The 103,232-nt window shown below is 45.3% G+C and carries 96 protein-coding genes, 1 rRNA gene and 1 riboswitch (1 of these 98 cut by a window edge); of the genes, 45 read left to right on the forward strand and 52 right to left on the reverse strand.

Annotated elements, in window-relative coordinates; genetic code table 11:
* On the forward strand, positions 1–332 hold the final stretch of the coding sequence (locus tag NL647_RS09765; protein WP_053049242.1) for a TonB-dependent receptor. 1,702 nt of this gene lie to the left of the window's left edge; only the last 332 of its 2,034 coding nucleotides appear in the window; its start codon lies off the left edge, out of view; its stop codon occupies positions 330–332.
* 95 nt (positions 333–427) lie between these two features.
* Here the strand turns inward: NL647_RS09765 and NL647_RS09770 are convergent, their stop codons facing one another.
* Positions 428–1,123 (reverse strand): VC0807 family protein, encoded by a 696-nt coding sequence (locus NL647_RS09770; RefSeq protein WP_005450007.1) that lies wholly within the window; start codon positions 1,121–1,123, stop codon positions 428–430.
* A 473-nt stretch (positions 1,124–1,596) separates the two neighbouring features.
* Between NL647_RS09770 and NL647_RS09775 the strand changes: the two genes are divergently transcribed.
* Both NL647_RS09775 and NL647_RS09780 read left to right on the forward strand, forming a co-directional pair.
* Positions 1,597–2,985 (forward strand): carbohydrate porin, encoded by a 1,389-nt coding sequence (locus tag NL647_RS09775; protein WP_005450008.1) that lies wholly within the window; start codon positions 1,597–1,599, stop codon positions 2,983–2,985.
* A 95-nt stretch (positions 2,986–3,080) separates the two neighbouring features.
* Positions 3,081–3,992 (forward strand): MalM family protein, encoded by a 912-nt coding sequence (locus NL647_RS09780; protein ID WP_253650071.1) that lies wholly within the window; start codon positions 3,081–3,083, stop codon positions 3,990–3,992.
* A 62-nt stretch (positions 3,993–4,054) separates the two neighbouring features.
* On the opposite strand, the gene NL647_RS09785 is transcribed toward NL647_RS09780, so the two are convergent.
* The 4 genes from NL647_RS09785 to NL647_RS09800 form a co-directional block, all read right to left on the reverse strand.
* Positions 4,055–6,829 (reverse strand): amylo-alpha-1,6-glucosidase, encoded by a 2,775-nt coding sequence (locus NL647_RS09785; RefSeq protein ID WP_253650072.1) that lies wholly within the window; start codon positions 6,827–6,829, stop codon positions 4,055–4,057.
* A gap of 63 nt (positions 6,830–6,892) precedes the next feature.
* A complete protein-coding gene (gene malE / locus NL647_RS09790) occupies positions 6,893–8,071 on the reverse strand; it encodes a maltose/maltodextrin ABC transporter substrate-binding protein MalE (protein ID WP_005450011.1) in 1,179 nt (392 codons plus the stop codon).
* A 255-nt stretch (positions 8,072–8,326) separates the two neighbouring features.
* Positions 8,327–10,132: an alpha-amylase family protein gene (locus tag NL647_RS09795; RefSeq protein ID WP_253650073.1), complete on the reverse strand. Its 1,806-nt coding sequence runs from the start codon at positions 10,130–10,132 to the stop codon at positions 8,327–8,329.
* A 41-nt stretch (positions 10,133–10,173) separates the two neighbouring features.
* Positions 10,174–11,808, reverse strand: a complete 1,635-nt coding sequence (locus NL647_RS09800; protein WP_017818261.1) for an alpha-glucosidase — start codon at positions 11,806–11,808, stop codon at positions 10,174–10,176.
* A gap of 118 nt (positions 11,809–11,926) precedes the next feature.
* On the opposite strand from NL647_RS09800, the gene NL647_RS09805 reads away from it, so the two are divergent.
* From NL647_RS09805 to NL647_RS09815, 3 genes are all read left to right on the forward strand, one after another.
* Positions 11,927–12,847 carry a LysR family transcriptional regulator gene (locus NL647_RS09805; RefSeq protein ID WP_253650074.1) on the forward strand — a complete coding sequence of 307 codons (921 nt, stop codon included), beginning with the start codon at positions 11,927–11,929 and terminating at the stop codon, positions 12,845–12,847.
* 55 nt (positions 12,848–12,902) lie between these two features.
* A complete protein-coding gene (locus NL647_RS09810) occupies positions 12,903–13,355 on the forward strand; it encodes a GNAT family N-acetyltransferase (protein ID WP_253650075.1) in 453 nt (150 codons plus the stop codon).
* 144 nt (positions 13,356–13,499) lie between these two features.
* The gene (locus tag NL647_RS09815; protein WP_009695868.1) at positions 13,500–14,039 is read left to right on the forward strand and encodes a CAP domain-containing protein; all 540 of its coding nucleotides are present in this window, start codon (positions 13,500–13,502) and stop codon (positions 14,037–14,039) included.
* Between the two features lie 78 nt (positions 14,040–14,117).
* Here the strand turns inward: NL647_RS09815 and NL647_RS09820 are convergent, their stop codons facing one another.
* Positions 14,118–15,335 carry an adenosylhomocysteinase gene (locus NL647_RS09820; protein ID WP_050935368.1) on the reverse strand — a complete coding sequence of 406 codons (1,218 nt, stop codon included), beginning with the start codon at positions 15,333–15,335 and terminating at the stop codon, positions 14,118–14,120.
* Positions 15,336–15,626: 291 nt separating this feature from the next.
* Here NL647_RS09820 and NL647_RS09825 point away from each other — a divergent pair, with 291 nt between their 5' ends.
* Together NL647_RS09825 and NL647_RS09830 are read left to right on the forward strand one after the other, a co-directional pair.
* A complete protein-coding gene (locus NL647_RS09825) occupies positions 15,627–16,511 on the forward strand; it encodes a LysR family transcriptional regulator (protein WP_253650076.1) in 885 nt (294 codons plus the stop codon).
* Between the two features lie 210 nt (positions 16,512–16,721).
* Positions 16,722–17,339, forward strand: coding sequence for a hypothetical protein (locus NL647_RS09830; RefSeq protein WP_005450025.1), 618 nt, complete (start codon positions 16,722–16,724; stop codon positions 17,337–17,339).
* Positions 17,340–17,419: 80 nt separating this feature from the next.
* On the opposite strand, the gene NL647_RS09835 is transcribed toward NL647_RS09830, so the two are convergent.
* Positions 17,420–17,839: a VOC family protein gene (locus tag NL647_RS09835; RefSeq protein ID WP_253650077.1), complete on the reverse strand. Its 420-nt coding sequence runs from the start codon at positions 17,837–17,839 to the stop codon at positions 17,420–17,422.
* 337 nt (positions 17,840–18,176) lie between these two features.
* Here NL647_RS09835 and NL647_RS09840 point away from each other — a divergent pair, with 337 nt between their 5' ends.
* From NL647_RS09840 to NL647_RS09880, 9 genes are all read left to right on the forward strand, one after another.
* A complete protein-coding gene (locus NL647_RS09840; RefSeq protein ID WP_080991034.1) occupies positions 18,177–18,893 on the forward strand; it encodes a FadR/GntR family transcriptional regulator in 717 nt (238 codons plus the stop codon).
* A gap of 117 nt (positions 18,894–19,010) precedes the next feature.
* Entirely contained in the window at positions 19,011–19,910 is a 900-nt protein-coding gene (locus NL647_RS09845; RefSeq protein WP_050925013.1) for a 2-dehydro-3-deoxygalactonokinase, read from the forward strand.
* The gene (locus tag NL647_RS09850) at positions 19,900–20,541 is read left to right on the forward strand and encodes a 2-dehydro-3-deoxy-6-phosphogalactonate aldolase (RefSeq protein WP_050925014.1); all 642 of its coding nucleotides are present in this window, start codon (positions 19,900–19,902) and stop codon (positions 20,539–20,541) included. The genes NL647_RS09845 and NL647_RS09850 overlap by 11 nt, the downstream gene beginning before the upstream one ends.
* A 24-nt stretch (positions 20,542–20,565) precedes the next feature.
* Positions 20,566–21,549 (forward strand): TRAP transporter substrate-binding protein, encoded by a 984-nt coding sequence (locus NL647_RS09855; RefSeq protein ID WP_053052263.1) that lies wholly within the window; start codon positions 20,566–20,568, stop codon positions 21,547–21,549.
* 56 nt (positions 21,550–21,605) lie between these two features.
* Positions 21,606–22,151, forward strand: coding sequence for a TRAP transporter small permease (locus NL647_RS09860; RefSeq protein WP_053049255.1), 546 nt, complete (start codon positions 21,606–21,608; stop codon positions 22,149–22,151).
* The gene (locus NL647_RS09865; protein WP_053049249.1) at positions 22,151–23,431 is read left to right on the forward strand and encodes a TRAP transporter large permease; all 1,281 of its coding nucleotides are present in this window, start codon (positions 22,151–22,153) and stop codon (positions 23,429–23,431) included. The genes NL647_RS09860 and NL647_RS09865 overlap by 1 nt, the downstream gene beginning before the upstream one ends.
* 9 nt (positions 23,432–23,440) lie before the next feature.
* Positions 23,441–24,598 carry a galactonate dehydratase gene (gene dgoD, locus NL647_RS09870; protein WP_053049250.1) on the forward strand — a complete coding sequence of 386 codons (1,158 nt, stop codon included), beginning with the start codon at positions 23,441–23,443 and terminating at the stop codon, positions 24,596–24,598.
* A gap of 2 nt (positions 24,599–24,600) precedes the next feature.
* Positions 24,601–26,304, forward strand: coding sequence for a dihydroxy-acid dehydratase (locus NL647_RS09875; protein ID WP_050925986.1), 1,704 nt, complete (start codon positions 24,601–24,603; stop codon positions 26,302–26,304).
* Positions 26,301–27,269: a dihydrodipicolinate synthase family protein gene (locus NL647_RS09880; protein ID WP_050925985.1), complete on the forward strand. Its 969-nt coding sequence runs from the start codon at positions 26,301–26,303 to the stop codon at positions 27,267–27,269. The genes NL647_RS09875 and NL647_RS09880 overlap by 4 nt, the downstream gene beginning before the upstream one ends.
* Positions 27,270–27,404: 135 nt before the next feature.
* On the opposite strand, the gene ahpF is transcribed toward NL647_RS09880, so the two are convergent.
* From ahpF to NL647_RS09900, 4 genes are all read right to left on the reverse strand, one after another.
* Complete coding sequence (ahpF, locus tag NL647_RS09885; protein WP_253650078.1) at positions 27,405–28,973, reverse strand: alkyl hydroperoxide reductase subunit F; 1,569 nt, start codon at positions 28,971–28,973, stop codon at positions 27,405–27,407.
* Between the two features lie 172 nt (positions 28,974–29,145).
* Positions 29,146–29,703: an alkyl hydroperoxide reductase subunit C gene (gene ahpC / locus NL647_RS09890; protein ID WP_005374632.1), complete on the reverse strand. Its 558-nt coding sequence runs from the start codon at positions 29,701–29,703 to the stop codon at positions 29,146–29,148.
* 302 nt (positions 29,704–30,005) lie between these two features.
* The gene (locus NL647_RS09895; RefSeq protein ID WP_253650079.1) at positions 30,006–30,143 is read right to left on the reverse strand and encodes a YHYH domain-containing protein; all 138 of its coding nucleotides are present in this window, start codon (positions 30,141–30,143) and stop codon (positions 30,006–30,008) included.
* Positions 30,144–30,277: 134 nt separating this feature from the next.
* The gene (locus NL647_RS09900) at positions 30,278–30,736 is read right to left on the reverse strand and encodes a MarR family winged helix-turn-helix transcriptional regulator (RefSeq protein WP_005449645.1); all 459 of its coding nucleotides are present in this window, start codon (positions 30,734–30,736) and stop codon (positions 30,278–30,280) included.
* A 137-nt stretch (positions 30,737–30,873) separates the two neighbouring features.
* Here NL647_RS09900 and NL647_RS09905 point away from each other — a divergent pair, with 137 nt between their 5' ends.
* Positions 30,874–31,296 carry an organic hydroperoxide resistance protein gene (locus NL647_RS09905; protein WP_005449644.1) on the forward strand — a complete coding sequence of 141 codons (423 nt, stop codon included), beginning with the start codon at positions 30,874–30,876 and terminating at the stop codon, positions 31,294–31,296.
* A gap of 78 nt (positions 31,297–31,374) precedes the next feature.
* On the opposite strand, the gene NL647_RS09910 is transcribed toward NL647_RS09905, so the two are convergent.
* The 3 genes from NL647_RS09910 to NL647_RS09920 form a co-directional block, all read right to left on the reverse strand.
* Entirely contained in the window at positions 31,375–32,472 is a 1,098-nt protein-coding gene (locus NL647_RS09910) for a YdcF family protein (RefSeq protein ID WP_053052266.1), read from the reverse strand.
* A 202-nt stretch (positions 32,473–32,674) separates the two neighbouring features.
* Positions 32,675–33,631: a hypothetical protein gene (locus tag NL647_RS09915; RefSeq protein WP_009695914.1), complete on the reverse strand. Its 957-nt coding sequence runs from the start codon at positions 33,629–33,631 to the stop codon at positions 32,675–32,677.
* 225 nt (positions 33,632–33,856) lie between these two features.
* Positions 33,857–35,743: a methyl-accepting chemotaxis protein gene (locus NL647_RS09920; RefSeq protein ID WP_005449641.1), complete on the reverse strand. Its 1,887-nt coding sequence runs from the start codon at positions 35,741–35,743 to the stop codon at positions 33,857–33,859.
* A gap of 319 nt (positions 35,744–36,062) precedes the next feature.
* Here NL647_RS09920 and NL647_RS09925 point away from each other — a divergent pair, with 319 nt between their 5' ends.
* A complete protein-coding gene (locus NL647_RS09925; RefSeq protein WP_253650080.1) occupies positions 36,063–38,813 on the forward strand; it encodes a pitrilysin family protein in 2,751 nt (916 codons plus the stop codon).
* A gap of 57 nt (positions 38,814–38,870) precedes the next feature.
* On the opposite strand, the gene NL647_RS09930 is transcribed toward NL647_RS09925, so the two are convergent.
* Entirely contained in the window at positions 38,871–39,197 is a 327-nt protein-coding gene (locus NL647_RS09930) for a 2Fe-2S iron-sulfur cluster-binding protein (RefSeq protein WP_253650081.1), read from the reverse strand.
* Positions 39,198–39,550: 353 nt separating this feature from the next.
* Here NL647_RS09930 and NL647_RS09935 point away from each other — a divergent pair, with 353 nt between their 5' ends.
* Entirely contained in the window at positions 39,551–39,979 is a 429-nt protein-coding gene (locus NL647_RS09935; RefSeq protein WP_005449638.1) for a Spy/CpxP family protein refolding chaperone, read from the forward strand.
* A 98-nt stretch (positions 39,980–40,077) separates the two neighbouring features.
* Here the strand turns inward: NL647_RS09935 and NL647_RS09940 are convergent, their stop codons facing one another.
* From NL647_RS09940 to NL647_RS09950, 3 genes are all read right to left on the reverse strand, one after another.
* Positions 40,078–40,464 (reverse strand): DUF2541 family protein, encoded by a 387-nt coding sequence (locus tag NL647_RS09940; protein WP_005449637.1) that lies wholly within the window; start codon positions 40,462–40,464, stop codon positions 40,078–40,080.
* Positions 40,465–40,711: 247 nt separating this feature from the next.
* A complete protein-coding gene (locus NL647_RS09945; protein WP_074051870.1) occupies positions 40,712–41,152 on the reverse strand; it encodes a polymer-forming cytoskeletal protein in 441 nt (146 codons plus the stop codon).
* A complete protein-coding gene (locus tag NL647_RS09950; protein WP_005449635.1) occupies positions 41,056–42,009 on the reverse strand; it encodes a M23 family metallopeptidase in 954 nt (317 codons plus the stop codon). Before NL647_RS09950 ends, NL647_RS09945 begins: the two co-directional genes overlap by 97 nt.
* A 457-nt stretch (positions 42,010–42,466) precedes the next feature.
* Between NL647_RS09950 and NL647_RS09955 the strand changes: the two genes are divergently transcribed.
* The 3 genes from NL647_RS09955 (at position 42,467) to NL647_RS09965 (ending at position 46,999) form a co-directional block, all read left to right on the forward strand.
* The gene (locus NL647_RS09955; RefSeq protein WP_009695909.1) at positions 42,467–44,200 is read left to right on the forward strand and encodes a hypothetical protein; all 1,734 of its coding nucleotides are present in this window, start codon (positions 42,467–42,469) and stop codon (positions 44,198–44,200) included.
* 247 nt (positions 44,201–44,447) lie between these two features.
* Positions 44,448–45,461 (forward strand): HlyD family secretion protein, encoded by a 1,014-nt coding sequence (locus NL647_RS09960; protein WP_009695908.1) that lies wholly within the window; start codon positions 44,448–44,450, stop codon positions 45,459–45,461.
* Positions 45,462–45,466: 5 nt separating this feature from the next.
* The gene (locus NL647_RS09965) at positions 45,467–46,999 is read left to right on the forward strand and encodes an MFS transporter (protein WP_253650082.1); all 1,533 of its coding nucleotides are present in this window, start codon (positions 45,467–45,469) and stop codon (positions 46,997–46,999) included.
* Positions 47,000–47,104: 105 nt separating this feature from the next.
* Here the strand turns inward: NL647_RS09965 and NL647_RS09970 are convergent, their stop codons facing one another.
* From NL647_RS09970 to NL647_RS09990, 5 genes are all read right to left on the reverse strand, one after another.
* Positions 47,105–47,707, reverse strand: coding sequence for a TetR/AcrR family transcriptional regulator (locus NL647_RS09970; protein WP_029788701.1), 603 nt, complete (start codon positions 47,705–47,707; stop codon positions 47,105–47,107).
* 143 nt (positions 47,708–47,850) lie between these two features.
* Positions 47,851–48,612, reverse strand: coding sequence for an ABC transporter ATP-binding protein (locus tag NL647_RS09975; protein WP_005449633.1), 762 nt, complete (start codon positions 48,610–48,612; stop codon positions 47,851–47,853).
* Positions 48,613–48,623: 11 nt separating this feature from the next.
* Complete coding sequence (locus NL647_RS09980; protein ID WP_253650083.1) at positions 48,624–49,574, reverse strand: iron chelate uptake ABC transporter family permease subunit; 951 nt, start codon at positions 49,572–49,574, stop codon at positions 48,624–48,626.
* Entirely contained in the window at positions 49,567–50,523 is a 957-nt protein-coding gene (locus tag NL647_RS09985; protein WP_253650084.1) for an ABC transporter permease, read from the reverse strand. The genes NL647_RS09980 and NL647_RS09985 overlap by 8 nt, the downstream gene beginning before the upstream one ends.
* Positions 50,524–50,614: 91 nt before the next feature.
* Positions 50,615–51,535, reverse strand: coding sequence for a siderophore ABC transporter substrate-binding protein (locus NL647_RS09990; protein ID WP_172581282.1), 921 nt, complete (start codon positions 51,533–51,535; stop codon positions 50,615–50,617).
* A gap of 203 nt (positions 51,536–51,738) precedes the next feature.
* On the opposite strand from NL647_RS09990, the gene NL647_RS09995 reads away from it, so the two are divergent.
* The 5 genes from NL647_RS09995 to NL647_RS10015 all read left to right on the forward strand — a co-directional run bounded on the left by NL647_RS09995 (position 51,739) and on the right by NL647_RS10015 (position 57,645).
* Positions 51,739–52,680 carry a LysR family transcriptional regulator gene (locus tag NL647_RS09995; RefSeq protein ID WP_050925718.1) on the forward strand — a complete coding sequence of 314 codons (942 nt, stop codon included), beginning with the start codon at positions 51,739–51,741 and terminating at the stop codon, positions 52,678–52,680.
* A gap of 135 nt (positions 52,681–52,815) precedes the next feature.
* A complete protein-coding gene (locus tag NL647_RS10000) occupies positions 52,816–54,846 on the forward strand; it encodes a TonB-dependent receptor (RefSeq protein WP_017189871.1) in 2,031 nt (676 codons plus the stop codon).
* 88 nt (positions 54,847–54,934) lie between these two features.
* Positions 54,935–55,369, forward strand: coding sequence for an EamA family transporter (locus NL647_RS10005; protein ID WP_253650085.1), 435 nt, complete (start codon positions 54,935–54,937; stop codon positions 55,367–55,369).
* Positions 55,370–55,910: 541 nt separating this feature from the next.
* Positions 55,911–56,852 carry a hypothetical protein gene (locus tag NL647_RS10010; RefSeq protein ID WP_017189872.1) on the forward strand — a complete coding sequence of 314 codons (942 nt, stop codon included), beginning with the start codon at positions 55,911–55,913 and terminating at the stop codon, positions 56,850–56,852.
* 22 nt (positions 56,853–56,874) lie between these two features.
* Complete coding sequence (locus tag NL647_RS10015) at positions 56,875–57,645, forward strand: hypothetical protein (protein WP_049535339.1); 771 nt, start codon at positions 56,875–56,877, stop codon at positions 57,643–57,645.
* Positions 57,646–57,717: 72 nt separating this feature from the next.
* Here the strand turns inward: NL647_RS10015 and NL647_RS10020 are convergent, their stop codons facing one another.
* The 11 genes from NL647_RS10020 to glgX form a co-directional block, all read right to left on the reverse strand.
* Positions 57,718–58,902, reverse strand: coding sequence for a multidrug effflux MFS transporter (locus NL647_RS10020; protein ID WP_005449604.1), 1,185 nt, complete (start codon positions 58,900–58,902; stop codon positions 57,718–57,720).
* Positions 58,899–59,528 carry a recombinase family protein gene (locus NL647_RS10025; RefSeq protein ID WP_005449602.1) on the reverse strand — a complete coding sequence of 210 codons (630 nt, stop codon included), beginning with the start codon at positions 59,526–59,528 and terminating at the stop codon, positions 58,899–58,901. The genes NL647_RS10020 and NL647_RS10025 overlap by 4 nt, the downstream gene beginning before the upstream one ends.
* Before the next feature lie 188 nt (positions 59,529–59,716).
* The gene (locus tag NL647_RS10030) at positions 59,717–59,953 is read right to left on the reverse strand and encodes a hypothetical protein (RefSeq protein ID WP_005449600.1); all 237 of its coding nucleotides are present in this window, start codon (positions 59,951–59,953) and stop codon (positions 59,717–59,719) included.
* 314 nt (positions 59,954–60,267) lie between these two features.
* Positions 60,268–61,413 (reverse strand): cyclopropane fatty acyl phospholipid synthase, encoded by a 1,146-nt coding sequence (gene cfa / locus NL647_RS10035; protein ID WP_050921271.1) that lies wholly within the window; start codon positions 61,411–61,413, stop codon positions 60,268–60,270.
* A 7-nt stretch (positions 61,414–61,420) separates the two neighbouring features.
* Positions 61,421–62,422, reverse strand: coding sequence for a sulfite reductase subunit C (gene asrC, locus NL647_RS10040; protein ID WP_005449588.1), 1,002 nt, complete (start codon positions 62,420–62,422; stop codon positions 61,421–61,423).
* A 12-nt stretch (positions 62,423–62,434) separates the two neighbouring features.
* Positions 62,435–63,235, reverse strand: coding sequence for an anaerobic sulfite reductase subunit AsrB (gene asrB, locus NL647_RS10045; RefSeq protein WP_005449587.1), 801 nt, complete (start codon positions 63,233–63,235; stop codon positions 62,435–62,437).
* Entirely contained in the window at positions 63,235–64,263 is a 1,029-nt protein-coding gene (asrA, locus tag NL647_RS10050; protein WP_253650086.1) for an anaerobic sulfite reductase subunit AsrA, read from the reverse strand. The genes asrB and asrA overlap by 1 nt, the downstream gene beginning before the upstream one ends.
* A 25-nt stretch (positions 64,264–64,288) precedes the next feature.
* Complete coding sequence (gene cobA, locus NL647_RS10055) at positions 64,289–65,080, reverse strand: uroporphyrinogen-III C-methyltransferase (RefSeq protein WP_253650087.1); 792 nt, start codon at positions 65,078–65,080, stop codon at positions 64,289–64,291.
* Positions 65,080–65,235: a hypothetical protein gene (locus tag NL647_RS10060; RefSeq protein ID WP_253650088.1), complete on the reverse strand. Its 156-nt coding sequence runs from the start codon at positions 65,233–65,235 to the stop codon at positions 65,080–65,082. The genes cobA and NL647_RS10060 overlap by 1 nt, the downstream gene beginning before the upstream one ends.
* Before the next feature lie 254 nt (positions 65,236–65,489).
* Positions 65,490–67,211: a diguanylate cyclase gene (locus NL647_RS10065; RefSeq protein WP_009702616.1), complete on the reverse strand. Its 1,722-nt coding sequence runs from the start codon at positions 67,209–67,211 to the stop codon at positions 65,490–65,492.
* Positions 67,212–67,463: 252 nt separating this feature from the next.
* On the reverse strand, positions 67,464–69,431 hold the full coding sequence (gene glgX, locus NL647_RS10070; protein ID WP_029788720.1) for a glycogen debranching protein GlgX: 1,968 nt from the start codon (positions 69,429–69,431) through the stop codon (positions 67,464–67,466).
* A 446-nt stretch (positions 69,432–69,877) separates the two neighbouring features.
* Between glgX and NL647_RS10075 the strand changes: the two genes are divergently transcribed.
* The 5 genes from NL647_RS10075 to NL647_RS10095 all read left to right on the forward strand — a co-directional run bounded on the left by NL647_RS10075 (position 69,878) and on the right by NL647_RS10095 (position 76,834).
* Complete coding sequence (locus tag NL647_RS10075) at positions 69,878–71,182, forward strand: maltoporin (protein ID WP_154202144.1); 1,305 nt, start codon at positions 69,878–69,880, stop codon at positions 71,180–71,182.
* A 100-nt stretch (positions 71,183–71,282) separates the two neighbouring features.
* Positions 71,283–72,092, forward strand: coding sequence for a MalM family protein (locus NL647_RS10080; protein WP_005449574.1), 810 nt, complete (start codon positions 71,283–71,285; stop codon positions 72,090–72,092).
* A 328-nt stretch (positions 72,093–72,420) separates the two neighbouring features.
* The gene (locus NL647_RS10085) at positions 72,421–72,927 is read left to right on the forward strand and encodes a glycosidase (protein WP_110415992.1); all 507 of its coding nucleotides are present in this window, start codon (positions 72,421–72,423) and stop codon (positions 72,925–72,927) included.
* A gap of 86 nt (positions 72,928–73,013) precedes the next feature.
* A complete protein-coding gene (locus NL647_RS10090; RefSeq protein ID WP_253650089.1) occupies positions 73,014–74,636 on the forward strand; it encodes an alpha-amylase family glycosyl hydrolase in 1,623 nt (540 codons plus the stop codon).
* Between the two features lie 578 nt (positions 74,637–75,214).
* Positions 75,215–76,834, forward strand: a complete 1,620-nt coding sequence (locus NL647_RS10095) for an endonuclease (RefSeq protein WP_253650090.1) — start codon at positions 75,215–75,217, stop codon at positions 76,832–76,834.
* A gap of 48 nt (positions 76,835–76,882) precedes the next feature.
* Here the strand turns inward: NL647_RS10095 and NL647_RS10100 are convergent, their stop codons facing one another.
* Positions 76,883–78,319, reverse strand: coding sequence for a PLP-dependent aminotransferase family protein (locus NL647_RS10100; protein ID WP_253650091.1), 1,437 nt, complete (start codon positions 78,317–78,319; stop codon positions 76,883–76,885).
* Positions 78,320–78,429: 110 nt separating this feature from the next.
* On the opposite strand from NL647_RS10100, the gene NL647_RS10105 reads away from it, so the two are divergent.
* From NL647_RS10105 to NL647_RS10120, 4 genes are all read left to right on the forward strand, one after another.
* Positions 78,430–79,347 carry a DMT family transporter gene (locus tag NL647_RS10105; RefSeq protein ID WP_253650092.1) on the forward strand — a complete coding sequence of 306 codons (918 nt, stop codon included), beginning with the start codon at positions 78,430–78,432 and terminating at the stop codon, positions 79,345–79,347.
* A 61-nt stretch (positions 79,348–79,408) separates the two neighbouring features.
* Positions 79,409–79,696 carry a hypothetical protein gene (locus tag NL647_RS10110; RefSeq protein WP_005449568.1) on the forward strand — a complete coding sequence of 96 codons (288 nt, stop codon included), beginning with the start codon at positions 79,409–79,411 and terminating at the stop codon, positions 79,694–79,696.
* 71 nt (positions 79,697–79,767) lie between these two features.
* The gene (locus NL647_RS10115; protein WP_253650093.1) at positions 79,768–80,139 is read left to right on the forward strand and encodes a cytochrome c; all 372 of its coding nucleotides are present in this window, start codon (positions 79,768–79,770) and stop codon (positions 80,137–80,139) included.
* A gap of 331 nt (positions 80,140–80,470) precedes the next feature.
* Complete coding sequence (locus NL647_RS10120) at positions 80,471–80,998, forward strand: hypothetical protein (protein WP_005449560.1); 528 nt, start codon at positions 80,471–80,473, stop codon at positions 80,996–80,998.
* Between the two features lie 94 nt (positions 80,999–81,092).
* On the opposite strand, the gene NL647_RS10125 is transcribed toward NL647_RS10120, so the two are convergent.
* Positions 81,093–81,521, reverse strand: coding sequence for a MarR family winged helix-turn-helix transcriptional regulator (locus tag NL647_RS10125; RefSeq protein ID WP_009695880.1), 429 nt, complete (start codon positions 81,519–81,521; stop codon positions 81,093–81,095).
* 10 nt (positions 81,522–81,531) lie between these two features.
* Positions 81,532–82,173, reverse strand: coding sequence for a cytochrome b/b6 domain-containing protein (locus NL647_RS10130; protein WP_005449551.1), 642 nt, complete (start codon positions 82,171–82,173; stop codon positions 81,532–81,534).
* Between the two features lie 133 nt (positions 82,174–82,306).
* Here NL647_RS10130 and NL647_RS10135 point away from each other — a divergent pair, with 133 nt between their 5' ends.
* Complete coding sequence (locus tag NL647_RS10135; RefSeq protein ID WP_005449549.1) at positions 82,307–82,750, forward strand: cytochrome c; 444 nt, start codon at positions 82,307–82,309, stop codon at positions 82,748–82,750.
* Positions 82,751–82,815: 65 nt separating this feature from the next.
* Positions 82,816–83,475: a hypothetical protein gene (locus tag NL647_RS10140; protein WP_029788729.1), complete on the forward strand. Its 660-nt coding sequence runs from the start codon at positions 82,816–82,818 to the stop codon at positions 83,473–83,475.
* A 16-nt stretch (positions 83,476–83,491) separates the two neighbouring features.
* On the opposite strand, the gene NL647_RS10145 is transcribed toward NL647_RS10140, so the two are convergent.
* The 6 genes from NL647_RS10145 to NL647_RS10170 all read right to left on the reverse strand — a co-directional run bounded on the left by NL647_RS10145 (position 83,492) and on the right by NL647_RS10170 (position 87,307).
* Positions 83,492–83,941: a GNAT family N-acetyltransferase gene (locus tag NL647_RS10145; protein WP_017818231.1), complete on the reverse strand. Its 450-nt coding sequence runs from the start codon at positions 83,939–83,941 to the stop codon at positions 83,492–83,494.
* Positions 83,942–84,024: 83 nt separating this feature from the next.
* A complete protein-coding gene (locus NL647_RS10150; protein ID WP_005449536.1) occupies positions 84,025–84,555 on the reverse strand; it encodes a GNAT family N-acetyltransferase in 531 nt (176 codons plus the stop codon).
* Between the two features lie 66 nt (positions 84,556–84,621).
* A complete protein-coding gene (locus tag NL647_RS10155) occupies positions 84,622–85,092 on the reverse strand; it encodes an HAD family hydrolase (RefSeq protein WP_009695874.1) in 471 nt (156 codons plus the stop codon).
* A 430-nt stretch (positions 85,093–85,522) separates the two neighbouring features.
* On the reverse strand, positions 85,523–85,987 hold the full coding sequence (locus tag NL647_RS10160; RefSeq protein WP_053053391.1) for a GNAT family N-acetyltransferase: 465 nt from the start codon (positions 85,985–85,987) through the stop codon (positions 85,523–85,525).
* Between the two features lie 9 nt (positions 85,988–85,996).
* On the reverse strand, positions 85,997–86,728 hold the full coding sequence (locus NL647_RS10165) for an SDR family oxidoreductase (protein ID WP_239924473.1): 732 nt from the start codon (positions 86,726–86,728) through the stop codon (positions 85,997–85,999).
* 27 nt (positions 86,729–86,755) lie between these two features.
* Positions 86,756–87,307, reverse strand: a complete 552-nt coding sequence (locus tag NL647_RS10170; RefSeq protein ID WP_017189892.1) for a GNAT family N-acetyltransferase — start codon at positions 87,305–87,307, stop codon at positions 86,756–86,758.
* Positions 87,308–87,538: 231 nt separating this feature from the next.
* Here NL647_RS10170 and NL647_RS10175 point away from each other — a divergent pair, with 231 nt between their 5' ends.
* Together NL647_RS10175 and NL647_RS10180 are read left to right on the forward strand one after the other, a co-directional pair.
* On the forward strand, positions 87,539–88,633 hold the full coding sequence (locus NL647_RS10175; protein WP_253650094.1) for a NapC/NirT family cytochrome c: 1,095 nt from the start codon (positions 87,539–87,541) through the stop codon (positions 88,631–88,633).
* Between the two features lie 23 nt (positions 88,634–88,656).
* Complete coding sequence (locus tag NL647_RS10180; protein ID WP_009697285.1) at positions 88,657–91,104, forward strand: molybdopterin guanine dinucleotide-containing S/N-oxide reductase; 2,448 nt, start codon at positions 88,657–88,659, stop codon at positions 91,102–91,104.
* Between the two features lie 78 nt (positions 91,105–91,182).
* Here NL647_RS10180 and NL647_RS10185 read toward each other — a convergent pair whose 3' ends face one another.
* The 8 genes from NL647_RS10185 to thiD all read right to left on the reverse strand — a co-directional run bounded on the left by NL647_RS10185 (position 91,183) and on the right by thiD (position 97,711).
* Entirely contained in the window at positions 91,183–91,908 is a 726-nt protein-coding gene (locus NL647_RS10185) for a phosphatase PAP2 family protein (protein WP_009697284.1), read from the reverse strand.
* Positions 91,909–92,096: 188 nt separating this feature from the next.
* Positions 92,097–92,711 carry a thiamine phosphate synthase gene (gene thiE / locus NL647_RS10190; protein WP_253650095.1) on the reverse strand — a complete coding sequence of 205 codons (615 nt, stop codon included), beginning with the start codon at positions 92,709–92,711 and terminating at the stop codon, positions 92,097–92,099.
* 64 nt (positions 92,712–92,775) lie between these two features.
* Entirely contained in the window at positions 92,776–93,567 is a 792-nt protein-coding gene (gene thiM, locus NL647_RS10195; protein WP_253650096.1) for a hydroxyethylthiazole kinase, read from the reverse strand.
* A gap of 12 nt (positions 93,568–93,579) precedes the next feature.
* Positions 93,580–94,248: a thiaminase II gene (gene tenA, locus NL647_RS10200; RefSeq protein ID WP_017818225.1), complete on the reverse strand. Its 669-nt coding sequence runs from the start codon at positions 94,246–94,248 to the stop codon at positions 93,580–93,582.
* A 54-nt stretch (positions 94,249–94,302) separates the two neighbouring features.
* Positions 94,303–95,253: an ABC transporter substrate-binding protein gene (locus NL647_RS10205; protein WP_104040276.1), complete on the reverse strand. Its 951-nt coding sequence runs from the start codon at positions 95,251–95,253 to the stop codon at positions 94,303–94,305.
* 47 nt (positions 95,254–95,300) lie between these two features.
* The gene (locus NL647_RS10210; RefSeq protein ID WP_050906726.1) at positions 95,301–96,101 is read right to left on the reverse strand and encodes an ABC transporter permease; all 801 of its coding nucleotides are present in this window, start codon (positions 96,099–96,101) and stop codon (positions 95,301–95,303) included.
* Positions 96,094–96,849: an ABC transporter ATP-binding protein gene (locus tag NL647_RS10215; protein ID WP_017189900.1), complete on the reverse strand. Its 756-nt coding sequence runs from the start codon at positions 96,847–96,849 to the stop codon at positions 96,094–96,096. Before NL647_RS10215 ends, NL647_RS10210 begins: the two co-directional genes overlap by 8 nt.
* Positions 96,839–97,711, reverse strand: coding sequence for a bifunctional hydroxymethylpyrimidine kinase/phosphomethylpyrimidine kinase (gene thiD, locus NL647_RS10220; protein WP_029788742.1), 873 nt, complete (start codon positions 97,709–97,711; stop codon positions 96,839–96,841). The genes NL647_RS10215 and thiD overlap by 11 nt, the downstream gene beginning before the upstream one ends.
* A 109-nt stretch (positions 97,712–97,820) precedes the next feature.
* Positions 97,821–97,931: riboswitch (TPP riboswitch) on the reverse strand.
* A 481-nt stretch (positions 97,932–98,412) separates the two neighbouring features.
* Between thiD and NL647_RS10225 the strand changes: the two genes are divergently transcribed.
* Positions 98,413–99,798, forward strand: a complete 1,386-nt coding sequence (locus tag NL647_RS10225) for a TldD/PmbA family protein (RefSeq protein WP_253650097.1) — start codon at positions 98,413–98,415, stop codon at positions 99,796–99,798.
* A complete protein-coding gene (locus tag NL647_RS10230) occupies positions 99,798–101,141 on the forward strand; it encodes a TldD/PmbA family protein (RefSeq protein ID WP_253650098.1) in 1,344 nt (447 codons plus the stop codon). Before NL647_RS10225 ends, NL647_RS10230 begins: the two co-directional genes overlap by 1 nt.
* Before the next feature lie 77 nt (positions 101,142–101,218).
* Here NL647_RS10230 and trmY read toward each other — a convergent pair whose 3' ends face one another.
* Entirely contained in the window at positions 101,219–101,818 is a 600-nt protein-coding gene (gene trmY, locus NL647_RS10235) for a tRNA (pseudouridine(54)-N(1))-methyltransferase TrmY (RefSeq protein ID WP_050903264.1), read from the reverse strand.
* 158 nt (positions 101,819–101,976) lie between these two features.
* On the opposite strand from trmY, the gene NL647_RS10240 reads away from it, so the two are divergent.
* Both NL647_RS10240 and NL647_RS10245 read left to right on the forward strand, forming a co-directional pair.
* Positions 101,977–102,501 (forward strand): DUF3087 domain-containing protein, encoded by a 525-nt coding sequence (locus NL647_RS10240; protein ID WP_050903265.1) that lies wholly within the window; start codon positions 101,977–101,979, stop codon positions 102,499–102,501.
* 539 nt (positions 102,502–103,040) lie between these two features.
* Positions 103,041–103,232: ribosomal RNA gene (locus tag NL647_RS10245) — 16S ribosomal RNA — on the forward strand; the annotation flags it as partial.

The following is a 103,232-nucleotide window of genomic DNA, read 5'->3' on the forward strand; positions in this document are numbered from 1 at the left end:
ACAAAACTGGTATCCATAACATCAAGGCGGGCTTCAAGTACGATCTAACCAGCGAGTTTGTGTTCGGCTGGGATTCACGTTTCGTTCCGGGTAATGATTACAAAGACGAAGATGGTGACAAGATTGAACGTGCAGGTTTTGCAACGCACAACCTATGGGCGGCTTACGTACCAGATTTTGCAAAAGACCTGTCACTTAACCTAGCGGTAGACAACCTATTCAACAAGCAGTACGCAGAGCATACAGGCTTTGGTATTTCTTGGGGTTCAGATAAGTACACTAGCTACGAAGCTGGTCGTAACTTCAAAGCGTCAGTAGCTTACAGCTTCTAAGCGATAAATCACTCTTAAAAACAAAACCCCGATAATTGGTTATCAATTATCGGGGTTCTTTTTATCTAACTTTGCCTATCAAGGTGCAACAAGCATTACTTGGTATGGAAGATCTGCTCGGTTTCTAGCGACGTCATCGCGCGAACTTGACGCCAGATGTAGTAGAAAATACCAAACATCATCAACATACTTGGGATAGCAATCATTGGGTAGCTGTAAAGGGTGAGCTTACCCAACTCTTCATTGAACGCCGCTGTGCCCGATGGACTAGTCACAATCCAAGTTGCTAGAAAATAGTTCATCGCAGATGAGAAAGCGAAGGTGCTAGCGAACAGATAGTTCGACGACATCAGGCAACGCTCAAATGCTTGCGTTTTACCATTCTGCTCTAAACGTTCGTTAATCAGTTGTAGGTTCAAGATGGTATCGTTCAATACAAGCTTTTGCATTAGCGGATAACGAGTGAAGGTTGAGCCTAACACTGCAATACCTATCAGACCTGGAATCAACGCCTCTTTTAACGCTAACCAACGTGTGTCTAGCTCTAACAAGCCAATACCACCGGTTAACAGCACACTGATAAAACCAAGTGCAGAAATGAAGTTGAATTTCTTGTTGCGGATAAGATCCATGCCGCCATAAACCAATGGGAACGCCAAGGCAACAACGAGTGCCATTGCTGTACCTAGGTGTTCTTCACCGCTGAACTTCATCAAAATGAAGGAAGGGATGATGACGTTAAACAGGACTTCGAATAATGGATTCGACTTTTTCGCCGTGGTGTTACTCATAATTTTACTGACTCTACTATGTCGGCTTGGGTTTTACTTTGTGAGAAGTGTTCTACTCCTTGCGCCAGATGTAAAGTCTTAAAGCCCCGAGTTGTGTAACGACTTATGAAATGGGACGGTAATATTGCTTTATTTCCGTAAGTTGTGTTTGGCGGGGCAAATATGTGCTGCATCGTGATCTCAAAACCGCCGTGCGCTTAAAACGCTAAATTTGGCAGTGTTCACAAATTCTCATCTTCCTTACTATTTACCGTGAATCATTCTTAGTTCGTTTAACGCGCATTACGTTGTAATTGATTCTATCAATGCTTTTAAAATCCATCTCAAACCGCTCTGATATAAAAAATAGCAATATCATCGTCAATTAAATCAATTTTTAGCCGCTTATTTTTCACTCCATCATACGTCATAGAAACAGCAATGCTTTCCGCAAGAGAAGCACACGAATTTAGTTGTCCGTATCGGAGTTTAGAATGAAAAAAGTAAGTGCAGTGGCTGCCGCAATTACATCTGTTTTAATGACAGGTGCCGTCTTTGCTGAGACCGAAGTGGCGTTAGATGTGATCGCTGGTGATGAAGCCGCACCCGTTGTTGAAAAAGTAAATGGTACCGATGTTATCGCTGATGGTTGGGAAATCTTCGGCTATGCGTCAATGAACTTTAGAACTGTTGATGGCAAATCAGTGGATACTGAATTTGGCAAACCAGATTACAAAACAGCAGGTACACACGGTAAGAGTACCAACCAAGTTGAATTCATCATCAAAAAGCATACTGAGCACGCGAACGGTGTTTGGTCTGACTTTGTTGTTCGCTCTGAATATGGCAACGGCAACTCTTATGCCTACTCTTCTGCGGGTAGCCAAAAAGACAATACCACTGCACAGTTTGAAGTGAAGGAAGCGTTTGTTGAAATCGGTGCACTGCCTTACTTTGGGGAAGACACCTCGATTTGGGGTGGTCAACGCTTCCTAAATCGTGCGTCTGGTCTGTTATCTGGTGAGTTCTGGAAGCAGTCATCAGGTGTTGGTGCCGGTATTCAAACTAAGCTCGCTGGCAACACCGCAGGTATCGCGTATGTGATTGCCGATCCAGACGCAGGCGCACCAGATGTGTTGGTGTGTGAAGACAACAGCAATGCGTCGACGTGTGAGATTGTTAAAGCCAATGCTGAGCGCACTACCGTTTCTACTTTGGATTTCTACTACTATGGCGTAGATGTGGGCTTCGGTAGCGTAGATTTCGACTTTAAATACATGCAGCAAGAAGGCAAAGACAATTCTTCAGATGATGGCTTTGGCGCTGCAATTACTTTGAACACGAGTTACTACGGCTTAGACGGTTGGACGCAAAACGCACTTGCCTACGGTAAAGGTGTCGCGCAAAACCGTGGCGTGAACTTTGGTGGTTGGTCTGGCGGTGACGATAAAGCTGAATCTCTATTCTTCACTTCTTACGGTGTGCTAAACATCTCTGAAAACTGGCAGATGGGTTCTGAAATTACCTATATCGGTGCACTCGACCAACTGTTTGGTGCTGATGACTTAAAACGCTACCTTGTGGCTGTCCGTCCTTCTTATAAAGTGAACGATAACCTTCGTCTTGAGATGACGGCGTCTTATGGTCATGAAGAAGGGGCTGAAGGCTACTGGGGACGTACAGGGGATGATGTCGAAAGTGATATTTACAACATCGAACTCGCGGCGGCGTTTACTGTAAACGCAGACTACTTTGGTCGTCCTCAAATCAAACCTTACGTGAGCTACATTACCGCTGATGATGAAGCGAGCGCGCGTCAGATTGGCATCGAGGATGGTAAAAATGAAACCGTGATTGGTGTTCACACCGAAATTTGGTTCTAACCACACTTTGCAAAAGGCAGCGAATAGCGCTGCCTTGTTTGCTTTTGAATGATTGTTTAGCAGATCTGTTTTACCTTGAGAAAGAGAGATAAATCATGCAGAAAAACCGTGTAATCCTTGCCCTCATGTTGAGCTCGGCGTTAACCGCATGTGCGGCTTCTCCAACATTGGAAGCGACGACGTTGCAATCGGTGCCGGAAGCGGCAGTTTGCTGCAATAACTTCTCTGAATTTCCATGGTTAGAGCTCGGCACTAATGAGCAAATTGAGTTTTCGATTAATACGGATTCGCCGGTAGGTCGCTTCGCTGAAGGGAACAGCTATTTTGCTGCGTTTAAGTTGCCAGCGCGTTCAAGCAAAGTGAATATTCAGCTTGCCAGCCATATGGTCAATGGCGAGGTTTTCGCGCCTAAGCTGATCACTTTAGATAAAGCGTTCAATATCGTGAATATCAATGATCATGATAGCTTTGATATCGAAACCACGGGCATGCTTACACGCACTCAATACCAGCTGAGCTTTACGCTCGACGTTGAGAAAACGCCTTACTTTATTGTTTATACTGATGAAAGCGAGCTAGGTGATTCGATTCAAATTCCTCATCCTGCCAAAGAGCGTGCTGTGGAGTTGGGTCAGCCAATGCCGATGGTGACCGACCCGAAATATACTTATGAAGCTTTTGGCTCTTTGGAAGTGGCGATCAAAACCTTATCGTTAGCCGCGCCTTCACGTACCACAGAGACACAGAAAGCGGCAGTTGTTGTGGCTCCGGTAAAATTGTCAGCGCCAGCATCAGCAACCATGCAAACATCGTCAGCAGTAAGTTCGAACACGAAATCGGCATCAACGAGTGTTCATGCTGATACACAAGCCTATTATTTTGAATCTATTCGAGCAGCAGTGAAGAACAACCAAACATCAAAAGCGATGACGCTGCTAGAAGAAGCCAACCGATTGGGTATCGACGGCGCACAGAAAGTGTTTGTTGACGCCGTAGATAACAAGTAACTCCATTATTAAAGTGTCTATTTTTGGACCTCAGAGAGCGCTTTCGCGCCCTCTGAGTTTTTTTAGTCTCTAGCAATACATAGCTTTTCTGCAGAACGCTTGTTGAGCAAGTAGTTCTCTTCCTCAAGCGCTCGGTGCGATAGTACTGGGTTAGGTTGAGTGAAGGTTAATCCCTCCAACAAAGTAACTGGTGCTAATGGTTTTAATCTGGTTTTTACACCATCACGATTACACTTCATTTGCCCGGATTCTGGGTACCATTCGATCTCAATTGAACCGTCAAGCACATCGGCTTCAATGCCGACCTCATATTCCTGACCGCGCAGTTTCACGATGAACTGAACTTCAGGTTGAGGGCGTTCAAACTCAAATGAGAATTTGGTTTTCTCAGCTTGTTCGACGTCAACATGCAGGGCGTTGTTATCACCAAACGGCAGTCGAGCGCTTAGGTGTTTCCAAGTTGATGGTAAGCTTGGGCAAAGCTTGATGGTGTTGCGCGAGAGCTGTGGCGTAAAGCCGAGATAGTCTTGCTGAGTGTTACGAGCAAATTCCGACACTGACCACGCTTGAGCATAAGTTCCGCTTTGAATGACGGACGTCGCAGACGCTTGGTAAGCATCCAAGTTTTCGCTCATGGTGCCGCGATGTCCCTGATATAAAATCTGATGGGCTAAGTTTTTGCTCAGTTGATACGCTAAATCCTGTTGCTGGTAACGGGTAAGTGCGCCCACAGTGAAGCCTGCGTTCCAACCCCAAATGGTCCCATTATGGTATGCCGCATCTTTGTGATACTCAGGGCGGTTGTCATGATAGGGGTGGAATTCTGGGTGCTCTTGTTGCAAAGAGCAGATGCCCCAAGGGAAAAGCAGATGCTCGACGCTGTTCTTCACAATGTGCTGCCCAATATACTCTGGAATTAAGGCTTGGCTGGTCGGAATGGTCAACGTCATTAGCTGGTTTGGGCGAATACTGGCGTCTTTCACATCGTCTTGCTTGAGATGATCCGCTAAGCACATGGATTCGCTATCCCAGAACTTGTCGATAAAGCTGGCTTTCACTTTGTTCGCCAAGGTTTGGCAATGTTCCGCTAAGGCGTGGTCACCATTCCATTTTGCAAGTTGGTTTGCCACTTGTAGACTCTCAAACCACAATGCTTCGATGTCGTTGGCTTTCGGTCCACGAGGTGACCATGGGATCTGACCGTTTATCTTGGCGTCCATCCAGGTATCGGGATCGCGATGTCGCATCAAGCCATCATCATCGAGATAGTGCTTTTCAACCCCTTCAATAAAGCGCTCTATGATGGGCAACATTTGCTGGGCGAACTGTGTATCACCGGAGTAGTTAATGTATTCGAAGATCTCGCGAATCATCCACGGTGTGCCGTCGGTCGTGTTGTAGATGATATTAGTCTCGCTGGTGACACGGTTTGGAATTCGACCATGATTTTTGTCTTTCAGATCATCTAACTGCATCGAAGCAAAGTTGGTGATGATGTCGCGGGCTTCGTCAAACTCGCCATTCACTAAACTGGTGCCGGGCAGCGCGATAAAGGTGTCTCTGCCCCAACAGTCTTTAAACCATGGCAACCCCGCCCAGATGCCGGTACCCAGCTCTTTATTGACGAAGGTTCGGCTGGCCAATCGTGCCCACATAACGGCGCGGTTGTATTCCAGATCGTCACACCAAAAATAGTTCTTGGTCAAAAACTCAAATACTGCGTTTTGATGTTTCAACTCTGCATGTTCGAGGGCTGCATTTTGTGCTTGTTGGATAGCATCGGTTTTGTTGTTGGAGAAAGCAAAGTAGGCAGTGAAGCGGTTCGTTGTGGTCTCTGAACTGAGCTTAATTTGAATGTTTTGGCTGCCGGATAGAACGTTATCACTGACGTTCGAATCTCTCTCATTGAGCGTTTGTGCCCGGAAGCTTTGGTTTGCGCTGATCGCGATAAACAAGAGTGAGTCTTCAGGGCAGATGTCTGGATCGACAGAGATAAGCAGGCAATCTTCCAACGCTTCTACTTGGCAGTACGATGGATTGAGGTTGAGTTCAGGAAACAGTGCCAACATTTCGCTGCTGGTGGATTCCACATTCAGTGCAGCAAGGCGTTGCCCTGCGATCAAGGACAAGCCATCTTTACTGGCATTCTCATAATGATGTTCGATTCCATATGGCATTAAGCAGGCATACTGCGCCTGTGTTTTGTCGTTGAATGCGTTGCCAATGCTTGAGGCGAAACCACCTAAATACCAACCTTGATGATGGCGATAACGTGCCGTGCCCAAAGCGCTGTGTGTGGTGCCTTCATAGTAGCCGTCGAGGTTATCACCAAACACAAATGGGAAAGGCGTTTCGCTCTTGATCGCCAACGCCTCGAACAACTCATCGAGCGGAAGGATTTTGGCTGTGCTTGGCAATGATTTGGCGGGGATAGGACCTGATTGCGAAGTGATGAGATGATCGAATTTCGATTGAGTGAGTAAGGAGGCGGTGTCTGCCATTGCGGGTTTGACGCTTAGACTTGGCGACGCTGTGCTGAAGTCGAGTGTCAGCAAATAACGACCTGATTGTTTTGGTTCAAACACCAAATCATTACCAATGCCTTGAGTTGGAATAAGCGAGAGCTTTTGATTCAAACTGATATTCACTGCTTTAATATCATCTGCGGCGAACGTCCATTCTTCGCTGCCATTCAAATCGGCGATTTTGAATTGGTGTCTATCGGCTGGGAAAACTACGCTAGCTTGTAGTTGGTGCTCATCAATTGGCTGGAAAGGCGTATCTAGCCCCCAACCATTTAATGTGCCTTTCAGATATAACGTTGGGTATTGGGGCATATTCTAGAGTCTCATAAAATAAAAAAGGCACAGCGAACTGTGCCAAATACGAACATGAAAGAATTAGCGAACAATTTGTTTTGCTGCAGTGTCTAGGGCGTCTTTCACGGTTTGCTTGCCTTGCATCGCGTTATCAATAGCAGCACCTTCCGCAAAGAAGTAAGACGTCATTTGAGGGATGTTCGGCATGATCTCGCCGTTTTCTGCGTTGATCATGGTTGATTTAATGCGTTCGTCACTTTCCAGCACTTTCTGGAACGATTTTAGTGTCACGGCACCAAGTGGCTTGTCGTCATCCATGATTTTCAATGCGGCGTCTTGGTATAGGTAGTTTTCTAGAAACTCAACAGCCAGATCTTTGTTTGGGCTTGATGCGTTAATACCCGCACTCAAAATGCCAACGAATGGGTTACCTTTACCGCCGTTTAAGGTTGGCAACACAGCAACGCCGTAGTTCACATCCATTTTGTCTAGGTTGCCCCAAGACCACGGACCGTTGATGGTCATTGCCACTTCACCTTTGGTGAACGACGCTTCGGATACTGAGTAATCCATATTTGGATCGACGATGCCTTTGTTGACCATGTCGACAAGGAATTGCAGACCAGCCACACCCGCTTCATTGTTTACACCCGTGTCTTTAGCATCGTAGCCTTCTGCTGTTTTACCAAAAGCATAAGCGCCGCCAGCTGAAATCATTGGCCAAGTGAAGTAAGCGTTTTTCACGTCCCACATGATCGCTTTCTTGCCTTGTTTTTGCATCGCTTGGTGGATGGACTCCAGCTCTTCCCAACTCTTAGGTGGGTTTGGCAACAGGTCTTTGTTGTAAATTAGAGAAGGGACTTCGATAGCCAGAGGGTAGCCAAAGATTTTGCCATCTACAGTGACTGCATCCCAACTGAAATCGACAAGCTTATCTTTAAACTCTTGGCTCGGTTTCACTTCTTGCAGTAAGCCCGCTTGAGCGTAGCCACCAAAACGGTCGTGTGCCCAGAAGATGATGTCAGGACCACCGCCTGTCGCGGCGTGTTGTTGGAACTTTTCTTCTAGAGAATCCGGGTGCTGAACATTAACCTTAATCCCCGTATCTTCTTCGAACTGTTGACCAATTTGGCTCAATCCTTGGTAAGACTTATCACCGTTGATCCAAATGATGATTTCACCTTCCTGCATTGCAGAAACAGAAGGCGCTAAAAGAACAGATAAAGTGCAAAGCGAAAGTGTTTTTAGAATAGGTTTCATTGCGATAGATTCCTTGTTTCAAACCTAGTGACTGGACGTCAGCTGTTGTTTCACGGTTTGATAATACGGGGATGCACTCTGCGGTTAAAATTGATTTCTTTGTCGTTGGTATTACATTTTTCTATATCAATGCGTTGGAATGTGATCGGGGAAGGGCATTGGCTCGGGCGATACCCAGTAGCCAATGCTTTGTGGTGGTTGATGTAGAGAAGGGATTTGGAAGGTTTTGACTGTTTTTGTGAACAGCAGCCAAATTTAATCTGCGATGGAAGTGTCTATATCTAGTGTGAAAGCACTAGCGCACTGTGGCTCGATATTCAGTTGGCATTTACCGACACCATTTTCGACGCGTAAGGTGAGTGGAGAAAGACGATTCATAGCGTCTTTTAAGATGTACTCGCCATCGCGCAGTTCGAGTTTTTTGATCAGCTCAGATGGCATGACCAACTCTGCGTTTTGAGGTTGTTCTCCCCTTAATCGTGCGACTGCCAAAATCAATTGCTGACTCGAATAGCGAGCAAAGCAGAATGACTCTTCCCCCAAGGCTTGTTGATTACTTGGATACAGGTCAAAGTAACCTCCCATTTTGGCTGGCGAGGTCAAAGCTAAGTTGAGTAAGCGTTGATAATAGGCTCTTACTTCTTTCTGTTGTTGCGATAACAAGCCCCCGTCGAACTTGCCATGATTCATCCACTTTTGGTGCTCTGGGACACCGATGTAATCAAAGATGGAGGTACGACTTGGTTGACCAAAGCCTGCGTTCTCTCTTCCTGCTTCTCCCACTTCCTGTCCGAAATACACCATGGTTGGTGAGGTGCTAAGCAGGGTAGAAATCAACATAGCGGGCAAGCCGTTCTCTGCACTGCCAGCAAATTCAGGCGAGGCAAGACGCTGCTCATCGTGGTTATCAAGGAAGTGCAGCATGTGGTGTTCAATATCCATCATGCTTTCTTGAATCTCACTGATTTTGCTCACATGCTGTTTGCTGTGCATCACGTCTTTGAGGCAATCATAGAGGTCAACTTTGTCGTACAGATAGTCCATCTTGCCGAGATGAATGTAGTCGCGATAGAGATGCGGTTGATACACCTCTGCCATCAAAAACGCCTCTGGATTGACCGCTTTGATGCTGGAATTCATAAAGCTCCAAAACTCGACAGGCACCATTTCCGCCATGTCATAACGGAAGCCATCGACGCCTTTGTCTATCCAGTAAAGCGCTATGTCGCGGAACTTATACCAAGAGTTTGGCAGCGTTTTGTCTTGCCAGAATTGCAAATGCTCAGCATGGGATTTGTTTGCGTAATCGGCTGGCAGTTCTGGGAAATCTTTGCTGCCGTCTGGGCGCACGCCGTAATTGATTTTGGCGGTTTCATACCAATCATCAAATTGCGGCTGAGCAAGCCTGGAGCCGTTGCCGGTCCATTTGGCGGGAAACTCTTCAAAGGCAGGCAATTTTTCAAAATTAGAAAGGTTCCTAATCAGCGTCGGGTCACCTAGCGGGGAAAATTGCTCAGGAATGTTAGGTAACTCAAACGCTTGATTAGGAACGTAATAGAAATTGTTGTCACGATGGTACTCAGCGCTCGTATCGTCATCGGCACCAAAATCTCGTACACCGACAGGGTTGTTCAAACCTTGGTAACGTCTGGCAACGTGGTTTGGCACAATATCGATAATGACCTTCATGTTGTGCGCATGCGTACGCTCGATAAGGGCTTCAAACTCTTCTAATCGATATGCTGGATCATCCGCCAAATCGGGATTCACGGAGTAATAATCTTTCACCGCATAAGGCGAGCCTGCACGTCCTTTCACCACCGCTGGATGGTCGTTCTCAATGCCAATGGCACTGTAATCGCGGATCACCGCATGGTGTGGTACTCCGGTGTACCAAATATGCGTAATGCCAAGCTGTTGAATGGCAGTGAGCGCCTTGTCGTTAAAGTCACTGAACTTACCGACGCCGTTTTGCTCAATGGTGCCCCAAGGTTGATTGGTGGTATTGGTGTTGCCAAATAGTCGGGTGAAAACTTGATAAACGTTCGCTGCGGAATTCATAGATATTTAAGGGAGCTCGTGGCTCCCATATCCTCCAAAATTTATTTCAGTTTGACTGCGAAAGACTCGTAAGGTGCGAGGGTTATCGTCGCTGCAATCGCGCAAGGCGTCGCATAGTTACTGATTAAGCACTCTACCTGATCGGCTTGATATTGGGTTGGAACTTGCAGTGTTTGCTCGTGCTCTGAGAAGTTACTCACGATAAACAACTGTTCACCTTGGTATTCGCGCACGTAGCCAAACACGTGTTGATGCTCTTGCCATACTGGAGTGAAGCTTCCGTAGACGATGGTTTCATGACGTTTACGCAGCTCAATGAGCTTTTTGTAGTGGTAGAAGATCGAGTTCGAATCGTTAAGCGCTGCTTCCACGTTAATCTGTGGGTAGTTCGGGTTGACCGCAATCCAAGGTGCTCCGCTGGTAAAGCCCGCGTGCTCTGATGCGTTCCAGTGCATTGGTGTACGCGCATTATCACGACTGTTCTTGTGAATCGCATCCATCATGTGCTCGTGGCTGATACCGGCAGCGGTTTTCACATCGTAGAATTGTCGCGTTTCGATATCGCGGTAATCGCTTAGTTGGTCGAACGCCACGTTGGTCATGCCAATCTCTTCGCCTTGATAGATGTATGGCGTGCCTTTCAAAAAGTGCAGCGTTGTTGCTAGCATCTTGGCTGACTCGACTCGATAGGCTTTGTCATTGCCAAACTTCGACACTGCACGAGGCAAATCGTGGTTGTTCCAAAATAGGGAGTTCCAACCCGTGTCTTGCAGCTCGACTTGCCACTTGGTTAGCACGTCTTTGAATTCTTTAAGGTCGAGCGGAATCGGCTGCCATTTGTCGCCACCTTGCCAGGTTAGGGTAATGTGTTCAAATTGGAACACCATCGACAGCTCATGACGCTCTGGCGCACTGTACAGCTTAGCGATCTCAGGCGTTGCCCCCCAAGTTTCACCGACCGTTAATACATCTTTGCCACCGAAGGTTTCTTTGTTCATTTGTTGCAGCAGCGGGTGCAGGCGATCGCCATTGCCCGTGATGCCTTTGTCGACTTCTTTTCCTATCAGATCAATCACATCCAATCGGAAACCGCCGATGCCTTTTTCAATCCACCAGTTCATCATCTTGAATACTTCTTGATGAACTTTCGGGTTCTCCCAGTTCAAATCTGGCTGGCGTTTTGAAAAGAGGTGGAAGTAGTACTGCTCGGTTTTCTCGTCCCATTGCCAAGCATCGCCACCAAAAATCGATTCGATGTTATTTGGTAGATTGCCTTCTGAGTCTGCATCACGCCAGATGTAGTAATCGCGGTACGGGCTATCCTTAGATTCACGCGCAGAAACGAACCAAGGGTGCTCATCCGAAGTGTGGTTAACCACCAAATCCATAACGATTTTGATATCACGCTCGCCAGCTTCTTTGAATAGCTGTTCCATGTCTTCCATGGTGCCGAACTCACGTGCGATGGCTTGATAGTCTGAAATGTCGTAACCATTGTCATCCATTGGCGATTGGTAAACAGGAGAGAGCCAAATCACGTTGATGCCAAGGTTTTTTAAGTAATCCAGTTTGCTGATGACACCTTTTAGATCACCGATGCCATCATTGTTGGAGTCGTAAAAACTGCGCGGGTAAATCTGATAAACGACTGCATTATGCCACCACGTTTTTTCCATGTTGTTTGTGCCTTTTCAATCAAAAATCTAAGACAAAATATAGTGGCTTTTCCCCGCTAGTAGAAATTGAACTTTTTGCTTATGATATAGGAAAAATTGATACCTAAATGAGTGGGCGATGATGAATCGAGTGAATCGATATTTTCTGACCGTAGCCAGAACCGGAAACATCAAGAAGGCGTCTGAGCTGCTGCATGTAACACAACCAACCCTGACAACGGCGATCAAGAAGCTAGAAAGCGATATGGGTGTATCGCTATTAATACGTCGTTCTAAAGGCGTAGAGCTGACAGAATACGGGCAAGTATTTCTCCGTTATGTCGAGGAACAGCAAGAAAAGCACCTCGATTTGATGCACAAAATTCAAGACATGCATCAAAGGGAACACGGTAAACTGAAGATCGGTGTTGGTGAAGCGTGGTGGGAGCTTTTTGTGCGACATGGGATCACCAAATACCAAGAAGCGCATCCTCATAGCTCACTCTATATTGAATTTGGCAACAACCTTTCTTTGATGCAGCACCTGATTCAAGGTGATATAGATTTATTTATTGGTCACGAAATCGGCGGATTGAAAGATCTTATGCCGGTGGTGTTCAGACCGTTGTTCCAAGATCAAGAGTCTTTCTTTGTTCATCGAGACCACCCTCTACTTAATGACAAAATGTTTTTGGAATCACCATCCGAGGCGATGTCTGCTTATCCACTGATCCGCGTAACGCCGGGGCATTCTCGATACAGCTCAGTGCTCAACAACGCATTCGAGTACGATCAAATCTTCAACCAATCTAATGAAACTGCACTTGTGGTTTATGAAGTCGGTTCTCTGCTTGCTAGCTTGGATTTGCTCGAAACGACCAATGCTATTATGCCTTACAGCGATAAGATGAACGGTTGGATGGAGAAAAATGGCGTGAAGTGTTTGCACACAGATACCAGTAAAATCGGTAACGTCGGTATCTATCACAAACGCCAGTTAGATAACGACAAAGCTCAGTTCCTTATCAATGAAATCCTGGCCATGACGACAGAGATTTAGTAGGGTCTTACATACCCTCATAGTAAGCACGAATCGATTCTAAAGAGATAATTTTATGACCAACAACATAAATTTCAGAGCCTTCCTACCAAGTGATAAAGAGGATTGCCTGCGCATCTTCGATGAAAACTGCCCTGAATATTTCGCAACTAATGAAAGAGAGGATTACGCGGAGTTTCTTGATAGTGACCCACAAGGTTATGAAGTGTGCTTTCTAAATGGTGAACTCGTTGGTGCTTATGGTTTGAGTGGCAAAACACAGGCATTTCATAGCTTGAACTGGATTTTAATCTCACCAAAAGCGCAAGGCATGAAGATTGGTCATGAGTTTATGAGCCGAGCGATTCACCGAGCTGAGCAGTTGAACATCCCCCAAATCAAAATCGCCGCAAGTCATTTATCTGCGCCGTTTTTTGCCAAATATGGTGCCGTAGAGCTGAACTACATCCCTGGTGGTTGGGGTGTCGATATGCACCGTATCGATATGGAATTGAATCTCCAGTCGTAAGCAAATTCGAGCTATGAAAGCGTAGCGTGAGTATTTGGTTAAAACACCTTGCACCATATGGTGCTTTTATTGGTTTTTGTTAGGTTATTGAACTTGGTTATCGAAAGCGTTTTTTGCCTTTCGTCAAACAGATAAGGACAGACAATGCCAACAAAGATCTTAGTGCCTACTTTGGCGCTACTTCTCAGTGCATGCGGTGGCGATGGAGATTCGTCATCACCTGCAGACAGCGGCTCACAATCCCCTGATACACCACCTACAGCCACCACTTTTGCCGAGCAAATGCTTGCTGCAGTTAACGATGCTCGATCTAAAACTCAGCAATGTGGCTCAAGAACTATGCCTCCCGTTGGAGCGCTTACTTGGAGTTACGATTTAGAAAGCGCAGCGTATGGACACTCTAGCGATATGGCAAACAGTGATTTTATGAGCCATACCGGATCAAATGGCAGCACGCTTTCCAGTCGCGTCAATGCCACAGGTTATGCTTGGAGCAGGTTAGGAGAGAATGTCGCGAGAGGGCAACGTTCAATCGATGCGGTAATGAACTCTTGGCTATCGAGTGAAGGGCACTGCCTTAATATCATGAACGCCGACTTCGACCAGATGGGCTCATCCATGGTGGAGAACCAATCGACGAATTATCGCTATTACTGGACCCAAGTCTTCGCCAAGCAGCGTTGATGACGACAAATAGATCAGTCTGGACAACAAACAGATAAAGCCAGTAGAGGAGACTCAACTGGCTTTATTTTTATTGGTTTAGTGATTAATCCAATGCTCACATGCCAGCTCTGCAACCATCATTTCGATATCAAATGGCACCGGTTGCGGTATTGGCTTCAGGGACTGCGCGTTTAAGGCGATGCGTTCTAAGCTCAATGTTTGCAACGCGAGACCAAGGTCCATGATCTCAATAGGATTGCCGTCACCAGCTGATAAGTTGACGAGGTTCGCGTCTGATAAGACGAACAGTTGTTTGTTGTTATCCTTGAGCTGATACGCAGTGACATGAGGGCGAATTTTGTTTTGGCTTGTGCTCAACTCCTCAAGTTGTGATAGGTTGATTTCACGTTGGAAATGCCCTGCGTTGGCAATGATGGTTTTGTCGCGCATCAATTCAAAGTGCTCTTTACGTAGTGTGTTATCGCGACCAGTAATCGTAATCACCATATCTGCGTCTGGTAGCGCTTCTTCTATGGTAGAGGTGTAAAAGCCCTCCATGTGAGCTTCCAACTTGGTTAGAGAATTGCTCTCTACGACCGTTACGTGAGCCCCCATACCACGCAAGCGCTGTGCTGTACCGGACCCGCAGTAACCATAACCGATGACCACCACTTTCTTACCATGCAGCATTACATTGGTTGCGCGCATAATGCCATCGACAACCGATGAGCCTACACCGAAGCGGTTTTCAATGATGCGTTTGGACATAGTGTCATTGATGATCAACGTGCTCCATTGATCAGATTTAAAATCCTCTCTTAATCGGTTTGCGCCTGTGGTTGTTTCTTCAGTTGCGCCTAATAAAGTACTTTGCAGATGAGTGAATTCTGGATGAGTAAAAATAAGCTCATGCAAGTCCGCACCATTGTCAGCAATGATATCTGGATTAAAGCTCAACACATTTTGGCAATAACGTATGTGGTCTTCAAAGCTCTCATCGCGTCGTGAAAAGACATGAACGCCATAATCACGAACCAGCGCTGCAGCTGTTTCATCTTGTGTTGAACCCGGCGAGCCAGTCAGTACTACCTTTGCACCACCTTTAGTCAAGGCTTCCATCCAAACCCCGGTTTTGGCTTCAACATGCAAACAAATGCCAATGGTCAGCCCAGAGAATGGCTTTTCTCGATCTAGTCGCTCGATCAAACTGCGCATAATTGGCATGTGTGCTCTTGCCCAATCGATTCTTTTTTTGCCTTCTGGTGCAAGCTCTAGGTTGGCGATGTCATGAGTCATGCAATTATTGTGTGTCATCTGGTTTTCCTCTGTGCTCTCGTTCGTGTACTCAGAATGAAATAGGCTCAGAAGAAGAAAAATAAACTTAATCGCAAAGAGTGTTTCCCCACAGAAACGATAACGTGACGCCCTTAAAACGTGTGCTCCTATCTGATTGATTTTATTGATCTCAAAGAGTTCACCATCATCGAGTTTTATTATGCATCTTAGGAAACAGTAGGTTTCTACTACGGAACAATCATGCTTGTCGCTTCGCATACAATAAGTGGGGGCTTGATATAATTAAGGTAAGCAACTGAGACTAAGACAATGAAAAACCTGAATCTAAACCTATTGATGACGTTTTACACCGTAGTGAAACACAACTCCTTTTCAATGGCGGCAGATGAGCTGGTATTGTCTAAATCAGTGGTGAGCAAGCAGATCAAGCAATTGGAAAATGAGCTGCAATGCACATTGATTCACCGTACTACCCGCACCTTATCGCTGACAGAGCAGGGCAAGTTCCTCTATGAAAGCTATGTAAAAATCATTGATGACATCAAGCAATGCCACGATGCGTTGGACCAACAAAATGAGACGCTGAGCGGCACACTTAAAGTGCGTTTACCCATCGTGTTAGAGCATGACCATACCTTGATGACGAAGATCTCCGAGTTCATGAAGCTGCACCCTCATTTAGAGTTAGATCTTACTTATGGCTATACGTTAGGCGGCTTACTGAGTGAAGGAATTGATCTTGCGTTTCATATTGGAACTGTGCCCGATAGTTCTTACAAGTGCAGAAAGATCAAAGATATCGGAACAAAAGTTGTCGCGTCTCCCCAATATGTCGAAACGTTTGGAGAGCCATTTTTTCCATCTGATTTGAAGCAACACAGATGCATGAACTATCGCAGTTGCTTAACCAAAGATAAGTGGCGCTTCACTTTCTCGGACAATTCACACGAGTTCGTAGAACTTAAGTCACCTATTCGTTCAGATTCTGAAGCAATGCTGGTTCAAATGGCGAAAAACGGCGTCGGGATCGCGTGTGCGCTCGACTTTCTTGCCGATGGCTATCTTGCCAAAGGGGAGTTGGTGAGCTTGCTTCAAGAATATACGTGGTCAACGGAGCTTTATATCGTCTACCCAAGTACTGTTGCGCCGCCATACAAAGTAAGAACCTTTATCGATCATCTGCTGTTTGGTTAGTCTATTACCTTAGGCTTTGCCATTTTCCCCCTCTGTCGCTGTTGTGAACAACCTAAGCTTTCATCGTATCCACTCGTAATATTTTCTATTTTAGAACATGTGGTCTAAAAAGTTTGACAGGATAAGTTTTAATCGATTATTCTTTTTATAGACCGGGTGGTCTTAAAAGATTTGAAATGAATAAGCCGTTTAAATGAAGGGGATCGAATGATGTCTACGAGTAAAACTACGATAAAGAATGCGCATATCAATTGGGATTGTGAGGGTAAGTTCAACTTCACGACTGGGTTTGGTGCAACCAAAGCGGAATCCATGATCGCCAATTACGCAGCGTTTATTGCTCCGGTGATCCTCTACTTTTTTGCATGGCAAACCTTGGAGTGGAGTTGGCTTCAAATTATTGTCGCGTCATTGCTCACGTTAGATATGATTGGAGGTGTTCTGACAAACTCTTTAGGCTCGATGAAGCGATTTCTACATACCGACCAAAAACTTGAGCTGACTTGGATGGGCAAATTGGTAGGCAGCAAATTCTTGTTCCCTGCTATTCACTTTCAATTGTTTGCTGTGCCGTTATGTTTTGATGTCGCTTGGTCTTACGCATTTTTCTGGTATGCCGTGATGATGGTATCGGTTGTGTTTTTGCACTTCCTGCCGCTTTATCTACAACGTCCGGTTGCGCTACTTGCAGTCATGTTATCCATCATTCTTTCGACATTAGTCCCGGCTCCGACTGGTTTAGAATGGTTAGCACCAATCTTCATTATTAAGTTAGTGCTCTCACACGGTGTTCGAGAAGAGCCTTACCGCCCGTCTCTTTCTCAATAGATACGAGCATCGTCAATTACGCCCCCTTGATAAACGAAACGCCAGCAAGGAATTCCTGCTGGCGTTTTTTATACTTGGTATTAACTCGTTAAGTTACGTAGTTTTGGATCATCGGTAAGGTATTCTACAAATTCGATTTCAAAGCCAGCTGGGTCAACAAAGTAAATGTTCTTACGGTATGGCTCTTTTGCGCCGGGTTGGGCAATTGGATAACCTGCTTCAATCAGTCGTTTTGTCACACCGTCGATGTCATTAGTCACGTAGGCGAAGTGTGCGAGACCAACTTGGTGAGCACTTAATTCTCGGTTGTTGCCTTCGCCGTGGTCGCTCATTGCAATGTATTGGTATTCATCGCCAAAGTGCAGCCAGTTTCTCGGCTTTCCACTCCATTCGCCAGTACCTTCATCACGTACATACCAATGCGGAAATGCCGCTTGATAAAACTTCAGCATTTCTGGGATATCCTTTACCACTAAGTTCACATGTTCTAGTTGGATCATTGTGTGCTCCTTTCTTTCATTTCCTAGCCAACGATGAACATGCTAAAACCTCAAGTTAAGTTGAGGTAAAGGGCTTTTTGGAATTTTTGGATTAAATAGGTTATGTGTTTTTGTTTCATTTCAATTGATTGTTTTTTAATGAGATTTATTTATGACACCTGTAGTGAGTAGACTTCTGATTTTGCCGAGGGGAATAGGAAAGGTAGAGGGAAGTAGCTTTTGCCGGCAATAATATTTGATAGATCTGTCTATATTCGTAAAACATGAAATAGCTCACAGAGGGTGGCTAATTTTTGCTCTATCATGTATTACAAGTTTTACGGTAATGAATACAAGAATGATAAAGTCCAAATCAACGTTGGCGATTAACCATATAGTTAGTGACATATTGAAAGAGAAGACGCCCGCAGGGGAGTTTTTAAAAGGCGAAAATGAGTTGGCACTGTCGTTAGGTGTTTCAAGAACTTCTGTTAGAAGTGCGCTACAAACATTGGCGAGTAAGGGGCTCATTACAATCACACCCAAAGTTGGCAGTGTTGCAAATACGCCAGATAAGTGGAATTGGTTGGATCACGATGTCTTACGTTGGGTGACAGAATATAAAGCTTCTGACACGTTTATTCCTCACTTGCTGGAAGTTCGATTGATGGTTGAACCTAATGCTGCAGCGTTGGCCGCAGTGAACGCGACAGGTGATAATCTTGCATCTTTAGAGCGTAGTTATAACCTTATGGCGCAAGGTTTGGAGAGGAACGACAGAGCACAAATTAACATCGGTGATATCGAATTTCACAAGCAACTTTTAATAGCGACAAAGAACCCATTTTTGATTTCACTAGGGGACGCTTTAACTACTACGATGGAAGTTTCATTCTCTCGTACCTTAGAACAGGATGTAATTCTAAGTAAGCCCGCGTTAGATGACCATTATGAAGTAATGGACGCTGTTAGAATGCGTAAGCCTGAAGAGGCAAGAGATAAAATGCGTGAAATAATCATGGGTGCGATTGCTAAAACAGTTAAAAAGCTCAAAGGGACAGAGTTAATCCGTTAGATAGAGATCAAAAACTCGTCACTTGCTTTAAATCAGATTCAACACTTCAAGGTGTTACTTTTTGCATATAATGCCTTGTATTACAAGAAATGACTTATAGTAACACATGGAGGCGTAATGGATCCGAGTTGGATTGCTGTTGATTGGGGAACGACTAATTTTAGGGCGTTCTTAATGACAGAAAGTGGCGAATGTTTAGATAAAATAGAGCAAGCCAAGGGGCTGCTCTCAGTACCCAAAGCTCAATTTCCGCAAGTATTCGATCTGTTGATCAATCATTGGAATAGTACCTTTGGTTGCTTACCTGTGATTATGGCGGGTATGGTTGGGTCTCAACAGGGGTGGAAAGAAGTCCCCTATGTTCAAGCTCCAGTTTCAGCGAAAGATTTAGCTAATAATACTTATAGCGTTGAACTACTTTCAGGGCATCAAGCCAAAATTGTGTCTGGTGTGAGTTGTATTAATCAATTCGGAAACCCGGAAGTGATGCGAGGAGAAGAAATACAACTTATCGGTCTGAGTGAGACCGTTAAAGGTGACTTTCAAGCGATATTATTTGGTACACATAGTAAAAATTCTAGGTGGGAAAAAGGGAAGATAACATCTTACTCAACGGTTATGACTGGTGAACTATATTCCCTCTTGACTGGGAGTAGTATATTAGGTAAGTCGTTGCCAAAACAATCTTATAATAAAGATGCCTTTATTAAAGGTGTTTCACTTGGTAATAAGTACCCTCTAAATCATGTGCTTTTTAGTGCAAGAACATTTAAGTTGTTTAATGATATAAATGATGAGTTCATACATTCATATATATCGGGGCTTCTTATTGGGCATGAATTAGTTTTATCGAGTAAACAGGATAAACTATATTTAGTTGGTTCAAAGAAACTCGCCTCAAATTATGCGGTGGCCTTAGATTATCTTAAGATTAACTTTGAAGTTATTGATGGTGAAGATTGTTTTCTAAAGGGTATAACTAAAATCTATAGCAATGGTGATAACAATGAATACTAATGAATTAAGAAATAACCCTTGGTTCAAAGAGCTTCCGTTAATCGCAATATTACGAGGTGTGCAACCAAATGAGGTTTTAGATATTGCTAAGGTATTAATTGACAATGGGTTCAGATTTATTGAAGTACCATTAAATTCACCTGATGCAGTGCTAAGTATCAAAATGTTGGTTGATGTCTATGGTGAACAAGCAATTATTGGTGCAGGTACTGTAACTAACATAGAGAGCTTGATTCCAGTGCTTGAAACCGGAGCAAGATTGATTGTTACGCCAAATATGAATCCAGAAGTTATTCGGGCTGCACGTGCTAAAAACTGCGTTGTTTTTTCTGGAATTCAAACCGCGACAGAAGCATTTACTGCGGTAGATTGTGGCGTAACAGCATTGAAATTCTTTCCCGCAGAACTCATTCAACCTCGTGGTGTAAAAGCAATCAAATCAGTGTTACCTCCTGAAATGATCTGCTGCCCAACAGGTGGTATTGAAGCAGATGCTGAGCAAATGAAGTCGTACGTTGATGTTGGAGTAGACGGATTTGGCTTAGGGTCTGGCTTATATAAGAAGGGTATAAAACCCTCAGACTTAAGCGTGCGTGCAAAAGCGTATCGTGACAGTTGGATGTCCATATAACATACAAAAGCAAAAGGCTACCTTATGAAACTAAGTAAAATTGCTGCTCTAGCCGCTGTACCCCTAATGGCAATGTCACTCCATGTTCAAGCGAAATCGATGCGAATCGGTATTGGAGTACCAGAGTCTCATTTTGAATATGCTGCGATGCAAAAGTTTGAGCAGTACGTAGAAGAAAACACTGATATCTCTGTAACTATATATCCAAGTAACCAGTTGGGTAATGATCAGGAAGCATTGGAGCAAATTAAATTCAATGCGGTTCAAATGAACCTACCATCCCCAGCTGTGCTTGGTAATATCGTCAAAGATTTCAATATATTAACCCTTCCTTTTATCTTTCCAAATGACGAAGTTGCCAATCAGGTGGTAGATGGTGAATGGGGACAAGAGTTGTCATCCAAGTTGGATGCTGCTGGTTACGTAGGCTTAGGATATGGCAACTTTGGTTTCCGCCATGTGACCAATAACGTGCGTCCAATTAAGAGTATCGAAGATATGAATGGTCTCAAGTTGCGCACAATGCAAAACAAAGCGCACTTAGATGCATTCCGTTCGTTGGGTGCAAATCCAACGCCAATGGCATTTTCTGAGTTATTCTCGTCGCTTCAGCAAGGGGTTGTTGACGGTCAGGAAAACCCATATACCAACATTTACTCTCAACGTCTGTACGAAGTGCAGAAATACATCTCAGACACTGGTCATGTATATTCTTGGGTGATATTTGTTGTTGGCAAAAAGTTTTATGACGGTCTCACTGCCGACGAACAACAAGTAATGCAGCAAGCGGCACGAACTGCGATTAACCACATGCGCGTATCTGTAAAAGCGCAAGATGAAAAATCTCTGCAAGGTATGATTGATGCAGGATTAGTTTACACACCGCTTTCGCCCGAAGTAAAAGCCGAAATGCACGAGAGAGTGGCACCAGTAGTTCAAAAATACGCAGATAGGATCAACCCTGAACTATACAAAAAACTAACCGAAGAAGTTTCTAAGCTACAGTAAACTCTTACTAAAAGGGCTGTGCAATGCAGTCCTTGAATATAAAATATGGTGCTGTTATGAATGATAATAAAAATTCATTCTTAGACAATATTGAGGAATATATAAGTACGTTTCTTTTTATTGCGCTAATTATTTTGTGCTTTTTACAAATACTATTCCGATTCGTTTTCAATTTTTCATTATCTTGGACTGAAGAGTTATCCAGATATGTATTTATATCTTTAGTATATTTTTCGGCGAGTTTAGCTGTCGTTCGTGGAGCACACGTTCGTGTCGAAGTCATTGATGGTTTCGTTACAGGTAGAAATAAAAAGATATTGGATTCAATTATTGATCTATCTTTTGCTGGATTTATGGTCTGGGTAGGTTATTACGGTTTGGAACTCTCTGTTGATGCTTTAGCGTTAGAACAAACAACGCCAGCATTAGAGTGGAAAGCTGGGTGGGTATACGCAATTATCCCATTCACTTTTTATTTGATTTCTTTGCGATTAATTCAGCGTGTATATCGAAGAATAACAGGGAAGTTGGATCAAGAATATGCGTTAAGTGAAGCTGAAGAAGCGTTAAAAAACATTAACAATAAGCAAGGAGAAAAATAATGGATGTATTTCTAATTACAATGTTTTTCTTTGTGGTCTTACTTGCTATTGGTATGCCAATTGCCATAAGTATTGGTATGTGTACAGCCTTTGCTTTGCTATTGGCTGACATCCCTATTTCGTTTATTGCCCAAATTGCATTCACCTCTCTAGATTCATTTACTTATCTCGCTATACCAATGTTTATCATGGCTGGCTTTGTGATGGAGAAAGGCGGTCTTTCAAAGCGGATCGTAAACTTTGCCGCGAGCTTAGTTGGTCGAACCGCGGGCGGTTTAGGTATTGTGACCGTTGTTGCTTGTATGTTCTTTGCTGCGATTTCAGGTTCGTCACCGGCGACGGTTGCCGCCATCGGTTCTATGATGGTGCCATCCATGATCGAGAAGGGGTATAACCGCCATTTCGCGGGTGCATTAACCGCTTCTGCTGGTTCTCTGGGCATCTTAATCCCACCTTCGATTCCAATGATAATCTATGCGGTTACAGCAGAAATCTCTATTGGTGACATGTTTTTAGCTGGATTTATTCCAGGAGGCATGATTGGTTTCGGATTGATACTAGCTGTGTACTTGATTGCCAAAAGACGAGGCTATAAAGGTCAAGATGAGGGCTTCTCTCTTTCAAAAGTAAAAGAGACATTTTTAGAGGCGAAGTGGGCTCTATTAACCCCTGTTATCATTTTAGGTGGCATTTACTCTGGTATTTTTACTGCGACTGAAGCTGCGTGTATTACAGTGATTTACACCTTAATCGTTAGTTTCTTTATTCACAAAGAGATGACGGTCAAAGACCTGATTCCAACAGTATCTCGTGCAGCCTTAACGACAGGATGTGTGATTATAATTCTGGGCTTTGCTACTGCGTTTGCTCGTTATCTTACCATTAGCATGATCCCTCAGATGATCGGTGAAGCAATATTAGAAGTGACGGATAGCCCAACACTTATTCTGTTGATATTTGTCGCGCTGATTATGTTTACTGGTCTATTTATCGAAACCGCCGCGCAAATTCTAATTTATACGCCTTTGTTTTTACCTATCTTGGTTGAGTTAGGGGTGAGTCCATTCCACTTCGGCATCATCTTGATTGTCGGTACTGAGTTGGCGTTGATTACACCACCAGTAGGAGTGAACTTGTTTGTGGCTAAAGGGATTACTGGGTCGTCAATGGTTCAACTTACCCGCGCAGTTATTCCTTTTTTAATCAGTATGCTGCTTGTGCAGATAGCTCTAGTGTTTATGCCTGGCGTTGTTACTTTCCTACCAGAATTATTTAAGTAAGGCTGAATTATGAAAATTATTGGCTACGAAAAGTTCATTGTTGCTCCACGCTGGGGTTTTTTAAAAATCATTACTGATGAAGGTATTGTGGGGTGGGGAGAACCATGTTTAGAAGGTCGAACCCATACAGTTCATACTTGTGTTGATGAGTTGATGGAATATCTGATTGGTAAAGACCCACGTGATATCGAACTTCATTGGAACTACTTGTATCGTTCGACTTTTTATCGTGGTGGTGCAGTCATGATGAGTGCATTGTCAGGTATTGATCAAGCTCTGTGGGATATCAAGGGTAAGGCGTTAGGTGTGCCTGTATATCAATTGCTGGGTGGTAAATGTCGGGACAAAATTCAAACCTATTCATGGATTGGCGGTGACCGACCTGATGATGTGGTACGCATGGCAAAAGAGCGTAAAGAGTTAGGTTTTAACGCGATTAAAATGAATGGTACCGAAGAGCTCAATTACATCGATGAATTTAGCAAAGTAGACGCTCTATTAGATCGTGTTCAAGGACTACGTGATGCAATGGGTAAAGACTTTGGTATTGGGATTGATTTTCATGGTCGTGTACATAAATCAATGGCGAAAATCATGATGAAAGAGCTTGAACCAATGCGACCTATGTTTGTTGAAGAGCCTGTACTAGCTGAGCATTTTGACTGTATTCACGAGATTGCTCAATATGGCGCTATTCCTATTGCTACAGGCGAGCGTCTCCACTCTCGTTGGGACTTCAAACAATTATTAGAGCGTGGTGGTGTCGACATTATCCAACCTGATGTTTGCCACTGTGGCGGTTTGACGGAACTAAAGAAAATTGCATCAATGGCAGAGACTTATGATGTTGCACTCGCTCCTCATTGCCCTTTAGGAGCGATTGCGCTGGCTTCATCAGTTCACATTGATACGACATGCCAAAACGCTATTATTCAAGAGCAGAGTATCGGTATCCACTATAACAAAGGCAATGATGTACTGGACTACGTCAAGAACAAGGAAGTCTTCGACTTCGAAGAGGGCTACTGCCTCAATCTAGAGCAACCAGGGTTAGGCATCGAGATTGATGAAGATTTTATGCGTGAGCAGCATGAAAAAGCTCTGACTTTACCTAAATGGCGTAACCCACATTGGACCCATAAAGATGGCTCGTTTGCGGAGTGGTGATTATGAGTAAATGTGGAAGTTGTGGTTCATGCGGTGGTGGGGCTTGTCCCCCTCACCACAATGAAATCTTAAAAGAAGATGACGGCGCGTTGAAGCGTGCACTGTATAAATCAATGGGACACACGGATAGTGCACTGCGTAAGCCCATTGTTGCAGTGGTAAACAGCTATACCAACGCGACTGCGGGTCACGCAAACCTTGATGTGGTTGGCGCGGAAGTGATTCGAGGTATTGAAGAGGCGGGAGGCACCGCAATGACCTTTGGCACTATTGCTCCGTGTGATGGTATTGCGGAAGGTCATATAGGCATGCGTTATATTCTCGCAGGGCGCGAGGTGATCACAGCATCTATTGAAATCATGGTTAGAGCACATAATTTTGATGCGATGGTGCTACTTGGGTCATGTGACAAAATCGTTCCTGCTATGTTGATGGCAGCTGCGAGGCTCGATATTCCAGCCATTTTGGTTAATGGCGGTCCAATGTATCCCGCTGAATATGAGGGTAAACACTGGGATGGCAACATAGTCACAGAAGCTATTGGCTGGAAAAATAAAGGACAGATCGATGAGCACGAGTTTCGCAAGATTGAGGATCTCGCAGAGCCCACGATAGGCTCTTGTACAATGTATGGTACCGCTAACACCATGTGTTGTTTGTCAGAGTCATTAGGTATGACGTTACCCCAAACCTCGACCATCCCTGCTATTCATCCCGAAAGGCTTCAGGTTGGGTACGAAAGTGGAATGCGCATTGTAGAAATGATCTCGGAAGGTCTGACAGCGCGAAAAATCATTACCAAACAAGGGATAAATAATGCAATCACTACATTGCTAGCTACAGGCGGCTCGACCAACGCCATCATTCACTTACAAGCAATACATTACGAAGCTGGCTTGGGGGAGTTGGCACTGGACACGTTCGATCAAATGAGTCGAAAAGTGCCTTTATTGGCGTCCATCTATCCTGCATCTGAGTACGATATGGTGGATTTCTTTGAAGCTGGTGGGGTTGCTGCGGTGGAAAAAGAGTTAGCGCCGTTGCTAGAGCTTGATGCAATGACAGTTGCAGGTAGTAAGGGAGAGTGTCTAGATAAAGTGTTCAACAGCACAAATCGAGACCTCATCCGTCCGTTAGATGATCCGTTTATGCTGGAATCTGGCGTAGGGGTATTGAAAGGAAACTTATCACCTTTAGGTTCGGTAGCTAAACCTGCGGCAGTGCCTAAATCTATGTTCCACTTCAGAGGTAAAGCCATGGTGTTTGATTCTGAGCAAGAGACGATAGATGCCATTTTACAAGGGGACATTAAAGCTGGCACGGTTGTTGTCATCCGCTATGAGGGAACGACAGGAGGTGCAGGGCTTCCGGAGATGTATAAACCGATGAAATTGCTGGAAGGTATGGGGCTTTCAGAAAGCTGTGCTTTAATCACAGACGGTCGTTTTTCTGGCTCAAATCGTGGTCTTTTTGTCGGTCACGTTTCACCTGAAGCTTATGATGGTGGGTTGATTGGATTGGTTGAAAATGGAGACGAAATCACTATTGATTTGACCACGCGTGAGATCACCTTGGAATTGAATGAAGAAGTCATTTCAGCGAGGCGAGTGGCCTGGAAGAGGGTACATAAAGAAGTACCAAAAGGATTTTTGGGTTTATACCGAGAACGGGTGTCATCTGCAGCCCATGGAGCGATTTTAAAATGACCTTGACTGTCTTAAAGCATTCTAAGCCTTTTCCTTTGAAGCCTTTCGATATTTTTGGTGTTAACCCAATTATTGCTATGCCGTTCGATAACAACGGCAATGTTGATATTGAGAGCTTCAAACGCTTGGTTAAACACTTAATCCAAACGGGATGTGAAGGCTTAACTTTGTTTGGCATTGCGAGTGAGTTCTATAAGTTAAATCAAGATGAGAAACGAGAGCTTTCCCATTGGTTTCAAGAGATTACCGCAACCTCTCAGGTATTCAGTTGTGTTTCAATCACAGAGCATGCAACTGAGCTTGCGGTAAAGCAGGCAATAGAGTACCAAAAACAAGGTTTTAATAGTTTGATGCTATTGCCGCCGTTTTTCTTGAATCCTAGCAATGAGCAGATCATCGAACATATTCAAAGTGTGTTAAGCGCTGTTGAGATTCCCGTTCTTATTCAGTATGCCCCCACTGAAACTGGGTTGCCGATAACCCCAGAAGAAATGAAGGCGATTACTGAAGGTTACCCAAACGCTGTATTTAAAATCGAATGCAACCCACCAGTTATTTATTCACAGCAGTTGCTTAACCTCTTACCTGAAGCGGTGATCATGAACGGTTACGCTGGTTTATATATGTTAGACATGCTTGAAATCGGTGGTAAAGGAGTAATGCCCGGTTGTTCATTCAGTGAGATTTATACAGAACTCTATCGGCTTTGGCGAGACGGAGAGACGCAAAGAGCCCAAGAATTACATGTTATTTTGTTGAAATACATCAGCAAATGGATGACTCATTGCGAGTACATCATTGCTGTGGAAAAAGAAATATTGAAGAGACGAGGGATTATCTCAGATAGTTATTGCCGTAAGCCTAATTATCAATTGAACAAGCTAGATTATAGAGATATTGAAGATTTCTTGAGCCAATTTGAGCCAGTTCTAAAAATCCCCAAAACCAAAAAAAGCCAGCAGTAGTAGCTGCTGGCAAAGTCTTTGGGCTTCTAGGTTTTTGCTTTTATTTCTTGCCACTCCGTTCTACACAGTGCCCCGATTGGCCTTCTGGGGAAGAAAACACAGCACTGTGCGCTTTGTGTCCAAGAAATTTGGAGATTAACCTTGCTTACGGATTAGGTAGTCAAATGCGCCTAAGCTTGCTTTTGCACCTTCACCCATCGCAATGATGATCTGTTTGTAAGGAACGGTTGTTGCGTCACCGGCTGCGAACACACCTTCTAGGCTAGTATCGCCACGGCTACCGACTTCGATTTCGCCGCGCTCAGATAGGGCTACTTCTGAATCTTTTAGCCATTCTGTGTTTGGTACTAGACCGATTTGAACAAAGATACCTGACAGTTCAATCTCTTTGATTTCGTCTGTGTTGCGGTCTTTGTACTTCAAACTTGTTACGCGAGTACCGTCGCCCACAACTTCAGTAGTTTGCGCCATCGTGATGATGTCTACGTTTGGTAGTGAGTTCGCTTTGTCGATAAGCACTTGGTCTGCGCGAAGTACGTCTGCAAATTCAAGAACCGTTACGTGTTCTACGATACCAGCAAGGTCGATAGCTGCTTCGATGCCTGAGTTACCACCACCGATAACTGCGGTTTTCTTGCCTTTGAACAGTGGGCCGTCACAGTGTGGGCAGTACGCGACACCTTTGTTGCGGTACTCTTGCTCACTCGGAACGTTCATTTCACGCCAGCGTGCACCAGGGCTTAGGATGACACTCTTACTCTTCAGCGTTGCGCCGCTTTCAAGTTGGATGTGAATCAAACCATCTTCTGTGTGTGCTGCGCCCATTAGCTTCTCAGCTTGTTGCTCAGTTACTACGTCTACGTCGTATTCTTTTAGGTGTTCTGCTAGATCAGTTGCCAGTTTTGGACCTTCAGTACGTTTTACCGAAATGAAGTTCTCGATTGCCATGGTGTCCATAACCTGACCACCAAAACGCTTAGCAACAACGCCAGTACGAATACCTTTACGAGCAGCGTATAGTGCAGCTGCGCTACCACCAGGACCACCGCCGACAACAAGTACGTCGTATGGGTCTTTTTCGCTCAGTGCTTTTGCCGCTTTTTCGCTCGCGCCGTCATCCACTTTGTTTAGGATTTCAGTCAGAGACATACGACCTTGACCGAATAGCTCGCCATTCACAAATACACTTGGTACTGCCATGATGTCGCGTTGTTTCACTTCATCTTGGAACAAACCACCGTCGATCATGGTTGCTTTTACTTTCGGGTTGATCGCCGCCATCATGTTGAACGCTTGAACCACGTCCGGACAGTTTTGGCACGACAGTGAAATGAAGATTTCTACGTCTAGATCTTTGTCTAGTGCTGCGATTTGCTCAATCACTTCCGGTTCTAGTTTGATTGGGTGACCGCCAGAGTGAAGCAGTGCCAATACTAGAGAGGTAAATTCGTGACCCATTGGCAAGCCTGCAAAGCGTAGTGCTGTGCCTTTTGCTGGGTTAGTTACCGCCATCACTGGTTTACGTGCGCTTGCGTTGTCGTCACGTTCAACGGTGATTAGGCCGCTCATCTCTGCGATTTGGTTCGCTAGAGACAAAATGTCATTCGATGCTTTGCTTTCATCTAGACTAACCACTAAACGAACTTCTTCTTTTACATTAGCCAGATATTGTTTGAGTTGTTGTTGGATCGCTTGGTCTAACATAGTTGTTACTACCTTAATTAAAACTAAAAAGTGGTTACTGTAGATAAAACCTGAGGGGGAGAGAGCAAATCAGGCAGAAGGTCGTCAAGGTATCTAACCTGAAGTGCTCTCTAATTCAGTTCTAATCAGAAAAAGGAAATCGGGAACTGATTAGAACTTAAATTTCAGTGGCTTAGATTTTGCCAACTAGGTCTAGTGATGGAGCTAGTGTCTCTTCACCTTCTTTCCATTTAGCTGGGCAAACTTCGCCTGGGTGTGCTGCTACGTATTGAGCTGCTTTCACTTTGCGTAGTAGGTCTTCTGCGTCACGACCGATACCTTCAGCAGTGATTTCCATTGCTTGGATAGTACCTTCTGGGTCGATTAGGAATGTTGCACGGTCTGCAAGACCTTGACCTTCACGCATCACACCGAAGTTGTTTGTGATGTTGCCTGTTTGGTCGCCAAGCATGTAGTACTGAATCTTACCGATTGTGTCTGAGCTGTCGTGCCATGCTTTGTGAGTGAAGTGTGTGTCAGTTGATACTGAGTAAACTTCTACGCCACGTTTTTGTAGCTCTTCGTAGTGGTCTGCTAGGTCGCCCAGTTCTGTTGGACATACAAACGTAAAGTCTGCTGGGTAGAAGAAGAATACTGCCCATTTACCTAGAACGTCTTGTTCTGTTACTTCAACGAATTCGCCGTTTTTGTACGCTGTAGCTGCAAATGGTTTGATTTGAGTATTAATCATAATTTACTTTCCTTTGAATGTTTTAAGCTGAGCTGTTGTTGCTTTCGGAAAGTATATTCTCATCGGATTGTGTTTAAGGAAAATCGCTTGTAACTATCCTATTGATAGCCATTTCCTATTTCACTTGATAGGCATATCCGATGTAGGTGAGTTTGCTTTGATAGGTTTTATTGAAGATGAATGCAGAGCGATAATAGATAATGTTGATTGAGAAGGGCGATGAGGGAGGATGGAGGTATAACGTGTGATTCCCGCTTAAAAAGGCGCGATAAGCCGCGCCTTCTCATACTGTGCAAACGGAATTATTTGCGGTTGTGACAGTGGTACTCACCAGTTTTACTGTTTGTATGACAGCCGTTTGCATCGGTGCCTCCAGAATGGGCAAACGCCGCAGAAACCATACCGAAACTAATAAGAAGAACGAATACTGCCTTTTTCATTTAATACTCCGAAATGTATGCCCAAACTTGAGCGCGCGGAGTTTTACATAAATGCTACTGGTTGAGTATGATTTCAATCAACCTTTAACGTCTCATCGCCCACTTATTTCGTCAGTGGACAAGATTTCAAAGGATTAGCTTAGATTGTCGAGCACTTTGCCACACAGCTTCTTCAGCATGATCATTTCATCCAGCTCTAATGTGATTTTACACATCATGGCGTTTGGCACTGCTTTGGCTTGTTCTCTGAGAGCAAGACCTTGCTCTGTGAGGTTGAGTACGCGGACGCGCTCATCGGTTTCACTGCGACCACGCTCTACATAGCCTTTTGCTTCTAAGCGTTTAAGCAGCGGTGTGAGTGTGCCTGAGTCCAAATGCAGTTGTGATCCCAGTTCTTTCACACTGGCACCGTCTTTCTCCCACAGCACCATCATCACTAAGTACTGCGAATAAGTCAGATCAAGCTCGTCCAGCAACGGGCGGTAAGCTCGGATCACTGCATTTGCTGCGCTGTAGAGCGGGAAGCAAACTTGGTTTTCGAGTAAGAGTTTATCGTCGTCGGTCATGGTGTTGTCGGTGTAACACTGGCTCATTGGCGTTGCCTACCTGCTCATAGAAAAAGAGAGTCATAAAATAAATTGTGCACAATATAGTTGCAAACGATCTTTACTTCGATCTAAGATTGTGAGCAATTAAATTGTGCACAACTTAAATTAAGAAGGATACTCGCATGACTACTCTATACAAAACTCAAGCTACCGCTTTGGCTGGTCGTAATGGTCAAGTAAAAACAGATGACGGTCTTCTCGATCTAGAGCTGTCATACCCGAAGGAAATGGGCGGCACAGGCGCAGCAACTAACCCAGAACAGCTGTTCGCAGCGGGCTATTCGGCATGTTTTTCTAACGCGATTCTGCACGTAGCACGTGAAGGTAAAGTAGACCTGAAAAGCGCACCCGTAACAGCGGAAGTAGGTATCGGTCCGAACGACAACGGCGGCTTCGCTCTAACAGTGAGCCTAGCGGTAGAGCTAGATATGCCACAAGAACAAGCGCTAGAGCTAACGCGCATTGCACACCAAGTTTGCCCATACTCAAACGCAGTTCGTGGCAACATTGATGTAGCAGTAACGGTAAACGGCGAAGCGATTTAAGCGGGTCTTACCACGGAACAAAGACAAAAAAGCCTGCAAGTACGCAGGCTTTTTTTGATTGGTATGAAGTGAGAATACTTAACGCGACTCTAGTGGGTAAGAGCGGTAGCTCCACATGCCATAAGTACGCAGTGCATCGCGATAAATACCAAGTAGTTCGCCATCGCTGGCTTTGGCTAAGTCTTTAAGCGGTTTGTCTGGGTAACTTACGGTGTCGAAAGTGATGCCTTGTGGACCAGTTTGCCAGCTTGCGATTTCAAATAGCGTTTGACCACGGCGCACGTGGCTCGCTGAGCTGATGATGGTCGCGTGCTTGATGTTGTGACGTGCCAATGCGTAGCTGCTGAATAGGGCGTTACCTACCGTGCTGGTGGCATAGTTTTCTTCAATGATGCGATCTTTGCTGATTCCTTTTTCAATCAGCCAATCCGCCATTAACTTGCCTTCGGTTTTGTGGTTCTTTGGTACGCCGCCCGTCAATACGATCAACGCGTCTGGGTTTGCTTTTGCCATGGCTAGCGTGGTTTCCAAACGCTCAACCAAGATTTGGTGCATTGAACCATCCGGATTCAGTGCGTATCCCAGTGTGACGATCGCCCCCTTGTCATTTAGTTTGCCTTTGTCGGCTTTCTCTTTTAGTGGCGTTGCAAGTACGCGGTCTACGGTGTCGAAGATGCGTTGGATGTCTGCCGCTTTACCAGCATTGAGCTTCGTGAGCGTCGCCATGTGTTTCGCTGATTCCGTTTGGTTGCCCTCAAAGCGTTGCCATACCGCTAAGTAAGCGTGCAAGTCCACATCGTCTGGTGCGACCGAAAGGGCTTGTTCGAACAGTTCAATCGCGCGATCTGCATTCTTGTTGTAGATCTGCGCGTTTGCCGCAGAAATCAGCAGGTCAGTACGGTATGGCTCAAGTTTGTAGGCTTCTAGTAAGCGGTCGGTAACAATCTCCATGTTGCTCGGCATTTTGGCGGTAAAACCAGCGTGCGAGATACGCGCAGGGGATTTGAATGCCTTTACCGCGTCGTTGAGCAGTTGGTCGACAACCTGACGCTTGGTGACGATCTGTGAATAGTCGGCTGAAGATTGGATAGCAGCATCGTTTGCTGCAATGGAGTATGGAGCAGCCGTTAGCGCAATCACGCTACCAAGAGCAATAGCAAGTAAGTTCTTCTTCATGAAATGTCCTAGAGGTGCTGTAGTACCTAGTTTTTATCGTGCCTAACGTTGTTGTAGGTCGAACGAGTTCGATGGATTTTTTCAGTCTAGGTTCGCTTCATGAATAAACTGTGAAATGAATCCCAACTCAGCCGAACGAAGGGATTCATGTGGTTAAAACGCGAAGTAGGATCACGAAAAACGTTGCCCACCGGCTGTTGTGTTAAACGGTTGGATTTAAAGACAATCGCGAGCTGGTTGCTCTCTTCATATGTGAACAGCACTCGACCAGCCATCCATTACGATGTGCGGCGTTGTATGCGCCTCGACAGCAGCGAAGCCAATCTTTCTTGGTCGAGAAGTAAGAGGCGCTGCCCTTACAGATTTTCAGTGTCCATTTGGCGCGAGCAGAGCGCATATGCTGGCAACACTTTTTCATCCATCCATTACGGTGTGCTGCGAAGTAAGCGCCACTGCAGCCTTCTTGCCATGCGGTTCGAGTCTTGAATTCAGAAGCACTTTTGATGCAGGCATCGAGTGTCCATTTCTTTTGCGTTCTCGGCGCACCCATGTGAGCGCAGCAGTGCTCCAACCAACCTCGGTTTCGTGCCGCTTGATACGCACTTTTGCAGGCGCTGATCCACTCGGTCCGGGTCCGAAACGCTCGAGCGCTTTTGAGGCACGCCGCGAAGTCCCATTTCAGTTCGATGGGCTTCATGTGAGTGCAGCATTCGTCTAGCCAACCATTGCGATTTGCTGCGTTATAAGCACCGCTGCAACCGCGTTGCCAATCAGAACGGGTATTGTACTTCTTGGCATTTTTCGCGCAGTTTTCAAAGGTCCATTTTTTACCTGTACGAGAGGGAAGCATGTGAGCGCAGCAATCTTCTACCCAGCCATTTTTACGAGCTGCATGGTAGGCGCTTTTGCACGCTTGGTTCCACTCAGAGCGGGTTTTATATCGAGCGGCGCTGCGTACGCATTTTTCGTAGGTCCACTTAACGCCAACGCGTTGCATGTGGGCACAGCATTGGTCTAGCCAACCATTCCGATAAGCAGCACTGTAAGCCGCTTTACTTCCTTCGCTCCATGCGGTGCGAGTTTTGTATTGTGCTGCGCTTTGTTTGCACAGTTCGAGATTCCATTTCCCCCGTTTTTTGGGTAGGTCCATAAGATTCATAAGCGCACCTCTTCGAACGTATTCAGAATAAGGTTGAAAAGCCGTTTCCCTAAATGATGTCCTACCACGCTTTCTATGAAGCTTGCTCTCGGCGGTAGGTGAAAATACTGGTTGGGTATATGTACGGATTTTTAAGGCTTTGAGGTCAATTTAAGAGAGAAGTATCGGTGGGAAAAACAAACCCCGCAGCTAGGCGGGGTTTGATATTGAGCTTAGAAACGAGTACTACGCCAGTTTAAATGTCGCTACTTTCGAGTTGAGGTCTTCAGCTTGTGATTTCAGCTCAGAAGATTGGTTCATGGATTCTTCTGCACCAATCACCAAGTGATCGGTCACGTCTTTGATGGACGTAACATTCTGCGTGATCTCGTTGGTCACGTGCGTTTGCTCTTCTGCTGCTGTAGCGATTTGTGTCGCCATGTCGCTGATCAATGCAACCGCTGAATTGATTTCATCCAACGCTTGCGAAGCACGGTCGGCATCTTCTACCGAACCCATCGCCAGTTCCGAGCTGCGCTCCATCAGGGTTACAGCACGTTGAGTGGTGCGTTGCAGCGTTTCGATGGTGGATTTGATCTCTTCTGTTGAAGTGTGTGTACGTTGCGATAGTACGCGAACTTCATCAGCCACGACTGCAAATCCACGACCTTGTTCACCAGCGCGCGCCGCTTCGATTGCCGCGTTCAACGCAAGTAGGTTGGTTTGTTCAGCAATATCACGGATGGTCGACAGCACGGTGTTGATGTCTTGTGCGTGTTGGTTTAGTTCACTAATAACACCACTTGCTTGGTTCACTTCAGAAGACAAGTTGTTGATCGAGTCTTTCGTGTTTACCACAAGTGAGTGACCGTTTTGTGTGCTTACTGATGAATCTTGCGCTACTTTCGCTGTTTGTTCAGCGTGAGAGGCGATCTCTTGAGTTGCAGACGCCATTTCTGTCACTGCCGTTGCCACAAGCGTGATTTCTTGTTGCTGATGGTTTAGCTCATCAACCGATTGGTTTGCACGCTTAGTGCTTAGCTCAGACTGTTGGTTTAGGTCTTCGGCTTGATGACGAATATGACCAATAAGCTGCTGAAGGCTCGCAACGAACTGGTTGAAGTTCTCTGCCAGTTCACCTACCTCATCGCGGTTTTCTACTTTGATGCGTTGAGTTAAGTCACCACTGCCGTTAGCGATTTGCGACAGTGCATGAGAGACGTTGTAAAGCGGGCGGAACAGGATGTTACACAGCAAGTTAAACAACGCCACACAGATGATCACAACGATAGCCGTCGCGATAATTTGTCCCCAAACGGCATCGTAAAGTGGTGCAACAAGTGAGTCGCTATCCAGAACGGTTACTGTGGTTAGCTTGGTACCGTCGATGGCTTTTGCGTAAACCACAAAGTCTTTACCCTGAATAGACACAGTTCGATCCTGACCAGATCTTGCTGCTGCAACGATGTCATTGTTGCTCAAACCAAGCTTGCTCACAGGTTGATTAAGCAGTTTGCTGTCGTTGTGAGTGAAGATATTGCCTTGGTCGTTCGCAATGAACATATAGCCTTCGCCCGGTAAAATTACTTGGTTTAGGCTGTTTAGGATATCGCCGATTTCTACGTCAGCACCTAATACTGAGGTTTGACCGTGAAGCTGTATCGCTTTACCCAAAGACACCACGTTTGCGCCTGTTGCGGCGGCAACCGTTGGGTTATCCATAAAGACTTTGGATGGATTAGCAATGGCATTGGTATACCAACCCCATTTGCGTGGGTCATCGTTACCTGGCGGTAGAACAACGCCGTTTGCGTTATCTTGCGAACCGTCCGGGTAAGCTAAGAAGACGTTATCAAACTTGGCAGAATCGCGAACTTGTTTTAAGTGCGTCACGATTGCCGATTTTTTAGCGTCTTGTGATAGTGAAGTCAGTGCTCGTTCTTTGGATAGAATCCAGTCACTTACATATTGGTTGTAAGATGCGCTTGTGCTTTCTAAACGCTGTGCAACTTCAACGTCAAGTCGTTGCAAAGAGTCACGGAAAGACAGCCCCTCTACCAACACTCCCCCGAGGATGATGGCAGCGCTGGCAGAGATCGCCAGCTTGTTCTTCAAAGATAAGTTCTTAAACATACAGATATGATTGGCTCTTATTATTTATAAAAATTTGTATTTCGCGCCGATATTATATTTTAGTGTTCAAAATAAATACCGATCTGTGTCGCGTATTTGATTCATACTCATGCTAATGCACACATTTTGTTCAAATTGTTTTGCTTTTTTGCGCTAACTTGTTTATTAGCAAACCGTTATTTACATCTTTGTAAATGATTCTTGCTTTTATAAAATGTGATCAAAGTCTTACTATAAGGGCGTATATTGCATATTAAATATCAAGCATATGACGTGATCGATATATTGCCTCAATTATTCATTGTTAGGGACAATAGTTATGCGTAGCACGTTGTTATTAACCGCATTATTACTGTCAGGGTGCGCTCTGACTCCCCAATCAACACCTCTCCAAGCCGATACAAATTGGCATGTCGACCAACTTGCCAATGGGATGAAGTACCACATCTATCCGACTCAAGACGAAGAAGTCTCAGTACGTTTGATGATGAATGTCGGCTCCTTCCAAGAGGACGCCAGCCAAAAAGGCTACGCTCATTTTATTGAGCACATGGCGTTCAATGGCAGTACGCACTTTTCTGGCAATGATGTTGTAAAGCTGTTTGAAGCATCAGGCGGCAGCTTTGGTGCAGATATTAATGCCACGACAACCTATCAGCAGACGACGTACAAATTGGATCTCGCCAATCCAGACAAGCTGAATGAGGCGCTAACGTGGATGCGTGACATCGGTGATGGCATTCAATTTGACCCAACGCAGGTAGAAAAAGAGAAAGGCGTGATTTTGGGAGAGTGGCGACGTTCTCGTCCGGATGATAAGCCGCTGTCTTTCACTGCGTACGAAGCCACAATTGAGGGGACGCCTTACGCAGAGCACGATCCAATTGGTACGCGTAGCTCGATTGAAAATACGTCATCACCCGCTCTAAAGCGCTTTTATGACAAGTGGTATCAGCCGCAATACGCAGAGTTGATCATCACAGGTAATGTTGATGTGGACTCGATCGCTAAGATTATCGAGAAAAAATTCTCAAACTGGGAGAGCACGTCTGACGTTGTGGTTGAGAAGCGACGTGATATTCGTGCGAATAACGCCAATCGCATTCTGCCAAGCAGCCAAATGGAATCGCCAAGTCTGCATCTGATCATCGACCGTGATTCTGTGATGCGCCAAACCTTGGCTCAACAACATAGCGCATGGCAAGACGAAGTCAGTGCTCAGCTTATCCAGCAACGTTTGCTTGCGGTGTTAAATGATGCGGCGGAATCTTTCCAATACGCTTATGCACAGCCTTACACGTCCAACTACCACAGTGTCATGTCTGCCGGTGTTTCTTTTGCGCCAGAGCGTCGTGACAATATTCAGAAAATCTTCCTAAATACGCTAACGTCTTTACGCGACTACGGAGTGACACAACAAGAGCTTGATGGTGTGATGTCTGGTTGGTATGGCGAGCTATCTAACCTTGATTCAGATTGGTCGAAACGTAAGCCAGCAGGTTATGCTGAAGCGCGTACTTACCAGTTAGAAATCAATTCGGTAAGCCAATCGAAGCAAGGGTATGAGCAAAGCTTGTCGAGCTTTATCGACAGCAACACATTAGATCATGCCAATGATGAGCTGAAAGCGCTGTTGTCTGAACCAGCAAACTTTGTAATTGGACTGGGTAAAAACGAAAACAAAGCACAGTTTGCAGGTCAATTTGCAGCCTTGAGCGCCGCATATGCACAAGCTGGTGAGAAGCCATTGGACATGTATGCGCAGACGGATGGTTTTATTCAACCAACCAAAGAAGGCACGATCACTAAAATGCGTGAAGAGAAGGGTGGATTCCAAGTTTACACTCTATCGAACGGCATTGAGGTGTGGTTCCAAAAAGACGAGAAAGCAGCCAATCGCGCATACGTTTATTTAGCAAGCCAAGGTGGTAAAGCAGCGTTAGATAAGTCGTTGTACCCTGCCTTTGATGTGGCAACGATGGCCGCTGCACGCAGTGGCTTAGGTGGTTTCTCTGGTTCTGAGCTCGACAGCTACTTGCGTAAAACGGATATTTCACTGTTTCCTATTTTGGGTGCAACCAATCATGGTGTAGAAGTGATCGCGCCAAAAGCACACCTTGCGAGTGCGCTAAATGGTTTGTACAACATCATGACGGAAATTAAAGTCGACGAGCGTCAACTTGCCGCTGTGAAACGCGAGTTTGTTCAGCAGCGTCGAGCGTTCTTTGAATCACCAATGGGTAAGTGGGTCAAAGCGGCAAATGAAAACGCTTACCTGCCGAACAGTCGCCAAGTTCTGTTAGCTGCAGATGGGGTTAAGGATGTCACACCAGAGCAAGTTTTCGCTTTGCATGAGACATTGTTTAACCACAACCGCGGTTACAAGATGGTGATGGTTGCAGACATCGACCCAGAGCAGATCACGCCGTTATTGCGTAAGTACGTTGCATCGATTGATCTAAAACCAAGTGAAGCTGTGGACTACCACATCGATTTTAATCCTAATGCGCAAAAACGCTTGGTAATGGCAGAAGGGCACGAGCCATCGTCGTTGTATTTATTACGTTTAACGAACGGCAATGAACAGCCAAGAACGGCGCAAGAAACGGTTGTTATTGACATACTTCAACGCATTGCGGCAGCACGAGTGACTGATCAATTACGTGAAGAGGCAAGTTTGGATTACAGCCCAAGCATTTACCCAATCACGCAAGATGAAGAGATGGTGTCTGACTGGTTCTTTGAATCTCAAATCGATCCGAAAGACGTGAGTAAAATGGATGCGCAGCTTGGCAAAATCATCGATGATTTGGCAACGAACATTACTCAAAAAGAAGTCGATATTGCGAAGAAACAGTTGGTGGTTGCAATGAAAGACATCGACGACAGTCCGGGTCAACGCAGTTGGGCATACACGCGTTACCTTGTTCATGACTATGGACTGGATGTATTGCTTGATATCGACAAAGCGGCGCAAAGTGTCACTTTAGAAGAAGTCAAAGCGTTGGCAAAACGTGCCTTCGGTAACAAAGCGAAACGCACGACGATCATCCTCAATCCAAAATCATAATTTGCAAAGGGCGACTCCATGGTCGCCCTTTTTATTTTTGAATGCCGCCGTATTCAGTCAGTTTTGCTCATTGGCGGCAGACTCTTGCGCTTTAATCTTCTGCTTGTAAGTTTTTGCTGCCTCTTTACGTGCCGCATCTAAATCAGCACGACGCACGATCACCTTCATGCCCGGCATGGGTTTTACCTTACATGCGTAGCGAGGCTGGCCATCCACTTCTACTTTACAAACATGGCAGCAGCCTTTGATACGTCTGTTCTTTAAACACGGTGCGGCGATATTCACTCTGACCTTACGAGCGATATCAACAAGGTTCTGGTCATCCGGTGAAATAGCGATTTTATGGGTATCAATCTCAATGATTGCGGGTTTAAAGGTAAACATAAGCTCTTAAATTAGGGTTAAACAATGATTATATCCAAGTGACTTCAAGATACAGGATTCAGAGCGCTGTCATTGATTCCCTATTTACCGAAAGCAAGGAAAACAACGCAGCGGAATAGCCAGCTCTTTCCAAGTCATTCTCGCTGAACCTAGCATCCCGAGGTTACTTGGGTATAAGACGAATGATCACGAGAAAAGACGACGCAGTTATTGGAATTGTATAAGGTTCCTTCGGGCTTCAATCGAAAATCATTTTTGTGAAGGAATGCCTCATATTTACTAGGTACAGGAAACCATGTGGTATCGATTGAGTCTCATCTAATTCCAAATAGCAGTAAATGAAGGTTCCCCCAATGAAACGCTACCTATTGTCGACGATTCTACTACTAAGCAGCGCGAATGTATTCGCAGAATCCGCACCAGCGCAGCCTGTTGCACCAAAACCATTTGGTTTAGAGAGTATGACTGCGGAGCAGCAAGCAAAAATTGAAGACATCCAGATTAAGCTCAGCAGCGAATTAGCGGGCAAACAAGATCCTAAAGCGGCTCAAGAGAGTGCAAAACAATTCGAGAAGCTGGTTAAAGCATCATCCTTTGATGAAGCAAAAGCAAAACAGCTGATTCAGCAAGCAAATGCAAAACAGTTGGACAAACAACTTGCTCAACTTAAAGCGCAGCACGATATCTACAATGTGCTTACTGACGAACAGAAAGCAACGCTTGAGAAGCGCCAGCAAGAGCAGTTGAAAAAGTTTGAGTCAATCAAACAAAGCGCTCAATAAACATTCAGCTTAAACTCGTCACAGAACGAAAAAGACTCCCAAGCGGGAGTCTTTTTATGTATTTGTCTGCGATGAAAGGAACGATCGCACTCTGATACTTAATCGTTTTTCTCTTTGCCGTAAACGCGAACGCCCGCCTTTGAGCCTTCTGAGTTACCGTAAACTTCGATATGCTTTACGCAGCGACGGTAACCAAAGTAACGCCAATCTGTCATTTTGTCTTTATCAAGATCACGATGGAAACGAATGGTTTTTTCGTCACCATTTTGGAATCGTACAACCACTTTTCGTAGTTCGATATCTTTCTCTGCTTTCACTTTGATCGCGTTGGTATTGCGGCAAACAATCATCGGGATTTTTGCTGCTAGGTTACCGTGCTCAAGCAAAATGGTACGACCCAAAGTGAATTTATCGTCCGCATGAGCAGGCGCGATAAGTGTTGTTGCAGCGAGTGCTGCCGTGATAATAGCGGTATAAATTCTCATTAAAATAATCACCAAAACACAGGAGCGCGAATCATAGTCGAGAGAAATGAAAATCTACTAGCGATATTTTTGCATGTGGATGAAGTTTCACAATCCGCTGACTTTGCCCGAATAAAAGTACTGGCTTCGCTTCTGCCAAGTGCGAATCCGTTATCGAGGCTGTGTTCGTAACGATATGAAGGAGTGGGAGAGGTGATGAAGAGGATAAACAAAAAAGAGCACTTAAATGTGCTCTTTTGGTTTGTTATTAAGCGCTTTTAACCGCCTGTGGTTTATCGGCTTTTGCGGCGCCTTTCACTGCTGTGGATTTGTCTTTTAACGTCACCACTTCTTTTTCTGGTAGCTCTGCTGCCTCACCGAAGAACTTACCGCCTGGTTCGATGCTCAAGTTGTTGCTCCAGATCTTGCCGCTAACACGACCTTTTGCGAGCACTTGAATGTGCTCTGCATGGAAGTTGCCATCAAGGACGCCATTGATGACAAGTTGCTTCGCATAAACGTCGCCTTTGATGCGACCACTTTCTGCGACCACAAGGGTGCCTTCGACGTGCAATTGACCTTCAACAATACCATCAATCTGGATGTCGCTTTCTACTTTGAGTTCTCCGCTAACAGTACAGCCTTTGGCGATGAGAGTTGAAGCTGTTGGGCTACTCGTTGTTCCACGGTTTTGATTAAAGATTCCCATCGTATTCTTCGCTCCTTGGTAAAGATGTCTTCAAAATCATTGAGGTTCCAATCGACAAATGGCCTCGGGTTTAGGGCTCGTCCGACAAAACGCACTTCATAATGAAGATGGGGACCAGAAGAGAGCCCACTGTTGCCGGAGATTGCAATGAGTTGTCCTTTTTTGACGAACTCACCGGTTTTGACTTTGAACCCTGTTAAGTGCGAGTAAGAGCTCGAAAAGCCGAATGAATGTTGTAAACGTAAGAAGTTACCCGAGCCTTTTTTACTGCGTCGAGTAACTTCAACAACGCCATCTGCTGGCGCGTAAATCTTGGTTCCAGTGTTTACGGCAAAGTCCAATCCTCGGTGCATCTTGACTTGCTTTGTAACGGGATGGACGCGTTTACCAAAACCAGAAGAAAAACGTGCCTTTCCTACTGGCGAGCCGTTAGGGATCTGATTAAGCATTGCCATACGTACATGTGAGGTAATGGCTGCGGTATCTAGTCGCGCATCCAAACTATCGCTGGAGGACTCTTTGGCAACACCAAGCACTTTTTCTAACTCACCTAAGCGTTCAGAAACGAGTTGAACGCGTTCTTCTCGTTCAGAGAGATCGTTCTCTAACTCGGATTTAAGATTTTTTAAATCATCGAGTTCTTGCCCGATACTACGCGAACGTTCGGTCAGTTCTGCCTGTTTAAGAACCGCATCATCCACTTGTGAGTAGAGGTGGTTTATCAAAATTGCAGTCGCCGCTAACGCCAGTACAAACACCACTACGCCAGTTTTAAAGTTGCGTTGCATGGTTTTACTGAAGTACCAATGCTTGGAACCGTTAATGGTGGAGATTGAAATCGTTAGCTGGTCTTTCATTGCGCTTAATTAGGTGTAGCTCTGCCGTTTATTTGTTGAAAAGCAAGACTTTAAGGAAAAGGTGCGTCGGCTTCTACTGATTATGTTGATGAAAATGTCAGATCGTGATCTGTTTTCACACAATCAATAAAAGTTAGGGGGTAGATTTAATCTTATCGCCGCTTTGGTCAGTGAGATAAGGGGAGCTTATCCTTTCGATTGAGTAAATTACCAATAGTATGATTGAGCAATTTAACTCACTTCACGTTTTATCTTATAAATGTTGGATATTTTAGTAATTTAGCATTTGGGAAATTGATAAGTCTGGTTGGGTGTTTATGATGGCGTTGCACGCGAATAAACGCCTGAAACAAAAAATGAAATTTTTCATCTTGTTAAAGCGTTCATTGAAGGCTTAATGCTCTCTCAAACCAGCTAGTTGGTTTGGGGAAATATAACCAAGACAACGGAGTTGGTCGTGAAAAAATTATTATTAGCTACTGCAGTGGTCGCAGCAGTTGGTGGTGCCGCTTATGTGTACCAAAACAACCTTGCCCAAGGTGAATCTTCAAACTCGCTACTCACGCAAGTTCCGGCAGATACACTTGTTCTGACTTACCAAACAGAACCATTCAATCATTACGAATACATGACTGCTTTCGGTGGAACACAACAGCCGCCTCTTGCTGATCTGTTCGTAGAAGAAGAGTTGACTCCAGGTCTCGAGTTTGCGGTTAACTTCTTCGATGCTTATGTTGCGGCATCTTCTTCACCTGAAAGTCTCAAATCTTTCCTAGGTACTGGTGATATGGTAAGCCCAATTATCTATACGCTTGGTTTTGTTCCAGTTTATAAGATGCAGCTTGAGACTCCTGCATCACTATGGAAAAGCTTAGATGAGCAAGAAAAATTAGCCGGTATTCAACACGAGAGCGTGAAATTGGATACGGTTGAGTTCCGTCGTTATGAGCTAACAGACTCACAAGATCCGCAAATGGGTGTTGGTCTTGCTGTGGGCGTAGTGAACAACGTGCTGACGGTGACGTTGGATATTCCTGAGCTAGGTGCTGAGAACCCGCTTAAGATGGCATTTGGTCTAGAATCGCCAAAGAACAACATTGCGGATTCTGGTCGCTTGGAAGCGCTGAAAGCGAAATACGGTGCGAACAACAACTCGTTTGGCTTGGTTGATTTTCGTGAAGTCATCAAAGGTTTCACTACGACGGATGGTAACCGCCTTGCTCGCCAACTAAACACGGCGGGTTCTGATCCAATGTTGGATGAACTTCGCACGCCAGCGTGTCATACCGAGTTTACTCAGATCGCAGAAAACTGGCCGCAAATGGTGGTATTTGGTGAATACTCAGTCCAAGACAGCAAGGCGCGCATTAATGGTAGCTTAGTCGTTGAATCGAAAAACCAAGTGATTTTGGAAGCACTGCAATCAATGCGTGGTGTACTCGCGGAATCAAACGGCGAGAAGAGTATGTTCAGTGTAGCGCTGGGCTTGGATGTTGCAACGCTTGCACCAGCAATTGGTAAGATCTGGACCGATCTAACTACGCCTCAATACCAATGTTCAATTTTAACCAAAGCACAGCAAGATATGCGTGGTCAAAATCCAGCTCCAGCAATCAGCATGGGTGCAGGTATGGCGAATGGTCTGAAAGGCTTGAGCATGGAAATGTTCGGTCTTGATGTAGACATGAGCGGTCAATACGGTCCTGAGCTTGGTCAGCTAGACGCAATCTTCTCGATCTCTGCGGACGATCCAAACATGTTGCTGCAAACCGCGCAGATGTTTGTGCCTGAACTTGCTCAAATCCAAATCCAACCGGATAACCAACCAGTGAATATTGGTGGTTTGTTAGAACCGTACGCTGGCAAGCCAATTGATGTGTTTGCTCGTCTGAATGACAGTCACTTGACGCTTTACAGCGGTGATGCTGCAGCATCTGCAAGTGACAAGGTGATGGCACAGCCACTAACAGCGAATGGTCTATTGAGCTTCACTCTGGATTCAGAGCGTGTATTGGAAGTGATGGAAACGGCATCTGAAGTTTCTGGCGAACCAGTTCCAGAAGATCTGATGATGAGCCTTCAAGGCCAACTTGTTGGTGGTATGGCGGTGGATGTAACCAAAGATGGCATCACGTTCGACTTTGATTACACCGGTTCAACGAAACCACAAGTGAAGGTAGCGCAGCAATAAGCGTGATTCACTGGCTTCAATCTCGAAGTATTTTTTCATAATCAAAAGGCGACCTCGGTGTCGCCTTTTTTGTTTTTCTCAATATATGTACTTCAATTCTCTCCCTTTCATTCAAAAGTGGGCACCAAATAAGATCAATAAAAATCAGTGGGATGGATCTTTCTCCTTCATAAATGATCAAATGTACCTTTACTAAAACTGTACGGTACAGTACAGTTTGTAAAAATCATTAAGTTGGGTTTCAAAAATGAAGAAGAAAGTCATTGCGTTGTCGCTTGTTATTGGTTCGTTGTTCGCTGCGGGTTGTGCGTTATATCAACCTAATACGGTGACCACCGATAACGCTTATGTTCACTCGGATGTGACGGCGATTTCTCCGGAAGTCGGTGGGCAGGTAAGCCAACTTTTTGTCGAAGATAACCAGTGGGTAAGCAAAGGCGCACCACTGTTTTCGATTGATGATGAAGATTTCATTGCCAATCAAGAAATCGCGAAGTCGGCGTTAGATGTCGCAAAAGCAGCGCTGACCGCAAACCAAACCAAAACTGAGATGCAGTTGGTAAAGATTGAGCAGGCGAAGCAGGGCATTCACAGTGCAAGTGCCAACGCGGAACATCAAGCGGCGGAGTTCAAACGTCTTTCACGCTTGGTACAAAAGCAGTCGGTTAGTAAGAACCAATTTGAAGCGCAAAGAACGCGTTCTATTGAAGCGAACAGCAACCTTGAAACTGCCAAGCTAGCGCTAGCCGCTGAACAGAAGCAGCTTGACGCGCTCGTGACAGAAAAGATGCAGCTAACCGCGCAACGCAAACAAGCCGAAGCGAACTTGAGACTGGTGAATATCGCTCTTGAGCGAACCATCGTTCGAGCGCCATTTGATGGTTATGTGGCAGACAGACAAGTGCAAGTGGGTAAGTTTGTTCAACCGGGTATGGGTTTGATTGTGATGGTACCGGATTACGTGTGGATTGAGGCAAACTTCAAAGAGACTCAATTGGAAAACGTTGAACAAGGGCAAGACGTGGAAGTGGTGTTAGACATGTTCCCTGATCATCCATTGCATGGTCGTGTAACTTCCATAACCCCAGCAACAGGCGCGCAGTTTAGTTTACTGCCACCGCAAAATGCGACTGGTAATTTCGTGAAAGTAGTTCAGCGTGTGCCAGTGCGTATCGAGTTGGATATTCCACAAGAGCTGAAACAGCGCATCTACCCTGGCTTGTCGGCTGAAGTGTCGATTGAGACCGCAACGCAAGGTTAATCGCCATGAAAACACGTTCACCATTGCTGATTTTTGCGCTGTTCGCCATTGCGGCTTTTGGGATCAATTCAGTGATGTTTACTGAGTTGTCCCACGAGATGGCAGCCACATCTGGTTTGTCTGCAGATGAAGTCGAGTTAGTGAAAATCGGCTTTATGATCACTCAAGTATTAGGGTTTATGTTTACCCCAATCATGGTGCGTAAGCTTGGAACCTCATTGCCATTACACTCTGCATTGCTGGTGGGTTTGGGAACAAACCTTGCGCTCTATTGGGTAGGTCAGCATGCGTTGTTGTTTACGCTAACTTGGCTAGTAAGCGGCTTTTTCATGAGCATGTTATTGGTGGTGGTGAATCTTTATCTACTCAATTCTTTTGAGCAGCGTTGGTTGCCTGCGATTATTGCACTGACGCTGATCTTCTCAACACTGTTACCAATGGGCGCTTATCCGTGGTTGGTGGCAGAGATTGTTGAAGAGTTTGATTGGTCGTTTTTGAACGTTGCCTCGGCTTGGTTGTACTTTTCAGCTCTAGTGATGATCGGCGTGTATAAGCCTCAGGCGATTGAGATTGAAACTAAGCCAAAGTCTTCAGGTTCGGTGTACCTTGTACTCGCGTTAACGATGAGTTTGGTGGTGTTCCTACTGATGCGTGGCAGCTACTACAACTGGTTGGATTCAGACTGGTTTGTACAGGCTTCTTCTGTCGCTGCAGCACTGGTTTTGTTGGTGGTGTATCAGTTGGTGAAAACGCGCCATTTGGATACTGCGTCGATGCAATTGCACGGCAAGTTAAAGACTAACGTGTTTATGTACAACGCCTTTCTTGCAGGCTTTGCCGTGATGGCAAGTACGGTGCTGTTTGCTAACTTCCTAAAAATGGCGATGCACTATAACAGCCTCAATGCGGGCTATGCGCAGTTGCCATCGTTTTACGCCATGTTGGTCGGCATGCTGGTAAGTGTATTGGTGTATTACTTCCGCCGTCCGCTGGCGGATGCTGTGGTGCCTTTTGGCGTGCTGATGATTCTACTGTCGGTGCACGAGTTCAGCCAATTACCAAGCTTTGTTGGTACAGAGTCACTACCCATCCCAATGCTGCTGCGCGGTTTTGGTGTTGGCTTGTTGAACGTGTCGGTGACGATTGCGGTGTTGATGTATTTCCAAGTAGGGCAGCGCTTAGAAGGCATTGCTAACTTCTATCTGTTCCGAACCATGGGCGGGGTGATTGGCGGGGCGTTTTTCTCTCGTGTGATTCAAAACCACAGTGCGCAAGCATCGGGAGAAATTGGTCGTACTCTGGATGGTTCTAATCACGTATTCGCAGCTTACGAGCAGGCGTTGAGCGGCGCGATTCTAACTCATGGTCGCTTACCTAATCCGGCGCTCGGCATGAGCCAGATTAGTGCCGTTGTGAAGGAGCAAACAACGACATTGGCGCTGAGTAATTCGTTGGTGATGTTTATTGTGTCTATTTTTGCGCTTGCGCCAATCTTGTTGATTGGTAAGAAGCTAGCCGCAAAACAAGAAGCGCACTGAGGTTAGGTAAACAGAACAAATAGCCAGCCAAACAACTCGGTAACTAAGCCGTAAAAGAACAAAGGGAGCCAATGTGCTCCCTTTGTTTTTTTAGTTTTGAGGTTCTTAGCGCTGATAAAGTTTAAGGAACGCCGTCACCGCTTTTTGTGTGTGCGAATCCAATTCTTCATCGCTTAAGAAATCAAAGCCCATCAGTGCCATGTTCTGGTAATCCATTTTGATCAGCGCGAGTAGCTGCCCGCAGGCTAAATCGGCATCATCGATGTTAAGTTGCTGGCTGATGGTGTCGGTTTTTAGAAACTCAATTAAGTATTGGTGAATACGCTGCGGTCCGGTTTGCCAAAACTGATTTGGAACCGAGTCGTGTTTATTAAAATCAGCAGACACGATGCGATAAAGCGATAAGATTGGGTTAGAGCAAATGCCACGTAGATACTTTTTAGCGAAGTCTTCTAAGGTTTCTCTTAGTGGTTCATTCTGTTTATCGGCAAGTTGGAAAACGGATTCTAGGCTGATCTTGGTGTTATGCGCGAGCACTTCAACAAACAACCCTTCTTTATTGGAAAAGTAACGATACAGGGTCTGTTTTGAACCTCCACAAATTGAAACGATTTGATCGAGTGACGTGTCCTTGTAACCCTGTTCAATAAACAGTTCGGTCGCGACTTCGATGATTCGAGTTCTTTTCTTTTCAGTAGATGCGCGCATAACTAAATCAGCCTAAATAAAACTGTTCAGTACAGTATCATTATTGCTGCCGAGACACACCGCTTTTCCGCGTTTAATGCTTCTTCATTGACCAAAATTAAAAAAGGCGACACGAGGCCGCCTTTGAAATCAAATTGGTTACGTTAACGTCGGTAGTACAACGAAATACGGTTGCCGTTAATCTCTTGCACGATAAATGGAATCTCATAAATATCGCTCAGCACTTCGGCATCAATCACTTCTTCAACTAAGCCCGCTTTAATGACTTCCCCGAGCTTCATCGCCACAATGTGGTCAGAGTAACAAGACGCAAAGTTGATGTCGTGAATTACGATTACTACAGCTTTGTTCTTCATTTCCGCAAGCTTACGTAGCGTACTCATGATGTCGACGGAGTGTTTAATGTCGAGGTTATTCAGCGGCTCATCCAAGAAGATGTAGTCGGTATCTTGTGCCACCACCATAGCAATAAATGCCATTTGACGTTGCCCGCCCGACAGTTGGTCGATAAAGCGATCTTTCAAATGGTCGATTTCCAGATGTTGCATTGATTCATCAATGATGCGGTGATCTTCTTCTGTCAGACGACCTTGCGAGTACGGGAAGCGACCAAACGCCACCAAGTCACGCACCGTAAAGCGCATGTTGATGTTGTTTGATTGGCGCAGCACTGATAGGCGCTTTGCTAAGTCTTCGGTGTTCCATTGGTCAAGCGGCTTATCACCAATCACGACACTACCAGCATCGCTTTCTGTTAGACGACTCGCCATAGATAGTAGGGTACTTTTACCCGCGCCATTAGGACCAATAATGCTGGTTACTTTACCAAGAGGAAAAAGGGCATCGGCATTTTTTACCACGTATTTTTCGTTGTATTTTTTGCTAAGACCTTGAATACGGATCATGTGATAAACCCTTAATCGAATTTGTTTTTCATAAGCAGAAGCAAGAAGTAGCCGCCGCCGATAAAGTTGATAATAACGCTGATGGTGGTGTCGAAATCGAACAGGTTTTCAACCACCCATTGACCGCCAGACAGCAGTACAACTGACAGAACTGAGCTCGCTACAATCAATAAGCGATGTTGGTAGCCAGTGAAGATTTGGCGAGTCAGAGCCACAACAATCAGACCAAAGAACAAGATTGGACCAATCAATGCGGTCGAGATAGACACCATCAAAGTAATGATGAACATGACTTGCATGGTCAGTTTGTGGGTATCCACACCTAGGCTTTTCGCGTTGTCGGCGCCAAGCCACATTACGTCTAATTTGTGGGCAATACGCATTAGGTACGCACCACACAGCAGCATCGGCACCACACACCAGTACACCAATTCACTGTTGATATTGTTGAAGCTCGCGAACATGGAACTTTGGATGAAGGTGAACTCATCTGGGTCGGTGATCATGGTGAAGAAACCAGTGACACTGTTGAACAAGCTACTCAACACGATACCAATCAACAAAAGGGTGAAGATATTGCGCTGACGACCACGAAAGTAGAAGCTGAACAAAGTCATCGCACACGCAATCATGATGCCAGTCGACAACACGAAGTTGAGTTTGCTGTTGATGACCAAAGCACTCAAGCCCCCAAACATCACCACAAGCAGCACTTGAATCATCACGTACATGGAATCGAAACCCAGAATCGAAGGGGTGAGGATTCGGTTGTTGGTGATGGTCTGGAAAATCAATGACGAAGACGCAATCGCCATTGCTGCCAAGACAATCGCCAGTACTTTCGGGATGCGGCGTGACAAGAAGAACTGGTAGTTATCTGGCGTTAAGCCCTTGCCGATGAACACCGCACAAATCAAAACCGCCGCGATTGCCAGCAGCGTTACTTTCATAGAATCACGCATTCGATTTGTCTCTCAGAACTAGGTAAATGAAGATTGAGCCACCCAAGATGCTGATGATCATCGAAATTGGAATCTCGTAAGGGAAGATAATGAGTCGACCTAGAATGTCGCAAGTAAGCACCAAAATCACACCTGCGTATGCGGTCCAAGGCAAGTTACGACGCATGTTGTCACCAATGAACAGCGACACAAGGTTTGGCACGATAAGCCCAAGAAACGGAATCATCCCGACGATCATTACCACCGATGACGACAGTACAGCGACAAGGATGACACCGACCAACACTATGCGCTGGTAGTTCAGACCGATGTTCTTAGCAAAGCTCTCACCCACGCTTGCAGCGCTAAAGCGGTTAGCGTAAGCGTAAGCCAGAATCGAGACCGGCAGAGCGAGATACAAGAACTCGTAGTTACCGCGCAATACCGATGCGAAGTTAGCCACCGTCCAAGAACCGAGGGTCTGTACTAGGTCGTATTTGTAGGCAATAAAGGTGGTCATGGATGACACCACGTTGCCATACATGATGCCGATCAGCGGGACGAGTACGGTGTTCTTAAACTTCAAACGTTGCAAGAAGCGCACGAAGATCACCGTACCAATCACAGAAAACGCGAAGATGGTGACCAGGTGAACCCAACTGCTCATGTCTGCAAACAGAATCAGCGCGACGATGTAGCCGAACATTGCCCAATCGACCGTACCGGTGGTGGATGGGGCAGCAAAGCGGTTTTGCACGATCTGCTGCATGATCAAACCAGCGATACTCAAGCCTGCTCCGGCTAAGACGATGGCAAGCAAGCGGGGTAAGCGACTAACCAGCAAGATGTTCAAACTGTGGCTGTCACCAGCCAAAATCTGCGAGAGTGAAACGTTCGCCACCCCAACCAACAAAGAGGCGCAGGCGAGTACGATGAGCAACAAAAAAGCCAAGATATGATGTAATTTCATGGTGTATTTATAGGGTGATAAAAACAACAATGACCTTTCGCACCGTGAAGCGGGAAAGGTCATCGATTAGAATGAGCAGGAACCGAATCTATTAGTTAGCAATGACTTGGTTCAGCTCTTTAATCATGGTTTGCGTCGATTGGTAGCCACCTGCGGTTAAGTACCAAGCTGCTGGGTCCATAAACAGCACGCGGTTGTTTTTCGCCGCTGGTGTCGACTTCACGAGATCGTTGTCGAACAACTGTTTTGCTTTACCACTGCTCTGACCGATGGCTTGTTCGCGGTCAAGGATAAGCAGTACCTCAGGTTGGGCATCAGCGATGTATTCGAATGAAATCAAGTTGCCGTGAGTGCGTGGTACAGATTTCACGTTCTCAGAAGTCGAAGTCGCGAAGCCTGCTTCTTCATACACGAATGAGAAACGGCTATTGGTGCCAAACATCGCCAAGCTGTTACCACTGTTTGAGACCGTCAGTGCGCGTCGTGGTTGTTCTTCTACTTTTGCGTGAAGATGGTCGATTTGCTCTTGAACGCCTTCAATCAACTGCTCAGCTTGTTCTTCTTTGTCGAAGATGTCACCCAGCGTGCGCCAGTGTTCTTGGGTTGTTTTCCAGTAGTCGGTGGTGTCGATACGGAACATGTAAGTTGGTGCGATGTCGCTCAGATCTTTATAGATATCTGCCATGCGACCTTCTGCGATGATCAGGTCTGGCTTGAGCATAAACAGCGTCTCGAAGTTCACTTCTTTTACGCTACCCGTATTCACAAACGAGTCGATTTGGAATTTTTCTAGTGATTTTGGCAACAGTGTTTTTGGCATGCCGACAGGTGTTACACCCAAAGCATCAATGTAGTCTAAACTGCCGTAGCCTAGAACAACGACGCGTTGTGGAACGCCATCAATGTCTACTGTGCCCAAGCTGTGTTGGTAGGTTTTAGCCATTGCCCCGATAGGAGCCAATGCAAGCAGCAAAGCTCCCGTTGCTACGCGAAGAGAAGTTTTACCCAACATAATGATTTCCAAAAGGTGCGATGCAATCTCGCATTAGTGCCTTAAAAAACAAATAGTGCTTTAAAAAATAGAGCGCGAGATTAGTCGTAAAGCGGTATAACTAATTTGATTAAAATCAAATAAGAATGATTATTGATTGCAGACACATTAGCAGATAGTCTATATGCAGCAACAGAATTAGCGGAATAGTGAGTATTCAAAAAATGAATTTAGCTCAAGTCGACTTGAACTTATTGTTTATTCTCAAACACCTACTTGAAGAGAAGCATGTTTCCAACACAGCGGTATCGCTCAATATGAGCCAACCGTCGGTGAGCCGCTCTTTACAAAAACTCAGAAACTTGTTCAACGATGAGCTGTTAGTACGCACTGCACACGGCTACGAATTGACCCCAAAAGCCGAAGTGATCAAGCAAGATTTGAACACCGTTTTAACCGGGCTAGAAAAGCTGATGTACGGTCAGTCATTTGTACCTGAAAAGAGTAACGGGACGATCCGTTTTTACGGCTTGGTTCCACAGGTAATTTTCTTACTGCCACCGATTGTTTCGCGTATCCGTGAAGAAGCGCCGAACATGATTATCGATATCGACTCAATCCCGAAGCGCCATTTCGATGCACTGATTGCAGGGGATGTACATTTTGTGCTCTCAACCGCCGAGCCGCCTAGCTCTGAGCAGAATTTGTACCGCATGAAAATTGCCAATCGCGACTACCGATTCCTGATGAGCGAAACCCATCCGCTTGCGCATGTTGAAGAGCTGACGGTAGAGATGCTGCTCGATTGCAATTTCGGTCAAATCTCACTTCAAGGAGGCAAAACACTGTCGATTTATCATCGTTTTGTCGAGCTTGGTGTGGTGGATAAAAAGCGTCAATTATCGATTCCTGTCCAGCTTTCAAACTTCAATGCTGCACCAGCGATCGCAGAACAAACAGATGTGATTTTTCACTTGCCAACGCCCTTTGCGGAAGACGCTTGTCAGGGCAGAAAATTGATTACTAAAACCGTACCGAAAGCGATTCGAATGGACAGTGAATCGGTCTATTTGTACTGGCATAAGCGCTATCATAACGACCCGATGTGTAATTGGGTTAAGTCATTATTTAAAGAAATATATGGCTCAACTGAGAGTGAATGGTAAAGAAATTCATTATTCACATTTGACATAATCGTAATAACTTCGGCAAATGCTCGGTTGCTTGTCTTCGTTAAATAAAGGCTATTTAATGCGAACCATTATCATTATAAGTTCCATTAAAGTTTATAGGTTTTTACCATGTCGAAGACGACTCCGTTTGCGCCAAAACCATTAGCAGTGGTGATCGGTGCGCTATGTACTTCTTTTTCTGTCTTTGCTGATACAACGCCAATCGAAGCTGATGAGCAGCTTGTTGTAACAGCAACTCGTACCCAGATGGAGCTGAAAGACGCACCAGCTTCTATGTCGGTGATCACCGCTGAAGATATCGAAAACGATCCGGGCATCACGCTGGCAGACATCGTGTCTAATGCAACCAGCGTGGAGTCAGACTTCGACAGCACACGTGCCGGTCGTCAGCAAATTTCTATCCGTGGTATGGATTCTAAGTACACATTGATCATGGTAAATGGTCGTCGCATGAGTTCAGCAAGTGCGATTGTACGTGGTAACGACTTTGATCTTTCTGCGATCCCAATGGATTCAATTGAGCGAGTAGAGATCATCCGTGGTCCTATGTCGGCGCTTTATGGTTCAGACGGCATGGGCGGTACGATTAACATTATCACCAAGTCGCCAGACAACGATTGGAGCTCACAGCTTAGCCTAGATAACACATCGCCGAATGATGGCAATGGCGGTCAAGAATACACCGTAGGTTTGACTACATCTGGCGCTCTGATTGACGACACACTATTTGCTCGTTTTTCGGTTTCTCAAACTAGCCGCAATGCATGGCAGCCGTACACAGGAATTAAGAGCGTGAAAGGTCAAGATTACGACCGTTCAGAAATTACTGCTCTTGAAGGTCGTGACAGTTTAGCGATGTTCGGTACACTTTCTTGGCATTTGGCTGATAACCAATTCATCGATTTAGATCTTGGTTACAGCGATGATGAACGTGATACGGCGGCTGAAAGTGCAACGACTGTGCTTTACTCTGAATCTCGCGTTAAACGTAACAGCCAAGCGTTATCGCACACTGGGTTTTGGTCTTGGGGTGATACGCAAGTTCGTTACTCACGTGAAAACGTAGAGAACATTGAAGCGGCAAACGATGGTGCTGATTCAATTGAAGAGCTGACACAAATCTTTGAGGCGTCAGCAACGACTTATCTAGGTGAAAGCCACACAGTAACCTTTGGTGTGGATTACCAAACTAGCCAACTTACGAACCCTGAGCATATTAAGGGCAACAAAGCAGAGGCATACCAAGGTGCCGTATTCGTTCAAGACCAATGGGAAATGACCGATACGTTGACGGCAACGATTGGTGGTCGTTTGGATAAGCACGAACACTACGGTGAAGAGTTCAGTCCGCGTGTGTACCTAGTACATCAAACAACGGATGATTTGGTATTGAAAGGTGGTGTGGGTAAAGCGTTTAAAGCACCAACCATGACGCAAAACCATCCAGACTTCTCGATGAACAGCTGTAAGGGCAACTGTAACATCGTAGGTAACGAAGATCTGGAAGCAGAAACCAGCGTTAACTATGAGTTCTCGGCATTGTACAGCGGTCGTAACTGGAACCTAGAAGGTGCGGTATTCCGTAACGAAATCGAAAACCTGATCGAACAAACGGATATCTTCTGTGAAGTGGGTACATGGTCGAGTGCGGTGATGAGCTGTATCGATGACAATGGTGACCCTATCGATCGTGAGTTGTCTAACCCGTACAAATCTTACCAAAACGTATCAAAAGCGGTAATTCAAGGTGTGGAGCTGACCGGTAGCATTCAGTTTACCGAGCAATGGGCGATGTCAGGTAACTACACTTATCTGGATACTGAAGATAAGTCGACAGGTGAAGAGTTGAACGAGCGTTACAAGCACTCTGCGTTTGCACGATTAAACTGGTACCCAACTCAAGATTTGAACCTGTTTGCTAGCGCGCGCTACCGTGGTGAGCGTAAGATTGATTCAGAGTTAACTCAAGATGCTTACACCACAATGGATCTAGGCACGGTTTATCATGTGAGCGATGCGCTGCGTATTCGTGCGGGTATCACTAACCTGACTGACGAACGTGTATCTAAAGAACTAGAGAACATCGGCTATGTAGAAGCGCCACGTACTTACTACGTTGGTATGACGGCAGACTTCTAAGCTCTGGTGAGACATTGATTCGAACACATGGCGTTGCAGTATACTCTGCAACGCCTTTTTTGCTTTTAGGGATGAATGGGGAAAGGCAATGCTACAAACTTCTTGGTTATTTTGGGCGCTTATGTCAGCTGTGTTCGCAGCGATGACCGCAGTATTGACCAAACTGGGTGTCGCCAATATCAACTCAGACTTGGCGACCTTTATTCGTACCTGCGTCATCCTTGTTTTAGTCGGTTTGATTGCTTACGCGACTAAGCAATTCAGTGCCATAGGTGAGATCTCGATCAAAGGTATGGTGTTTTTGGTGCTGTCGGGCTTAGCAACCGGCGCATCATGGCTGTGTTACTTTCGCGCTATGTCATTGGGGCAAGCTTCTCAAGTTGCACCTATCGACAAGCTGAGTGTGGTGTTAGTTGCGATCTTCAGTGTGGTTTTGCTGGGAGAGAAGCTCAGTATGGTTAACTGGATGGGGATTGGCTTGATCACCGCTGGCGTGATTTTGGTAAGCCTGCAAAGTTCTTAGTTGAAACCTCCAGCATGGTTTGAAAATAACAGTGCCTACTTTGTTTAAGTGGGCGTTTTATTTTGATTTTCCAAGCATAAAACTGTCCAACTCATCACCCAGCAGAGACACAGCGCGGACGGCATTGTATATACCCAAGTAACCTCGAGATGCTAGGTTCAGCGAGAATGACTTGGTTTGTAGACGCGGCGACGATTTAAAGATCTAGTCACTCTAAATCAAGAATCGGCAACAAAGTATACAAGCCAAGACAGCTCGCCCTTCGGGAGCGTGTCATTGCCCCGCTTTCTGCGTCAAACAACTTGGAAAGAGCTGGCTATTACGCTGTGTTGTTTTCCTTGAACTCGAATCAATGACAACGCTCTGAATCCTGCATCTTGAAGTCACTTGGGTATATAATTAATTAGGATTGTTGCGCATTTGCTCAAGCTAATGTTGAAAAGCGTGTGATTTACCATCAATGAAAGTGATGGAGTAAAAGTTATCTGTTTTCTTCTCTGTAGCATCTTAGTAAAATCTGCGGGCAACTTGGGAGTATTACATGAGTTATAAACACACCTATTTAGCTTGGCAGGCACACAACGTTAGTGCTGAAGAGAAGCTGGTTCTTCTAAAACTGTCGGACATCGCAAGCGCAGATGGACAAGCATCGTTTGTCTTGCGTGATATTACACAAGAGTGTCTGTGCGAAGAGTTCAAGTTAAGTAGCATCTTGTTTGCTTTATCGCAAAAAGGTTTGCTCGCGATGGGGCGAACCACACGCGAAGGCAGTGTAGAGAGGCATTCATGTCAGCTCACATTAGACTCCGATTCTCAATCTGCGCCTCAACCATCGGTACAACAAGCCGCGCCAATGACAGAGAAACCGTCGATCACGACGTTAGAAGGAGCTGGCTTGCCGCAATGGGCAAATAAAACATGTGATTTCTATAAGGTTCCGGCAAGCTATAGAGACGATGTTTGGCGTGAATTTATTCGCCAAAATGGTCGGGGCAATGTCAACATTTCAAGGTTGGAGCGCAATTTTGAAAACTGGCTTGAAGAAAGTAAACGGACTGGGCGTTTAGAAAAACTAACCAGTAACCACCAAGCCGAAGAACCAGCAGCGCCAAATAGTTATCGAAACGTTGAAAGTAGCAGTCGTCTAAATAATGGTTATCTCAACTCCTACGATCTCGATGAAAACACAATTCCAAACTGGGCGGAAAGAGAGCTGCACCACTCTGCTTTAGATATGGATTTACGTGTATTCTGGAAAGAGTTCGTGTTGTACCAAAAAACGCAGGCAAACTTCATTGGTCCTGTTACCCAATTCGTCAACAAGCTAAGATATTCGATTAACTTGAAGAAGCAGTGGATGGAAAAAGATCGCCAAAAACAAGCGAGATATCAACAGCACAGCAGTGCTCGAGATAAGCATGTCAGCCCTTCTGAAGAATTTAGACAATTTTTGAGAGAGCAAGGCAAGAAACCATCCTTCTAATTGACCCAAAGAGATAGAAGCTATGAGCTATTCTAAAAAACCAAAAAAAGTGGACTTTTCGTCATTCGAAAGTCGACTTCGTGAACTTGGTATTGAAGCTAACGTGGATCACTTGAACAAAGATAAAGTATCTACCAGTCAATCTCTTACTGTGAAAAATGAACCTAGCACAAGCTGGGAGCAACCCATTGGCTCTGAACCACAGCCGACGTTTTCTGAGCAAGCGCTTGTCGTTACTCAAGAAGCGAGCGATCGATGCAATGAGGTGTTTGGTACGCTCTTTAGTATCTATGAATCAACATGGGTGCAAAGCTACGGTAAACGTCCAACAGGTCGCTTTTTAGATTTCGCGGATTCGCTTACAGATAAAGAGCTAGTGCGAATTATCCAGCACTGTCGCGAGCGTCTTCAATCGGGGGACCGATGGCCGCCAATTATGGGTGAATTGGTGGTATTGAAAGATTTACCAACGGAATCTGAGTTGGAGGATGCGTTAAACCGAGTCGTGGCACGCACGCCAAATGACGATATTGAATTGTGGTTAATGCAAAGCAAGTTCTACGAGCTACGTCGACTGCCTGAGCATCTGATTTTAAAGAAATTCCGTGAATACTACCGTCAGGCGATGAAATTGCTTGAGAAAGGAAAGCTCACGACAGCACCTATTGCTTTACCGACTCACTCGGTGAAAAGCATGACGGACTTAAAGCGTGAAGAATACGAACATGAGCACGGTAATAAGCTGCATCCTCGTATTCAAGCTATCTTAGACGCAAAGAAAAATAACGATTAATTTGTTCCTGCTTTAAAAAACAAAAAGACAAGCTAAGCAAAATTAACTTGTCTTTTTGTTTATCTATCCTTGCTATTGCTCTGAAGGCTGCTCAGTTGCAAAGCCTCGCAAGATATTGGTCAAGGTAATTGTCGCGAATACCACAATCACTAACGACAAGTGCCACGCTTGGCTCAAACCGAGCTGCACGAGAGCCATACTGACCAAGGATGACACCACCATTTGACCACCGCCCGACATGGCAGCCGCCGCTCCTGCTTGCTTCTTGTATGGCTGCATAACCATGGCTTGAGCACAAGGTAGAGCGATCGCATTGCCTAAGATCATCAGCAGTTGACCAAGCATCAAATATAGCGGTTCGACTGGGCAAAAGAACAACCACACTGCGGAGCTTAGGTGCAGGATAGGCGTCGCCAGTAGCATCTTCTTCGTGCCGATGATTGGGCGCACACGGTTACAAATACTGGTGCCGCAAATCATGCCAAATGCAGGAATCAGTGCCCACATCGCGTATTGATCAGATGTCATGCCAATTTGGTTTTGCATGATAAAAGGCATTACCGAAACAGTGGTGATCATCAAGCTGAAGTTAAGCCAACCGATACTGGCAAAACTCATGAAGTAACGAGAAGTCAACAGATCACGATATTGCAGCAGCATTTTTTTCGGTGATGGCAGTGGGGAGGTTTGTGTGATGGTCTCTTTAAAGCGCACCAATATAACAATCCAAGCTAGTGAGACGTAACCGAGCAGTGAAATAAACACCATGGTCCAGCCGAAGTGGGCGTTAATGAAGCCACCAATAACGGGGGCAACTAATGGTGTGATAGACGCAGCCATTGCGATGTAGGAAAGGGCGACAGGCAGCTCTGGTCCACTAAAGCGGTCACGGGTGGATGCACGAGCTAATACGGCGCAACAACCTGTTCCCAGACCTTGCAGAAAACGCCCCATCACCATACCAGTGAAGGTATTGCTGAAGAAGATGATCATCAGCAGGCCGAGCATAGCAATCAACAAGCCGGTCAGTAGGACTTTTTTACGACCTAGTGCATCAGATACTGGGCCGTAGATAAACTGAGAGGGACCGAATCCAAGTAAGTAAACACTTACCAATAGCTGAGCTTGGTCGAGGGAGATATCAAAGTCTTTCGCAATCCAAGGCAATGATGGAAACACCAAGCCCATGCTGAGTTGACCAACGCTGATGATCAAACAAGCTAGCAAGATGGTTTTAAATTCGAATGCTCGACTCATGACTTTTCACCATCACCGCGGCGACGTAGGCTTCCTTCTTCATCGAACTGATTCAGCTTGGCTTTCACCCGTTTTACCGTCGATAGGCTCACATCACATTGCTCTGCGACACTTTGGAGCGTGTTTCCTTCCAACAATAGCGTCGCGATGTGTTGATGTTTTGCTTTATCTGCCGGACGGCCTCGGAATTTCTGCTTCCACATCTGTGGATTGTCTTTGAGCGCCTTGCGACCTTGTTCCGCGGCAAATAGACGGTGTTGAGTTTGGACTTGCCCATAGCCAGAAAGCAGTGAGATCAAGGTTTGTGTTTGTACCGAACCTGGCTCAAAGGTCAACGGCTCACAAACCGTTTTTAGGGTGACGCCTTGATCAAGTAGAGCTTGTATTGTGTTTAATGCTTGGTTGAAATCGCGCCCAAACGCGGTTAGCCACCAAAGTACGACAGTGTCACCGGATTGAACGGTGTTGATGAGTTGCTGAAAAGCGTGTCGTTCTGCTGGTGGTGTGCAGCCACGTACTTTGTCTTCAAAGTGAACGGCTTTAGGGGCAAAAGTTCGCAGAGTGTTAAGCTGTTCGGGGTAAGCTCGATTCTTTGGTGAGTGGCGCGTATAGAGAAAGGTGTTCATGATCGCGAATTGCCTCGTCTGAATGGTTCATATACTGTAATGGTCCATAAATATACACTGGTTCATTTATTCTCACAACACCAAATGACCCATATATAAGGTAATGATTTTTTATCTCTATGATACATAAATGAAAACTAGCCGAAGAAATTGGCTAGTTTTTTGGGAAATGAATGAGTTTGGCGTGTTTATCGCAATAAGAAGTAAGGCGTATTAACGTAAGCGTGTCCAGCTGATATCGCATAAGGCAGTACGACTTTACCAACAGAGACCGCGGTGTTAACCAGTGGTTGAACGTTGATATTGGCATTCATCAAAGTAGGACGAACGTTGGGTGCCAAGCGATAGTGACCGGGCGTTGAAACGCACCCAGAAAGTGTCGATGTAAACAGTAGTGCGATGATGATTGATTTGATGGCTTTCATAGTGGTGACTCTCAAAATGGTATCTTGGCTCTGGTTTTGTTTGTTGGGATGAGCCTTGGTTGAGAGGAAGATTGCCTGAGTCGAGCGAACGGCACCATCAATGCTCAACAAGTCATAGCGCACAAGACTAAAAGTAACACTAGGCGTTACTAAGTATTAGTTTTTGCGAGGAGAGTCACTATAAAAGCCCCCTAAATGGGACTTTTCGGACTGTGGAAGTGAACTGTGAACGGTAAAAAAAGCCAGAATGAAACCGCCCATTCTGGCTTGGAGCCAAACGAAGGTGCTCAAAACACAATCTGGAGGCAGATTGCTTACATGGAACGTACGGTCAGTGGACGACGGCGACCAATCTTAGTTAGGGCGAGTTGCCATAGGCTCAAATCTCGTGAGCGAAAGGCGCCAGCACAGCTGAGTAAGTAGTATTTCCACATGCGGTAGAAATCTTCACTGTAATCGCCTTTGATTTGATTCCACGATTGTTGGAAGTTGGAGAACCAGCACATCAGGGTTTTGTCGTAGTCTTCACCGAAATTGTGCACATCTTCGATGTTGAATCGATCTTCCATCGCCTCTGCGAGGTTCTTCATCGATGGAATGACACCATTTGGAAAGATGTATTTCGAGATCCACGGGTCCGATGCGGTAGTGCTGTGGTGTGAACCAATGGTATGTAGCAAGAACACGCCATCATCTTTCATGAAGCGCTCTGCGCACTCGAAGTATTCCGCGTAGTTCTTCGGTCCCACGTGTTCAATCATACCGATAGAAACGATGCGATCGTATTGTACGGTGGGTTTGAACTCGCGGTAGTCCTTCAAAATGAAGTTCGCGACTACGCCATTTTCTATCGCCAGTTTGCTGCCGAGCTTCTTCTGTTCTTTGGATAGAGTGAGACCATCGCAGATAACGCCATACTTCTTCGCTGCGTAAATCATAAAGCTTCCCCAACCACAGCCAATATCGAGAATACGCATCCCTGGTTGCAGATCGAGCTTGCGACAAATCAAATCCATCTTGTGCTCTTGCGCCTCATCCAGTGTCGAAGCTCGATTCCAGTATCCGCAGGTGTAAGTCATGCGTGAATCGAGCATCTTTTGGTAAAGCTTATTGCCGATGTCATAATGGTGCGGTACATCGAATTTACAGCGCTCAATGCTCTGCGGGTTAACCCAGCTTTTCAATTTTAGTTTCGCAGCGGAAGAGGCAAACTTGAGTTTTTCAGCCAGCCCCAGTTTGCCTTCAATGTCGTTTAAAAGTACGCGTTCAAAGAACTGATCCAAGCGACTGCAATCCCACATCTTGGACATGTACGCTTCCCCTAAACCCAAGGAGCCTGACTGCATCACAAGCTCATACACTTTTGGGTTAAATACTTGGATATCCCACGGATTCGAGCCGTTAATGGTAATACCTGCCGGGGCTAACGCCTCTTTAAACATTTCTTCTAGTTTGTTCATATTATGCCTATTTCACGTGCATGTTCGCTACGTATTCATCTTCTGCCCAATACATACGTTCGGCGACTTTGGCTTCTGGATTTAGGCTAACGCCATCTAAGACACGCTCTCTAAAACGCAAGTAGCCGCCTTTATCGATCAGATGTCCCATGTGAAGGTAAATCGGCTTACCGCCCAACATCTCTTTTTCAAATTCGAACAGATTGTCGATGACAGGGTGTAGGACGTCTTCCGTTACCCAATTGAGGAACATCTTGCCAACGCGAGGGGTCTTCTTCGAAGTTCGACCGCCCAGTTTGACCATATAGAATTGTTTTGGATCTCGACGCCAAGCCAGTGTCGGACAAGCAAGCACACATTCGCCGCAGCCAATGCATTTGCTTTCTTCCTTCACCGCTTTACCGTCTTTGAGTGACAAGCAATCTACTGCGTGGTGCGCACAAGCTTTGACGCAAGCACCACAACCAATACAGCGATGACTTTCGAAATTAATCTTGGCGATACCGAAGATGCCGAAATCTGCCATATTGGCTTTGGCACAATCGTTCGGACAGCCTGCCATGACCATTTTTAAATGGTATTTACTTGGGTAAACGTGACGCTCCATTCGCTGTGCCAAGCCAGTGGTATCGGTATTGGCTTTCTGGCAGATTCGACTGCCCTGACACGCGACGATATTACGCCCACCAATCGACTGATAACCTGCTTGTGTGTCTTCGACATCAATGCCGCACGTATCGACGGTGATGTCTTTGATGAAGGGCTCCAGCGCTTTGTTGACCTCTGGAATATCTTCATAGCGAATGCCGGGCATCGCCAGTTTTTGTCGCGTGGTGAGGTGAATAACACCATTGCCCCACTTCTCGGCGATCTCTTGCGCAGCGCCGAGCAGGTAAGCAGGCATAATGCCACCTGGAATGCGTACGCTGATCATGCACTCGCCACGTACTTTCGATAGGCGGTAATCGCCATTGGCGCGCATTTTGATGATATCTACGTCCATCGTCATTGTGATTCCCTCCTAATCGATCATGGTTCTGGCGTGGTCATAACGGAAAACCGGACCATCCAAGCACACGTATTTGTCGCCAATTCGGCAGTGGCCGCATTTACCAACTGAGCAAGCCATTCTGCGTTCGTAGTCGACCCAAATCTGGTCCTCTTGAATGCCTCTGGATAAGAAGTCCTGCACGACGAACTTAATCATGATCGGTGGACCCACTACGATGACGCGGATGTTTTCCTTGTCAGAGAGATCAAGTTTGCTGATGTGTTCGGTAACTAAGCCGCTTTCATAGAAGTGTTCGTCGCCACCGTCATCCAAGGTGGTGATGACGTGATTGGAGTAAGACCAATTCAGCAAGTCGTTCTTGTACAACACGGCATCTTGGTTTTTGAATCCGAGGATCAAAGACATCTTCTTCACATCACTTGGGTTGTTGTGAAAGTAGTTAATCAGCCCTTTAACCGGAGCAACGCCAGTGCCGCCCGCGACCACAATGAGGTGTTTATCTTGGTACTCTTCCATCGGGTAGCCATTGCCCATTGCGCCGCGCATCATCACGCGGTCACTGGCGTTTAATTGGAACAGCTCGCTGGTTACCTTGCCGACATTACGTATCAGCAAGTCGACGTAACCTAAGCCGTAGTCGGAGACGGAAATAGGAGCTTCACCCACAAGGGATAAACCCACTTCGACAAATTGTCCGTAGTGCACCGGAAAGTCACACGCAACGCGAAAGTTCCATTCCAGTTCTGTGTGCTTTTCGATATGAATAATCGGGTAGCTTTGCGGCAGCATTTTGTTTTCACAATCGCACATTAGAGCGCCTCCTCTACAATCGATGTCATCTTGTTGATGATGTTGCTAAATGAGATGTAGTGAGGGCATCGGTCGTCGCAGCGCCCGCATCCGACACACATATGGTGTTCGCCTTGGCGAGACTTAAAGTCGTTGACCTTGTGTAAGGCGCGATAACGTAAGCGCTCTCCAGTTTTATGACGGAAGCTGTGACCGCCTGCCATATCCGAGAAACCATCAATCATGCAACTGGCGTGTTGGCGGCGACGTTCACCCACTTTGGCTTCTTGGTTATAAACCACATCAAACACGTTGAAGCAGGCGCAAGTCGGGCATGAGGAAGTGCAGCGACCGCAACCAATGCAGCGTGAATCGTATTCTGACCACACTGGATGACCGAGTAACACTTCGCGTACTTTAGCCGGATCATCGCAAACCGAATCTGGCGTACGCACTTTGACAGGATTGGACTTGACGAAGTTGACATTGTGCTCAACGTCTTTGCCTTGTGAAAAGTAGGGCGCTAGCTCTGGATCTTTAATAGTGACAATGGCGCCGTGGTCACTAAATTGAACTGAAGCCGCAAAGTTGTCAGTTTTATTGGTGCCCATAGAGACACAAAAGCAGTTGTCGAAACTTTCGCTGCATTCAATCAGTACGAGTTTGAGTTTTTGGCGCAGACGTTTGTAGTAGAAGTCTTCGTGACCGCCGTTTTCTAAAAACATGTAATCAAGGCTTTTGAGCGCATTGATGTCACAAGCTCTGAGAAACAGAAACATAGGACGCGCATCGACGCTGGATTCTCGCAACTCGTCGGCGTTAAACCAAAACAGGGTTTCGGTAATTGGGAAGACGATTTCTTTGGGTGAGAAATGGCTTTTCTCTTTCCACTCCAGTTGATCGTAACGTTCGAGTTCTTGGTAATCCAAATTTGGGGTATGGGCAAAACGACCTGCGTATTCTTCATAGACGGGCGCCATCACCTTATAGCTCTGACGTAACGCCTCGATCGCCGAACCCATTTGCTGAGTAGTTAAAAACTTAGGCATTGTTCTATCTCGTTATTTTCAAAAACTAATGAATCGTGCGTTCTAAACAGGGCTCGGCGGTGGACTCAAACCATTCCAGTGACTGTGAAAGGGAAACCACGTCTCCCACCACTATGATTGCTGGCAGTGGTGGTTTTTGCGCTTTGCAGGTTTCATACAATCCAGCTAAGGTAGTGACGATCTTGTTTTGATTTTCTCGTGTCCCATTGCTGACGATAGCGCAAGGTGTATCTGGCGCGAGACCGTGAGCAATCAGGTTGTCTGCGATCGCTTCTGCTTTGTGTAGCCCCATGTAGAAAATTAGGGTGTGGTCGATGGCGGCAAGTGCGCTCCAATTTGGTTCGCTAGCATCATTACAGTTTCGACCCGTTACCAAGGTGACACCCCTCGAAACTTGTCTATGAGTGACCGGTATCCCCGCATAAGCACAGCACCCGAGCGCTGCAGTTACACCCGGCACAACTTCATAGTCGATACCTTGTTGAGCTAAATAGGTCGCTTCCTCACCGCCTCGACCAAATACAAACGGGTCGCCCGCTTTTAAGCGACATACCGTCAGACCTGTGATTGCGTAGCCCTTCATCATTTGGTTGATTTCTGCCTGAGTTTGCGAACACTTACCGTAGTGTTTGCCTACGCAGATTTTTAGGGTTTTTCGTGGAATTACATCCAAGACTTCTTCCGAAACCAGATGGTCATAAAGCACAACATCAACGCGATTGAGCAGACGAAATGCTTTAATGGTGAGCAGTGATGCATCGCCTGTGCCCGCCCCAACCAAATAAACCTGACCATAAGATGGATTGGATGCCTTCATTAAAAAATACCCCAAATCAATACAACGAATAGGATGGCGGCAATGAGCCAATAAAACACTTGATGAACGTTGTTGCTAATCCAACCTAGCTCCTCTAACATCTCGTTAGTCAGGTCTAAATTTATTTGCTCTATGTAATCGTCCAGTTCTTTCATTTTCAATTGGCTTCATGCAATCCCCTGATGCATTTAAGGTTATTGGTGAGAGCCGTTAAGTTAAATCAAAGAAAAATAAACACCTGTTCAGAACTGATTAACGAGAGGGTGTTTGGGGGCAGAACTTGAGTCGGTTAAAAGACGGGAAAGAGGAAAGGGGAGTGTCAGTTTTTTTGATTTAACTGACTGTAATAAAAATAAAAAAGCCAGAGCGATGTTTGCTCTGGCTTTGTCGTTTTTGGAAAAGAAAAGCGTTATGCTGCTTTTAGGTGACAGACGCGATTCTTGCCCAATCTTTTTGCTTGATAAAGTGCTTTGTCAGCTTGCTCCACCACGTGATGGTAACTGGTTTCTAATGGTGTAAATCCAACACTTGCCGTAAATCGCACATCGCCACAACCCAAAGTGAGATGGCTTCTTTGCAGCACCGTTAGGAAGTTATCCAGTTGGTGTTTGGCATCGAATTCGTCATTGGCTTGGAACACGATTGCAAACTCTTCACCACCATAGCGCGCTAAACAAATCCCTTTTGGTTTAGGGAAACAGTCGCGCATCACTTCAGCTGTTTTTTGGATGACCAAATCGCCCACTGGATGACCGAATTTATCGTTGATGTATTTGAAGTTATCAATATCGACCATCGCGATAAAACGGTTCTCTGAATGAAGCTCTCTCGACACTTTTGCAGCTAAACACGCTTTATTTTCGAGTTGCGTCATTGGATCTTGATGGCGTAAACGGTCATGCAATTTGAGGTTTGCCAACGCTACTTGGGCGTAGTTCTGAATCAAACTGAGCACGCATTTGTAGGTTGGGAATCGGCAACTGACGTAAGTCACCCCAAGCAGTTCTCGTCCATCAAACAACGGAATGCAGTAGTGATTACTGTTGATCTTGAGCTTTTTCGTCAACTCGTCGCCGTACTTCTTGTTGCGGTAAGTCAACGCACTATGAGAAAAACGCGCCGCGAGCTCGGCATCAGTTAAGACGAGCTTTTTGTTACCGTGATAATCGAGGGTGTAAAAGCTGTAATTCAAGCTGTCGTATAAACAGAACTGTATGCCTCTGTGATAGCAGAAACGATCCAAAACATGCTTGAGTTGGGTTTTGAACTCATCAACGCTCTCCGTGCCATTTAGGCGGGCTAAAGACAAATGCAGTTGGTAAGTGAGGTAATTGATACCAATCGCTAGAGCTAATAAAGAAGCAATGACACCTGCAGTAAGAGTAAATGGATAACTGTTGTTGAGGATGTCGGCGCGGTCTGTGCCCGCCACAAACACCCAGTTTAATCCGTTGTCTGCGTCGAAGACCGAAATCTTAAAGTTATCTTGGTAATAGTATTCATGTTTACCAAACAACAATCCTGCGGCTACTTTCTCGCTAATGCCACCGTGATAACTGACAGAGTTATCGCCAATTCGGCTTGGATCAGGATGGAACACTAAGCGTTCGGTGTCTCTGTCTACGACAAACACATAGCCTTTATTCAAAGTTTTAAGACCGCGTAGCTGCTGAGTAGTATGGAGGAGATCGAACTCTAACCAAAGTTGGTATTTGAGGTCTGGGTTGTCATGTTTGATGGCAAATACCCAGCGTTGTTGCGGGTTTTGGTATAGCGAAGAGATGGAAAATTTATCACTGACGGTATTCAGCTTATGCCATAAGATCTTGCTGATATCCGCTTGTTTTACCTGACCAGAAAGGCCATAGGCAATGTTACTATCTGTCGTGGTGTAGAGAATGTTGGAGTACTGTGGTGAGTAATCGATGATGCCTTGGCTTAGCTCATGAAAGTCAGGATCATTAAGGTCTTGCTTGCTCGTCTTTAGTGCGGTTTCTAGTAGATAGAATTTGCTGAAAGCCGCTTCGATTTGGGAGTGGATTAGCCGCTCGGCGGTGATGATATTGGTTTGAGATTGCCGATAAACCATCGACTCAGAATCAACTAACTGAGCATAAGCCAGATAGACCATAAATCCTGCGAGAAGTAGCAGGTAAGGCCGCAGAATACGGATTAAGAATTTAGGTAAAGCCATGGTGCCAAATTACGTTGTAGATATTATAAATGTGATTTGGCTAACGATATTAGATTAGTTTCATTATCGCATCAATGCGTATGGTGTGTTCTTTGACCTGATTGATGGATATCTGCTCGAAACGTCCATAAAACAAACCCAGCATGCAGCTGGGTTTGTAAGAACTTATAGGATTGGACGGCGAATCTGTTAGGCTTCTTGATTTGGGTTATAGTGCAAAATTGCCATCGAAGTTGGAGACAACAGGACTTCTCCTTCCGCATGTCCTGGGTTTAGGTTACGTACGTTGGTATCGCACACCGTCACCCATTCTTGACCACGCTCACTTGGAAGCTTGAAGCGCGCTGGTGCATTGGTTTGGTTGATCAAGTAAACCAACTCTTGCCCTTCTTTACCAATGCCTAAATGCAGCGCTACTGAGCTTAAACGGTTCCAATCGTCATGTTCCATCAAGCTGCCATCAATACGACGCCAGAAGATGCGGTTGTTATTACGATTTTCACCACTAAAAGCACGAATGAATGGCACCATGTATTGATTACGGTTTGCCACCATTTGTGAAATCCATGCTTTGAAATCTTGCTTGCGCTCAGACGTCGCCCAGCTCAACCAGCTAGTCTCGTTATCCTGACAGTAGGCGTTGTTGTTGCCACCTTGCGTATGGGATAGCACATCTGCAGTCAGGATATGAGGAATACCGAACGCGAACAGCAAGCTAGCAATCAGGTTGCGTTTTTGCTTTTCGCGTGTGGCGATGATCATTAGGTTTTCGGTTTCACCTTCAACGCCATAGTTTTCCGAGCGGTTATCACCATGACCGTCACGGTTCTCTTCGCCGTTGGCTTCGTTATGTTTTTGCTTGTAAGACACGAGATCTTGCAAGGTAAAGCCGTCGTGATATGTGATGTAGTTGACTGTGAGTTTGTAAGGCCAGTTCGCTGCGCTGTAGATATCACGAGAGCCCATCAAGCGCGTCGCAAACTCTTTTAGGTAACCTTGATCGCCGCGCCAGAAGCTGCGGGAGATGTCTCGTAGTTTGTCGTTACACTCGTTCCAACCAAATGGGAAGTTACCCACTTGGTAGCCATTAGGACCGATGTCCCAAGGTTCTGCAATCAGCTTTGTCTCGCGAAGAACTGGGTCTTGCGCGACCGCTTTAAAGAATGCCGCTTCAGGGTTGTAATCGTCCCCTTGGCGACCGAGTGTTGCTGCCAAGTCAAAACGGAAACCATCAACTTTAAATTCGCTCACCCAGTAACGCAGCGTATCCATAACGAGGTTAAGTGCTGGCTGATAAGTCAGGTCCACCGTGTTGCCACAACCAGTGAAGTTCGCATAGTGAGGACCATGCTTGATGTAACAGCGAGGATCGAGTGCTTTTAGGTTGAAGATAGTCGGACCTTCACCGCCTTCCGCCGTGTGGTTGTAAACGACATCAAGAATCACTTCGATGCCGTGCTTGTGCAGCTCTCGAATGGTAGTTTTGAGTTCTGTGACGGCATCTTTTTCGGCATAACGAGGATCTGGCACCATGAAAAGGTAAGGGTTGTAACCCCAATAGTTCACCTTATCCATCTTAAGTAAATGCGGCTCGTGCATACACGCAGCAACAGGTAGCAATTGCAACGTATTGATGTTTTGTTGTTTGTAAAACGCCAACATCTCAGGTGACGATAAACCTAGGTAACGTCCTCTGTCATCGCTTGGGACCTCTGGGTGTTGTTGAGTTAACCCTTTTACGTGGGTTTCAAATAACACCATCTCTTCTCTTGGTATGCGAGGGTGATCGGTGTCTTGCCAATCGAAGTGATCCTCGATAACGACACATTTAGGCATATCAAAGCTTTTTGCAGGAGAGAAAGGAGGTTGGTAGTGGAGGGCTTTATCAATCGACTTTGCGTAAGGATCAGAAATCAGCAAAGGTTGTTCTTGATGCGTCACCACAAAGCCATACTTCTGCCCAGATTTAATGTCTGGAATAAAAGTATGACGAATACCTGCATATTCATTTGGTAAGTCGTGCAGTGCATAGCTGCCGTCTTCTGCAAAGAGCGCAAGTTGAATGTCTTTACTGCTTGGCGCATGAATAGCGAAGTTACAACCTTCTTTATTTAGGGTTGCACCAAGTGGGTAGGGGCGAGAGTGAAGTCGTGTCATCAGAGATACTTTTTTTAATATTTATTGCTACCTTTAAGAAACTATAAGTAAAAAACTTTGTCTTACTTAGGTCAACCACCTTAGAACGAAAATTATCACTGTAATTAAATTACTTTCTACGTCCTATTTTTGACGAAAATATGAAATGGCTATCACTTTGTAGCCACTATAAACCGAAGAAACTTACTAATTCCTCCCTAGATTGGTGATCTGACTCGAAAAAACACCATTCGGTAATTTTTCTCATCCTTTCTCATCCCCCCTAAATTAGTTTGGGGTGGAGGACGTCATCCTTGTACGCCTTGGGTAATCTTAAGACTGTTGAAACAAACGGGGACTTGTTCCCATCTTACCTCTCTTTCTTTAGGTGCATTTTTACTGCCTATATTCACCTAAAAGAGTGAGCAGGGAAGACAGAATTATAAATACCCTTAATGGAGTTAAGAATGAAAAAAGTAAGTGTAATTGCTGCTGCTGTTGCTGCAACTTTAGCTGCTGGTTCTGCTTTCGCAGTGGATTTCCACGGTTACATGCGTGCTGGTGTTGGTGTAAATGCTGATGGTGGTCAACAAGTAACATTTGAGAAGAACAAAGTAGGTCGTCTAGGTAACGAAGGCGATGTGTACGGTGAAGTTCAACTAGGTAAAGAAGTTTACAACAACAACGGTAAAACCTTCTACGTTGACTCAATGTTTGCAATGACTTCTAACGGTTCAAACGACTGGGAAGGTACTGCAACAAACTGTGGTCTTGATGGTACTAACGTTAAATGTGTTGATGATGCACAATTTGCTCTACGTCAGTTCAACGTTCAAGCTAAAGGCGTTCTAGACTTCGCTCCAGAAGCAACGCTATGGGCTGGTAAACGCTACTACCAACGTCACGATATCCATATCTCTGACTTCTACTACTGGAACATTTCTGGCGCCGGTGCTGGTATCGAAAACATCGAAGCTGGTCCAGGTAAACTTTCTTTCGCATGGGTACGTAACGACCGTAACGATAACTTCAAGCTAGGTGAAAACAAACCTGGCGATACACCTGATGCAGGTAACGATGGCGGTGCAGCTAACGTTAACACTTTAGATGTTCGTTATGCTGGTCTTCCAGTGTGGAACAATGGTTCTCTAGAAGTAGGTTTAAACTACGCTCTAGTTAATGAAACTGAAGATGCATCAAATGCAGCAAAAGATGCGAAAAATGGCGTCATGTTCACAGCTGAATTGACCCAAGGTCTAGATTCAGGCTTCAACAAAACAGTATTCCAGTACGGTACAGAAGGCTACTCTAAGACAATGGCGTTTTACGGAGACGGTAGCTGGTACGGTGCAGAAGCTCGTGATGGCGCATCTGGTTACCGCCTAATCAACTGGGGTGTAATCAGCATGGGTGACAGCTGGGAAATGGGTCACCAACTAGTATACGGTGTTGGTGAAGATATGTGGGCTGCTGACCACAAATGGGAAACTATGTCTGCTGTAGTTCGTCCAATGTACAAATGGGACGACAACCACAAAACTATTTTCGAAGCGGGTTACGCGATTGATGATAACGATGGTGATGAAAATAAATTCGGTAAGCTAACAGTTGCTCAAGCATGGTCTGCTGGCTCTAGCTTCTGGGCTCGTCCTGAAATCCGTCTATACGCTTCTTACCTAACAGCGGATAAAGCGGACAACTCAAACACATTTGACGGTGGTCGTTCTGACGATACATTCCAGTTCGGTGTACAAGCGGAAGCTTGGTGGTAATCATCTAACCACTAAGTCCTAAATTGTCCTAGAATGATACAGCCAGAATCTATCTGGCTGTATTTATTTCAAAAACAATAACGAGTCGAGGTAGACGGTAATGAAAAAATGGCTTGCTCCCGTGCTGTTGGGAATGTTGGCTACGGGTTGTTCTTCTGTAGAACAAGTAGACATGAGCCCGAAAGGTCAGCAACAAGTGATCACGCAGTCGGGTGATATTCAATGGGTACCAATTGATGTACCTGCGGTTACTGAGTTCGCTTTGACTGATAAAAGCCAAATGCTATTAGATGGTAATAGCGCAGGCGCAATTGCAGCGTTCGCTCTACCGGGTAATCGCGGCAGTCTCGATATTAAACTAGAGACATTCGTAAACAAGAACCTAGAGTTCTATGCACCAAACGTCGTTGTAATGAATGCGGCGGGTGAACCTATTTACCAAGCAGATTTTTCAAAGTTTGAGTACGTGCCAGCAAAACTACTGGATAACGATAAGTTCGTACTTGAAATGAATGTAATTCCAGACATGACAGGTAACGATTTGCATGTGTTGGTTTACACCACTTCCGATGATCTAAAAGGAAGTTCAGAAGTTCTTCACCCTGCAAAAGCCTTCGCACTGGCAAATCACACTCAGCCGCCAGATATTGCAGATCCTCAAGCGAAACACAGCCCACTTGGTCAGTTCCGCTTCTCAGTATCCGCGAACGATATCGTGAATACTAAAATTGTCGCGAAAAACGACAATATCCCACAAGGTACGGATTTAACCAGCTACTACCACAGCTCGATTAAAGCAGCGGTCGCGGCTAATGATATTCCGAAAGCACTAACACTGCTTGATGAAGCGAAAGAATTGGGCATCGAAGGTGCACAAGAAGTATTTGTGAAAGCAGTAAATACAAAATAATTAAAAAAAGGTCAGCGATATGCTGACCTTTTTTATTACTCTATTTGAGTGTTTAAAACTCACCCCTACATATAGTTAGCTTATTCACAAATTTATTTGTTTTACTTTGTTTTTTATATTTAACAGATCAATAATTAAATTGTGTTCCTAACCTTACTCGTCATCGATTAGGAAATAATTAAACCTATCAAAGTAATCTGGCTCAGCAAGATATAGAATAATATTCTTTATCGGTAGTTCGATATTTTGTTCTTTTTAAATATTAAACTTTTACCAACTTGGTGAGTTTTTATTTACTTTGGAATATTAAAAAGGAATTAACGTGAAAATGAACATGATGAAAACATCACTTGCTGCTGCCTTACTTGTTGCTCTTGCTGGCTGTCAATCAACGGCAGAACCAGAAGCGGCGGCTGAGCCTATTGTTAATCTATCTCAAGATGAAGTCGTCGCTTTTATGGCGGCTTGTGATAACCCAGATAGTACGGCGAAAGGTCCAATTTCTAAGCCACTGTTTGTTGTTGGTACGTTTGCTGATTCAGATTGGAAGCATGTACCTCAACGCCAATACACTTATAAAGGTAATAACTTCTACCAAGTTGTGACGCAAGAAAAAGCAGGCTCTTACAAAATGCAGTACGCGACAGAGTTGTGGTTCCCACAATTTACTGCGAAAGGCAATCGAATGAACGTGGGTGAATTAACACCACTGACTTTCGGTGGCTACGGAACGGATACAGCGGTTGAAATTAAAGAAGATGGTAAATATGTTTGGAGTCTTCAATTTGAAGGCGAAGGCAAACCACTTCATGTAATGGTTAATAAGTGCCAATAATATTCCATTTCGTTATTTAGATTTGCTTTTTTTATTAACCCCTACATGGAGAACGTGTCGGGGTTAATTTTATTTGGGAGAGTTTAATGCACAATATCCGATATAATAAACTGCTTGGTAAATCGCTTATTGCGTTGAGTGTTGTTGGTGTTTTATCGGCATGTAATTCCTCTGGCGGCAGTGATAGTGGCAGTACACCACTTCCAGATTCGAGTTATACCTGCCAAGCGAATGTGATGGAGCAGAATAATCAGCTTCGCACGTATCAGATCATGGTTGAGAGCTTTGTCGATGGTGATTCAAACATAGGTCATGGGACCGGATATGGTACCAGTCATCACAATGGCGACTTACAAGGCATCATTGATTCCCTGGATTATATCCAAGACTTAGGCATGAATGCGATTTGGTTGACGCCAGTTTTTGAGTCTCAAGCGATTGCGGGACAAGATCACTGGGCAGATCGCTTGGATGCAACGGGTTATTTTGCTACGGATTATTTTAAGATTGATCCTCGCTTTGGCGATTTAGAAACAGCAAGAACCTTAGTTAATGAGGCACACAAGCGTGGTTTGTATGTCTTTTTTGATGGCGTATTCGGTCACCACAAAGATGGATTGATCAAACCTTCTCCGTCTGGCTTGCTGCCTACTGGTGGTAGTAATCCTGTTGATTATCCTACCAGCTTAGACTTCTACAAAGAAGTGGCGACCTATTGGGTGAAAGAGCTGAAGATCGACGGCTGGCGTTTGGATCAGGCGTATCAAGTACCAACGGATGCATGGACACAGATCCGCAAAGCCGTCGATGATGCTTCGCAAAGTGTGACTTATACAAATGCTGATGGCAAAGACGTTAACCCTCTTGGCTATATGGTTGCAGAGATTTGGAAGGGCGAATCTGATATCGCAAGTGAAGCGTATGGGTCTGCGGATGATCCCGCGTTGTGCTCGGCGTTCGACTTCCCAATGCGTTACCGCATCGTAGAAACGTTAGCGGTAAATGAAAGTGGCGTGGGTGGGCGAGGTGTTGATTGGTTGGATAATGGCTACCAAACGCACAATCAGTATCCATCCCATGCGCAGCCAAACTTAATGATTGGCAACCACGATTTAGTTCGTTTTGGTGACTTACTTCAACGCGGCGGTATGGCTGATATTAATGACGCCGAGTATTGGCAACGTCATAAGGCTGCGTTTGCTTTCCAAGCGGCTTATACCGGACCAATTACGCTCTACTACGGCGACGAAATTGGCGATCAAGTTGATGGGTTTGCTGCGAAAGAAGACAATAACACCTGCGCCGTGCGAGGCGTGTGCGATGACCATGTCGCCCGCAGCAGCGCTAAGATTGAGGGTGTGACAGCAACCTTGGATGCAAATCAAGTTGACCTAAAAAATTACGTTAAGTCTTTGATGGCGATGCGTGCAGCTCATCCTGCCCTGTATCAAGGTTCTCGCGTTAACTTAGCGGCGAGCAATGGTAGTTATGTCGATCTGAAAAAGTCTGGCAGTGATCAGGTGTTGTTTGCGCTTAATACATTAGAAAGCGCTCGAAACGTTATTTTGACCGAGGCGCAAGTGGGTAGCTCTCAAGCGCTGGTGGACTTGCTAACGAACCAAACAATCACACCAAGTAATGGGCAATACCAGATCCCAATGTCCGCACTACAAGGGCGATTCTTTAAAGTAACGTCGAGTGTGCAATAGCATCTAAGGCTACTTGCTCATTAGTATTTTATTTCTATCCAAAGCCAAGTGCAGTCTTCTACCCCCATAGAGACTCACTTGGCTTTTTTTGTAGGTTTTAGAAATCATATACCCAGCTAATTCCAAGATGCTTGACTCAGCGAGAGTGATTTAGTTTGTAGACGTGGCGGCGATTTAAAGGTTTAGTTCTTCTAAATCAAGAGCCGACAGTAAAGTCTACAGGACAAGGTCTTACTGTTTGCAAAGAGTACCCTTCGGGGAAACAGGAAATCCATGACAACGCTCTGAATCCTGTATCTTGAAGTTAATTGGGTATGACAAGTTCTGTTGTTTCGATTCCTATCTCTATCTCTATCTCTATCTCTATCTCTATCTCTATACGCATGTTCTATCTTACTGTTTTATATCGAACAAACGATGCTATCCAAATCGAGAAACAGTACGCAATTTGTGAGATGCTCAGCACGATAATGAGAATATTCACATTCGTGCAACGTAAAATTGTGAGTTAACGCTTATTTATATGTGATCATTATGTTTATCTTTTCTTGGATTTATATAACCAATGGAAAATTATAATGAAATCCATAGCGAAACCCCTCTTTATCCTACCTTTGCTTTGCTCTCCATTCGCCTACAGTGACGTCATCAACGGTGACTTCGAACAGTGGAATGGCAATTCGCCAACACAATGGGCTGTGATTGACTCTGGTATTGCGGTATCTCCTACTAGTAACCAAGTGCAGTCCGGTGGTTTAGCGGCGCAAGTAGTCGTGAATACGGGTACCCAAAGCAACACGGACTTTCTGCAAACCATTAATGTGGAGCAAGGGAAAACCTATCCATTTGCAGTGTCTGTTTATCACACTGAAGGCAATGTTAAAGCGCGTCTGATTGTTGATGGGTACCATGGTTATTCAAACCCTAAGCAAACCAATCAATGGCAACAGCTCACACACAGTTATACCGCATCATCAAATAAAACCATTAACGTTGGTCTGAGATTCTATGATGAATCGGGCTTTGATGGCTCTGAAGTAGTGTATGTCGATAACTTCCTACCTAACCAAAGCGGTGGAGGTACTCAGCCTCCGGTTGAAAGCTGTAATGATAATGAAATCCAACTGACTTTGACGACTGATAGTTACGGCTCAGAAACCAGTTGGGAACTGAAGGACAGTCAATCAAAAGTACTCTTCTCTGGTCAAAGCTTCGACTCTTCTAAAACCTATGAAAAGACCATGTGCTTAACCGATGGTGACTATCAATTTACCATCAATGATAGCTACGGTGACGGCATTTGTTGCAGCAGCGGTAACGGCTCGTACGCTTTGATGCTTGGTCAAAAAACGCTTGCTTCAGGTGGTGAATTTACTAAAACGCAAACCACCAGTTTCACGCTTGGTGAAACAACTACACCACCGGTCGTCGGGGAATATTACAAAGCGGCGGAAGGCAAAACAGGTTTTGCATTGAAAACGGCGTTGTTCAATATCATCAATAATCACACTGGTCGTGGCTACTCTGCGATTTGGACATTGGTGAAAGATGCCGATCTGGACAACTACTATGAAAAAGACGGCACAATCCTAGACATGTACTCAGAAAAACCATTGGGTAATGATGCTGTCAGCTTTACCAAAGTGACAGATCAGTGTGGTCAATACAAAGCTGAAGGGGATTGCTATAACCGCGAACACTCATTCCCGAAAAGCTGGTTTGGTGGCAAAGTTGAACCAATGAACTCAGACGGTCACCATTTGTTTGCGACCGATGGTTATGTGAATGCTAAGCGTAGCAACTGGCCATTTGGCGAGGTGGGTAGCAGCACTTATGTTTCTAATAATGGCTCAAAATTAGGTTCAGCCAGCGCATCTTTGGGCTACTCAGGCACAGTATTTGAGCCAATTGATGAGTTTAAAGGTGACTTCGCTCGTGCTTACTTCTACATGGCAACACGATACGAAAACGTGATTGGTAATTGGGAAAAGAACTCAAGCAGTTCAGACGCTGTACTAAATGGCACAAGCACGACGGTATTTGAACCATGGATGCTTAACATGCTTAAGCGTTGGCACAAAAACGATCCGGTGAGCGCGAAAGAAATCAATCGTAACCAACAGGTATTTGATTTCCAGGGTAACCGTAACCCGTACATCGATCATCCGGAATTTGTCGAAATGGTTTGGGGTAACTAATCTCGTCAACAGACCCTAATAAAGCCGTCCACTTGGGCGGCTTTGTTTTTATTGTGCAAACTTTGCGATGAGCTTGGCGAGGGTTTCCATAGCTGGCTGCCAGTTTTTTTCAGCTCCGAAGTTCGCCACACTGAGGCGGATACAGTTTTGGTACTGCCCCTGCGTGCCAAATACAGAGCCGGGTAGAATACTGATCTTGTGTTCATTACAGGCTTGATAGAGCGCGTAGCTGTCAGTTTTTGGTGGTAAGCGTAACCAAAGTAAGAATGAGCCTTGTACTGCATTGATTTGATAATTATTTTTTAATTCAAAGTGCACGTCTAAACATTGATTTAGCATTTGTAAATATCGACGGACGTTTGCTTGGTACACGCGACACATTCGCGCCGTATGCGTGCGATATTTCCCCGACGTCAAAAAGGTCGCTACCGCTGATTGCATCAAGTTCAAGCTGCCCATGTTTTCACACAATAAATACTGCTCGACCTGAGCGCGATAACGCCCTGCCAGCATCCAACCAATGCGAAGCCGTGAATCGAGCGTTTTCGATAAAGAATTCACATAGATCACTCGTTGTTTTTCATCCAACTTTCGTAGGCTTGGCAAAGTCTTATCGAAGCTCAACGCACCAAATACATCATCTTCAATGATGGGAACGTCTCCAGAGACCGCGAGTAGCTGCTTTCGTCTTTCAAGTGGCATCAGAGAGCCGGTTGGATTGGTAAAGTTCGGTGTGACGACAATGACTTTGATCTCCCATGTTGCCATTGCTTTTTCTAGTGCGTCTGGGTCCATACCATCTCGGGGGCAGCTTGGGATCTCAACCACTTGTAAACCAAGCGATTCAAGCATTAATAAGTTACCGAAATAGCACGGTGATTCGACAGCGACAATATCTCCGGTTTGTGTTGTTGCTCTTAATGCAAGGCTGATTGCTTGTTGGGCACCATGGGTTACCAGAAGATCGTCAACATTCGCAGGGGTTCCCAGATCTTGAGTGATCTTAGCCAACTGTTTGATCAACAAATCATCGCCTGGTGGCAATTGATAATGGCTGGATATATGGCTTTGCTGGCGACTATGGCGACCAATTTCGGCATACAGACTTTTGATTGCTGGGGCATCAATATTTGGGTGTGCAGAACCAGTCGGAAGCCGCTCTTGATACTCAGGGTAAGTGAGGATTTGCTTACACACGGAAAGTAAATCCACACGCGTAGGCTTGGCGATCTTGGCTTCACTTTGTTCCGTGGGTTTTACGCGATAACCGGATTTGGGCACAGAATAAACCATGCTTTGCGCTTCCAGCTCTTGGTAGGCACGGATCACCGTGTTTTTACTTACTTTAAGCTCGGTGCTTAATAGACGGATGGAAGGTAACTTATCGTCCGGTTGATAGACCCCATTATTGATCGCTTGTTTGAGGTGATGCTCGACGATCAAGTACTTATTCGCATCAAGCGTACTGATTAAATCTGTACCCATAAAAACACTTCCATCTGTCACTTTTTGAAAACACTGTACCTAACTACATTAGCAACATTCGAGATTGAAAAACATTCAAAATTTAAAAACAGGTAGAGTGAGGGCGCATCATGTTAATCAGAGCCATTCCTTTTGTATTCGTTATCCTTTGGGCTTCTGGGTTTGTCGGCGCGCGCTTTGGTTTGCAATACGCTGAACCAGCAACCTTATTGTCGATTCGCATGGCGTTTAATGTTTTGCTGTTCCTAGTGATAGTGGTCTTGCTGGGTCGTAGTATTCCAACGGGCAAGGACTTTTGGCACAGTTGTGTGGTTGGTGTATTGATTCACGGTTTTTATTTAGGTGGGACGTACTTTGCTATTAGTTTGGGTATGCCAGCAGGACTAAGCTCGTTATTGGTAGGTATACAGCCCATTTTAACTGCCGTGCTGCTGGTAGTGTTCGCTTCTGAGCAATTTAAGCCATCACAATGGATTGGTTTGTCATTGGGCTTTGTCGGCATTGCGATGGTGCTGATGGGTAAGATGGAATGGCAGTCGGATTTGCACAAAACTTTAGCGATTGTTGTGTGTTTGTCATCTCTGTTTGGTATTACCGTCGGCACGTTGTATCAAAAGAAATACTGTCAACAAGTGGACATGGTGGGAGGCGCAACGGTGCAATATTTGGCGGCATTGGTGATGTTTCTACCTGTTGCAATGCAGTTTGAAACCATGCAGGTGCAATGGACAGCGGAGTTTATTTTCACCTTGATTTGGTTAGTGGTTGTTCTGTCTTGCGTAGCAATTTTATTGTTGCTGTACATGGTCAAGAATGGTGCGGCATCAAGCGTTGCTTCTGTGTTTTACCTTGTGCCTCCAACCACGGCGCTTCAAGCTTGGTTTGCGTTCGGTGAGTCATTTGATTGGATGGGTATTATTGGCTTTGTGTTGGCAGCGACCGCAGTATATTTGGTGGCGAAAAAGCCTGAATTTCCAACGCTTAAATCAAAGTTTGCAAAGCAAAAACGTAAAATATACCTAAATTAGGTAGGGACATTTGCGTGCCAGAGAGTACAATCCGGCTCTCAATATTGTGTGGAGCCGGGTAATGACCGTCAAGCCAGATCGAATGACCGCAATGCGCGATATCATTGCACAAGTAAAAGCTGAACTGCCGATTTATGAACCAGAGACGTTTGTTTGTGGTCCTGAAGGACAATGCATTGGTTGTCCTAAAAAACTGTTGGAGATGGTCGATTCAGAATTGAGTTATTGGGAATCGGCGATGGAACGCGGTATCACTCCTCAATTTGATGAAATTCGTCGCTTTGGCAAAATGTGCACCAGCGTGCGTCGAGGTCTAGTACGTAATAACGTCCCTTTGTTGAACGCTTAATCAACACTTTTTCGACATCCCCTTCGTTACCTTGTCTTCATTGATTTAGCAAATGAAGACAAGGGGCACCCATGCGTAAATTCTTTTTCTCTGTTGTTTTCTTATTGCTTGTATCCAGCTCTGGATTTGCAGGCTATAAATGGTTTACCGATAACCAATACGGCGAAGCGGACCTAGTCGCAGGAAAGCAGCGTTTTGAGTCTTATTGTGTCTCTTGTCATGGTGATAAAGGGCATGGAGATGGTCTTGTTGCCAGAGCCATGGACATTAAACCCGATAATATATCTGCCGAGCTCTTAAACCCGTTTGGGACGAAAGTGGAGCTGATTGGTTCTGTCTTGGAAGGTGGTAATGGGCAGGGCGGTGCAATGCCACCATTCAAAACTGTGCTGAGTGAAAACGAAGTCAATGACATATTTGAATACATCAAAAGTATTAACTAAATAAGATTCTTATTTTAGAAACAAATACTTAACCTGATCGTTTGTGCCGTAGTAGTTTGAATTTAGTCGAGTTTTTTAGCTAATTGCTGAGTATGTTTCAGCACAACTTAGCGGCTGGTCTCAAGTTCTTAATTGGTTCGGTTTTTCTCTCAGTTAGTGCGTTTCTCTGCGTAATTTCAGCGATATATTGGCTCGGTTCTCACATGGAAGTGGGAGCGACGACCTTTACCCTCAGCCATTTCGCTGAATCAAGCATCAAGAGGCTACTTGGGTAACTATCATTTGTCTGTATGCCGAGAGATAAGAAGTGAAAGCAAAAGGATTTACGTTGATGGAAATCACCATTGTGCTCGCAACATTGGGATCCATTGCTCTCGCAGCTTTACCTGTCTTGCTCGATATCCACCGCCAAGCATACGCGTCTATGCTGCACAGTTCACAGTCCTCTCTGGGGACATCTCTTAAGTTTTTTCATGCCAAAGTTGTTATTGATGATGCACAGGATAGTCAACAAATCACTTATGTTGACCATCAAGTGAAGATGCTCAGTGGCATGCCGGAAGCAAGTGCGAACAGTATCCGTGCTTTATTGGAAATAGGATTACCCGCCAAGGGCAATTCACCCATCGATAAGCCGTGCCATGGCAGCGATTTTTGTATTATGGGCAATCAATTTCCTAACAGTGCACACTTTGTTGAGATCCCAAAATACCAATTTATTGATCACTCTGGTCTAGATCGTGTGGTGTACATCTGGCCGCAGGGCTATACCTTGGAAAGTGAGGCGTGTTATTTCTATTACGTTAATCAAGCATCAAATCGCTCAGTGGTAAGAGGGCATGTTACTGAAGGGTGTTAGGTACGGGCAAACTTGGCGTTCACCTAAAAACACAAAGCCCCAAGTTCAGAACTTAGGGCTTTGTTTATTCTTGGTTGGAAAACTCAGCGAAGCGCTAAATCTCTGCGACCAACTTTTTTAGTAGGCGTAACATCTCTTTCTGTTCAGCCGGCTCTAACGGGCTCATTAGTGCTTTATTGACGTTCAACGGAATTGGCAGCAAGGTTTCTTTGAGGTTTCGCCCTTCTTCCGTGAGGTAAATTCGGAATGATCGGCGGCTATTTGGATCAGGGTGGCGTTCCACTAAACCAAGCTTCTCAAGCTTGTCCAAAGTGCGAGTCGTGGTTGAGTTTTCTACCTTAGATTTCGCCGCAATATCGCGCTGTGTTACGCCCTCTTCTTCCCATAAACACATCATGGTTGGCCAAAGCGCTACTGTGAGACCATGCTTCTTGAGTTCGATCTCAAATCGCTTTGCCGCATCGTGTGCAACCACGTTGATCATCCAACCAAAACTGTCTTGTCTATCAAACTGTTCGCTCATTTTCTTTCTCTTATGATAAAGCAACGATTGTCATGGTAACCAATGTTGCGGCAACTAGCACCCCCAACGCACGGCTTTGCGGTGCGAGATAGACAATTTTTTGCTCAGCAACAGAGGTTTCTTTGATTGTTTTGGTCTGTTTACCAGTGATCATGGCTTTCACCAATGGTTTGCCTTTTAATTTATAAAGAAGGATCGCGCCAATATGTAAAGCGATCAATATTGGTAAAAGATCGACCAAGGTTAAATGTAGCCACTCCATGCCAGCGAATACGTCATCGTTAAGCCAAACTTCCGAATAAGGCCATGTGTCGAATACGCCACCAAGAGCCATTCCAGAAATACATTGAAGCAAGAGTGCTGTCAGCATGGTTACTACCATCCAGCCGCCAGCAGGGTTGTGACCAGCAGTGGCTGCCGATTTTCCCTTTAAATAAGAAATGACGTCTTCAGGGGAGCGGAGAAATTGACGAAATAGGTTAGTCTCACTGCCGATGAATCCCCATACCATTCGCCATACTAGCAGTGTGAATAATGCCAATCCAAGTTGGATATGAGGACCGTTACCAGACAGCCCAGATGTCATCAATGCTATAAAAAGTAAAACTTGACTCCAGTGGTAGAGCCTTGTTGCTAAGTCCCAAATCTTCATCATTTACCTCCATCGTTTTGTTGTGTGATGATCTTCTTTACGGTAATTTACACAACAATAGTTGCGTGCGCAATGATTGTTGTGTAAATTTAAATCCAACAACCCAACAATGAAGAACGATTAGGAGAAAGACATGAAAAAGACACTGGCACTGATTGCACTTTTACCGACCATTTTTGTACCAACAACGCTTTTTGCTCAAGACTTCAGCTCTCAAATCGACATGCGCCAGAATGCGTTTGAGCAAATTGAATCTCTATCGAAGCAAGCGGACAAGACTCTGAATGGCAGTAATACCGATTGGCAAGCTTTAGCGCAGATCGGCAATGAACTCTCTCGTCATAGCGAACATTTGCTACAAGCGTTTCCGCAAGGTAGCCAAGCTGATAGCAAAGCGAAGAAAGAAGTGTGGAGCAAGCCAGAGAACTTCAATCGTTTGATGGTGCAAATGGATGAAGGGTTCGTTCAACTGTATCAAGCAGCGCAAGATCAACAAGTTTCAGCAGCCGAGGCTGGACTCAAACAAGCCCAGAGTACTTGTCGTAGTTGCCATCGCGCATATCGTAGCCGCTGGTAATAGAGTCAACCACATTGAATTTAACTTGAAGCAGATAAGAAAATCGTAAAATGAAAGGTAACCTTATGAACAGAATCATCCTATTGAGCACACTTGCTGTTGCGTCTTTCTCAAGTTTTGCTGCTGATTATGGCGTTGAACTAGCCTGGAATACTAACGATGTAGAGCAGGTTTTACAGACATTACCAAAACAGAAAGCCGCATTTAATCAACTTATCGAGCAAGGTGATGTGAAAGACATGTTCGTTTTACCAAGCAGTATTGATGGTAAAGTGGTACAAATTCTGCGTTTTGTTTTATCAGCAGAAAACGAAGCGGAAGTACAAGCAAAACTGCAAGACTTACCCATGTACCAACAAGATTTGGTGAAGATCGCGAGTATCCAACCTTTGGGTGCTAAATGGTTAGATAACACGCCTGAGAGTGATAACTACAGTGTGACATTGCGCTGGAAAGAGGGGGTTGAGGCTTTAGAAATGGACCGCGTATTGGGTGTCGATTTACAGCGTGTTATCAATCTGAACAACTCTGGTTTAATCACTTCGTCTTATATCAATACCCAAGTACTCGACAATGGCATTGAGCGTCCAATCTATTCAGTCGCTGTGTTAGCCAAGGATGCGCAGCAGGCACAAAACCTAATGTACTCTTTTGAAGCGGTTCAGCTTGGCTATGCGACATTTGAAATTGAATACTTGGGTAAAAAGTTAGATATGAAAAGTTAACCGAAAGTCTCTTTATTCAAAGCTCAAGATACAGGCGTAGCATGTCTTTATGTTGAATGCCGTTTTCCCAAATTGGTTCTGGGTAGTGGAGTAAGAAATGATTTTTGTCCACGCTCTCTACCCTAAAACCTAATCGCTGATAATACGTCAGTTGATAACCAAAGGTACCCGTTCCCAATATCAGTTTTTGAAATGATTGACTTTTCATGGCTTCAATTGCAAAACGCAATAGATTTGAACCAATGCCGCGTTGTTGATGTATTGGCGCGACTGAAACGTTCATGATTTCAGCTTGTGTTTTCGAATGAGGTAATATCACACATGCACCAACAATTTGATTGTCTTCAATAGCGGCAAAGCCAATGGATGTATCAAGATATCGCTCAATGTTATCTTGATTAGGGTCTGCCTCTAGCAGCAAAGTCATTGGAATTTGGTTTGGTGGTAAAGGTTTAAATTCAATCATCACAATTACGTGTTAAGTCGTTGGGCGAGCGAGTATATCGAAAGGTCGGCTTTGCACCCAAGTAGCCTTGGATTCTTAGCTTATCAAGAATGGCTTTTGCTGCTAGCGTTCATTTCGTCTTGCTTTAACACCATTTTTTGACTCATCAGATATTTGCCATTGGGTAGTAACACTTCTCCTAGCTCACCACCATGTTCGAAGCCAAATTGTTCATACAAAGCAATCGCTGCTTGGTTGGTCTTATAAACATTGAGAACAATGGTATCATAACCATACTTCCAACCACTTTGAATGGCGGTTGCTAGAAGTTTTGTTCCTAGTCCTTGGTTGCGATAATGACGATCAATGTGAATGCCAAGAATACCAGTTTTCGCAAACTCTCCACCTTCATAACCGCACATTTCGGCAGGGAAGATCTCAATACTTCCCACTAATTGCCTCCCATCAAAGGCGACAAACTGAGGGATGGATTCTTTTTCTACTCGGGTGATCACATCACTCAACATTGTTCGGTCAGGCGCAGGAGATCGTAAATACTCGCCTTCTTCATATACACGGTTCCAGAGCGCAATAAAATGGTCGATATCGTTGAGAGTAATCGGTCTGATCTGCATTCATCTTCCTTGATTAGTGCATTAAGTGTAGTTGGTTAAACGAGAGTTCCAGTAAAGCCTTGTTGGTTAGCCTAGTATCAGCTCCGATAAACAATGCACTTGAGACGGAATAGGCTTACTTGGAACAGGAAGGTTTTTAGGATTGAACCAAATGACGTTTAGCCCTGCATCCATTGCGGGATAAATGTCTTTTTCTGGTAAGTCTCCCACCATAGTGAGCTGGCTGGGTACTACGTTTAATTGCTCAGCGACCGCGAGATAGAAGCTAGGTTGATTTTTCGCAATACCAAGATTGGCAAAACAAAAGTAACCACTGATGTATTGGTCCAGTCCGACTCGCTGAAATGCCTTTTGCACGTCCTCCATTGCGGAGTCTGATGCACTGGTAGCGATATAAACGCTATGCTGCTGTGACAGTTTTTCTAGCGTTTCTCTGGCGAGAGGCATGGTCTCGACGTGTTCCCAATCGCACATTTTTCCTTGTGCGTGAGGGAAATCTACCATTAAGGTGTTCCCCCAATCGAAAAGATAAATCATGTTCGAATCTCCATTATACCCAAGTAACCTCGAGATGCTTGGTTCAGCGAGAATGACTCGGTTTGTAGACGCGTAGGCGATTTAAAGATCTAGTCACTCTAAATCAAGAATCGGCAACAAAGTATACAAGCCAAGGCCCTTACTATTTGTAACCTTACTATTTGTAAAGAGTGCCCTTCGGGAGCGTGTCATTGACTCGCTTTTTTAATTAAACCAATGGCTGCGTCAAACAACTTGAAAATAGCTGGCTATTACACTGCGTTATTTTCCTTGCTCTCGAATCAATGACAACGCTCTGAATCCCGCATCTTGAAGTCACTTGGGTATATCCGTACATCATATCGTCTTTTCAAAAAGGGGAGGAAGGTGCCAGAAAGAATTGCGATTCAGGTTAGCTTTAATAGTAAATTTCGCTTAAATGCCGTGATCGTTACAAACATTTCAACATGATGCGCGAGCTCGTCGTAAAGTTAAGTTTGTCATAAAACTGCTGAGCAGCTTGGTTAAACTCCATTACTTCCAGCCTAATTTGAACGGCTCCTGACTCAATGGCCCATTGCTCTACTTGATTCATGAGTAGACTTCCCACTCCATTTGATTTCCGATTTTCATCCACAACTATGGTTCCGATACGGCAGATTGGGTCTTTGATCAGAAAACTAATGGTTTCATTCTGCGTAATGCTTGCGGTCACAAAACCGATCGCTTGTTGGTTTTCTTCAGCAATTAGAATTAAACGTTCCTTATCTTCCAGAGCATTGGCAAGAAATTGTTTGTCTTGCTCCGAGGGGGCAACAAAGGCTTCAGGAGCATTGAGATGGTGAAGTTCACTGATCTGTTTGTTTAACGTAAATAGTGCATCAAGATCTTTGGGTGTAGCTCGTCTTATTTCCATGATCGTTCCTTAATTTCCGCCAGCAAGATCGATAAAGGAGCCAGTGACATACGAGGCTTCATCACTCAGTAACCAAGCAATGGCATTGGCAACTTCGTCCACAGTGCCACCTCGTTTGAGAGGGATTTTTTCGCTGAGTCTGTCGACACGATTGGGTTCTCCGCCGTCGGCATGGATGTCAGTGTAGATACAGCCGGGGCGAACACCATTAACGCGAATATTTTGCACAGCCAATTCCAAAGACAACCCTTTAGTGAGAGAGTCCATTGCTCCTTTTGATGCTGCATAATCAATATATTCGAATGGCGCACCAGAGCGAGATGCGGCAGAGGAGACATTAACGATGGCACTGCCAGATTCAAATCGTTTCGCCGCTTCTCGACAGCAGAGAAAGCAGCTAGTGACGTTAGCATTCATCACGCTTTGGAAACGCTCAAGACTCATGTCGGTAAGGCGAGATTGAGTGAATAAGATTCCAACATTGTTGACGAGGTGAGTGACTTTACCAAGCGCTTGTTCAGTTTGTTCAAACAATGAGAGCACCTGTTGCTCATTGGAAACATCCGCTTGAATAGCGATTGCGTTACCGCCATTTTCTTCTATTTCGTTGACAACTTGTGTGGCAGCGTCAGTCTGCGTACGATAGTTTACGCACACAGAATAACCTTGTGCTGCCAATCGCTTAGCAGTTGCTGCACCAATGCCTCGGCTGGCTCCGGTGATGATGACTACTTTCTGCATAACATATCCTTGTTTTTGTAGTGAATATTATTTTTGTAATGAATAGAGCCTATCAGCGTACTTTTTCCCACCGATTTCATAGGCTTCAGGGATGATTTCAGTAAGTTTAAATCCGCACTTTTCCAGTACTCGCTCAGAGCCAATGTTACCTTCCGTCACGGTGGCAGAAAACTCAGAGATATTGTGCTGGTTAAATGCCCAATCAATTACACCCGCAAGAGATTCGGTACCAAATTGTTTACCGTAAAACTCTGGCAACAACAAATATCCGACCTCAGCAATCCCATTTTGCAGTACAAAGCCAGTGATACCGATTGGCTGTGAACTGTGTTTTTCATAAATCACCAAACATAACCAATGTTCACTTTGGGGAGTCCATATTGGCAGACGCGATTCAAATTTCTGTCTCATGTCAGCTTCTGTTGGCGGATCAAAACAAAGAGCAATGATTTCTGGATCACTGGATAGACGTCGATAGAGATCCCAATTGTCCTGAGTGAGCGGTTTTAGCTCGGTTCTTGGGGTAGAAATAGATTGAGATAGCACGTGCGATTCGCCTCCATGTGATCGAGTTTTCATATTTCACACAAACATATCAAAAGTGCTTTGATAAACAACATCTATCGTTATGGCGAATACGTCTGGTCAAGAAAGATTTTTTTAAAAAATGGAATATGGTAAGGAGCCTCTCAATAACGAAAAATAAGTCACCACATAGAGAATAGGCATGACTCAGATCAAGTCGAAATTACTACTAAAGGGGTAAATATGCGACAAAGCATGTAACTTTGTGAGTATTTATTTCTAATTATGTCAATTAAAAAACGTTATATCGCCGCAATGGTGGCAGTGGGTATTGGTGTGGGCTGGCTAACTTTAGGCGGCACCGCAGCAGTGATGCATTACACATCGGACACTGAGTTTTGTCTTTCTTGTCACTCTATGGAAATTCCATACAAAGAGTATCAAGGCTCAGTGCATTTCAGTAACGCTAAAGGTATTCGAGCTGAGTGTTCAGACTGTCATATTCCGAAAGAGCCAATGGATTACTTGATCACTAAGCTCCGTGCCTCAAAAGACATTTACCACGAGTTTGTGACTGGCAAGATCGATACGCCTGAGAAGTACGAAGCACATCGTACTGAACTTGCTGAGATGGTTTGGGCGCAGTTCCGAGAAAATGATTCGGCAACCTGTCGCTCTTGCCACGATTTCGATGCAATGGAAGAGTTCGAGCAATCACGTGACGCGGCGAAGGTGCACGCTTACGGTAAAGCGAATGACCAAACGTGTATCGACTGTCACAAAGGTGTAGCGCACTTTGCTCCAGAAGCGGAACTTGATAGCAAAGCGTTTGAAACACTTATGAGCTTCACAACCAAGACAGCAGCAGATGCGAAAGTGGTTTATCCAGTGACGTCTATCAGCATGGGCGACTTTGGTACGGTGAATCCAACAACCAAGCTGGACGTTGTGAAAGCTGAGGGAGACAACCGCACGGTTAAGATCAACGCATTCCAAATGAAAGGTGCAGAACAAGTGCTTTACATGGGTGAAGGTCAACGCGCGATTGTCGCAACACTATCTGAACAAGGTCAACAAGCAGTTGAAGCTGGTGAGTTCAAGGCAGATGTATATGGCAACGAGTGGCGCCCTGTCACTCTAACGGCAACGATTGATTCTCCAGTCGTTGATACGCTAGAGCCAGTTTGGTCATACGCGGAAGAGTTGGACAACGTTTACTGTGCAACTTGCCACGCGAAAATTCCTTCAAATCACTTTACTGTGAACGCATGGGGTCCTGTAGCGAAGAGTATGGGTGATCGCACTGATATTTCAGCAGAAAACCTAGAAATTTTGACTAAGTTCTTCCAGCACCACGCGAAAGATGTGGTTGGTCACTAATAGATAAATAGAAGGATAAGATTATGACTAATTTAACTCGTCGCGGATTTCTAAAAGGCACTGGTCTAACTGCTGGTGCTCTAGCTTTCACTTCATTGACGCCAATGAGCGCGCTAGCGTCCGATAAGCGTGGTTCAGGTGTACTCACAGCGGGTCGCATGGGTCCAATGCTATGTGAAGTGAAAGACGGTAAGCTGGTTTCTACCACGAACGCATTGCCACAAACGGTACCAAACAGTCTTCAAACTACGGGACCTGACCAAGTTCATACTAAAGCTCGTGTTAAGTACCCAATGGTACGTAAAGGCTATTTGGCAAACCCATCTGCGCCAGAGGGTGTGCGCGGTAGTGATGAATTCGTTCGCGTGTCTTGGGATGAAGTTTACAAACTGATTCACGAACAACACATGCGCATTCGCAAAGAGCATGGTGCTGAATCGGTGTTTGCTGGTTCTTATGGTTGGCGTTCAAGTGGCGTATTGCACAAAGCGCAAACGCTTCTACAGCGCTATATGAGCATGGCAGGCGGTTATTCAGGTCACCTTGGTGACTACTCTACAGGTGCAGCGCAGGTGATCATGCCGCATGTGGTAGGTTCTATTGAGGTATACGAACAGCAAACCACTTACCCTGTGGTTCTTGAGCACAGTGACGTTGTGGTGCTTTGGGGTCTTAACCCAATCAATACCCTAAAAATCGCTTGGAGCTCAACAGACTGTGCGGGTCTTGAGTTCTTCCACCAGCTTAAGAAGTCAGGTAAGACGGTTATCGCTATCGACCCAATGCGTTCAGAAACCATCGAGTTCTTCGGCGAAAACGCAGAATGGATCGCTCCGCATCCTATGACGGATGTGGCAATGATGATGGGTATCGCACATACACTTGTGAAACAAGGTAAGCACGACAAAGAATTTTTAGCGAAATACACCACAGGCTACGACGTATTCGAAGCTTACCTAATGGGTAAAGAAGACGGCGTTGAGAAATCTGCAGAGTGGGCATCTAAGATTTGTGGCGTGCCAGTTAAGCAACTTGAGCTACTTGCAGACATCTTCAGCAAAAACCGCACAATGCTGATGGCGGGCTGGGGTATGCAGCGCCAACAATACGGAGAGCAACGCCACTGGATGCTAGTGACGCTAGCAACTATGCTGGGTCAAATTGGTCTACCGGGTGGTGGTTTTGGCTTCTCTTACCATTACTCAAACGGTGGTAACCCTGCACGTGATGCGGGTGTGCTTCCTGCGATTTCAGCATCACTAGGTGGCGGATCTTCTGCGGGTAACGATTGGGCGGTTTCTGGCTCTGTTAATGCGTTCCCAGTAGCACGTATTGTTGAAGCGTTAGAAAACCCAGGAATGAGCTACCATCATAATGGTCATGACTTAACGTTCCCTGAGATCAAGATGATTTGGTGGGCAGGCGGTGCGAACTTTACTCACCACCAAGATACCAACCGTTTGATCAAAGCGTGGCAAAAACCAGAGCTTATCGTTATCTCTGAACCATACTGGACAGCGGCAGCGAAGCACGCGGATATTGTTCTACCTATCACCACATCGTTTGAGCGTAACGATATGACCATGACAGGTGACTACAGTAACCAACACCTAGTACCAATGAAGCAAGTGGTAGAGCCTCAAGGTGAAGCTCGTAACGACTTTGATGTATTTGCGGATATGGCAGAATTGCTTGCTCCGGGTGGACGTGATGTTTACACCGAAGGCAAAACGGAAATGGAATGGCTGTATGGCTTCTATAAAGCAGCGCAGCAAGGCGGTCGTGGTCAACGCATCGCAATGCCAAACTTCAGTAAATTCTGGGAAGATAATCAGTTGATCGAAATGAAGTGGAACGAGAAAAACGCGCAGTTTGTACGTTACGCTGAATTCCGTGAAAACCCAATCATGAGCCCACTAGGTACGCCAAGTGGTAAGTTCGAGATCTTCTCTAAGACAATTGAAGGCTACCAGTTAGAAGACTGTCCTCCACACCCAACTTGGATGGAGCCAACAGAATACACGGGCAATGCCACTGATGGTGAGCTTCAGCTAATGACGGCGCACGCCGCGCATCGACTGCACAGCCAGTTCAACTATGCGAAGATTCGAGAAGAGTACGCGATTGCTGATCGTGAGCCGATTTCTATCCACCCAGAAGATGCAAAAGCGCGAGGTATTAAGACCGGTGATCTTGTTCGTGCCTTTAATGGTCGCGGTCAAGTTCTGGTGGGGGCATTGGTTACTGATGGCATCAAGCAAGGTTCTGTTTGTATTCACGAAGGTGGTTGGCCAGATCTAGATCCGAAAACAGGCATCTGTAAAAACGGTGGTTGTAATGTTCTAACGCTAGATATTCCGACTTCTCGTCTTGCGAATGGTTGTGCGGCAAACTCTGCGTTGGTTCGTATCGAGAAATACGAAGGACCAATCCTTGAGCTAACGGCATTTACACCACCTAAGAATGCTTAGTCTTAGTTTAGAATCCAATGTTTAAAATGAACGAAGCCAGCAAGTTGCTGGCTTCTTTTTATCTATTTTTTAAGACTTCTACTTGGTTGCTAAGGCAACGAAAGGCGCTTTTTTTGTGATTTGAAATGTAGGCAGTAAGGTAAATACCACCGCGACAAACACCACTGAACCAATCAAATCCTCAATTCTGTGCATGCCTAGCCACAAACGGCTGTACGCTACGCCCATAGCCCACACCCATAAAGTTGCAGCAGAAAAATAGCACTTATTCTGCAAAAATAACCCACCGAAGAAGGCTAAACAGATTGAAACGAAAATCGTATGACCAGATGGGAAAGAGTAATCTTTTTCACCTTGCCAGTGGCGAGTGCGCCATTCGCTGACTTTCTCAGAAATCTGCCCAATCACATTCGCTTGCTGAGCGGTTTCTAGTTGATAAAACGCTTCTGGATGTTCAATTAATTGTTCTGCAGCAAGCAATTCGGTGTAGGGACGTGGGCTTTCTGTCATTAGCTTCAAGCCTGTTTTGCTTGCAAAACCAATCACCAGTAGCAACCCCAGCATCGACAGTTTTTGCATCCAGTCGGTGCGAGATGGTTTAAAGCGGTAAAGGGACAGCACCAACAACGTCAAGGTAATTAAAAAGCCTTTGCTGCCTGCAGAGTCTGTCAGCAAGGTGAATAGGATGCCAGTACCATCAGAAACGTGAGAAGTAAGATCGTGGAACGAGGCAAACAGCGAAAGCGGGATGATGCCAAGAATGAACAAGGCGAGCATCATCAAACCATATTTTTTTGTTTTCATGAAAAGTCATACAGCAGTCGAAAATAGGCGGCTATCTTACGACAATTGATGTGAAAAACTTATCAACGCTCTGTCAATTCGAGTGTGAAAGTGACATTGCAGGTCTTCGCTGTGAAAGTAGGGACTTTTGAAAGTTTTGAGAGGTGAACGCGCTCATCCATAAGCGCTTTGCTCTGGAGTGAGCAAGGTTAGCTCATCAAACCCCATAGGTACTCCGATGCGGCTTTTGGATCTTCAGCGTGGCAAATTGCCGAAACCAAAGCCAAGCCATGAACACCAGTGGCGCTAAGCTGCGGAATGTTACTTTCGTTAATGCCGCCAATGGCAACAATCGGCAGTGAAGTGGTCTCTAACGCCATCTTCAAGCCATCAATACCCCAGAACTTCTTGGTGTTGGTTTTGGTTGGCGTCGCGAATATCGCGCTCAAACCGATGTAATCAATCGGCAGAGAGTCGGCTTCTGCAAGCTGCTCTTCATTTTCGATAGATAAACCGAGAATTTTGTTTGGTCCAATCAACTCACGAGCAATGATTGCTGGCATGTCTGATTGCCCAAGGTGGACCCCATCAGCATCGACAGCCAGTGCGACATCTACGCGGTCATTGATGATCAAAGGCACATCGGTATCTTTAAGGATGTCTTTGACGGCTTGAGCTCGTTCGATAAACGCACGCACATCACCGTGTTTTTCGCGGACTTGTACCATAGTCACGCCACCTTCCACCGCTTTTCTCACAACACGCTTTAGTGTGGCTAAATCTTGTTGGTCATCGGTGACCAAATATAAACGATAGGCGTTCATTGGGTTTCCTTTAAGCCTCTCATTGAAAGAGGATTGAGAGGCTAGTGTTAAAAGAGATAAAAGCTTATTGCACGCGCAGTTTGAGGCGCTTCGCCAATGTTTCTTCATCCAACTGGTAAAGCTCATCCAACAGGTTCATTTGCAGGCTACCTGGACCACGAGCTTGTTCCGCTGCAATCTCGCCAACAACACCTAGTACCGCTGCTGCTGCGAGACCAGTGTCATCACCAACGGCAGCAAAAGCGCCCGTTAGTGCCGTGAGCGTACAGCCCATTCCTGTTACGTATGGCATCATCTCGTGACCATTGTTCAGTTGCACGATTTGCCCTTTCGTGACGATGTAATCGGTCTCGCCAGAAATCACCACGCTTGCATCATACTCTGTGACTAAGAAGTTGGCTGCACCAAGTGCCGCGTTGCTGCTGTCTAACGCATCGACGCCTTTGCTTTGTGCTTGCTCGCCAGCGAGTGCAATGATTTCTGAGGCGTTACCACGAATGATGAGTTTGTCTGCAAGGCGTGCGATCTCACGTGATGTCTCTGTACGTAGTGAGCTTGCTCCGCAACCGACTGGGTCGAGTATAACGATTTTACCATTGGCATTGGCTTGTTCTACGGCATAGCTCATACGCGGTGTCCAAACGCTGTCTAGGGTTCCAATGTTGATAACCAATGCGCCAGCGAACGACATCATCTCTGCCATTTCCTGCTTGGAGTGCGCCATGATTGGAGAAGCGCCGATGGCCAATAGGGCGTTTGCCGTGTTGTTCATCACCACGTAGTTAGTGATGTTGACGACTAATGGCTTTTGCTGGCGCACTGCGGTTAATGCTTGGGTGATTTGTTCAATTAACATGAGACTCTCCGATTAATCTTGCTGAGCGTTCAGACCTTGTTGCCAGAATGCCACTTCCATACGTGTTGCGGTTTTGAATACCTGAATCAGGTTTTGACCACGCTGGCTATTGATGTCGATTTCCGCCAATAACTGGTTAAAGTGTTCTGCACCTTTTGCGACACCAGATTGGAACTCCTCACCACCGTAGAGATTAATCCAACTTGCGTATGGATTGCCTTCGATTACTGTCTTTTCATCTTCAATCAGCATCTTACCGATAACGGCATAACCGATAGAGCATGGCGCTAGTGCCGCGTATAGATCAACAAGATCGCCCGTCATGCCAGCATCCAATACATAACGGGTGTAAGCTACTGTGCCGAAATCTTCTGGCTCGTTTTCTAAGTCGGATTCCGTCAGCCCCCATTGCTCACAGTAAGTCACGTGGTGGGCGATTTCAGAATCGAGCAATGCATGTACGCTTGGGAGAGCGCGGCGCATGTCATCCAAAGTACGCGCTTTGTAGATCGCTAATGCGTAAGCTCGTGCGTACTGCTTTAGGAACAGAAAATCCTGCTTTAGATAGTGCAGAAAACAAGGCTGAGCCAGAGTGCCTTGCGCCAATTGCTGCACGAAAGCATGCTCAGTGTATTCTTGCCAATCTTGGTGGCAAGCGTCGATCAAGTCTTGGTATTTCATTATGGATATCTCGTTATCAAAAGACCTTAGGCTTTGAGCCTAAGGTCAGTAGAATTAGTCAAAGCTCGGTACGTAATCTTTCGCTTTTGGCAGTGTCTCGATGATTTTTTGTGAATACATGAATTCGGCATAATCATCGTAGCGTTTCAGATCTACTGCAGATGGACGAAGAGCGAAACGAGTTAGCGTGTCATTCCAAGCGCGTTGGTTAAGCTCGTTGTTGAGGGTGTCTGGTGAATAAGCCACGAACTCTTTCCACGACTCTTTTGGATGGTTAACGATGTAAGTGGTTGCTTGCTCTAGCGCTTTGTTGAATGCCTTGATGGCTTCTTTGTCGTAGGTTTTTGCATTGGCTACGAAGACTAACTCGTCATACGCTGGTACTCCGTGTTCTTCAGGGAAGAAGGCTTTAGCTTTATAACCTTCTAGTGCCAGTTGGTTGGTTTCGAAGTTACGTAGACCGCCCCAAATCGCATCCACCTTGCCAGACGCAAGAGACGAAGATAGCGCCCAACCTACGTTGATGATTTGTACGTCAGAAAACTTCACATTCTCTTGAGCTAACATAGTGCCGATTGTTGCTTCTTCGTTGCCTGCGATCGCAATACCGATCTTCTTACCTTTTAAGTTGCCAAGGTTTTCATTCTTACCGTTGTCCAACACCATCAGCGTGTTGAGTGGCGTAGCAATCAAAGTCGCAGAGCGGATTAATGGCAAACCCGCCGCGACATCGATAGTTAGGCTTGGTTGGTAAGAAATCGCCATGTCGACTTTACCCGCCGCGACCAACTTAGGTGGCGTGCTTGGATCTGCTGGCTCTTGAATGTTGACCTTCAAACCTTGTTCTTTGAAGTAACCACGTTCTTTGGCAATAACGATAGGACCATGGTTTGGATTGACGAACCAATCCAACATCAGTGTCATCTCTTTTTCAGCGGCAAGGACGTTGGTTGATACCACTGAAGCGAGTAGAGCAGCAGCGCTCATAAGTTTGTTTTTATTCACGGGGTTCTTCCTTTTCTTTCCCAATTTCCTTTGGTTATTTTCGGCAATTACTTGCTTTCCCAAGGGATGGCTTTTTTCAATAATTTATCGGTGATGAAGTAGAGTGAGATAGACAGCACGGCGAGGATAAACAGCGCCGCAAACATCTCATCAATGATCATGCGAGCGTTGGCTTGGAGCATCAGATAACCCAAGCCTTCACTTGAACCTACCCACTCACCGACCACTGCTCCAATTGGCGCAATAACGACGGCAACACGAATACCTGAGGCTAAAGTTGGTAGTGCGGCTGGCAATTGAATATGACGAAGTAGCTGCCATTTAGACGCGCCCATGGTCTTGGCAAGATCGAGGTAACCTGTTGGTGTATTGCGTAAGCCGTCGTAGCAACATGTCGTGACGGGGAAAAAGATGATGATCGCCGCCATAACAACTTTTGAAGCAATGCCGTAACCGAGCCAAAGCATGAGCACTGGCGCGATGGCGAACACAGGGATCGCTTGGCTAGCAATCAGAATTGGCAGTAACCAACGCTTCAGCGGCTCGAACATCAGCATTTGCAATGCGAACAGCAAACCCATCGATAATCCAAGCGCCAAGCCAAGTAAAATCTCTTGCGCAGTAACCCAAGTATGTTTGAGCAATACATCGTAACGAGTGACCAATCTATCCAGCACTTCAATAGGTGAAGGTAAGATGAAGCTTGGCATATCGAATATCACCACGACCAACTGCCACAATCCCAAGATCACCGCAGTGCTTATGACCAAGCGCAGAGCTGGATGGGTTACGCGTTCTTTTTTATTAATACGTGCCGAAACGGAGTTGTACTGAGTCATATCACTCATAGTCTTTCTCCAATTGATCCAAAATCGCTTGTTGAAGCGCGGCGCACTCTCCATCGAGAACTCGTGGCGGCTTGGAGTCTGGAACGACTAAGTGCTGAGCTTGCGCAGGTGTGCCTTGCAACACATAGAGTTGGTGCGCTAATCGCACCGCTTCTTGCGGGTCGTGGGTAATAAGAACGACCGTCTTATCTTTCAATAATTCGGCAGACAAGGTTTGCAATTTATGGCGAGTAACCGCGTCCAACGCAGAGAAAGGCTCATCCATCAAAACCAAAGGTTTGTCTTGCATCAGAGTACGAGCAAGGGCAACACGTTGTCTCATGCCGCCAGATAGTTGAGCTGGCTTAGCATCCGCGTAATCGGCGAGTCCCACTTGGCTGAGTAAAGTCAGTGCACGTTGTTTATTTTGTTCTGGTGCTTGATCTTGAGAAAATCGAGAACTTAGGCAGACGTTGTCTAACACATTTAACCACGGCAGCAACAAGTCTTGCTGCGCCATGTAGGCAATACGCTTGTGTAAGGTGATGCCATCCGTGGTCGTTAACTCGCCATGCCATTCGACTTTGTCGTCTAACAAACCCGCTAGATAACGAAGGATCGTCGTTTTTCCGCAACCACTGCGACCAAGTAACACCGTCCATTGATTGGCAGGGATGGTCATACTCAACCCTGCTAATGTTGGTGTTTGGCTGTCTTTGTATTGCAGACTTGCTTCGGTAAGCTGAATGCCGAGTGCATTAGCGCACATGCGTGTGACCTGTAAAAAAATGGTTCACAGGACCATGACCTTTACCGACATCCAATTCGTCAGCGTGTGCGATAGCTTGGCTGATGTACTGCTTACCTAGGTGCACCGCTTTGTGCAGGTTGTTGCCTTGACCAAGGTAAGACGCGATAGCAGAAGACAGCGTGCAGCCTGTGCCATGGGTGTTTTTGGTTGGAAAGCGTTTAGCGCTAATTAACTCGGCATTGTCTTGCATGATCAGCAGATCGTTGCTGTTTTCGTCTTTTTCCAGATGACCGCCTTTTAACAGCACCGCTTTTGCCCCTAATGCGCGCAAGTCAGCAATCATATCGTTCATTTCAGATTCTGATTGAGGAACTGGTTTACCTGTCAATGCTGCACCTTCAGGTAGGTTAGGGGTAATGATGTCTGCGAGCGGAATCAATTCTTCTTTTAAAGTGCTGATTGCCGACTGTTCCAGTAATAGATCGCCGCTGGTGGCCACCATAACAGGGTCAATCACGAGGTGTTTTGGCTGGTATTGTTTAATTTTGTCTGCAACGACTTTGATGATATTGGAATCGGCCAGCATGCCCACTTTAACTGCAACGATGTTGAGGTCGGTAAATACCGCATCAAGTTGGCTCTCTACATGGTCGAGAGGGATTGGGAAAATCGCAGAAACGCCTTGGGTATTTTGCGAAGTAATCGCCGTGATTACCGAGCAAGCAAAACTGCCGGTTGCGGACATCGCTTTTATGTCGGCTTGAATGCCTGCGCCGCCACCGCTATCAGAACCTGCAATCGTTAACACAATCGGTGTGTCTGTTGAAGTTGCTGCTTGTGGCTGTGTTGATGGTTTTTCTTGGCTTGACTGCTGCGCCATGGTCGCTCCTATTACAAGACGTACAGGAACTGACTTGGCCAAGCAAGGGAAGATCGGTGATCGGATCCATTGGGCTAGCTGCACTGGTAGAGACTCAAGGCAAGCTAGTGGCAAAGTGATGATAGTTCCCTACGTCAGTGCTAACTGAATCAGGTTCAACGGGTCTCGAATTTCGATCTCAGCCGATGCATTCACTGCATGGGCCCCCCGACTATTTCGTCAAGATAATAGCAGTTCACTCAGTTACGGTGCACGTGTTTTTTTATGGCTAGAGAGAGTCATCATTTAAATATGAGAACTGGATTCTCTTCGTAATTAGAGCCCCAGCGTTGTTAACTGCGCTCACTCGCCCAATCACATAGGCTAACTATGCTCATGGGACTCTTTCGCTTGTTGCCTAGCTGGAACCCTTATTATTTTGTGAATCCAACAGCAATGTGGTGGCAGAATTTAGTGTAAATAACGTGCTGCATTGAAACTGGCAGTTCAAGACACTATCTAATAGTGAGATGTCGACATAATACGTAACGATTCGTTCTTTGATTTAACAAGGATTAGCATAAAACAAGGTTAAAAAAGTGTTAATATTTAACGCGTTGCCAATATCCTTTTGAGTCATCCAATTTAGGTTATGACTGTTATAAACAGAGTCTAACTCAAAGGTGGGGAAGGCTAGGACGATCAACGAGCAAGGAGATTTCATGCTTAATTCTGTAACAGCGAAAGCGGTGATCGATCATGCCCTCTTTTTAGGGGCTGATTTCGCTGAGCTATTCGTTGAACACCATCAAACCAACACTGTCCAGATCGCATCTGGTGAGGTGGACAAGGTGAACTCGGGTATCGATTTTGGTATCGGTATTCGTCTCTTCTTCGGTCATAAAGTGCTTTACGGTTACACCAACAGCACCGATGAAGCTGAGCTTAAACGCGTAACCTCACTGCTTGCAGCAAAAGACAAGCGTGAGCAAATCGCCTCAGCAGGTTCTCTCAATCTGAACCGCTACCCAATTCAACATGGTTGTCGTATGCCACTTGGCAAAGACGCTAACCTAGATTCTAAAATTGCTTTCTTATTGCAAGTTGACCAAGCCGCACGCGCAGAGAGTGAACATATCAGCCAGTTCATCGGCAGTGTGCTTCAGCGCGAACAACAAGTGTCTATCTTCAACTCAGAAGGTCTACACGTTGACGATACTCGTCACTACATACGAGTTGCTGGTAATACCGTCGCTCAAAAAGGTAATGAGCAGTCTTCTGGTATGGAAGGTCCTGGCGCTCTTGCTGGTTGGGAGTTCAGTGAACAGCTTGATGCCAAAGTGCTAGGTCAAACTATCGCGCAGCAAGCGTTGGTTAAACTTGGTGCGGATGCTTGTCCATCGGGTGAAATGCCGGTGGTGATTGGTAACGGCTTTGGTGGCGTTATCTTCCATGAAGCATGTGGTCACTTGTTAGAAACCACTTCAGTTGCGAAGAAAGCATCAGTCTTCCACGACAAGATGGGCGAAATGGTTGCTCACACCGCAGTGAATGCAGTCGATGATGGCACCATGACTAACGAATGGGGCTCGATTCATGTTGATGATGAAGGCATGAAGACTCAGCGCACTCAATTGATCAAAGACGGTAAGCTTACCAGCTTCATGGTCGATAAAATGGGGGGCATGAAGACAGGTTACGAACCTACGGGGTCTGGTCGTCGTCAAAACTACAAGTTCGCACCAACCTCGCGTATGCGTAACACCTTTATCGAAGAAGGCGAGCATTCACTTGATGACATGCTGACAGGCATCGAGCGTGGTATCTATGCGAAGAAGATGGGCGGCGGCTCGGTTCAACCGGGTACGGGGGAGTTCAACTTTGCCGTTCGTGAAGCTTACCTCATTGAAAATGGCAAAATCACCAAACCTCTGAAAACTGCAACGCTGATCAGCACGGGTCCAAAAGTGCTGAAAGAAATCAGCATGGTCGGCAAAGACATGGCGCTTGCGCCGGGCATGTGTGGTTCCGTGAGTGGTTCAGTGCCAACAACAGTCGGTCAGCCAACGCTGAAAGTAGATAACATTCTGGTAGGAGGCGGTAACTAATGAGCCAAGAACAACAACTTCTTAATGCGGTTGATTACGTCCTATCAGAAGCAAAACGCCAAGGTGCAGAAGCGGACGTCATTGTAAACCGCAACAGCAGCTTTTCTTTGAAAGCGAACCAAGGAAAGCTGGATGAGTACAAAGTAAGCTCAAGCCAAGTTCTGGGTGTTCGTGTTGTGAAAGATGCGCGTGTTGCAACAAGCTATTCTGAGTCGTTAGAGCAACCAAGCTTAGATTTGATGCTGACCAACGCACTGCAAAGCGCTCGCTTTTCCAAGCAAGATGAACATCAGACGATTAGTTGCGTGAACAGCCAAATTGCGACTGATGTTGCTGAGATTTCACAAGAAGATACGACTTCTGTTGATGAAAAAATTGAACTGTCTCTCGCACTTGAGCAAGGCGTAGTCGCTCTACCTCACGCTTCTAGCGCACCTTACAATGGTTACAGCGATGGCGAAACACAACTAATCATTGCCAATACTCAAGGCACATTGTGTCAACACTTCGAGCGCTCGTTCACTTGTTACGCGTATACCTTGTTTGAAAAAGACGGCAAACAGTCAATGGCGGGGAGAATGTCACTTGGTCGCCGTTTTGATGAGTTGAATCCAGCTTACTGTATAGAAGGCGGTTACAACCTTGCTCGAGATCTTCTTGAAGGTGCACCGGTTGCGACGGGTAACTACCCTGCTATCTTCCATATCAATGCGCTAGCAAGTTTATTCGGTGCTTTCGGCAGTGCTTTCTCTGGCGTAAGCGCGATGAAAGGCATTACGCCACTGGGTGATAAGCTTGGTCAACGTGTTGCGAGTGATTTAATTACCTTTACTGACACGGCTTACATGCCAAATGGTATGGCAATCGCAAGTTTTGATAGTGAAGGCTTTGCTACTCAAGACAATGTGATGATTGCTAATGGTGAGTTGAAAACCTTGCTACACAACAGCCAGACCGCAAGTTACTTGGGTGCAGTCTCGACAGCAAGTGCCGCTCGCGGTGCAAAATCGAGCCTAGAAGTATCAGCGAATCACAAAGTGATTGCGACAGGCAACAGTAGTGCGTCAGAAGTGAAAGCGGGTGAGTACCTAGAGTTAGTCGAACTGCAGGGTGTTCACTCTGGCGCGGATGCGGTGAGTGGTGATTTCTCGTTTGGTGCGAGTGGCTTCTTGTGCCGTGATGGTGAGCGCGTTCAACCAGTGCGTGGTATCACTGTAGCGGGTAACTTCTACAAGATGTTGCAAGAAGTTGAGGCTGTGGGTGATACTCAGCTAATTAACGATAGCCGTACTTTCTTCTCGCCAGACGTTCGTTTTGCTCGTTTGAGCATTGGCGGTAAATAACTCCGGCATTCCTATAGAAACAAAAAGAGGACTCAATGGAGTCCTCTTTCTTTTATCGAATGATTAACTCGTGAGAATTAAAATTCGCGAATGTCTAACTCATTGTGGATCAATACCACACACTGAGAAGCGAACAGCATCTTAGGACCTAAGCTGATCTTCTCTGTGCCAAGGCGCTTTAAGCTGTTAAAAGACTTCTTCGGCATCGGAATATGGTCAGTTAGCAAGAAACATGGGTTTCCACCGATTTCTGCATCACGAACAAATTCGCCTTTTTTATCCAACATATATAGTTGGTGATCTTCTGCCAGTTCTTGCACTAAGCGTTCAAAGCTGACTGTACGAACGGTGATGCCAGGTTCGACTTCACGAAGCTGCTCTTTACCCATACCAACCGAAGCGTCTAAAGCGCGAGCCACCGCTGCAATCAAAGTTGACTCATGGAAGCCGCCAATGTTGGTTATGTCGTTGGAGCGAACGGTAATGGTACGTGAGAAATCTTTTGTGCTTTCTAAAACCAAGTGCACAACCACATCTTCGCGGTGCGATTGAGCAACGAACATAGTGTTCATCATGGTATGAGCAAGAATCTCTGTATGCGCTTCATTACCAACACCTTCTAACAGTGCTTTGCTGGTGGTTGGCGCCGCGCGAGCTCGTAAAACAAAAGAGCGCATGAATTTAGCCTCTATATAGGAAGAGTGAATGCGAGGAAGTATATACCCAAGCAGGGAAGGGATGCGAGTTTAATAGCAAATGTGAACTTACTTACAAAGCTTCGATTGTCGTAAGGAGTGTGCTGGTTAGAATAGAGGCAACCTGTTAGGAGCGGTATATGGAAATCAAAAAAATAAACAAACAAGTCTATAGAAAGAAGGTCAACCTAGTGATTGGTGGCTTTGTTGCCTTGCTTGCGATCTCTTCTCTTGCTTTTAGTACTTTATTAATTATCTTGTTCGGTAATACAGATGTAGTACCTGAACAATCGACGGGGAACTTTCATTGGAACTTAATTGGTGTTGTGCTCGCCTTAGCCACTTCACTGTCTTTGTTGAACCAATTCAAAACACGCCCTTATATGGAAGAAGTGTTGTATGTCTGGAAACTCAAGCAACTGCACAACAAGATCTTTCGCAAACTGAAAAGCATTAATGCCGCTTCTGTTGAGCACGATGTAAAAGCGCTGACGATACTTAAGTTCTACTATACGACTCAAAGTCAGGTGTTTGAGTTAGACAACAACACATTAACGATGAGCAGTGTAAATAAAGAATTAGAGGCAATTGAACAAATAGAAGCGGCGCAATCACTGGATCTGGATATCGCTAGCTTTGAAGAGTCTTGGATAGACACATATTGATTGCCTATTTGCTACTTGAAGTTAACAACTAAGTGCTAAAAATAAGCGTTTGAGTGAGATTTCATCACTCAACGCTTTTTTTTAAGTTTTTTTCTAAAAAAGGGTTGCCAAGAAAAATCATCTCCCTATAATGCGCCTCCGTTGTCAGGGCAAAGCGGAAACGCAAAAGCGGTTGGCAATGAGGCGAAAGAAAAAGCTTCTAAAAATTAATTTAAAAAAGTGTTTGACACTAAGAATTAATTCCTTAGAATACGCCTCCGCTTCGATAGCAAAGCTTACGAAGCAAGCTCTTTAACAATATAGACCTATCAATCTGTGTGGGCACTCGTTGATGATAATCCAATTAGAAATTTCTCTTAATAAAGAGCGGTTTCAAATTAGGTTTCAATGAAACGAAGTGACCAATCAAGTCTTCGGACTTGGCACAGTCAATTCATTATCGTTCTGTTGGAACGATAATAGCTTTAAAATTACATTAGTAGTTTTGAAGTCAGTATTCATTGAGCCTCTCCCTATTTATTTAGGGAATCAAAAACTTTAAATTGAAGAGTTTGATCATGGCTCAGATTGAACGCTGGCGGCAGGCCTAACACATGCAAGTCGAGCGGAAACGAGTTATCTGAACCTTCGGGGAACGATAACGGCGTCGAGCGGCGGACGGGTGAGTAATGCCTAGGAAATTGCCCTGATGTGGGGGATAACCATTGGAAACGATGGCTAATACCGCATAA

It is taken from the genome of Vibrio sp. Y29_XK_CS5, from assembly GCF_024181835.1.
Taxonomy (GTDB): domain Bacteria; phylum Pseudomonadota; class Gammaproteobacteria; order Enterobacterales; family Vibrionaceae; genus Vibrio; species Vibrio harveyi.

Excerpts from the sequence above, each read along its gene's own strand:
- NL647_RS09770 (WP_005450007.1), bottom strand. The coding sequence starts at position 1,123 with ATGAGTAACACCACGGCGAAAAAGTCGAATCCATTATTCGAAGTCCTG.
- NL647_RS09775 (WP_005450008.1), top strand. The coding sequence starts at position 1,597 with ATGAAAAAAGTAAGTGCAGTGGCTGCCGCAATTACATCTGTTTTAATG.
- NL647_RS09780 (WP_253650071.1), top strand. The coding sequence starts at position 3,081 with ATGCAGAAAAACCGTGTAATCCTTGCCCTCATGTTGAGCTCGGCGTTA.
- NL647_RS09785 (WP_253650072.1), bottom strand. The coding sequence starts at position 6,829 with ATGCCCCAATACCCAACGTTATATCTGAAAGGCACATTAAATGGTTGG.
- malE (WP_005450011.1), bottom strand. The coding sequence starts at position 8,071 with ATGAAACCTATTCTAAAAACACTTTCGCTTTGCACTTTATCTGTTCTT.
- NL647_RS09795 (WP_253650073.1), bottom strand. The coding sequence starts at position 10,132 with ATGAATTCCGCAGCGAACGTTTATCAAGTTTTCACCCGACTATTTGGC.
- NL647_RS09800 (WP_017818261.1), bottom strand. The coding sequence starts at position 11,808 with ATGGAAAAAACGTGGTGGCATAATGCAGTCGTTTATCAGATTTACCCG.
- NL647_RS09805 (WP_253650074.1), top strand. The coding sequence starts at position 11,927 with ATGATGAATCGAGTGAATCGATATTTTCTGACCGTAGCCAGAACCGGA.
- NL647_RS09810 (WP_253650075.1), top strand. The coding sequence starts at position 12,903 with ATGACCAACAACATAAATTTCAGAGCCTTCCTACCAAGTGATAAAGAG.
- NL647_RS09815 (WP_009695868.1), top strand. The coding sequence starts at position 13,500 with ATGCCAACAAAGATCTTAGTGCCTACTTTGGCGCTACTTCTCAGTGCA.
- NL647_RS09820 (WP_050935368.1), bottom strand. The coding sequence starts at position 15,335 with ATGACACACAATAATTGCATGACTCATGACATCGCCAACCTAGAGCTT.
- NL647_RS09825 (WP_253650076.1), top strand. The coding sequence starts at position 15,627 with ATGAAAAACCTGAATCTAAACCTATTGATGACGTTTTACACCGTAGTG.
- NL647_RS09830 (WP_005450025.1), top strand. The coding sequence starts at position 16,722 with ATGTCTACGAGTAAAACTACGATAAAGAATGCGCATATCAATTGGGAT.
- NL647_RS09835 (WP_253650077.1), bottom strand. The coding sequence starts at position 17,839 with ATGATCCAACTAGAACATGTGAACTTAGTGGTAAAGGATATCCCAGAA.
- NL647_RS09840 (WP_080991034.1), top strand. The coding sequence starts at position 18,177 with ATGATAAAGTCCAAATCAACGTTGGCGATTAACCATATAGTTAGTGAC.
- NL647_RS09845 (WP_050925013.1), top strand. The coding sequence starts at position 19,011 with ATGGATCCGAGTTGGATTGCTGTTGATTGGGGAACGACTAATTTTAGG.
- NL647_RS09850 (WP_050925014.1), top strand. The coding sequence starts at position 19,900 with ATGAATACTAATGAATTAAGAAATAACCCTTGGTTCAAAGAGCTTCCG.
- NL647_RS09855 (WP_053052263.1), top strand. The coding sequence starts at position 20,566 with ATGAAACTAAGTAAAATTGCTGCTCTAGCCGCTGTACCCCTAATGGCA.
- NL647_RS09860 (WP_053049255.1), top strand. The coding sequence starts at position 21,606 with ATGAATGATAATAAAAATTCATTCTTAGACAATATTGAGGAATATATA.
- NL647_RS09865 (WP_053049249.1), top strand. The coding sequence starts at position 22,151 with ATGGATGTATTTCTAATTACAATGTTTTTCTTTGTGGTCTTACTTGCT.
- dgoD (WP_053049250.1), top strand. The coding sequence starts at position 23,441 with ATGAAAATTATTGGCTACGAAAAGTTCATTGTTGCTCCACGCTGGGGT.
- NL647_RS09875 (WP_050925986.1), top strand. The coding sequence starts at position 24,601 with ATGAGTAAATGTGGAAGTTGTGGTTCATGCGGTGGTGGGGCTTGTCCC.
- NL647_RS09880 (WP_050925985.1), top strand. The coding sequence starts at position 26,301 with ATGACCTTGACTGTCTTAAAGCATTCTAAGCCTTTTCCTTTGAAGCCT.
- ahpF (WP_253650078.1), bottom strand. The coding sequence starts at position 28,973 with ATGTTAGACCAAGCGATCCAACAACAACTCAAACAATATCTGGCTAAT.
- ahpC (WP_005374632.1), bottom strand. The coding sequence starts at position 29,703 with ATGATTAATACTCAAATCAAACCATTTGCAGCTACAGCGTACAAAAAC.
- NL647_RS09895 (WP_253650079.1), bottom strand. The coding sequence starts at position 30,143 with ATGAAAAAGGCAGTATTCGTTCTTCTTATTAGTTTCGGTATGGTTTCT.
- NL647_RS09900 (WP_005449645.1), bottom strand. The coding sequence starts at position 30,736 with ATGAGCCAGTGTTACACCGACAACACCATGACCGACGACGATAAACTC.
- NL647_RS09905 (WP_005449644.1), top strand. The coding sequence starts at position 30,874 with ATGACTACTCTATACAAAACTCAAGCTACCGCTTTGGCTGGTCGTAAT.
- NL647_RS09910 (WP_053052266.1), bottom strand. The coding sequence starts at position 32,472 with ATGAAGAAGAACTTACTTGCTATTGCTCTTGGTAGCGTGATTGCGCTA.
- NL647_RS09915 (WP_009695914.1), bottom strand. The coding sequence starts at position 33,631 with ATGAATCTTATGGACCTACCCAAAAAACGGGGGAAATGGAATCTCGAA.
- NL647_RS09920 (WP_005449641.1), bottom strand. The coding sequence starts at position 35,743 with ATGTTTAAGAACTTATCTTTGAAGAACAAGCTGGCGATCTCTGCCAGC.
- NL647_RS09925 (WP_253650080.1), top strand. The coding sequence starts at position 36,063 with ATGCGTAGCACGTTGTTATTAACCGCATTATTACTGTCAGGGTGCGCT.
- NL647_RS09930 (WP_253650081.1), bottom strand. The coding sequence starts at position 39,197 with ATGTTTACCTTTAAACCCGCAATCATTGAGATTGATACCCATAAAATC.
- NL647_RS09935 (WP_005449638.1), top strand. The coding sequence starts at position 39,551 with ATGAAACGCTACCTATTGTCGACGATTCTACTACTAAGCAGCGCGAAT.
- NL647_RS09940 (WP_005449637.1), bottom strand. The coding sequence starts at position 40,464 with ATGAGAATTTATACCGCTATTATCACGGCAGCACTCGCTGCAACAACA.
- NL647_RS09945 (WP_074051870.1), bottom strand. The coding sequence starts at position 41,152 with ATGGGAATCTTTAATCAAAACCGTGGAACAACGAGTAGCCCAACAGCT.
- NL647_RS09950 (WP_005449635.1), bottom strand. The coding sequence starts at position 42,009 with ATGAAAGACCAGCTAACGATTTCAATCTCCACCATTAACGGTTCCAAG.
- NL647_RS09960 (WP_009695908.1), top strand. The coding sequence starts at position 44,448 with ATGAAGAAGAAAGTCATTGCGTTGTCGCTTGTTATTGGTTCGTTGTTC.
- NL647_RS09965 (WP_253650082.1), top strand. The coding sequence starts at position 45,467 with ATGAAAACACGTTCACCATTGCTGATTTTTGCGCTGTTCGCCATTGCG.
- NL647_RS09970 (WP_029788701.1), bottom strand. The coding sequence starts at position 47,707 with ATGCGCGCATCTACTGAAAAGAAAAGAACTCGAATCATCGAAGTCGCG.
- NL647_RS09975 (WP_005449633.1), bottom strand. The coding sequence starts at position 48,612 with ATGATCCGTATTCAAGGTCTTAGCAAAAAATACAACGAAAAATACGTG.
- NL647_RS09980 (WP_253650083.1), bottom strand. The coding sequence starts at position 49,574 with ATGCGTGATTCTATGAAAGTAACGCTGCTGGCAATCGCGGCGGTTTTG.
- NL647_RS09985 (WP_253650084.1), bottom strand. The coding sequence starts at position 50,523 with ATGAAATTACATCATATCTTGGCTTTTTTGTTGCTCATCGTACTCGCC.
- NL647_RS09990 (WP_172581282.1), bottom strand. The coding sequence starts at position 51,535 with ATGTTGGGTAAAACTTCTCTTCGCGTAGCAACGGGAGCTTTGCTGCTT.
- NL647_RS09995 (WP_050925718.1), top strand. The coding sequence starts at position 51,739 with ATGAATTTAGCTCAAGTCGACTTGAACTTATTGTTTATTCTCAAACAC.
- NL647_RS10000 (WP_017189871.1), top strand. The coding sequence starts at position 52,816 with ATGTCGAAGACGACTCCGTTTGCGCCAAAACCATTAGCAGTGGTGATC.
- NL647_RS10005 (WP_253650085.1), top strand. The coding sequence starts at position 54,935 with ATGCTACAAACTTCTTGGTTATTTTGGGCGCTTATGTCAGCTGTGTTC.
- NL647_RS10010 (WP_017189872.1), top strand. The coding sequence starts at position 55,911 with ATGAGTTATAAACACACCTATTTAGCTTGGCAGGCACACAACGTTAGT.
- NL647_RS10015 (WP_049535339.1), top strand. The coding sequence starts at position 56,875 with ATGAGCTATTCTAAAAAACCAAAAAAAGTGGACTTTTCGTCATTCGAA.
- NL647_RS10020 (WP_005449604.1), bottom strand. The coding sequence starts at position 58,902 with ATGAGTCGAGCATTCGAATTTAAAACCATCTTGCTAGCTTGTTTGATC.
- NL647_RS10025 (WP_005449602.1), bottom strand. The coding sequence starts at position 59,528 with ATGAACACCTTTCTCTATACGCGCCACTCACCAAAGAATCGAGCTTAC.
- NL647_RS10030 (WP_005449600.1), bottom strand. The coding sequence starts at position 59,953 with ATGAAAGCCATCAAATCAATCATCATCGCACTACTGTTTACATCGACA.
- cfa (WP_050921271.1), bottom strand. The coding sequence starts at position 61,413 with ATGAACAAACTAGAAGAAATGTTTAAAGAGGCGTTAGCCCCGGCAGGT.
- asrC (WP_005449588.1), bottom strand. The coding sequence starts at position 62,422 with ATGACGATGGACGTAGATATCATCAAAATGCGCGCCAATGGCGATTAC.
- asrB (WP_005449587.1), bottom strand. The coding sequence starts at position 63,235 with ATGTGCGATTGTGAAAACAAAATGCTGCCGCAAAGCTACCCGATTATT.
- asrA (WP_253650086.1), bottom strand. The coding sequence starts at position 64,263 with ATGCCTAAGTTTTTAACTACTCAGCAAATGGGTTCGGCGATCGAGGCG.
- cobA (WP_253650087.1), bottom strand. The coding sequence starts at position 65,080 with ATGAAGGCATCCAATCCATCTTATGGTCAGGTTTATTTGGTTGGGGCG.
- NL647_RS10060 (WP_253650088.1), bottom strand. The coding sequence starts at position 65,235 with ATGAAAGAACTGGACGATTACATAGAGCAAATAAATTTAGACCTGACT.
- NL647_RS10065 (WP_009702616.1), bottom strand. The coding sequence starts at position 67,211 with ATGGTCTATCTGGCTTATGCTCAGTTAGTTGATTCTGAGTCGATGGTT.
- glgX (WP_029788720.1), bottom strand. The coding sequence starts at position 69,431 with ATGACACGACTTCACTCTCGCCCCTACCCACTTGGTGCAACCCTAAAT.
- NL647_RS10075 (WP_154202144.1), top strand. The coding sequence starts at position 69,878 with ATGAAAAAAGTAAGTGTAATTGCTGCTGCTGTTGCTGCAACTTTAGCT.
- NL647_RS10080 (WP_005449574.1), top strand. The coding sequence starts at position 71,283 with ATGAAAAAATGGCTTGCTCCCGTGCTGTTGGGAATGTTGGCTACGGGT.
- NL647_RS10085 (WP_110415992.1), top strand. The coding sequence starts at position 72,421 with ATGAACATGATGAAAACATCACTTGCTGCTGCCTTACTTGTTGCTCTT.
- NL647_RS10090 (WP_253650089.1), top strand. The coding sequence starts at position 73,014 with ATGCACAATATCCGATATAATAAACTGCTTGGTAAATCGCTTATTGCG.
- NL647_RS10095 (WP_253650090.1), top strand. The coding sequence starts at position 75,215 with ATGAAATCCATAGCGAAACCCCTCTTTATCCTACCTTTGCTTTGCTCT.
- NL647_RS10100 (WP_253650091.1), bottom strand. The coding sequence starts at position 78,319 with ATGGGTACAGATTTAATCAGTACGCTTGATGCGAATAAGTACTTGATC.
- NL647_RS10105 (WP_253650092.1), top strand. The coding sequence starts at position 78,430 with ATGTTAATCAGAGCCATTCCTTTTGTATTCGTTATCCTTTGGGCTTCT.
- NL647_RS10110 (WP_005449568.1), top strand. The coding sequence starts at position 79,409 with ATGACCGTCAAGCCAGATCGAATGACCGCAATGCGCGATATCATTGCA.
- NL647_RS10115 (WP_253650093.1), top strand. The coding sequence starts at position 79,768 with ATGCGTAAATTCTTTTTCTCTGTTGTTTTCTTATTGCTTGTATCCAGC.
- NL647_RS10120 (WP_005449560.1), top strand. The coding sequence starts at position 80,471 with ATGGAAATCACCATTGTGCTCGCAACATTGGGATCCATTGCTCTCGCA.
- NL647_RS10125 (WP_009695880.1), bottom strand. The coding sequence starts at position 81,521 with ATGAGCGAACAGTTTGATAGACAAGACAGTTTTGGTTGGATGATCAAC.
- NL647_RS10130 (WP_005449551.1), bottom strand. The coding sequence starts at position 82,173 with ATGAAGATTTGGGACTTAGCAACAAGGCTCTACCACTGGAGTCAAGTT.
- NL647_RS10135 (WP_005449549.1), top strand. The coding sequence starts at position 82,307 with ATGAAAAAGACACTGGCACTGATTGCACTTTTACCGACCATTTTTGTA.
- NL647_RS10140 (WP_029788729.1), top strand. The coding sequence starts at position 82,816 with ATGAACAGAATCATCCTATTGAGCACACTTGCTGTTGCGTCTTTCTCA.
- NL647_RS10145 (WP_017818231.1), bottom strand. The coding sequence starts at position 83,941 with ATGATTGAATTTAAACCTTTACCACCAAACCAAATTCCAATGACTTTG.
- NL647_RS10150 (WP_005449536.1), bottom strand. The coding sequence starts at position 84,555 with ATGCAGATCAGACCGATTACTCTCAACGATATCGACCATTTTATTGCG.
- NL647_RS10155 (WP_009695874.1), bottom strand. The coding sequence starts at position 85,092 with ATGATTTATCTTTTCGATTGGGGGAACACCTTAATGGTAGATTTCCCT.
- NL647_RS10160 (WP_053053391.1), bottom strand. The coding sequence starts at position 85,987 with ATGGAAATAAGACGAGCTACACCCAAAGATCTTGATGCACTATTTACG.
- NL647_RS10165 (WP_239924473.1), bottom strand. The coding sequence starts at position 86,728 with ATGCAGAAAGTAGTCATCATCACCGGAGCCAGCCGAGGCATTGGTGCA.
- NL647_RS10170 (WP_017189892.1), bottom strand. The coding sequence starts at position 87,307 with ATGAAAACTCGATCACATGGAGGCGAATCGCACGTGCTATCTCAATCT.
- NL647_RS10175 (WP_253650094.1), top strand. The coding sequence starts at position 87,539 with ATGTCAATTAAAAAACGTTATATCGCCGCAATGGTGGCAGTGGGTATT.
- NL647_RS10180 (WP_009697285.1), top strand. The coding sequence starts at position 88,657 with ATGACTAATTTAACTCGTCGCGGATTTCTAAAAGGCACTGGTCTAACT.
- NL647_RS10185 (WP_009697284.1), bottom strand. The coding sequence starts at position 91,908 with ATGAAAACAAAAAAATATGGTTTGATGATGCTCGCCTTGTTCATTCTT.
- thiE (WP_253650095.1), bottom strand. The coding sequence starts at position 92,711 with ATGAACGCCTATCGTTTATATTTGGTCACCGATGACCAACAAGATTTA.
- thiM (WP_253650096.1), bottom strand. The coding sequence starts at position 93,567 with ATGTTAATTGAACAAATCACCCAAGCATTAACCGCAGTGCGCCAGCAA.
- tenA (WP_017818225.1), bottom strand. The coding sequence starts at position 94,248 with ATGAAATACCAAGACTTGATCGACGCTTGCCACCAAGATTGGCAAGAA.
- NL647_RS10210 (WP_050906726.1), bottom strand. The coding sequence starts at position 96,101 with ATGAGTGATATGACTCAGTACAACTCCGTTTCGGCACGTATTAATAAA.
- NL647_RS10215 (WP_017189900.1), bottom strand. The coding sequence starts at position 96,849 with ATGTGCGCTAATGCACTCGGCATTCAGCTTACCGAAGCAAGTCTGCAA.
- thiD (WP_029788742.1), bottom strand. The coding sequence starts at position 97,711 with ATGGCGCAGCAGTCAAGCCAAGAAAAACCATCAACACAGCCACAAGCA.
- NL647_RS10225 (WP_253650097.1), top strand. The coding sequence starts at position 98,413 with ATGCTTAATTCTGTAACAGCGAAAGCGGTGATCGATCATGCCCTCTTT.
- NL647_RS10230 (WP_253650098.1), top strand. The coding sequence starts at position 99,798 with ATGAGCCAAGAACAACAACTTCTTAATGCGGTTGATTACGTCCTATCA.
- trmY (WP_050903264.1), bottom strand. The coding sequence starts at position 101,818 with ATGCGCTCTTTTGTTTTACGAGCTCGCGCGGCGCCAACCACCAGCAAA.
- NL647_RS10240 (WP_050903265.1), top strand. The coding sequence starts at position 101,977 with ATGGAAATCAAAAAAATAAACAAACAAGTCTATAGAAAGAAGGTCAAC.